The sequence below is a fragment of the Paenibacillus aurantiacus genome (genome assembly GCF_042431225.1).
GTDB classification, from domain to species: Bacteria; Bacillota; Bacilli; order Paenibacillales; family Paenibacillaceae; genus Paenibacillus_Z; species Paenibacillus_Z aurantiacus.
In genome coordinates this window covers 57672-173014 of sequence record NZ_JBHMDO010000008.1, presented here as the reverse complement: position 1 = coordinate 173014, position 115343 = coordinate 57672, and the positions used below count along the sequence as shown (strand labels likewise).

The window sequence follows — 115343 nt, the reverse complement described above, 5'->3', positions numbered from 1 at the left end:
AGCTGCGCCGCCGTCCACGTCCGCTTCCACTTGACCGGCCCGAGCCGGAACGTGACGAGCTTCGCTTCGTCGTCCAGGACGGCGAACCGGTAGCCCTTCTCCTTATAATAGGCGATAATGGCCGGCAGCGCCTTCACGCTCTCGCCGTGGCCCGCGCCGTCATGCAGCAGCACCGTGACTGCGCGCCCAAGCTTGGAGCCCTTGACCGTCTTGACGATCTCGGCCGCGGGCACGTTCTTGCGCCGCGAATCGCCCGAGTCGACGTTCCAATCGGCAATCCGGTAGCCCGCTCGCTCCAGCAGCTCGAAATAATGCGCGTCGAAATTGCCGTATGTCCCGCCAGGCGCCCGCAGGAGCGATACCCGTTCCCCTGTGATCCGCTCCAGAATGGCATCCGTCTTCCGAACTTGGCTCCAGAATCCGTCGAAATCGCGATACAACTCTTCATATTGGTGGTCATACGTGTGGTTGCCCAGGGCATGCCCCTCCCGAATAATCCGCTTCACGACCGGCTCCCGGCGCTCCGCCTCATTGCCCAGGACGAAGAATGTGGCGTGCACCCGCGCCTTGGACAGAATATCCAGCACCTGCGGCGTCCACTTGCTGGGACCATCGTCGAAAGTCAAATAGACGACCGGACGAGAGACATCCGTCTTGCCGGCAGTAAGCGCGGATGCGGTCGCGGATGCGGATCCCGAAGGCTTCATTGCCTCCTGCCGCGGTTCGACTGCCGCCCGCGCGATCGTCGCGTTGGCCGGCGTACGGAAGGTGCCGAGGGCGCCCTGCTCGCTCCCCCTCCCTCCGCTCCCCCACACGGTCCTGCCATTATAGATAACCGGAAGCAGCGCGCTCATGATAACGAACAGCGCCACCGCCGCGACCAAACGTTTCCGTCCCCGTACCTTCATCGTCTATCATCCTCTCGAATCTAGCTTATTTTCGCTCGATAGAGTATATGGCAGACGATGGCAAAGTAGGACTGGAACCGCCACTTCTTCGGTGCTTCCGCAAACGACTTTACATCAATATCCGCTTCGGATATAATGTAATTACGTAATTACGTTAATTCATAATTAATTAACAACCAATTCGTGGCAAAGGGGTAGTGACGATGAACGGGACACGCGACTATGGAGCGGAATTGGATTGGCTTCATCGACAAGTAGCCGAGCTGCGGGAAGCCATGCAGCGGATGGCTCCGCGCATTGCGGAGGAAGAACTCGGCCAGCGTACCGCCGGTGAGACAGACGGCATGGAGGCGGCGGCTCACGGCGCAGGCGCGCTGACGCTAGCAGAAGGCGCGGGAGGCATCTCCTATGCCGGCCGTTACGGGGCGCTGCAGCCGCCGTTGTACTGGGAGACGCAGGAGCGGCGCGCCGAGCAGTTGCTCGGCATCGATAGCGAGAAGGCCGCTAAGGTGCTTGGGGCGATCGGGCATAAGCAGCGGCTCGATATTCTATTGGCGGCGCTTCAAGGCCCCATCACGGGAGGCGAGCTGCTTGAGAGGCTCGGCATGGGGACGACGGGTCAGCTCTATCACCATATCAAGCCGCTCGTCGGCGCCAATCTGCTCCAGCAGGAAGAGCGCGGAGGCCGCTATTCGCTGCCTGCCAATCGCGTCCTTCCTCTCCTTCTTCTGCTAGCCGCGGCCGGCGAACTGCTGGACTCCAGCGATTATTTGACCGTATTCGAGACTCGAAACAGCATCGGCGATTATCTAGGCAGCGCGGACGACAAATATGATCCGCACCATCTGCTTCGCGCCGTCGCGGACAACGCTATTCTGGAGCATCAAGCGGGCTACTGCACGCGGATCGGCATCTTCGTGCAGAAGGACGGCAGCTTCACCGTCACGGACGACGGGCGCGGCATCCCGGTGCGGCCGCTGCCAGATACGGATCGCGCCGCCGTCCAGGCGGTGCTCACTGACATCGGGCACGCGGACGGCGCCACGGCCTATGCGCCAGGCGGAGGCAAAGGCATCAATATCGCCGTCGTCAACGCCCTCTCCCGCAGCCTCTCGGTCGAGATCCGGCGCGAAGGCAAGATATTCCGCCAAGATTACCGCCAAGGGATTCCGCAGACCGGCGTGCGGACCGTGGGAGTCACGCAAGAGACCGGCACGAGCGTCACGTTCCAGCCCGATCCGGATCTATTCCGATCTGGCGTAGATGCAGGGGTCCTTCATGCCTATGCGGATGCGGCTACCGCCCTATATCCGGGACTTTCGGTTACGGTGGATATCGTGTAAATCTGTGCGCCTGTGGATAGATAAAGTTGTGGATATGTTAGTAGGCAATAGCGCGAGTTGCGCAGGGACGGGCAATTCCTCCTGTGGAGAATGTGTATAACTCTGTGGATAACTGTGGATAAGCAGGGGATATCCTTTATGGCGGTGCCGCCCGCGTTCAGGATTTGGTCGAAGCGGGCGGTAGTTTGGGCTCGAAATTCATGCAGGCTTTGCCCGAGGAGGACAGCACGGTCTGGCTCGGCAGCGCGCGCGTCTTGAATCCGAAGGCGCGGCAGCCCCGGGGAAAGGACGGGTCCCAGGTGACGTAATAGTGGCGGCACTTCATGCAGTCGATTCTTGGCGTCGTAGCGGTCATCATCATTCCCTCTTCGTTTAGGATCGTCTTATTGTATATCGGCGCCGATTCCGCTGCCAAACAGACTCTTTCAGCAAAAAAAATCGCGCGACGTGTCACAAACGCGGCTTCCTCATCCGTCTTGTGGTTAGAGCCGCAGCCATGCGGACTGCCAAGATGAATCACAAGGAGGAATTACGATGACGACAAGACATGCGCTCCACCCGGCCAGCTACGGCCTCATGAGGAACTTCCACGACCGGATCGAGGCCACGTCCAGCCTGGACAAAACGCTAATCGAGCTGATCAAAACACGCGCTTCCCAGATTAACGGCTGCGCCTTCTGCCTAGATATGCATACCAAAGATGCGCGCGCGCACGGCGAGACCGAGCAGCGGCTGTACACCCTGTCCGCCTGGCGCGAGACGCCATTCTTCACGCCCCGCGAACAAGCGGCGCTCGCATTGACGGAAGCGGTGACCCGCATCGCCGATCACCACGTGCCAGAAGACGTGTACGCGGAGGCCGCGCGCCACTTCGAGCCGGAGCAGCTTAGCGAAGTCATCATGGCGATCATTGCAATCAATGCCTGGAACCGGATCGCGATCACGACGGGCATGACGCCTAGCTAAGTTCGCTAAGTCGGGCGAGCGGTTGGCGAACTTAGCTTCCGATCGTTATGAACATGTGGATAACCGTTTCAGACCCGCTTATCCTCAAGCGGCCCAAGACTCCGTCTTCGCCCTATGGCGAGAACGGAGTCTTCTTTGTATTCGCACGCAATCGCGTCGGCTTAGGTGAGATGAGCCGACTTTGCCCCCGCTGCAATCCGCCTCCGCCCTTTCGCCATACCTGCCATAATCCAAGCGCAGTGCACGGCGAGAATCGCCAGCACGAGGCTATCGAGCACGACGAATTCCCCTTCCTTGCCAAGGAACTGAACCAGGTTGTGAACAAAATGGAACAGGATCAGCGGCCAAATGAGACGATCCTTCACCATCAGCAGCGCCAGCGCCAGACCGACGAGCAGCGAGTAGGCCAGCTGAAGAATGGTTTGCCCGAGGCTTTGGCCGGAGAGCATATTCAACATATGGGTAACCGAGAACAATACGCTAGAGACGACGACTGCGGTCATCGCACCCTTAGGCAAGAGAATATTCAGAATGAGTCCCCGGTAGATCGTCTCCTCGACGAAAGCGACAAGCAGCGTGAAGAACAGGAAGAACGCAACCTTCGTTACGGTCAGCGCCTCGAAGCCCTTGAAGCAGAGCACGGCGCATACGAGCGCAAGCGGCGCATAGTATCGCCATCCGCCCGAGGCCAAACCGCGAAGAGAGCGGAATCCGTACTGCCCCCATTTGCGACGCAAGCTCATATATATGATAAGCGCAAGCGCGATCGGGATAAATGCGATCAGCACCGGCGATGTGTACGAGAGCTCCTTGATCGTGGCATATGCGCCGGCAGCGGTCATCGCGATCAGAAGCAGCAATTCGATGATGATGACCGATAAAACGGGACGCGAGGCAGATAACGAACGTTTAGCCGTTGGTTGGGTTGTCATGACGATTCATCCTCTCTTTAATAGAACGGATCCATTGTTGTTCCATCTCGAAATAATCGACTCCGTACGAAAGCACGGATACCCGGTAATAGTAGTCTCCCGGATTCGGAAGCGCCGCGAGTTCCTTGGAAATGATGCCTTCCACGGCGGCAAGGCGCCCACGCTCCTGCTCCAGCTTCTGCTCATATTCCGCGAGCCGCGCCAGGCGAGTCTCCTCGTTCAGATAGTCGTAGAAAAAAATCTTGATCAGCAATTCGCTGCGGGACAGCTGAAGCGGCTTGGCAAGCCATGCTATAAAGGCCGCCTTCCCTTCCGGCAGCAGGGAATACAACTTCTTGTTCTTGCTGTCTGCCAACTCCTCGACCGCTAGCAGCTCCCGTTCCGTCAAGCGCTTGAGCGCCGGATAAAGACTGCCATAGCTGGCGCGGTAAAAAAGTCCGATCGAGCTGTCCATCGTCTTCTTGATGTCGTAGCCGCTCATGTTTCCTTCCATTAGAAGTCCGAGAATCGCGTATTCCAGCAAACCGAGCCCCCCTCAACATATATCTATTCGATATATCTGTTCGATATATATAATATCAATCATATCCCATCTTTTGTCAACCCATATTTTGCAACCTTGTACCAACAAAAAAAACAGGCAGCGGTTTATCGGACCGCTGCCTGTTGGCATGCTTGTATTCCTTCGCTAGACTTCTTGCCATCCTTGGTCATTCGATACGGTCCGGGATGATGGGCAAGTAGACCTCGACCACCGTGCCTTCGCCAACTTGACTTCGAATGTCCAGCCGCCCTTCATGGGTGGCGATGATCTTGCGCACAATCATGAGCCCAAGCCCGTTGCCTTCGGGCTTCGTCGTATGAAACGGTTGGCCGAGGTCGCGCAGCACGTCCTCGCTCATCCCGTGACCGTTATCCGCGAAGCGGACGCGCTGGTATCCTTCCGCCACGTCCAGTCCGATCGAGATCCGCCCGCCGAACGGCAGCGCCTCCATCGCGTTGCGAAGGATGTTCAAGAACACCTGCTTGATCTGATTGCGGTCGCACATCAGCGAAGCGGATCGTACCGCTTCCAACTCGACGGCGATGCCGTTCATGCTGGCCTGAATCTCAAAAATACGCAAAATCTCGTTGAGGATGACAAAACACTCTTCCTCCTTGAACTTGACCGCCTGCGGCTTGCCGAGGATCATGAATTCGCTGACGATCAAGTTCATCCGCTCGAGCTCCGACATGATGAGGTCGTAATGCGGCTGTTTCGCGTCCCGGTTCGTGTACTGCAGAATCCCCTTCACCGTTGTGAGCGGATTACGAACCTCGTGGGCGATGCCGACGGCCAGCTGACCCGCGAACACGAGCTTCTCCGTATTGCGCAGCAGCTCCTCCGTCTTCTTCAGCTCGGTAATATCCCGCAAGCTGCCCACGACCCGGTCGAGACGGCTGCCGCCCTCGTAGATCGGCACGACATCGAGCATGTACGCACGCGTCTCCTTCGGCGTCTGCAGCGCCGTCTCTTTGCCGATACACGCCTCACCGGTACGGATGACGTCCGTGAAATAGCCGCCCAGCTCCGGCACCTCGAGCACGCTCTCGCCCATCGGCGCCTGCACGCCTGCCTCATCGAGCAATGCCGTCATATGTATGTTACGGTCGACGATCCGCCCTTCCGGATCCGTAATCAGCAAGCCGTAATACTTCGTATCGAGCAGCACCTGGTTCAAAATCCGCAGCTGCGTGTTCTGCCGCCGCAGCCGAAGCTCCCGCTCGATGGAATCCGCGACCGTGCAGAGCATAGCCAGCATGTGCCGGTGCGCCTCCTCCAAGCTGGTCATGACCGTCAACACCGCCAGCAGTCGCCCGCCTTCTTCCTCGAACACGGGCACGGAGTAGCAGGCCATCGCATGCAGCACCTCATGAAAATGCTCCTTGCCCTTCATCTCCACGGGCCGCCGGGTCTCGGCGCATACGAGCACCGTGCTCGGTCCGTTATCTTCCGTGAAGCGCATCCCTTCTTCGATGCCAAGCGTGCGCAGCATGCTCAAGATCGTCGGATCGCCCATGATGCAAAGCGTATAACCGTCCTCGTCCTGCATGGCAACCATCATCTGGTGACCCGCGACGGAGGCCAGAAATTTATGAATGAATTCGGTGACCACGTCGATCACCTCTTGATGCTCCGCGATCTTCGCCGTCAATTCTTCCCCTTGCAGGCGTTCCTTGAATTCCGGCACCCGGCTCGGGTCGCGGCCGTGCTGCCGCTGCCAATTAAACATGCGTTGAATGACGATCTCAGGCGTCATGGCGAATCGTAAACCTCCAATCGGTCGGGAAGCCTGCGCCTCCCTACCTAAGTGAAGTTCGCCCCCAGTGCCTGAATCTCCTGCCTTCCTAATAAACGCAATCCATTCCAAAAATAAACAGGCCCGGACTCAAGGCCCAAGCCTGCTGCCAAAGACGAGCCGCCAGGCACGTCTTCCTTACCAGCCGAAATCGAGCGTTTCGCCCGTCTCGGCCCATGTTTTCAGATTGCTCAGGATCATCCACCAGTGCGATTGCGCGTTGGCAAGCGAGGGATGTTCCTGTGGCGACCATTGATCGTTGACAAGCGTCAGCTTCGTACAGCTGCCCACCGTCTCCAGCGCGAACGTCACGCGGGACTGCAGCTCCTCGTGGTTCGGGTAGTAGGATGGGCCGGGGTGCTCGAGGTAGCTCAATTCCTCGTTCGGCCGGAACGCGAGCAGCTTACCATACACATGAACCGTCCGATCTCCGTCGTTGCCGGGTCCGACATAGGCGAAAGAAGCGCCTTCCTCGAACGCCGACTCCAGCACGCAGCCGAAGAAGATACTCTTCGTGCCCTCGGGCGAGACGAGCGCCTCCCATACCTTCTCCTTCGGCGCGCCAATATAGAACTCATATTTTAATACGGTCATCTTTGCATCCTCCCGATCTTCGCGAAATAGGGCTTGCCCCGCCCATGCGGTCTTGCTACGATGAGCATAACTTCATGCGGATGACAAGTATTGTAAAAACGCGACACGAAGGAGGCCCCTGCATGTCACAGGCTTGGCCCGAACGCCCGACGCTAGGCGTCGTTCACCACAAGCGAAGCCAGCAGAAATTCTCGCTGACCCGCCATGCGCCCGCAGAGGATATCGGCTTCTTCGTGAAGCATTACTGGATTATCCGCTGGAATCTCGGGGATTCGCCGCCCCATGAGCAGGGCGTCATCCCGAACCCGTGCGTGAACTTGGCGATCGAGCGCGGCCAATCCGGCATATTCGCGCCATCCACCGCCAAGTCCTCGCATCTCATTCAGGGTCAGGGCTGCGTATTCGGCATCAAATTCAAGCCCGGCGGATTCTATCCATTCCACCAGTTGCCCATCTCTCGGATGCGCGAGCATCCGCTGGACGTCCGGACGCTGCTCGGCCTGGAAGCGGAGCGGCTCGAAGCCGATATCCTCCCGCTGGCGGACGATGCGGAGATGGTGGGCCGCATCGAGCGGCTGCTTCGTCCCGGACTGCCTGCGCGCGACGAGACGGTGATATTCATCAATCGAATCATCGACGGCATCGCGGCCGACCGCGAGCTGACGCGCGTGGAGCAGGTGTGCGAGCGGGCGGGCGTGAACGTCCGCAAATTGCAGCGGCTGTTCGACCAGTACGTCGGCGTCGGGCCAAAGTGGGTGATCCAGCTGCACAGGCTGCAGAACGCGGCCGAGATTTTGGATCACGAGCCCCGGCAAGATTGGGCGCATCTGGCGCTTGCGCTCGGCTATTACGATCAATCGCATTTCATCCGCGATTTCAAATCCATTCTCGGCGTGACGCCGGAGGAGTATGCAAGAGGGGAGGGCTAGCGCCTTCCTTTTTCAGGTTGTAAATTACTCAAATTTGAGTATACTTGTAAAGGATTCAAATTTGAGTAGTTCTACTCCGACCAGAAAGGTTGCTGCTTCTTGACCACGACCCAAAAGCAAGGCACGAGACTCGCCGTCGCCGGCTTGATGCTCGGCCTTTTCATGGCCGCCCTCGATCAGACGATTATTTCGACGGCCATGACCCAAATTATTTCCAAACTCGGCGGATTCGATAAATTCGTCTGGGTGTACTCCGCCTACATGATCGCGATGGTCGTCTGTTCGCCTATCTTAGGCAAGCTCTCGGACATGTACGGCCGCAAGCGGTTCTTCCTCGGCGGCCTGATCGTCTTCACGCTCGGCTCCATCCTGTGCGGAACGGCGCAGAACATGGAGCAGCTGATCATCTATCGCGGCATTCAAGGCATCGGCGGCGGCGCCGTGACTCCGATCGTCTTCGCGATTATCTTCGATATGTTCCCGCCGGAGCGGCGCGGCAAAATGATGGGTCTGTTTGGCGCCGTATTCGGCATCTCGAACGTATTCGGCCCGATCATGGGCGGCGCGATCACCGACCAATTCAGCTGGCGCTGGGTATTCTACATCAACGTGCCGATCGCGCTGCTCTCGTTCATCTTCATCCTTCGCGCATACCATGAGTCCGGCAACCACCGGAAGCAGATCATCGACTGGACCGGCGCGATCGTCTTGGCCGCCGCCGTGCTCTGCCTCATGTTCGGTCTGGAGCTTGGCGGCAGCGAAGGCTGGGCGTGGAGCTCATGGAACACGGTCGGCCTGTTCGTCGCTTCGATCGTCCTGACGGCGCTGTTCCTCCGCGTCGAGCAGACGGCCAAAGATCCGATCATCGCCTTCAAGCTGTTCAAGGACCGCGTCTTCACGAGCAGCATGATCATCTCGCTCGCGTACGGCGCCGCCATGATTTGCGTCGCCACGTACATCCCGGTATTCATCCAGGGCGTCTTCCACAAGTCCGCCACCGAGACGAGCACCGTGCTGACTCCAATGCTGCTCGGCGTCGTGCTCAGCAGCCAGGTCGGCGGCCGCATCGCCGGCAAGTTCCGCTACCGCTCGATCATGCTCATCTCGGCGGCCGTGCTGTTCACGGGCCTTGTGCTGCTCGGTTACGTCATGGATACGCAGACGAGCCGCGGACTGATTACGCTGTATATGATCGTTGTCGGTCTGGGCATCGGCGTCTCGTTCTCGCTGCTGTCGATCTCCACGATCAGCTCCGTGCCGCCGCAATACAAGGGCTCCGCTTCCTCGCTCATCACGTTCTTCCGGACGATCGGCTCGGCGCTTGGCGTCACCGTTTTCGGCGCGATGCAGAAGCACGTCTTCCAGGGCGGCCTCGCCGAGATCGGCGGCCTTGATCCGCAGGCAGCCGAAGGCATCAAGGGCGGGCAGGCGCTGCTCGATCCGGCGATGCAGGCGCGCATCGGTCTGTCCGGCGACGTCGTGGAGACGCTGCTCGGCAAGCTGGCGGACTCGATTCTGTATTTATTCCAATGGTCGATTCTGCTGCCGCTGGTCGCCGTCATCTTCGCCGTCCTCATGGGACGCGCGGGTCTTGAAGCCGCGAAGCAGAAGCGCGCCGACGGACGCACGGATGCGACGCCCGCGGGCGAAGGACGTTAGACGAGATGTCCATGAAGCTGCTTATCCTCGGCTTGCTGATGGAGGGGGACCTGCATCCGTACGAGATCCGCAAAATCATCAAGTCCCGCAGCTGGGACGAACACTTCAAGCTGCGGGACGGCTCGCTGTATTACGCCGTTGACGCCCTGCGCGGCGGCGGCTTGATCGAACCGGCCGAGATCGTTCCCGCTCCGGGCGAGGGACGGCCGGACAAGATTATCTACCGCATCACGGAGAGCGGCCAAGACGCCTTCTTCGAGCTGCTCTACGCGCAGTTCGAGCAGGAATCCGGCGTGCCGCACCCGTTCTTCTTCGCGCTGCCGTTCGTCCGTTATGCCGATCCGATCCGGGTCGAAGCATTGATACACAAGCAAGTGGATGCCAGCTCGCGGCGCATCGATCGCCTCAGGTCTGTCCTTGAATTGAAAGAACCGTACTTGCCTGGCGGCCCCGCGCTCATGATCCGGGGCATGGTCCAATTCATCGAAGCGGAGCAGCGCTGGCTGGCCGATCTGCTGGACGCCGCGCGCTCCGGCGAGCTGTTCACTGGGCCAAAATGGACGCACGAGGAGATTGAGGCCTATCTGAGCCGCCGCGCGACCGACCAATGAAGCTCGCGCGCCGTCAATCCTTTGGCAACACCGCAATCCAGAAGAAACGCGCCTCCATGCCGCATGTTACGATAACGTCAGAGTTAAGCAAACACGCGAGAGGATGATTGGCAATGGCAAAACTGACACCGTATATTTTCTCCGAGGACGCGCGGGCGCAGGCTGGCTTCTACACCGAGGCATTGGGCGGCGAGATTCTCTCCCTGATGACGTTCGCGCAGCTGCCGGACGCGGACGAGGCGACGAAGGACAAGGTGCTGCACATGGCGTTCGTCGCTGGAGGCGTCACGTTCTTCATGTCCGATTCCCCCTTCAAATCGCTGTCGCGCGGCGACGGCATGCATCTGAGCCTGGAGTTCGCAAGCGATGCCGAAGCGCACGACGCCTTCGACAAGCTGTCCGCCGGCGGCCGCGTCGTCGACCCGCTGAAGCAGCAGTTCTGGGGCTCACTGTTCGGCGTGCTGGAGGACAAATTCGGCGTGCTATGGCAGGTGACGACCGAGACGCCGCAAGGCTAACGACCGGTCAGAGCATGAGGTTTGGCCGCCGACGGGCGACCGAGCACCGCGTGCCGCGATGGCGCCATGCGTCGGAAGGCGCGTGCAGTGCGGATCGGCGTACGGACGCCAAAGACCAGCCCCGTTCCGCTCCATTTTGGACGGTACGGTCACCCCGAGCGGGCGACGCCTGACGACGCTCCCAGGCGGACTAGGGGCCGGACATACGCAAAGAAGACGATCCCGCGCGGATCGTCTTCTTTGCGCATGCTTCATAATTAGCGTCGCGCGATCACCTGCGGACCGTCACGAGAACCGCACGATCCGGTTCTTGCCCGTACGCTTGGCCTCGTAGAGCGCGCGGTCGCCGCCCTCGAACAGCCGGTGCTTGTTCCAGCCGGGGACATACGCTTGCACGCCGATGCTCACCGTCACCTGCAGCCCGTCAGCTTCGGCGATCGTCAGCTTCTCCACCGCCTGCCGGACCGATTCAATGAATGCCGCGTCCGTCTCCGGCGTCGGCCGTTCGTACAGCAGCGTGAATTCCTCCCCGCCATAACGGAACGCCATATCTCCCGGTTCCTGCAGCCCGCGCAGCGTATCAGCCACCGCTTTGATGACGATGTCGCCGACTTTATGCCCGAACCGGTCGTTAATGCTTTTGAAATTATCGATGTCGAGCACAGCCAGCTGGAACTCGCCGCGTAGGCCCCGGGCGGTCTCCAGCCGCTTCTCCGCCTCCTCGTAGAAGGAGCGGTGATTGAGCAAGCCGCTCAGCCCATCCACGCGAAGCAGGTGCTCGATCTGCTGCTTCTCCTGCGCGAGCGTCTTGTTCAGCGTCGATGCGGATTGCCACTGCCGGGCGAGCTCCGCACCCCGGTTCAGTAGGCCAGCGAGAATCGCAGTACCAGCTCCGTAGATGAAGAGCAGCGCGATCACCTCGGCGGGCGACTGCTCGGCAAGCAGCGGCGGGTAAGCGGCCAGCAGCGCCACGTACACCAGCACGCCGGTTGCAGAAGCCGTTAGCAGCACCTTTTGCCGCAGGAAAAAGACCGATACCAGCAGCGGCAGCAAGAGCACCGACACAATCAACTCCACCTCGTAGTTGGCGACGATCATAATGCCGGCCAACCCGTTGGCGGCGCCGATCAGGGTATACGATATCCACTCCCGCTTGTACCGGCACAGCAGCTCCGTGGCCGTCACGATCAACAGGAGCCCCCCAAGCGGCACCACGATAATATGAAGGAGAAAGTCAGTCTTGTCCTCGCTGGTGAAGAGGAGCGCCAAGCTCGAAGCCGCCGCATAGAACACCGCGCAGAGCCGGAAGGAATATAAGATGATCCGGACCCACTTGTCCGGGAGCTCGACTGGATCGTACCGCAACGCTGCACCTCCTAGGTGTTGGGCATGTCGTCCTATTATTATAGCACTTGAGCACTATGTTTTTCGCTGTTAATAACACCCACGCACGCTTCAAAGGGATAACGCGATCACATGTAGCGCAACATGGACGGGCCGGTGAAATGCCGCGCCCTTCCAGTCGCAGCACGAAGAGCCCTTAGCATCGCTGGAATGGCGAGACTTAGGGCTCTTCGTGCTTCTCTCGAATCGAATGACTGCAGCGAGCATCATACGCGGGCGGCTGCCCGGAAGAGGCCGACGCGTCGGTTTATACCGGTGAGCGCCGCTCCATGGCCGCGTTATGACCTCGTGGCGCCCACGCTGTCCGTGCTGTACGGATCGGCGTAGTCCGCCGCGTTTTTGTTATCCCAGACGTCGGCGTAAGTTTCATCTTGTTTGAACTGTTCCAACACGTACGAGCAGGAGGGGATGATCCTTCTGCCCCGCTCCCGCGCTTCATCCACGACCAGGTCGAGCAGCTGCTTCGCGAGCCCTTGTCCGCGATATTCCGCCTGCACGTACGTGCGATCGATGACCCATGTGTCCACGTCGATCATCCGAAAATGAATTTCGCCGATCGTCCCGCCTACGCCGGTCAAGATGTAGCTGTTGCCCTGCTTCTCGGCGATTACCTCCTCTTGCGGCTTGTCCGATCTCCCGTCAATCTCCCGCATGACCATGCACCTCCGTGAAGAGCGTATTCGTCACTTGAACGTACTCTTCATTACCCTATGGGCGGGGAATTAATCGGGAAAGGGCCTCCGCCGAGGGGGCTCCAAGGGCTCCTCCCTCTGGATACCCGTTTTCGTGCATGTACGATAGTTGGGTAATTGGCGTTTGCTTTCGTTCGGGGCACGCTCTTGTCCTTGCGGACAAAGCTAACGTTTGACTTGTTCCCCAGGGGCCTTGAACTGCTATAATAGAACCAGTGTTCGTAATTTCGCCATTCTAAAACAGGAGATTCCCTTAATTATGAATCCGACTTATACGATAGACGATGCGCAATGGCAGGCGCTGATCCGGCAGGTGGCCGATCATTTCGACGACCTGACGATCAAGCGCGGGTTTCAGGATTATAAACAAGAGCGCGTTCGGGAGCTGACGCTGCCGCGCGCTGGCCAGGTAGAAGCGCTCGTGGAGGGCAACGAGCTTACGCGGTGTCGCGTGCGCGTCAAGCTGGACGCCGTCACGGAGAGCGAGTGCGCTTGTCCGGCCGGCGGCGGCTGCAAGCACGTCGTGGCCGTGCTGCTCGCGTACGCCAATATGCAGGGCCGGCTCGTCCATCAGCTGGTGAACGCCAAGTCTGCTGCCGCGATGGAGGCTGCCCGGGTGAAGGCCGAAGCGGCAGCAGCGGGCAAAGCTTCCCGCGCTTCGCAGCTTCGCGGGCGCGCGGCCGGCTTGGCGGAACAGCCGATCGCGAATTGGCGCGAGCTGTTCGCCGCCTGCATCGCCCCGCTCGCAGAGCAGGTACGCAATGCGCAGTACGCGAGCGGCGCGCTGGCCGCGATCTACGAGACGCTGCCGCCGCTCTCGCCCGTCATGGAGCAGCTGGCCGGTCTCCATGCGGAGCTATTCGTGCTGGAGCAAGTCACGAAGCCTGCCCAGCCGACCGGCGGCACATGGTCCGGCGGCGGGCTGTTCCTCGGCTTCCATACGCACGCCGCGGCGGCCGAGCTGCAAGAAGCCGCGCTGAAGCGGCTCGCTGAAGGCATCCCCTCGCCTTCCGCCTCCGAACGGGACTATCTGCGGAACTCGCTTGTTTATTTGCGTGATGGCATGTTGACCGAGCCGCATGCCTATCCGTATATTACCGAGCTGTATATGGCTTATTGGCGGTACTGGATGCTGCCGCATATCGCCGATCCGGATGCGCTCACGGATGAGCTGACCGCACTGGACACCGCCGAGGAACGGCTCGGCTCCGCCGTCACCCGTATCCACGGCTTGCTGGCACGCGGCCGGATGCGCTTCTGGCTGGGCGACGATGCCGGAGCAATCGATCTGCTGCGGATGGCCGCTGCCAAGACGCGGGTGAAGCCGGACAGCCTGTTCGCCTTCTTGGACGAGCTGAGCGCGCAGGGCCAGCCGGAGCGCCGGTTGGACTGGCTGTGCGCCACCGGCCCGCTGCTCATCGGCAACCGCCAGGATAGCCTCGAACAGTACAGCCGTTATTGGGACGACATGCTGCAGCTCGCGCCGGAGGCTGAATTCCGCATGTGGGAGACGTTCGAAGAGATGCTGCCGTTCGCCAGCTCCCTATACGAGAACAAGCTGATGGAACGCGGCCGCTATCGGCAATGGATGGACACGCAGCTGAGCGCGGGCGTGGAGCCGCTCGATCTGCGGGTCAGCGAGCTGGCCCCGATCGAGAAGCACGAGCCGCAGCTGCTGCTGCCCTTCTATCATCAGGCGGTCGAACGTCACGTGCTGGCGAAGAACCGGCACGGCTACAAGGCGGCGGTGAAGCTGCTAAAGCGGCTCGCCAAGTTATACAAGAAGCTCAAGCAGGACGAGCGGTGGGAAGGGTACATCGAAGCGTTCGCCGAGCGCAACGGCCGCCTGCGCGCGCTGCAAGAAGAACTGCGGAAAGGAAAGCTGATCCCATGAGTCGACATAAGGATAGCGTTACGGTGAACGCCAGCCTCACCGCTTACGGCGACGCGCTGCTGTACGGCACATTGTCCAGCTACAGCGCGGCGCCGGGCTTGCTGCTGAAGCACCGCCTGTTCGCCTGGCACGAACCTTCCTTCTACGGAACGGAGCTGGAAGTCCGGCAGGCGCAGGGCGTCGAGCTGGTCGTGCTGCCTGCCGAGGAGGTCATTCCGTATTTCGCCGCAGGGTCGCTGCTCGCGCACGTCGACTGGACGTGGGAGGCCGAGGCCGATCGGCTGATGAAGCTTGCTCCCGCGCTCGGCCGCATCATGGAGGAACGCACCTACGTGCCCGATTTGGGCGTCTTCCGGACAGGCAAGCTGCAGTGGACGTGGGAGGATGCTGCGCTAGATGAAGAAGCAGCGCGTCTGCTGGCGGAGGGCGATGACCCGTCATGGACGAAGGCGCTGCAATCCGCCTTCTCCGCCGCCGTCTTCAGCCGTTACTACAGCACCGAGGAAGCGGCAGCCGACCTAAGGCGCGAATACCCGCTGCTCTTCACGGGCGATCGCGGTTCGCTTGCCGGCCTCGAGGCGGAGGATTGGCTCGTCGCCATCGGCTGGAAGGCCGATAACGCGCCGTTCCGGCCGCTGCTGCAGCTGCTGGAGCCAGACGAAGAAGAGATGAATTGGCGACTTAGGCTGATTGTCCAAGATAAGCAGGACCCGGCGGCGATCTACCCGGTCCGCCTTAGCCAGCGCGGTCACGCGGCCGGCGATTGGCCTGCGGATTGGGACGCGCGCGTGCAGGAGCGTGCCGAAGGCTGGCTGTCGCACCTGCTCGCCGCCCTCTCGCCCCAGCTGCTGGCGGGCGGTCCGTCGGATGTCCTCGGGCAGCCGTTGACGGACCAATCGGCATGGCGATTCCTGACCGAGGACAGCCGCCGCCTGCTCGAGGCCGGCTGGCAGGTGCTCCTGCCGGCCTGGTGGGAAGCCGCCCGCAAGCGCAAGCCGAAGCTGCGCGCCAAGGTGACCGAGGAAGCCGGCGCCGGAGGCGCGGGCGGCAAGAGCGGTTCGCTGTTCGGCTTAAACTCGCTCGTCGACTTCAACTGGCGGATCGCGATCGGCGACACCGACTTGTCCGAGGCCGAGTTCCACGAGCTGGTCGCCCGTGGCGAGCGCATCGTAAAGTTCCGCGGCCAGTGGATCACGCTCGATCCGCAGCTGCTTGAACATATCCGCAGCGCGATGGCGCGGGTGAACCGCTCCAAGGGGCTCACCTTCCAAGAGGTGCTGCAGATGCAGCTGACCGGCGGCTGGCGCCGGGCCGCCAAAGGCGCGGAGGGCGAAGAGACGGACGACGCGGAGGACAAACTGCAGCTGGAGGTCGAGCTCAACAGCCATCTCACTCGGCTCATGACCCAGCTTACGAGCCAGTCCGACTGGCCGCCGCTGCCGATTCCGTCCGGCTTGCAGGCGAACCTGCGCTCCTACCAGCAAGAAGGTTTCGCGTGGCTCGCGTTCCTGCGCGGCTTCGGGCTCGGCGCTTGTCTCGCCGACGATATGGGTCTGGGCAAGACCGTGCAGCTAATCACCTATCTGCTGCACATCAAGGAGAGCGCCGGGCCGGACGAGGCGCACCACATGCCTTCGCTCGTCATCTGCCCGACATCCGTTCTCGGCAACTGGCAGAAGGAGATCAGCCGCTTCGCCCCCTCGCTGCGCGCCAAGCTGCATTACGGCAGCAAGCGTTCGAGCGGCAAAGCGTTCGAGGCGAGCCTGCAGGACACGGACGTGCTGCTGACTTCCTTCGCGACGGCCGCGCTCGACCAGGAGCTGCTCCAGTCGTACACGTGGACGACGATCGTGCTCGACGAAGCGCAGAACATCAAGAACGCCGGCACCCGCCAATCGGCGGCTGTCCGCAGCTTCCGCGCCAAGCACCGCGTCGCGATGACCGGCACGCCGATCGAGAACCGGCTGTCCGAGCTGTGGTCGATCTATGACTTCATGAACCCTGGCTTCCTCGGCAGCCCGAAGGCGTTCCAGGAGCAGTACGCGCAGGCGATCGAGAAGGATCGCGACGAGCAGCGTACGGCCGATCTGCAGAAGCTGGTCAAGCCGTTCATGCTGCGGCGCAAGAAGAAGGACCCGAATATTATGCTCGATCTGCCGGACAAGAACGAGATGAAGACGTATATCAATCTTACACCCGAGCAGAGCGCGCTCTACGACCAAGCCGTCACCGATCTGCTCGAGCGCGTGCGCCAGCTCGAGGGCATGGAGCGTAAAGGCGCGATTCTCGCGGCGCTTACCCAGCTCAAGCAGCTGTGCGACCACCCGGTCCTGATGACGAAGGAAGAGCTGCCGGAGCAGCTTGGCGGCGCCGACTCGGAAGCCCGCGAGACACTGATCGGCCGCTCCTCCAAGCTCGAGCGGCTGATCGCGATGGTTAAGGAGCTGCGGGCCGAGGGCGAGCGATGCCTGATTTTCACCCAATATATCGGCATGGGCAACATGCTCCAGCGCGTGCTGCACGAAGAGCTGGGCGAACCGATTCTCTATCTCCACGGCGGCACTTCGAAAGCAGCGCGCGACAGCATGGTCGAGCAATTTCAATCTCGCACGCTGCCAGCGGACGAGCAGCCGAACGTCTTCATTCTGTCGATCAAGGCAGGCGGCGTCGGGCTCAATCTGACGGCGGCGAACCACGTGTTTCATTTCGACCGGTGGTGGAATCCGGCCGTCGAGAACCAAGCGACCGACCGCGCCTACCGGATGGGGCAGACGAAGGACGTGCAGGTGCACAAGTTCATTGCGCTCGGCACGCTGGAGGAGCGGATCGACGAGATGATCGAGAGCAAGCAGCAGCTGAGCGACAACGTCATCACGAGCTCCGAGGGCTGGATTACGGAGCTGTCGACGGACGCGCTGAAGGATCTGTTCACGCTGCGGCGGTATTGGGGCGGCTAAGCGAGACCTCGCCGCGGCAAACAGCAAGACCGGACGCGCCGCTTTTACAATATCCCAACAAAAGGTATTGTCAAACCCGGTTTTTTCCTGTACCTTATGGAGGAATGAATCGCATACACGGGTGCTCGATGAAGTCGGGCTGAGATAGCGGCCGCATGCCGCTGACCGTCAATCTGATCTGGGTAATGCCAGCGTAGAGAACCGATGCGCAATGTTAGCTTTGTGCATATGACGGCCTGCCTGTACCTTGGCGGGCCTTTTTTTACGTCGCATTAGCCCCCGTTATGGGTTCACACCATATTTGTCTCGAGGGGAAGAGAGAACATGTCGGCGAGTCCAACAAAGAGCAAAGGGTTAACGCTGACCGATATCCTGGTGACGATCGTCATCGCCGCGGTATTCGGGGTCATCTACAAAATATGGGGGCCGGTGTACGACGCCGTGAAGCCGCTTGGCACGAACGCCGAGCAGCTGGCCTACGGCATGTGGTTCATCGCCGGAACGTTGGCGTTCTTGATCATCCGCAAGCCGGGCGTCGCCATTCTGGCGGAGGTCGCCGCTGCGACCGTATCCGCGCTGCTCGGCGCCGAATGGGGCGTCGCCACGCTCGTGTACGGCTTGGCGCAGGGCGCGGGCGCGGAACTGTTCTTCGCGCTGAACCGCTATCGCAGCGGGGGCGCTTGGGTTGCTTCGCTGGCCGGCTTCGGCGCGGCTGCCGGATCGCTGCTCATCGATTACCGTTACGGCTACATTGAATATTTATCCGCCTGGAACCTGACGACGTTCCTCGTGCTTCGTCTGCTCGGCAGCGTCGTCATCGCGGGCCTGTTCGCCTATGCGCTGGCTCGGGCGGTGGAACGCACGGGCGTGACGCACCTGCTTCGTCCGGCCTCCAAGCAAGACTACGATGCATTGGGGTAGAACATCATGAACGACGGCGCCGCGCGCGTACAGATCGACAATTTGCGTTTGAAATACCCGGGAGAAGACGGCCTGCTTTTTAAGGGGCTGTCTCTTTCTATTTCGCCCGGCGAACGGGTGCTGCTGCTCGGGCCGAGCGGCTGCGGCAAGTCCACCCTGCTGCAGGTGTTGAGCGGTATCGTCCCCCACTCCATCGGGCTGCCGATGAAGCACGACAGTGCGAGGCTGCCGGAGCGGGCAGGCTACGTATTCCAGGATCCGGACGCGCAGTTCTGCATGCCTTACGTCGACGAAGAATTGGCGTTCGTCATGGAGAATCTGCGCGTGCCGCCGGCGGAGATGCCTGCGCGCATGACCGCCCTGCTGGAAGCCGTCGGCCTTCACCTCCAGGATCCGCACACGCTGATCCAAAGCCTCTCGCAAGGGATGAAGCAGCGTCTGGCCATCGCATCCGCCCTCGCCCTCAGTCCCGATGTCTGGCTGCTCGACGAGCCGACGGCGCTGCTTGACCCGGCTGGCACCAAGCAGGTGTGGGAAGCGCTGAAGACGAATACCACCGGCCGCACCGTCGTCATCGTCGAGCACAAAATCGCGGAAATCGTCGGCTGGATCGACCGCGTCGTCATTCTGTCGGCCGACGCCGCGATCGTGGCCGACGGGAAGCCTGCGGACGTGTTCGAGCGGCATAAGGACCGGCTGATCGCGGACGGCATTTGGTATCCGGGCGTGTGGGAGGATTACCTCGAAGGCATGAAGGCATCTGCTCCCGAGGAGCATGCTGCTGATGCCGATGGGTTAATTTCGCGAAAGGTCGGCACCCCCTTGCTTCAGCTGGATGGTCTGCGCGGCTATCGGGGAGGAGCGGTCGCTATCGAGGCGGAACGGGCGCAGGTGCATGCAGGCGACTGGGTATGCGTGGTCGGCGAGAACGGCGCTGGCAAAAGCTCGCTGCTGTTATCCATCATGAAGCTGATCCGCACGGAGGGCGCCGCGCTCGTGAACGGGCGTAACCGCAAGTCGACGAAGCAGCTGGCCGACGAGGTCGCCTTCGTTTTTCAAAATCCCGAGTTCCAGTTCATTGCGGGCAGCGTGGAGGAGGAGGTCGGCTACTCCATACCGGGGGCCAAATTGTCCCGCGAAGCCCGATTGGCGCACATCGGCGACGTGCTGGACCGGTTCCAGCTGCTGCCATACCGCCATCGCCATCCGTATCAGCTCTCGATGGGGCAGAAGCGCCGGCTGAGCGTCGCCGTCTCGATCGAACGGGGGCAAAAGCTGCTGCTGCTCGACGAGCCGACCTTCGGCTTGGACGCACGCAACACGTTCGCCATGCTGGAGCGCCTGACGCAGCTTCGCAGGGAAGGGTACGCCATCATTATGATTACCCATGACGAGGAGATCGTCCGGCATTATGCTTCGCAAATCTGGCAGGTCGCATCCGGGCAGCTTGCGCAAATCATGGACAAGGCGGTGACGCGGCCATGAACCTGACCTTTCCCTTCCGGGAGACGTGGCTGCACCGCGTCAATCCCGGCGTCAAGCTGGCGGCGTTCCTCGCCTTGTTCGTCGTCGTCATGCTCGTGCATAATTTGAACTCGCTCATGAACATGACTTTCGGCTTGCTCCTGCTCATCGCGGTCTGTTCCGGACATCCTTGGCGGCGTCTGCTGCTCTATGCCTCGCCGTTCCTGCTCGTCTTCGTCTCGAGCTCGGCCGGCATGGCCATGTTCGGCACCGGCGAGACGACGTGGTTCCGCTATGGCCTTATTCATGTGACCGAGGAAAGCTTTTACCGCGGGCTTCATCTGGGCTTCCGCGCGCTCAACATGGCGGGGGCCGGACTATTGTTCGGGCTGACGACGCGGCCGGTCTACTTGTTCTACTCGCTTATGCAGCAGTACCGGCTGCCGCCCAAGTATGCCTACAGCTTCCTGGCCGCCATGCGGATGCTCCCGCTCATGGCCGAGGAGCTGCAGACGCTGCGTCATGCCCTGCTCGTACGCGGCGTCCGCGCTGGCTGGACGCCACGCGGGCTGTATCTCACGATTCAGCGTTATGCCATCCCGCTGCTGGCGCAAAGCATCCGGCGGGCGCAGCGCGTCGCCGTCGCGATGGAGTCGAAGCGCTTCGTGAGCGAAGCGGAGCGCACGTATTATTATCGCGTCGGATTCTCCGCATGGGACATCGTCTTCGTACTCGCGTTAACGGCCATCGTGCTGCTCGCCTTCTGGATCGGCGGCCATTGGCCGTATGTCGCCAGTACGGATGTGCGGGGGTAAGCGGGCTGCAAGCAAAGGCCGTCCTTGCATCATGGCGCAGGGACGGCCTTTTGTATTGCAGCGTGGCCACGTGGCGTGTGGATTGACGGCGTGGTGCGCGCGTGTGGCGGTGTGAGGCTTGACGGCGTGACGGCATGGAGGTGCGGTGGCGCGCGGTTTGGCGGTGCGGCGGTTTGGCGGTTTGGCGGTTTGGCGGTGCGGTGGTCTGGCGGTGCGGCGGCGTGGCGGTGTGACGGCGTGGCGGTTAGAAAGTGTGGCAGTTGATGATGAGCGCAACAGCTACGGTCAGATTTTCCGGGTCGCTACCACTCCGCGAACAGCCACGCTTCCAGCCAATAGCGACACACATGTCGCTATCGCTCCACCAACAGCCACGCTTCCTGCCAATAGCGACGCCCATGTCGCTATCGCTCCACCAACAGCCTCGCTTCCTGCCAATAGCGACGCTCACGTCGCTATCGCTCCGCGAACAGCCACGCTTCCTGCCAATAGCGACGCCCATGTCGCTATCGCTCCACCAACAGCCACGCTTCCTGCCAATAGCGACGCTCACGTTGCTATCGCTCCGCCGCCTCCATTTGCGACTCGCACGCCGCTACAAAAATACGCTCGCGCTACCTTGTCCCTCGTTGGACAAGACGAGCGCGAGCGCTTTCGGCGCTTGCGTGACCTTCTTCCTTCCGCCATCTACCTGCGCTATCTTCGCTGCTTTTCCTCAACCATCGCCAGCGGCCCCTTACCCTTTCACCGAGCCCGCCACCATGCCCTTCATAATCTGCTCCTGCATGAGCAGATAGATGACGATGGTCGGGATGACGGCAATCGCCATCGCGCCCATGGTCAGAGCGTAATCCGTGCCGAAGCCGTCGGAGAACAGCGAGAGACTAAGCGGCAGCGTCTTGAGCGACTGGGTGTTGATGAAGACGAGCGCGAACGAGAAGTCATTCCAGAACCGCAGGAACGCGAGAATAGCAATCGTCGCGACGATCGGCATGCACAGCGGCAGAATAAGGCTGCCGAAGATGCGCCACCAGCCGCTGCCGTCGATCATCGCCGCTTCTTCGATCTCCCGCGGAATCGAGGCCATGTACGCCATCGCCAGGAAAATCGCGATTGGCAGCTCGAATGCCGTATAGGGTAGAATGAGCGCCCCGTACGTATCGAGCAAATGCAGCTTCTTCATCATGATGAACAGCGGCACGAGCGTGCTGTGGATCGGGATGAGCAGGCCGGCCAGGAACAAGGCGACGATCGCCTTTTTGAAGCGAAAATCGAACCGCGAGAGCGCATAAGCCGCCAGCACGCCCAGCACGATCGTCAGCAGCACGGCCGTGACGGTGACGAAAGCCGAGTTGAACATCGCTCTCCCCATATTGCCTAGCTCCCACGCGCGGACGATGTTCTCTTTCATCCACGTATGCGGCAGCCCGTATGGCCGGTTGAAGAAATCTTGATTCGTCTTGAACGCGCTGATGAACAGCCAGTACAGCGGATACAACGTTAGCAAAGCGTACACGGTCAGCAGCACCTTGACCAAACCGCCGCCGGCCCGCAGCGCCAGCTTGACGCCCGCAAGCTTCGCCGGCCCCGTCGTCGCATTCGTCTCCACGCCTACCCCTCCTTCTTCCGGCCGGTCAGCGCGTACTGGAGCCCGATGAGCAGGGCGCTGATGACGATGATCATGGTCGATACCGCCGAACCGTAGCCGTAGCGGTATACGTCGAACGTGTTGTTGTACATATAAGTGGCGAGCAGCTCCGTCGATTGCGCCGGTCCGCCGCCGGTCATGACGATGACGTGGTCGAACGCCTTAAGGCTGCCCGAGATGCACAGCACGAGCGAGACGACGACCGTTCCCCAGATCATCGGCAGCGTGACCGAGACCAGCTTCCGCCAGCCGACGGCGCCGTCGATCTTGGCGGCATCGTCGATTTCGGACGAAATATTTTGCAAAGCGGCGATGAAAATGATCAGGTACGGGCCAACGTTGCTCCAGTTGATCGGAATCGACACCGCGAGCATGTTCACCTTCGGATCGGACAGCCACGCTCGCGTCCACGACTCGAGCCCAAGCCATTCCAACACGGTGTTCGCCAAGCCGAACTGCGGATGGTAGATATACCCCCAGATGAGACCGACGACGACGGTGGAGAGCACCATCGGCATGAACACCGCCGAGCGGATGAACCGCGAGAACAGCGTGTTCCGCATGAGCAGCAGCGCAAGCAGCAGCGCGATCGGGATCTGGCCGACGATGGAGGACGCCACGAGAATCAGATTGTTCTTGAGCGCCCGCCAAAAAATGTTATCCTGCAAAATCTCCTCATAGTTGCCGAGTCCGATGAATTTGGCGCTGCCCAGGCCTTTCCAGTCGAACAGCCCGTAGTACGCCGACCAGAAGATCGGGACGATGACGAACACCAGGAAGAGGAGCAGCGCCGGGAGCAGCGCGAGCGCGATGAACCCCCGGCTTCGTACTGCGGGTGCCATACCCATGCTACCGCCTCCTTACGGGGTGACCGCTCGGGCCTGCGCGTCCTGTACCTTCTGCGCGACGTCCTCCGGCTTGCCGCCCATCATCAGCTCCTGCAGACCATTGTTGAGCGCTTCTGCACTCTCAGCGGAGAGGATGGCGTCGTACACCGGCGTGATGCCCGTCTTCTTCACGAGGTTGAATGCTTTGTAGTACAGCGACGTGACCTTCGATTGGTCGATCTCGGTGTCGTACATGACCATGGAATTGCTCTCGGCGATCGCCTTCTGCGCCTCCGGTCCGCTCAGCGCGTAGATCAGCTTGAGCGCCGCTTCCTTCGCCGCGCCCGTCGTCCGGCTGCTCAGCGCAAGACCGCCGCCCGCGCCGCCGGTAATCGTATTCGCGTCGCCTTTGCCGCCCGGGATCGCCGGCAGCACCGTGACGTCGATCGGCTTCATCTGCTCTTCGCTCGCCGCGGCCGCCAGATTCGTCAGCGTCCACGCGCCGCTCACCATCATCGCCGCGTTGCCCTGGATGAAATATTGTTCCGCCTGCGTGTTGTCGATGCTGTTGGCGCCCTCTTGGAACGCCTTGTTATCGACGAGCTGCTTGAAGTAGCCAAGCGCCTCGACGAACTGCGGATCGGTGAACTTGGCGTCCTTCTGCACGGCGGCATTCTTGAACCACTCCGTGCCGGTCACCCGGTCGGCCAGCGAGCCGATAATCGTCGACTGCGCCACCCACGGCGCTTTATTGCCAAGCGCGATCGGCGTCACGCCATTATCGTTGAACGTCTTGATCGCGGCGAGCATCTCGTCCCACGTCGTCGGCACCTTCACGCTATATTTCTCGAACAAGGAGGTATTGTAATATAGGATCGACGTCGCGGACATGCCGAGCGGTGCGGTGTAGATCTGGTTCGGCTCGAACGTGTACGGGTCGAACGCGCCCGACAGGAACTTGCCCTTCCACTCCGGATTGGCGTCGATCAGCCCGGTTATGGGCTGCAGCAGGCCCGCTTTGTACAGCTCGGCCGAGTGGCTGCCCGCGTAGACGAAGGAGAGATCCGGCATTTCGTTCGCCGCGGCGACTGTCGCAAGGCGCTGGCGGTAGCCGTCCGGCGGGATCGCCTGCGCGTCCAGCTCGACGTCCGGGTTATCCTGCTTGAACTGGTCAATGAAGCTGCGGACCGTCTTGGCGCGAAGGTCGTCTCCGGCAAAATTGTGCCAAAGCGTCAGCTTGACCTTCTCCTGCTTGCCGCCGTTCCCGGACGCATCCGACGTTGGCGCGCTGCCGTTGGCACCGCCACCTTCGTTATTGCCGCTGCAGGCGGCCAGCATCATCGATGCGAGCGCGAGCGCAAGACCCGCGCGGCTTGCTTGCGATATCTTCATCGTCAATCCCCCTTGTGTCTTTGGATGCTTTCAGTATAGGAGAGGATGGCCGCGGCCAGTAGGGGATAGAATTCAGATGATAGAGGGACGATTTTCAGCAGTTGCTCCGGTATTCGGAAGGCGTCTGCCCCGTGAATTTCTTGAACAGCCGGTTAAAATATTTGGTGTCCTCGTAGCCGATCCGGCTCGCGACCTCGCTCACCTTGGCCGGCGTCTCGGCCAGCAAAATCATCGCGCGGCGCAGCTTCGCCTGCGTGACGAATTCGAGATAGTTCTGCCCGGTCTCGCGCTTGAACATCTCGCTGAAATAATTCGGATTCATATGCACGTGCTTGGCGACCTGATGGAGCGAGAGGCTCTGGTCGAGGTGATCGTGAATGTAGGCGATCGCTTGGCGCACCGGGTTCGTCCCCGCGACCATATCGCGATACTGCGCCATGACGCGCTCCAGCTGCGCAAGCAGCGTCGATTCGGGTCGGGCTTCCAGCTCGCCCGGGTCTACGGCCGCGCCGGCCGGCAGCGGACGTTCTTGCCCGATAGAGGCCGCCGCCCGCTCCAGCCAGCGGCTGGCCGTCACGAGCAGCGAATGCAGGTAGGCTAGAGCGGTGGCGGGCGTCGCCTGCGGGTCCTGCCGGATCGCATGCAGCCGCTCCGCGGCATAGGCCCGCAGCGCATCGCCATCTCCGGCGCGTAACACCGCCGAGAGCGCGGCTTCCTCCTCGTCCTTGCAGACGCCGCGCATGCCGGCGCGCCCCGCGACGTCGCCGTAACGCACGATCGCCGCATTTGGCATCAGCCACCGGTAACGCGACGCTGCCGCGGCGGTGTCCAGCGCCTCCTTCAGCGCAGCCGGCTGGGCGACGGGTAGCCCGCATGCGGCGAAGACGGGCGCGTCGGTACGATCGCAGACACGGACGATTACAGCCTCGGCCCGATTCGGGGCATCCTTGCGCGGCGCAAGCCGGACCAGCAGCAGCAAGCCCGCTTCCCACGGTATCCAGGCACAGGGGAGCTCGCGTTCGAATTGCTCGCCCAACCGCTCGATCGCGAAATCCGCTTCCGCGCCGCCAATCACCTGAAGCAGCCAGACCTGCAGCCGCTGATCCGCCGCTTCAGGCCGCAGCTGCGGATAATGCCGCCATAGCTCGCTCGAAGCCTCGCCAGCCCCCATCTGCACGCCGCCCGTCAGCAGCTTGGCCAGCCAGCCGCGGCGGATAGCCTGCTCCTGCTCGCGGCTAGTACGCTCGGCATCCCGCCGCTTGGCGAGACGCTCCGCCGCCTTGCGCGCAGCGGCCAGGATCTCGTCCGGCCGGCTCGTCTTCAGCAAATAATCGCTGACGCCTTCCCGCAGCGCCTGCTGGGCGTACGCGAATTCGTCGAAGCCCGAGATGACGATAATCTCCGTCTCGGGATAGTCGGCTTTCACTTCGCGCGCCATCTCGATGCCGCTCTTGCCGGTCATCCGGATGTCGGTCAGAATAATGTCCGGCCGTTCCACCGGGATGCGCAGCAGCGCCTCCTCCGCGGAGGCGGCCGGCGCCAGCGGCGCGAAGCCGTTCTCCTCCCAGCGAATGACCGTGCTCAGCCCGCTGCGGATAATCACCTCGTCATCGACGATTAGTACTTTCACGCGGATCCCCCCTTTGCAAAAATCGAATTCGTGCATGAATGGATGTCTACCAACCGAAACGAGTCAATGTGCCAGGTTGAGCGAGCGGACTCCAGTTCACTTCATGATCATCCGCGATCCCCCTGCTCCTACCCTGGCGCCTCGGGTCCCCCCGCTGCGAGTTCCGCAGCTTGACCGGGCAGACGCGGAATCGTGAATTGCACCCTCGTCCCGCCCCCTTTGCGACTAGCGATGGACAGCCCCGCTTCCTTGCCATAGTGAAGCAGCAGCCGATTGTGCACGTTGCGCAGGCCGTAGCTCCCTTGCGGGGAACGCTCCTGCGCCTCCAGCGGAATGCCGGCGAGCTGGGCGCGCAGCTCGTTCATGCGCTCCTCGTCCATGCCGGCGCCGTCGTCCTCCACCCGGAAGCGGAGCGCCTGCGCTTCTTCGGCAACCGTGATTCGAATAAGACCCGGCCCCTCCTTGGGCAGCAGCCCGTGCAGCATCGCGTTCTCGACCAGCGGCTGCAGCAGCAGCTTCAGCATCGTCTGCTCGCCAATCCCTTCGGCAAGCCGCAGCTGAAAGTCGAATTTATCCGGGTAACGAATGGATTGGATGCGCACGTAATTCTGCACGTGCATCAGCTCCTGCTGGACGGAGCAGTACTCCTGGCCTTTGTTGAGGCTGAACCGCAGGAAATCGCTGAGCGACCCGACCATGTCGGCGATCTTGGCATCCTGGTTCATGAGCGCCAGCCAGTGAATCGACGATAGCGTGTTATACAGAAAATGCGGATTGATCTGCACCTGCAGCGCGTGCATGTCCGCCTCTTTCTTGAGCGATTCGTTGCGCTTCACCTCTTCGGTCAGCTTGATGATGCGCGAGCTCAGCTTGTTATAGCTGACGACGAGCTGACCAACCTCGTCGATCGTCGTGACCGGGAGCACGGGCAGCGGCTCGTCGGGACTTGCGCTTTTCAGAAAACGGGTCAGCACCGACAGCGGCTTCGTAATCCGCTGGATGAGGAACACGACGAAGACAATGACGAACATCATGGCGATCATGACCGCCACCGCCGTCAGCGTCAGGAAATATTCATTCTGCTTGCGGTACTCCCTCGCCGGAATGATGCCGACCAGCTTCCAGTTGACGCCGGCAAGCTTCTTGTACAAGACGGTCTTCTTCTCGGCGCCTCGGCCATAGTCGAGGGTACCGCTGCCCCCGTCCAGTGCGGGAAGGCCGGGATAATACTCGGTGATCGGGACGCTCGTCTCCCACTCGTCCGGCCCCGCGATCAGCCGGTTCTGCTCGTCGAGCAGCAGCACGAAGCCGCTGTTCTCCATGAGCGCGGAACGAACCTGCTTCGCGATGACCGTCTGGTCGAGATTAATCTGCTGCTTGCCGATCGGCTTATATTTGTCGGTGCTGCGGATCGGCCGGGCGAGCGTAATGACCTTGCGAACGCCGTCGGTCGTCCACTGACGGTGAACGTTGGACCACCATTTGGGATGCTGCTTGTAATAGTCGGGTATAATCGTCGTGATGTCGGTGAACTCGGAGCGCACGACCGGCCGCTGGGAGATCGGACGCTTGGCGTCGAGCGGTTCGATGATGATGTTGGCGACGTACGGCTTCGAGAACGCAAGGTTCGTGAGGAAGTTGATAATTGAGGTCTGCAGCACGTAGTTGCCATCCGGCGATTTTAAGTATTGCTGGACCCCGCTATGCCCGATCAGGAAGAGCGACATGTTCTCCGCATCCTTGACCATCGTGTCCAAATAGGCCTCCAACTGACGGAGCGTATTCATGCCGGCGCTCTTCGCCTTCTCCTCGGTCAGCCCTTCCGCGATCTTGTACGAGAACCAGCCCAGCGACAGCAGCGGCACGAGCGTGGCCATTATGATAAGGAGCGACAGCTTATGTTTGAGCGAGCGGCCGAGCCAATTTTCCATGGTTTCACCCCGGTCTGCGGCATTAGTGTTATGAGAGTGTTATATATTTCGTGATTATTCTTTATTTATGTTACTTTACTTAACATAACATAGGAAGAGGAAGGGGATAAACGATTTTATTAGGAAGCGCTTTCAAAAATTCAACGTCCATCTTACCATACTTCGTCCGGGGTGCCTACTTGAAAAGTAGGACGCCTGCGGGATGGAAAGAGAATTCGGCCGGCACGAACTCGTACCGTGCGCCGCATACGGAGGTATGTATGTCCCCACCCTTTGCAAGCCCCTCCATCACGCGCTTCCGCGATTGACATGTCCGTACTATAACGGGCGAAACGGTAGCTGCCCAACTCACCCCCGGCGCTTGACTGGCCGCTTCTCTCAACCTCTCCCCGCGATTGCCCAGGGGATGACCCGCGACTACCATTTGATCGATTTCACCAGCGCTGTGAGCCGTGCCGCCTCCTCCGCATCCGCCCCGCCCGCCAATTCAGCAACAATGCGTTCCCGGTTCGTGTACCCTTTGGCCAGCCCGTTCAATCGGGCCGCCAGTGTGCTGCCGGTGAGCGCCTCGTCTGGGAACGCCGCGGACAGCTTGGCCAGCGCGTCCGGGTGCCGTTTCAGGTAATATTTCTGATGCTTCTCTTCTGCCAGGTGGAAGCCGCCATACGGGATGATCTCGGTCGCCGGCTCCGGCAGCCCTCTGGCGCGCCGCCCGGCTAGGACGGATTCGATCGCGGCTTGCTGCTCCGCGTTCCGGTAGAATAGCAGCGATTGATACTGCCGCCCCTTGTAGCCGTTGATGTTCGAAGGATTGTGGCTGTCCCAGAACAGCTCCGCCAGCTCAGTGAACGACACGATGCGAGGATCGAACTCAACCTCCACCGTCTCCGTATGATCGCCCATCTGGCGATAGGTCGGCTCCTCCGCCGTGCCCCCCGCGTAACCGACACGGGTGCGCACGACGCCTGGCCGCGAACCATACAGCGCATCCGGCGACCAGAAGCAGCCCATGCCAAAGGTAACGTGCTCGCCCTGCCCGCCGTAGTTGGAGACTTCCCGTTCCCTCGTCATCCTTAATCCCTCCTCCTCTTGTCTTTCGCCAGCTCCCGGCTACCTAAGGCAGCTCCCGCAGCATCCGGTGCAAATAATCGACCGAACGCATCGCGTATTCCTTTCGCATTAGCTTACCCTGATGCACGAGCGCCAAGCAGGGCACGCTCTCGATCTGCCACCGCTCCCGCAGCACGGGCGCGAAATTCAGATTGATCCGGTACAGCGTGGCCGATTCGCCCGCCGCATCGGCGACCTCGAGCATCCGCTCCGCTACTTTGCACGTTCCGCACAGAGGCGTCGTGAACAGCACCGCGTCCCAGCCCGGGCCGATGCGCGAGAGCCGCAGCCATTCTTCTTCTTCGATTGCTTGTATCGCCACTTGCCTCCACCTTCCATGAATGCCTTCTTCTCTAGACAACGATCGCGTTTCTATGAAATGGGCTCCCCTCGAATCTATGATCCCGCAACAATATGAAGTCCTGTTAATAGAATAGCGTAATGAGCGGCCGAAGACGACCCTGCTTCACGCTTCGCGTCATTCGCTTCCGCCGCTCGACATATAAATAAGGCGGTGTTGGTTTGGATGGGATTACCACTGGATGAGAATGCTTATATGCAAGGCCTGTACGTATTAAAGCATGTTTCCCGTGCGAACGGCGAGGAGCCGGATCCGCCGCAGACGGCCGCTTTGGCGCAAGCGCTTGTGGCGCCGCTGCTCGATCAGCTTTTCGCCGGAGATCATTGGGCTCGCGTGACTCACGAGAGCAGGATCAGCCGGGTTACGATTATGAAGCATGGCTATCGGCTCGCCTTTACCTCCGAGCGGCCAAGCTCCGTCACGATTACCGGTCTGCGCCTGAACGGATGGCGGCGCGGCTGGCCGGTCACCGTGTATTCCGGTCCCTTCTATGAAGATGACGTGCGCAATGCGGTGAGCCGCGCGCTTGTGGATTGGTACCGGCGAGTCGGTGGCGCTGATCTGTGACCTGCTTGTCCGGCCGACGCACGGCTTTCGCCTTTACAAAAAGATGCCAGCCTCCCCTTTCGCTCCCCGCAGATGAAAAAATAAACGCACTATGCTACAATACTGGAATTGCATCCGCAATCCACGTAGGGAGGATTATTGAATCGCCATGCTTATCATTGGTATCGCAGGCGGGACCGGCTCCGGCAAAACAACGGTCGCCCGCTCCGTCATCGACCGTCTGGGGTCGGACAAAGTGACGTTTATTTCCCAGGACAACTACTATAAAGACCACCCGCATCTCACGTTTGCCGAACGCGAGGCGCTTAATTACGATCATCCGCTCGTCTTCGATAACGAGCTTCTTATCGCCCATCTCGCTCAGCTGAGAGAGGGACAAGCGGCTCAAGCTCCGATCTACGACTTCTCCGCCCACGCCCGCTTCCAGGACCGCACGGTCGAGCTGAACCCGAATCCGATCGTCATCCTCGAAGGCCTTCACGTCCTCTCCGATGAGAATTTGCGGGCGATGCTCGATATTAAAGTATTCGTCGATACCGATCCGGACGTGCGGATCCTGCGCCGGGTGCTCCGGGATATCGAGGAGCGCGGCAGAACGATTCAATCGATCCACGACCAGTACTTGAAGACGGTCAAGCCTATGCACGAAGCGTTCATTGAACCGTCGAAGAAATATGCCGACCTGATTATTCCCGAAGGCGGACATAACGAAGTCGGCATTCAGCTCCTGTCGATCCTGACGGAGCGGTATTTGACCGGCGAGCAGTAGAGACCCTTCAAGAAGTTGACGGACCGCGGGCGCTCGTGCTGCCGCCGCGTGTTATTCGTCCTGCCGTTCAGGCCGCTTTCGTTCTCTTGGGAGGACGAAGGCGGCTTTTTTTTGCGAAGCAAACGGATTCGGAATTAGAGGCGGGGCTGAAAGCGCGCGACCCCGCGGCGCTCGAGGCGCTCATGGACATGTACGGTCCCGGCCTGTACCGGCTGGTCGGCCGAATATTAGGCGGGCTGGCTCCGAAAGAAGATGTGGAGGAATGCGTCAGCGACACGTTCGTGGCGGCTTGGCACAGGATCGGGGACTATGACCGCGCGCGGCTCGTTGGTGAAAAAGGTTTCGCCGGGCATAGGCTGACCGTGCCAGCATTTCGGATCAAGCAGGAGATCAAAGAGACCCCGGTGAGAGGTCGTTGCTCATTAAGGGCCCTTGGGAATTCGCGCTGCATTAGCGCCCGGCGACCATCAGTTCACGAAGACAAGCACAAAAAAAGCCGGGAACCGTACGTCAACGTACAGTTCCCGGCTTCTCGCATGTTCGCGTCTGCCCCGGCGTAAGCTTGTGCCAAAGCGGCTTGCAACTTGCCTGCTCCGCTACACCGTCTGCGCGGCGCGCGCGAATACCGCGCGGATGACGGCTGCCACCCGCTCCTGCTCCGTCTCGGACATCGCCGAGCCGGACGGCAGGCACAGCCCGTCCGCGAACAGTTCCTCGCAGAAGCTGCGGCCGGCTGCGTGCGGATAATACGCCGTCCCCGCGAACACCGGCTGCAGATGGAGCGGCTTCCACACTGGACGAGCTTCGATGTTGGCGTCCGAGAGCGCGCTCAGCACGTCGGCCGCCGTAACGCCCCCCGACTCGGCTGGATTGAGCCGGATCACCGTCAGCCAGCGATTCGAACGCGAATCCGGCAGCTCCGGCATGAACGAGATGCCCGGCAGACCCGCCAGCAGCCGGACATACCGTTCGAATACGGCGCGCCGCGCGGCCACGCGCTCATCCAGCACGGCAAGCTGCGCCCGGCCGACGCCGGCCAGCAGATTGCTCATCCGATAGTTGTAGCCAACCTGGCTATGCTGATAGTGAGGCGCGGCATCGCGCGCCTGCGTCGCCAGGAAGCGCGCCTGCTCGAGCGCTTGCTCGTCCTGTCCGACCAGCATGCCGCCGCCGGAGGTCGTAATAATCTTGTTGCCGTTGAACGAGTAGATGCCGAACGTGCCGAACGTGCCGCTCGCTTGTCCTTGATACGTCGATCCGAGCGACTCGGCCGCATCCTCGATGACCGGTACGCCGTACCGCTCGCACAACGGAATAATACGGTCCATCCGGGCGCTCTGCCCGTACAGATTCACGACGATCACGGCCTTCGGCAGCCGCCCCTCCCGCTCCGCGTCGGACAGCGCCCGCTCAAGCGCATCCGGGCACATATTCCACGACTGCGGCTCGGAATCAATGAATACCGGCTCCGCTCCTTCGTAAACAATCGGATTGGCGCTGGCGATGAAGGTGAAGCTCGAGCAAAGCACGGTATCGCCTCGCGTCGTTCCCAGCAGGCGCAGCGCGAGATGGATCGCGGCCGTGCCGGACGAGACCGCCGCGGCCCCGCCGATGCCGACATAGCCGGCCAGCTCCCGCTCGAAGCGGTCGACGTGCGGACCGAGCGGCGCAATCCAGTTCGTGGCGAATGCTTCTTGCAGATAGTCCTGCTCCCGGCCGCTCATATGCGGCGGCGAGAGGTAGAGCCTCGAAGGCGTCGTTTCGTTCATGGGCTTGTACCGCGTCCTTTCCTCTACGCCATCGCCATAAGATGGCTATACTAGTCCTTCGCGAGCGCCCCGCCCGCTAGGATGCCGCCGTCGTCTTCCGCATCGTCTCCACCCGGGTATCCTTCCGGATTGCCCTCCTGCCAGCGCCAAGCGTCCGCGCACATCGCGTCGATGCCAAGCTCAGCCTCCCAGCCGAGCACGGCCTTCGCCTTGGCAGGATCGGCGTAACACGCCGCGATATCGCCCGGACGGCGGGCGACGATCTCGTACGGCACGCTCTGTCCCGTCACCCGCTCGAACGCGAGCACGAGTTCGAGCACGCTGTAGCCTTGGCCCGTGCCGAGGTTGAACGCATCGATGCCCGGCTCCTCGAGCGCTTTCTCCAGCGCCTTCAAATGGCCTTTCGCCAGATCGACGACGTGAATATAATCGCGCACGCCGGTTCCGTCGACGGTCGGATAATCGTCGCCGAATACCTGCAGCCGCTCTCGCTTCCCGACCGCGACCTGCGTTATATAAGGCATCAGATTGTTCGGAATACCGGACGGATGCTCGCCGATCATGCCGCTGGCATGCGCGCCGATCGGATTAAAGTAGCGTAAAATCGAGATCGCCCAGCGCGGGTCGGATACGTGCAAATCCCGCAGCACCTGCTCGATCATGAGCTTCGTCTGCCCGTAAGGGTTCGTGGCCGAAAGACGGTGGCTCTCCGGGATCGGGACGGTCTCCGGCAAGCCGTAGACGGTCGCCGACGAGCTGAAGACGAGGCGGCGCACTCCGTGGCGATTCATCACCTCGCACAGATTGAACGTGGCCGTCATGTTGGTATGGTAGTAATGCAGCGGCTGTTGTACGGACTCGCCGACGGCTTTCAAGCCGGCGAAGTGAATGACCGCTTCGATGTTATGAATCGTGAATACATGGTCGAGCGCCTCGCTGTCGAGCAGATCGATCCGATAGAACGGGAAGCGCTTGCCCGTAATCTCGGATACCCGGCTCAGCGCCTCTCGGGTACTATTCGCAAAATTGTCGACGACGACGATATCGTAGCCTGCCTGCAGCAGCTCCACGCAGGTATGGCTGCCGATATATCCGGCGCCTCCGGTAACGAGAATGGTCATGATTTAATCTCCCCCCAAGTTTTCGCGGATTTGGCCCTGAACGGAAGTCGGGCGGCCAATCCGCCGATCAAGCTGCGAATATAACGGAATTCGGCCGTGCGGAAGAATACCGCCAAGTAGACGGCGTTAACGGTCGCCACGACGAGGATCGCCTGAAGCGCGACCGCGAGCATCCCTTCCCCGCCGATCCAGCCGATGACGTACCGGGCGGCGCCATAAGCTGCCGCTCCGACCGCCATGTAACCGGCGTAGCGGACAAAGTAGTCACGCGCGGGCCGTTGGAAGACGTGCCGGTACACGAGCGCCGGCGTGAGCCAGAACGGCACGGCCACCGCGCCGATCAGCGAGCCGAGGAATACGCCCGCGATGCCAAGAATCTTCACGAGCGCGAGCGACGCCGCCAGGCTGATCCCGCCTTGGATGATCGGCGCGAACCGGTCCTGGTGGAAGATGCCGGCCGTCGTCTTCACGGTCGCGATGGAATTGCGCATGCCCCGCTCCATGAACAGCAGCATGAGCACCGGCAGCACGCCCGCCTCCAGCAGGAACCCTTGTCCCAGCCATGCGTTCAGGAACGGCTCGATGAGCAGGAGCATCGCGATCGCCAGCAGCGAGTAGAGCCAGAAGCCCATCAGCATCGTCACCTTATAGATCCGGTACACCTTCTCCCCGTTTGCTTCCGCCACCAGGTTGCCGATGCTATGGTACAAATTGTTGAAGATTTGATTCAGGAACGTGCGGCTGATCTCGATCAGCATTTTATAATTCGCGTACAGACCGACGGCGGTCAAACTGACGAACGCGGAGATGATGATGCTGTCGGAGCTGAGCACGATGTACATGCCGATATTTTGCAGCACGATCGCTTTTACATTTTTAATGATACCTGCCTTGGTCTCGGCGTCAAGAGCGCCTTGCGGCCCTTTCTTCAGAAAAGGATATTGCCGTTCGACAAGAATCGCCAGCAGGACCGAGGTCAAGAGCGTAATGACGCAGTCGGCTACCAGAAACAGGATGTAATTGCCCGTATACGTCAGAATTGCGATCTTCAAAGCCGTGGAGACGATCTGCGACACCGAGTATACGCCGGTAACGATGTACCCTTTCTGAGAGACGTTCAGGAAGGACTGTTTGTATTGAAAGAAATAAGGCAGCACCGTATTCATCAGAAACACGCCGTAGATGACGTACAGATGCTCGACATCCGTCTTGCCGACCACCAAATGCAGGAACGGTATTAACGCAAGCCCAAGACCGAGTACGACGAACGCGATGGCCCGGTAAGCGGTGCGATACAAGCGCATCAGCCGAAGAATCCGCTCCTCGTCGCGATCGGCGACCGGCTTGTACAAGCTGTAGATGATGCTCGAGCCGATGCCTGCCTCCGCCAGCGACAGCATGGCCAGCATGCTCGTAAACAGCCCGTTCACGCCCAAATATTCGATGCCGAGCGTGCCGATGAAGACGCTGCGCGACAGGAAGCTGAGCGCCGTGATGATCAACTGGTTCCCAAGACCTGCCGAGATGTTCAGCAGCGACGATTTAACCCGCATGCGGAACCTCGCGCCGGCTGACCTCTTCCGTCTTCCGCCCCGTGCCAGACCGGATTGCCTCGTACCGGTGCGCGCACCGGACGGCGAACCCTTGCGCGAATGGCAAAATGCCGAACCGCGACGAATAGACGCCGATATCCTTCGTATCGCCTTGCGCGTAGTCGACGGATCCGTCGCGTCGCGTCGCCTTCATGAGATAGCGAAGACCCGCTTCCGCGCTCTCCAGCGCAGCCTCCGCCAACTCGGGGATATCCGATGCTTGCAGCATGAACCAGCTAAGCGTCGCGGTCGCGGACGAGTCGGGAATCGCCTCCGGGCGGGTGACCGTCCAATTCCAGCGGCCGTCCGGCCGTTGGAAGGAAGACGCCGCCTTGGCGAAGCGAACGACCGACGCTGTTAGCGCGGGCTTCGCCGGGTGCGCCTGAGACAGCTCCCGCCAGGCGTCCGCCAGCCCGATCGCATACCAGCCCAAGCCCCGGCCCCAGCCGTACAAGCCGAGCGGCGCCTTCGTATCCACCCGGTATGCATGGCAGGGGATGCCAAGCTGCGTGGACAGGCCATACCGTTCGTATTCCGTCAGCTGCGTCAGCGCGAGATTGACGCTTGCCGCATGCCCGTAACGGATGCCATACGCCACTAGGAAAGGACAGATGAACCCGACCGTGTCGACATAGCGGTAGGCGGTCATTCCTTTGCGGTACGTAGCGGTGCCGTCCTCGCCGACATGCTCCTCGATCATCGTTCGAACGTCGTCCAGCGCTCCCTTATATCGATCCAAGTCGATGCCAGGCAGCTTCATGACCGCGTACGCGAGAATCGCGGCATCGACATGCCGCGGCGCCTGCCGCCACCCGCCGTCCGCGTCGAACGTACGCGCCAAATACCGCGAAACCGCGGCACGGACGTCCGCGTCATCGCGGCGGGACAGGTATTCCGCGGCGCCAAGCAGCAGCGCGGCTTCCTGCCAGTGTTGAATGGAGGCTCGCCGATAGTTGCCCCGCAGCATGTCGATCACGATCAACCGGTTGTTGTCGGTCAGCGGGATCGTCGGCGTGCGGCGAAGCCAACTAGCCGCGGTCTTGGTAACCGCCTCCGTCCACGGCTCCCGCGGCATACGCCCGATGTGGATGCGGCCGAACCAATCCTTCCACATCGGAATCAGGTCGAACGCGGCCGCAATAGCGACCGCGAGCAGCAGCAGGGCGAGAATGACGATGAGTGTAAACATGATTAGTCACGTCCTTCTGATTCGGGCTCATGCGCGAGGGCGGCGCGCCCTTGCGTCCTGCCCTAACTAATGAACCGGTATAAGGTTTCGATCTCCTGCTCTGTGCCGAGCTCCTCCTCCGCCAGACGGCGCGCGAACGATTCGCGAAGCGCCGGCTCCTCGGCGAGACGCCGGATCGCCTCCGTCACGGAGCGCGCGTCCATCGCGGCGATCAATCCGTTGACGCCATCTTCGATCTGGTCCTTCGCCGTCGGGAAATCGGTGACGACGATCGGCTTGCCGAGGATCTTCGCCTCGTCGATCGCGACCGACTTGCCTTCGAAGCGCGACGTCTGGACGAAAATATCGCTTTGTCGCATATAGGCGTATGGATTCTCCCTCAAGCCGGCCAAGAGGAAGCGCTCCGTAAGTCCGCGCGCCCGAATGAGCGCGGACAGCCGCTCCCGCTCCTCGCCTTCGCCGATGACGGTCCACTTCACGTCATAGCCGGCGGCCACGAGCAGCGCGCACGCTTCGATGGCCAGCTCATAGCCCTTCTGCGCGCTCAGCCTGCCGACGGAGACGAGCGTCAAGGCGCCGCGCGCCAAGTCCGGCGCCTGCTCCTGCGCAAGCTCGCGGATCAGGGCCGGGGAGACGATGTTCGGCATGAGCGCGATGCGGTCCTCCAGCATGGGGAAGCGCTTCTTGAGCACCTCCACGCAGCCCTCGGATACGGTCACGATATCGTCGAGCTGCTCAAAATACGCATAATCGAGCCCGGGATCCATCCCGAGTCGGTCGTAGTCGTTATGTATGAAACCGATTTTTCGCACGGCGTTCACTTTCTCCACGCCGTAATAAATCGGATTTTTTTCCAAGTAACCGATGACCGCGTCGTACGACTGGGCAAGCGGCGGCAGCGACTGGGCGACATACTTCCATACCCGCTGCTCGCAGCGGACCCGGTTCGGCTCGCCGCGGAAGATGAAGCCGGCGCGGACGCGCGCGACCGCCAGACCAAGGCGGCCCCTCCGGAGGCAATCTGCGACCGCCGTCTTGACCGGCATGTCGAAATACCGGTAATCCCGGGGCTCGGCGAGCAGCCGCACCTGCTGCGGGATTTGCTTCATGAAGAGGCCTTCGTGCTTGAACAACAACAGATCCACGTCGAATCGGCTATAATCGATCGTGCCTAGCAAGGAGACGAGCGCCTTCTCGGCGCCGCCGCACGTTAAATTGTTCATGACGAACAAGAGCTTCTTTTTCATCCCATGATTCCACCTAAGCGAGTAGTCGGTTCAATTTGGCGATCTCTTCTTCCGTGCCAAGCTCGGCCTGGCCCAGATGCTCGGTCAGCCGCGCCCGCAGCCTCGGCTCCTGCAGCAGACGGCGGATGCCGTCCGCGACGGCACGGGCGTCCATGCCCACGATGAGGCCGCTGCGATCATGCTCGATCTGGTCCTTCGCCGTGCTGAAGTCGGTCACCACGATCGGCTTGGCCAGAATTTTCGCCTCGTCGATGGCGATGGACTTGCCTTCGAACTTGGACGGCTGCACGTATAGATCCGCCTGCTGGATATACGGGTACGGATTCGGACGCAGACCGAGCAGTTCGAAGCGTCCCTCCAGATTGGCGGCGCGGATCTGCTCGGTCAGCGCCTGGCGCTCTTCGCCTTCGCCGATGACGCACCAGCGCAAGTTATAGCCTTCGCTGACGAGCAAGCGGCAAGCCTCTACGGCCGTCTCGAATCCCTTCTGATAGTGAAGCCGGCCGACGGAGAGAATGATGGTCTCCCCTTGCGCTCGCCCATACACGTCCGCTTCCCCCATCGCAGCCATCTTGCGGATGATCGAAGGCGAGACGATGTTGTACATGACCTTCACTTTCTCCCGTTCGCTCGGGAAGCGCGCCCGCAGGACGCTCGCGCATTCCTCCGAGACCGTGACCAAGTAATCGAGCCGCTTGAAATACGGCAGGTCGAACGCCGGGTCCATGCCCAGTTGATCGTAATCGATATGCATCCAACCGATTTTGCGGACCGCCTCGACTTTATCGACGCAGAAGTAGGTCGCCGTGTTCTCGAGGAACCCGATCGCCGCATCGTATCGGGCGGTTAGCGGCGGCAGCGCGCGGGCCGTATACTTCCACCCCTGCTGCTCATTCTCCGGGATGCTCCGCTTCTTGCGGGCGTTAGCCGCGAACCGCAGCCGGCTCCACGCCAAGCCCGGCTTGCCCCGCCGCAGCAGTCCCAGCAAAGACGCCGCCAGCGGCTTGGCGAACTCCCGATAATCCGCAGGGAGCGGCAGCAGCCGCACTTCCTTCGGGATGTACGCCATGAAGAGGCCGTCCTGATGAAGCAGGAACAAATCAACCTCGTATTGGTCATAGTCCAGCTGGGACAGCAGGTTAATGAGACTCTTCTCCCCGCCGCCCGCCGACAGGCTCGGCATAACGAACAACAGCTTCTTCTTCATCGCTACCCCGCCTTATCGGACAAGCTCTCTCAAGTAATCCACCGCCCGGTAAGACATGCTCTTAATGCCCGGGACGGACCGTCGCATCGTACGGATGAGCGCCTGTTCCTCGCGGACCATCTCGTCGAACTTGGCTTTCAGCTTCGCCGCATCGGAGATGTCGCTCAAATTCAGCACCAGCTTCTCCTCGCCGAAAATGTCTTTGGCGATGCCTTTCGATTTGACGCTGTAGCCGAGCACCATCGTCGGCACGAAGTTCGAGTAGGCGGCGATCGTCGCATGCGTGCGCGCGCCGATGAAGAACCGCATCCGCGCGATGTACCCTTTATATTGAATCGCATTCAGATCGCCCGGCAGCAGCAGCACGCGCCCCGTCGCCTTGAACTCCTCGTAAAATTCCCGCAGCACCTCGTAATCGTTGTTCCCGTCGGCGATGACGTGCGGCGTCAGCGCCACCGTTGCATCCGTCGTCTCCAGGATGTGGCGCAGCAAGGCGCGGGCAGCATCCCGCGAGCGCTCATTCTTCTTCCAGACGAGCGGGCTGTAGTTGAAGCCGATCGTGTTGCCTTCTTGCCAGCCGGCCGGCAGCGGGAGCTCCTCCTTCTCCATCGTGAACGCCGCGTCCGCGCACAGCTTCACGTTTGTCAGCCCCTTGCTCAGCAGCATCGTGTACGTCAGCGTCTCGCGGGTGAGGATGAGGTCGAATTGACGCAGGTCGGCCAGCTTGCGCTCGGACATGTCCTCCTCGCCGATCGAGCAGCCCCACAGCACGAGCTTCTTGCCCTGCGCCTTCACGCGGCGGTTGACCTCGTACCAGCCGGGCTGTTCGCCGTAACAGTAGTTGTCGCCGCCAATAGAGAGGCACACGTCGACGTCTTTGATCCGGCGAATGATCTTGTCTTCGATCTTGCCCAGCGCATACGTGTCTTTCTTGAACACCTTGTATTGAAAGGACGCGATCAACCAATCGAGGGAATACGGCGCGATCTCGCTGCGGGACGCATCGAAGATGCCGTCGACCCGGGTCAGGAGACGGTCGGTCTCCGGCTGCTCGGAGGCCAGAAACACCTTGGCGTCCTTCACTTTCTCTTTAATGATGTCCGTCGAGGAACGGACGATCGCCTCGCAGCCCCGGTTCAAGCTTCCGGTATGCGCGAACATCAATATTTTCATCGTAACCTGGTCCTCCCGTTATCTGCTTTTGACGACTGTATTGGCGTCGGTTAGCGGTTTCTTATGCGGCTATACGTCACGGCGGCGTAGACCGCCGGCGTGAATCTTCTGCGCATCATGTCCAGCACGAACCGCTGATAGCGGCCCAGCTTGCGATACGCCTCGTCGTCGTAGGCCGACAGCGCCCCGCGAAGCTCCGTGTTCCGGACGATCCGCCGGATCAACCGGTAGCGCCGGTAGAAGCCGGCCCCGGACGCGGGCGTCGCGGCATACTGGTAGGCGAGCGAGAGCGCGCTGTTGACCAGCTTGATCGCGCGAAGGGTGCGCATCCGCCCCGGATCGACGACGCCTGCCGCGCCATCCGGCCACTCGCTCGTGTACGCCGAGACCGCTTGCGCGAAATAATCGTGCTTCGTCATGTCGCGCGTCGCGCTTCCCGCCGCCTCGAGGTAATGGTAGCCGGCATAGTCGATATACCGCATCCGCTGCGCGCGGGCGAAGAACCGCAGGTTGAACAAGCCGTCTTCCCCGAGCGCCACCCGCTTCGGGAAGCGGACGCCGTACGCGCGGACCGCTTCGGCGCGGTACAGCTTGTTCCACACCGCGTTCATATTGTCATGCTCCATGAAATAAGGCAGGACCCATCGTTCGATGACGTTCCTGCCTTGGGGAGCCCCTTGCGGGAACGGGTAGGTTGTGACGACCCGCCGCCCCTCCATCTCGGTCTCGTAGTTGGAGATGACGACATCGCATCCGCTCTCCGCGGCGGCTTCATATAGCCGCTCGAACATGTCGGGCTCCACCACGTCGTCGGCGTCCATGAAGCCGATATATTCGCCGCACGCCGCCTCCAGCCCCGCGTTGCGAGCCATGCTGACACCCTGGTTGGCCTGGCTGATCAGCCGGACCCGCGCATCCCGCCGCATGTAGTCGGCGATGACCGCGGCGCTGCCATCTTCCGACCCGTCGTTCACGAACAGAAATTCGCACGCCGCAAGCGTCTGGGCGAGCAGCGATTCGATGCAGCGCCGGAGATAACGCTCCGCGTTGTACACCGGAATAATGACGCTAACTTTCATACGTGAACCCCTCTCATGCCGGATACTCCTGACGCCTTGCCTTCCTCCATATCCACAGCAGCGGCCGAAGCGGGAAATAAAGCACGTGCAGCGACCTAGGCAAGGGAAGCGTCTGGGTATCTTGCGGATACGGGAATAGGAAGCTGAGCAGGAAAAGCATTTTGTGATACGCCGACATCGCTTCGAACAAATGCCGTTTGTGATACCGGTCGACGTCCGGCGGCAGCGGCTTGTTGTGCAAATTGACCATCCGCCCGATATAGAACATCGCTCCCCTGGCCAGCTTGGCCGCCTTGGGACGCTCGGCAAGCGGCGCAAGCGCCGGCGGAATCGCCGTTCCGAGCAATCCCTTCGCCAGCGCAAGCGCCTGGCCGCCGACATCGCGCAGATGGTTCCGCTTCAGCAGCGGCACCAGCGTATCGGCGGCCAGCTCTCCGCGAGCCATCCGGTCGATATCCAGCAGCCAGCGCAGCCGGGACCAGCCGTGTCGCGCGCCGTGGCTCGCCAGGAAGAGGAAGAGATCCTCGGCCCCCAGCATGCGCACCGGATAACTCGTCCAGGTCCGCAGTCGGCTGCGCGCCCAGAGTTCGTCGAATGCGGGTTCCTTGGACGGGCCGGGGTTCAGCCGCCAATGGATCTCCAGCTTGACGCGCTTGAGCGGGTGAATGAAGGTTATATGATGATGGCGCCACTTCCAGTCGTTCAACACGGACAAGATGTAGTCGTCTTTGATATAACCCATCCGCTGCAGCAGCCGCTGCACAGCGTCCAGCTCCCCGATCGGCACGATCGCGTCCAAGTCGTTCGAGGTCCGCAGCGCGATGTCGCCGTACAATTCATGCGCGACGACCGGTCCCTTCAGGAAGATGCAGCGAATGCCCGCCTCTTCGAGCGCGCGTCCGACCAGCGCCATCTCGCCGCTTAGATGAAGCATCTGAATGACGTTCTGCCGGTAATCCAGCCGCAGCTCCCGAAGCACGTCCTCCGGAATGCCGGACGCCGATCCATTCTTGATTCGGTGCTGCAAATAAGGGAACAGGCGGTGATGGCGCACGAGCCGCCCGAACAACTGCCAATCGATCTGGCCTTCAAGGCCGGAAGCATCCGCCGCCTGCGCCTTCGGCGATTCCGGACGAACGAGCGCGAGCAGCAGCCTAAGCTCCGCTGAGAATACTCCATCGTCCACCAGAGACGTATGCATCCGTATCGACCTCTTTGCTTCTATATTGTCAAGCTTATCCATGTTAAAATCAGGGCACCTATCCCTAACGAACAAGGAGGCGCTCCATGAACAAAATCGTCCTTCTCGGCTCGGGCGGCCACGCCAAGGTCGTCATCGACATCGTCGAGCTCGCCGGCGAATACGAGGTACTCGGCCTGCTCGACGACCACAGGCCGGCCGGAACCGTCGTGTGCGGTTACGAAGTGCTCGGCCCGCTGGAGCTGCTGGGCAGCGTCCAGGCCGACGGCTGCATCGCCGCGGTTGGCGACAACGCGACCCGCGAGCGGATCGTCCGACGCGCCGAGGCGCTTGCCCCGGGGCTGCCGTTCGTCGCGGCCGTTCACCCGAAGGCCGTCATCGCCCGAAGCGCCTCGCTCGGCGAAGGGACGGTCGTCATGGCCGGCGCGGTCGTGAACGGCGATACGTCCGTCGGCAAGCACGCCATCATCAACACGAACGCATCCATCGATCACGACAGCGTTCTCGGCGATTACGTGTCGGTCGCCCCGCGCGCGGCGACCGGGGGCGGCGTGCGCATCGGCAGCCATGCCGCCATCTCCATCGGCGCGACGATCATCCACGGCATCGCGATCGGCGAGCATGCCGTTATCGGCGCCGGGGCTACGGTCGTCAGCCCGATCGAGAGCTTTGCAGTCGCGTACGGTACGCCTGCGCGCGTCGTCCGGCGGCGTGAAGCTGGCGAGCGTTACCTCTAGGTTATGAAGGGGCTCCGCCCCTTGGACCCCACGTAACCTCTAGCTTATAAAGGGGCTCCGCCCCTTTGACCCCTCTTTTGTTGCTCCCTCCCCCTTGTTGCTCCCTCCCCCTTCCCCCTCCGCCGAGGGGAACCATAGGACTTCGCCCTCTGGACTCCCCATTTCGTGCTGGCTTGTTTGTTCGCGGTCGGCGGGTTGCTTCGAGCTGGCACGCTTTTGTCCTCGCGGACAAAGCTTCAGTATGGCTCCCTCCCCCTTCCCCCTCCGCCGAGGGGAACCAAAGGGCTTCACCCTCTGGACACCCCTCTTCGTGCAGCCACAATTATTCGCGGTCGACGGGTTGACTTGAGTGGTGCACGCTTTTGTCCTTTCGGACAAAGCTTCAGTATGCTCCCTCCCCCTTCCCCCTCCGCCGAGGGGAACCATAGGACTTCGCCCTCTGTACTCCCTCTTCGTGCAGCCACCATTGTTCGCGGTCGGCGGGTTGAGTTGAGCAGGGCACGCTTTTGTCCTGTCGGACAAAGCTTCAGTATGCTCCCTCCCCCTTCCCCCTCCGCTGAGTGGAACCATAGGACTTCGCCCTCTGGACTCCCTTCTTCATGCTGGCACGTTTGTTCGCGGTCGGCGGGTCGGCTTGAGCGGGGCACGCTTTTGTCCTTTCGGACAAAGCTTGAATATACTCCCTCCCCCTTCCCCCTCCGCTGAGGGGAACCATAGGACTAAGCGTATGCTTCCGAAGCAGTTTTCCTCCGGAAAACTTTTACCTCTGGACTCCCTTCTTCGTGCAGCCACCATTGTTCGCGGTCGGCGGGTTGCTTTCGAGCTGGCACGCTTTTGTCCTTGCGGACAAAGATTCAGGGGGTTTTGAGTCTAGCCGCCGCTCGCTTCGCTCGTTCGCTCCTCGCGCGGGGCCTCACCTTGGAAGAGCGGCATCGTCGCGTGGTCGGCACTGTTGATGCCGTCCGTTCGCATGACCTTCTTCACCGTGAGCAGCAGTATTTTCAGATCCAGCGCGAAGCTGCGGTTGTCGACGTACCACACGTCAAGCCGCAGCTTCTCCTCCCACGAGATCGCGTTGCGCCCGTTCACCTGCGCCCAGCCCGTGATGCCGGGTCTCACCTCGTGCCTTCTCGCCTGCTCCGGCGAATAGAGCGCCAAGTACTGCATGAGCAGCGGCCGGGGCCCAACTAGGCTTAATTCCCCTTTCACCACATTGACCAGCTGCGGCAGCTCGTCCAGACTGAACTTGCGCAAGGCGCGCCCGAATGCCGTCAGTCTCACCTCGTCCGGCAGCAGCGCGCCGGTCGCGTCCCGCTTGTCGGTCATCGAGCGGAACTTGTAGACGTGGAACGGGCGCCCCCGCAGTCCGGGACGCTGCTGCCGGAACAGCACGGGCGAGCCCAGCCTCAGCCGCACGAGCAGCGCGACCGCGGCAATGGCAGGCCAGAGCAGCAGCAGCAGCGCCAAGGCGACGGTCAGATCAAGTAACCTTTTCATAGTCGCCCCCTTCGATCAGCGAATAGAATCGCTTCAGCTCGTCCGGGTGGCGCCCCCCGGCCTGCCGGAGTTGCCGCTGCAGACTCTCGCGCCGCGCCCGATCAGCCGCCAGCCGCCCGATCGCATCCGCAAGCCCTTCCGCGCTCGCCGGCGCGATGACGCCGCTGACCCCATTCTCGATCTGATTCCGGAAGGACGGAATGTCGGTGACGACGACCGGCTTCGCCAGCGCCAACGCCTCCTCGACCGCAATGCAGTGGGCTTCGGTGAGCGAGGGCTGGACATAGATATCGCAGCCGTCCATCACGGGGTAGGGATTCGCCAGCTCGCCGAGCAGGATGAAGCGCTCCGTAAGCCCCAGCTCCCGTGCGTGGGCTTCAAGCTCGCCGCGCAGCAGACCGTCGCCGACCAAGTACCAGCGAACGTCCGCGCCCGCGCGGACAAGCAGCGCGCACGCCTCGAGCGCCAGCCGCACGCCCTTCTCCTCGCCCAGACGCGCAACGGTCGCCACCGTTATGCCGCTCTTCCTCTCCGGCTTCTGGAATGCCGCGAGCACCTCGCCCGCCATCGCCCGCACCGTCTCCGCCGACACCCGGTTATGGATGACCCGCATCTTCGGCGCGTAATCGGGGAAATACCGGGCGAGCGATGCCTTGGCCGAATCGGCGACGGTCACGATATAATCGCACGCCGCGAAGCTGGCGCGCTCAAGCGGCGGGCAGGGCCAGCCCTGCTGCTCGCTGTAGCCGTAATCCATATGGTTATACAAGATCTTCGTCCGCGCGCGCACCTTCTCCGCCACATAGTAATTGCAGTGGAAGTCCAGGTAGCTGATCGCGGCATCGTACGCCTCTCGCCGGGCCGGCAGCGCATGCCGGTAGATGGACCACCGGACGCCGACGCCCTTGCCCTTGGCGAATTTGGCCGCCGCCGACGCAAGCGCCCTCCCCGCGAGCAGCCGGTACCGTCCGCGCTTCAGCAGCTTCGGCACCGCCGAAGACAGCGGGTCGGTGAACGTCTCGAAGAGCGGCGGCAGCACGTTCACCTGCTTCGGCACGAGCGGGAACAACGCCCCGCTGTGGTCGAACAGCAGCAGATCGACGTCGTACCGGCCGTAGTCGAGCTCGCCGAGCAGCGTGAGCAGGCTTTTCTCCGCGCCCCCGGTATGCAAATATTGCGTCACGAACAACAGCCGCTTTTTCACCGCATGCTCCCCTTCTTCCGGCCGCCCGCCAGCTCGCGCAGCTTCGCGACGAATGCCGGGCCTGCCACCTTGCTGACCATCCGTTTGAGCTCGCTCCGGTAGCGGACGCGCGCCGGCAGCCACGATTTGGCGAAGTGATGAATCGCATAGCTATCGTCGGTTATATAATTAGCGCCGTTGATGTAGTCGTACGGGCAGAAGTACGTGCGCGGATACATGACGACGCCGTTGCGCAAGACTTGGTACTGACCGTTCGGCACCAGCCCGTATTGCTCGCAATTCGCCGTGATCGTATGCGTGTTGGTCGTCAAATCCGGCGTCCCGTCGGCCCGCGTGAAATCCCGGTCCTCGTAATCATCGAGCAGCTCCTTGATCCACGCGTGCCCCTTCTCCGCGGCCATCAGCCCCGTCGGAACGTGACGCTCGTCCTCAAAGCCGGAGAACGCTTCGTGTGTCAGGAACCGGTCGAGCGGCTTCAATACCTCGACGTCGGTGTCCATGTAGACGCCCCCGTGATGGTACAAAGCGTACAGCCGTACGTAATCGCTGACGAACGCGTACTTGCGCGCTTCGTACGCCTGCTTCACGTAGCGGTTCGAGTCCAAGTCGAAGTTATCCTCGTTCCATTCCACGAACTCGTAATCGCCCAGATGCTTCTTCCAGCTCTTCATGCAGGCGACGATCTTGGCCGATTTCTCCCCGCGTCCGAACCAGACGTAGTGGACGGTCTTCGGAATCCGTCGTTCTTCCATCATGCGTGCCTCCCGTGCGCAGCAACCGGCCATTCTTGCTTACCAGTTGATATAGTTGCTCTTATAATCCAGCTGGAGCGCGACAACCTGCTCGTAGTAGAAATAGGCGGCGTAGCAGAGCAGCAGCCCGCAGTAGACCAGCTTGCGGTCCCGCTCGGCGAACAGCTTCACCAGCCACGAGATGAGAATCAGGTTGTACAGCCCGAAGTAAATATTGAATCTGGCGAAAATCCAATTCTGGGTCGAGATGATCATAAAGACCGCGCCGAGCATCGCCAGATTCACGATGTAATCGCTCTTGGGCCACAGCTCGCGCATCCGCTCCCGCCCCAAGTAGACGAGCGCCAGCGGGACGCAGTTGACGATGACGCGGAAGATGCTGGCCCCGCCCTCGGCGAAATCTTTATAAGCCCCGTAATGCGTGTCCTCGATTGCCGAGAACAAAAAGCCGGATACAGTTTGAAAACCGAATGCGAGCACCACGCCCATCGCCAGCAATGCGAACGTCATCCGCGTCCACGCTTCCCGGCGGACGATGAAATAGATCGGGATGAGAATCAGCGCCGTGTTGTGCATCGTCGCCGCCAGCAGCACGACCAGCATGTATTTCTTCCAATCGCCCGCAAGCAAATACTTGGTCGCCAGGAATACGATCGAAGCGGCCAGGAACTGGCGGATCCCGTTCATCGACACGGTGTACATGCCGGTGGCGAGATAGCAGAAGACGCTCAGCTCGAACTGGCGCGAGTAGGTGTACAACACCCGCACGACCAGCGCGTTGGTGATCACCGCCGTCGTGAAGACGAGAAGCTGCGGATCGGGCGAGATCGTTTTGAGCAACGCCTGCAGGTAATTGAAGCCAAAGTCGCCTTCGAAGCCGATGCTCGCGAAGCGATGATCGCCCGTGGCATAGCTGTGCATGTAGTAGACCGTGTCGCCAATGTTGCTGCGCAGCCCGGACACCAGCGCGAGCGCGAGCATCGCCAGCACCGCCAAGCCGTGGCTCGGCCGGATCGCGATCGGGCTTGCGGCCGCGGGCACCGCATAGTATCTGGCAAGCAGAGCCAACATAAATACGAGCGCCAGCGTATACCAGAGGATTGTCATCGCCTATCACCTTCGTTTCGCTAATTCGTCTTAAGCGTCGTCGCCCGCTTCGTGCGCCGGATGTAGAGGTAGAGCAGCGCGCCCGCCGGCGTGGCGAGCAGCGTCGTCAGCTTGCGCGGCGACTCCAGCAGGAATCGGCCGTCGCGGATCATGAGGCTGCTGGCGACGTAGTGGACCGCCTCGCGCAGCCGGTTGCGGAACGTGCGCGAATGCGTCATCGCGACCTTGCGGAAGAAGATGAAGCCGCGCGGATTGCGCTTGTACTGCGTGATGATGTTCATGCTGGAGCCGTCCGGCAGATATTCCACGATGCAGAGCGGCTCATTCAGGACGAGCAGCGGCGCCTGCTGGTCGATCAGGATGTATTTGTACGACAGCGGGCAATACTTCTCCCCGGGGAACACCGGATACGGCGGGCAGGCGCGCGTCAGCTCCGACCGGTAGACGAGCTTCTTGTCGCCCTTGACCTTGTGCAGCTCGTACAAGCCCGAGAGCGTCGAAGCCGTCAGCCCATCGGGCATCCGCGTGCCGATCACCGCGCCGTCTGGCGCGGCGTCCAAGCCGACGATGCCGGCGTACTGACTGCTCCCGTACCGCCGCCAGAACGAGACGATCTTCTCCACGGCGTCGTCCGGCATGTAATCATCCGAATCGATGCAGACGTTGAGCTCGGTGTCGATCAGCGCGTAAGCGGCGTTGTGGGCGCCGTGCATCCCCTGGTTATCCTGAACGTGATAACGGATCGGCAGCCGACCTTCTGCGATCCAACGCCCGACAAGCTCCCGCGTGTCGTCGGTCGAACCATCGTCGATAATGAGCCAGACGAAGTCCCGGCTCGTCTGGCGAAGCAAGCTCTCGTAGCATTGATGGAGAATGTAGGCCCGGTTATACGTTGGCGTGAACACCGTCAGGAGCGGCGCGCTTCCCGTCTCCGAATACGCCTGCGTGCCCTGCGTTGTGCCTCCGGGCGTCTGCCCTGTCATTGACGGAGATGATCCCTTCATGCCCGGCGTCCTCCTGCATCAGACTCCTGCGCCGCCATGGCCTGGCCCGTGTAGAAATCCGCCAGCCATGCCGCCATCCGGCCCGCGTCGTAGCCTCTTGCGGCCAGCTGCGCGGACGCATCCTGGCGGGTCAGCGCCGCCGAGAGAATCCGGGATGCCCAAGCGGCCGGGCTCGTCTTCAGCCCTATGAAGGTTACCCGCCCGGTCGCATCCGCCTCCCGCGTAATCGTGTCGGAGACGAAACACGGCAGCCCCGCCGCCTGCGCCTCGACCAGCACCACCGGCAGCCCCTCGAAGAGGGAGGGGAACAAGAACAGGTCGAACGCCTGAAGCAGCCGGGGTATATCGCTGCGCACCCCGAGGAAACGCACATGTCCGGCCAGGCCCAGCCGCTCGGCTTTGCGCTCCATGGCCGGCCGCAGCGGGCCGTCGCCGGCCATGACGAGCAAGGCGTCCGGACGCCGCTCGCGCAGCGCCGCGAAGATATCCAGCAGCCCCTCGTGATTCTTCTGTTTGTTGAAGCGCCCGATATGGCCGACGACGAGCCGTCCATCCCCCTCGAGCTCGGCGCGTACAGTACCCCGCGCATCCGGGTCGAACCGGAACTCCTCGACATTGACCGCGTTATTCATGACATGCACCGGCTTGCCGCGGCCGAACAACCAGCGCCCGGCGTTCTCCGAGCACGCGAAATAATAATTCGGCTGCCCCTTGAGCGCCTGGCGGGCGTATAAGCGGAACGGCAGCTTGAAATCCAGCCCCAAGTCGCTCAAGTGGCTGTGCGCGATCCGGCACGGCACGCCGGCGAGCTTGGCGGCGCGAAGCACGAAGCCGCTATTCTCGTTGATGTGCGCATGCACGACCCGATATTCCGGATGTTCCCGGAAGAAGGATTCCAGCTTGCGAAAGTAGGCCCCGTAATGACCGGGCTGAATTGCCGGCATCCGAAAGATGCGGCCGCCGAGCGATTCGATCTCGTCGTCGTAATGACCGCGCTCTTCGCGGTGGACCAGAAAGTCGAATTGGACGCGCTCGCGGTCGATTCGGCGCATATAATTGATCAGCATCGTCTCCAGCCCGCCCCGGTTCATGATGGTGGCGACCTGCAGCACGCGTTGTGGTTTCACGTGTCGCGCAACTCCTATCTCTTGGTCTTCCTCAAATATTCCGCCGCCTCCAGCAGCACGTAGAGCACGGGCGACATCCGGTATTTCGCGCAAATGAAAAAAGCCCGCCACGGAAGCGGACAGCGAGCGAGCTCGAAGCGGTCGAACGCGCGGCGAATCCGCGCCTGGCTAAGCATGCCGTGAATCGCCCGCACTTTGCTGATCGCGGCAGCGCCCGGCCGCCCGCCGGCGACGATGTTCAGACCAAGTCCGAGCGTGCTAAGCGCAATCCGGTTGGCAAGCGCCTCCTCGAATTCCGCGCCCAGCCGCTTCTCCTGGATGAAAGCCTCGATCAGCCCGAACAACGTCTGGAACTGCTCCGCGAGCTTCGGGTTGCGCCTCGACGTGGCCGACGCTTCGTTCGCCCGCCAGTAATGGTAGAACGGCCGGTTCAGGAAGACGAACGACCGCGCCTCATAGCTCGCGTACATATTGAACAGCGAATCTTCGTTGCTTCCGATCCGCTGCAGATCGACGAACCGGACGGCGGCACTCCGCAGCATGTCGGCACGGTAGATCTTCGACCACACCGTCCCCCAGGCATCCAGCAGCTCAGGCTGGCCGACTTCATCGCCTAGCGGTCCGACCAGACGGCGCACCATCTTCCGTCTCACTTCCTCGGCGCTGTAATGGAGCGTATCCGGCGCGTCGAACACCTTCTCCTTCGCATGCGTGCCGAACTCCCGGACATAGCCGCACATGACGATATCCGCCCCTTCGGCGTTAGCCGCGGCGTACATGGCCTCGTACATATCCGGATCGACCCAGTCGTCCGGGTCGACGAAGCCGATATAGTCCCCTTCCGCCGCCGCCATTCCCGCATTGCGCGCGTCGGACACGCCGCCGTTGCGCTTGTCGAGGACGATAATCCGCTTGTCGGCCGCGGCGTAGCGCCTGGCGATATCCAGGCTTCGGTCGGTCGAGCCGTCATTCACGGCCACGATCTGCACGTCCGCCAATCGCTGGTTCGTCAGGCTGTCCATGCAGCGCTCCAAATACCGCTCCATATTATAAATAGGCACGATGATGCTGATCTTCGGCTTCATTCCGATCCTCCGCCATATAACGTGAATAAATGTCCGCCAGCTGCGCCCGTACTTCCGGCAGCGCATAGCGCTTCGCACGCTGGGCGCTCGCTTGCCCCATCCGTCGCCGCAGCGACCTGGACCGGCATAGCTCCTCCAGCCGGCGCGCGAACCCTTGCTCATCGCCTGCCGTCACCAGATAGCCGTTAACGGCGTCTTCCACCAATTCGTTGTGACCCCGATTGCGCGTAGCGACGACCGGCAGACCGCACGCCATCGCTTCCATGATATTAACCGGCAGCCCTTCCCGCAGACTGGAGGCGACCGCCAGATCGCACAGCGGCAGCAGCCGGTCGATATCGTGGCGGTAACCGAGGAAGAGGACGCGGTCCGCCACGCCCAGCCGCTCGGCGAGTTCCCGGCAGACCGCTTGCCGCCCGCCATCGCCCGCCAGCAGCAGCTTGGCGCCCGGATAGCCGCGCATGCCGGCGAGCGCATGGATCAGCAGCTGTTGATTCTTGTTGGCATTGAATTCAGCCGCGAAGAACATCGCCATATCGTCCGCCGCAAGGCCCAGCTCCCTGCGCCGCAGATGCCGTTCGGCTTCCGGCAGCGGATGATAGCGCTCCAGATTAACCCCGACGCCGCTTACCCGCTCGATACGTCCGGCCGGGAACCGCCGCCGGCGCGCCAGTTCGTAATCTTCCTCGTTAATTGTGATCAAGCAGTCGGTTGCCGCCGCCATCGTCCGTTCAATCGGGTAATATAGCAGCCAATTGAGCAGCGGGGCACCCTTGCAGAAGTGGAAGCCATGGGCCGTATAGAGGATCTTAGCCCCCCGCTTGCGCAGCCGGCGTCCGGCCAGCCGGGCGAGCATGCCGCCTACCGGCGTATGGCAATGAATCAGATCGTAATCTTGCTCTTCCATAATGGCGGCAAGCCGGCGATAGGCCGACCAGTTGCGCGCAAGCTTCAGCGGGGAGCGGGCGATCGGCAGGTCGAACTTGCGATCCGTGTAGGGCAGCGCAAGCTTCCCCGATGCCGCCACATGGACTTCCCACCCTTGCTCCCGGAACCACTGCATATAAGGCAAGTGGAATTTCTCGAAGTGGTAATCGACCGTGGCGCAAAACAATACTTTCGGCATATCCATCCTCCTTCGCGCGAGCCCAGCCGGCTTGCGGGCCTCAGCTGGAAAGCATGATCAGCTGGCGCTCCGTCGCCGTAAGCCGGTTGTTCGCCAGATCGAGCAGCCATTCGCGCAGCATGGCCTTGTCCAAACTTTCGAATTCGCGCAGCAGCTCGTGGATTTGCTCGATCCGCAGCTCGGCCTTCTTGCCGATGTAGATTTTCGGATAAACCTTCTGTTCATGCACTTCGTTCTCGTTCAGCAGCTCCTCGAACAGCTTCTCCCCCGGCCGGATGCCCGTGAATTCAATGCCGATGTCTTCCACCGTATTGCCCGAGAGCAGAATAAGGTTGCGCGCCAGATCGACGATCTTGACGGGCTCGCCCATGTCAAGGACGAACACCTCGCCTCCTTGCGCCATCGCGCCCGCCTGCAGGACCAAACGGGAAGCCTCGGGGATGGTCATGAAGTAGCGAATCATGTCCGGATGCGTCACCTTGACGGGGCCGCCCTTCTCGATCTGCTTCTTGAACAGCGGAATGACGCTGCCCCGGCTGCCGAGCACGTTGCCGAAGCGGACCGCGACGAAGCGCGTAAGACTCGATTGGTCCAAATCTTGAATGATCATCTCGGCCAACCGCTTCGTCGCGCCCATCACGCTCGTCGGGTTGACTGCTTTATCCGTGGAAATCATGACGAAGGTCGACACGCCGTGTTTGCTGGCTGCCTTCGCGGCGTTCATCGTACCGATGACGTTATTCTTGACCGCCTCTTCCGGATTGCGCTCCATGAGCGGTACATGCTTGTGCGCCGCCGCATGGTAGACGACGTCCGGACGGTGAGCGCTCATAATGCTCATCATCTTGTCCGCGTCCTGCAATTCCCCGATCTCCGTCACGATCTGGATCTCCTGGTCGCCATACAGATCGAGCAGCTCCATCTCGATGGCATAAATACTGTTCTCCCCATGTCCGAGCAGCACGAGCGTGCGCGGCTTGAAGGCCGCGACCTGGCGGCAAATCTCCGAGCCGATCGAACCGCCCGCCCCGGTCACGAGCACGACCTTGCCCGTGACGCATTCGGAGATGCCCGCGATATCCAGCTCGACCGGCTCGCGGCCGAGCAAATCTTCCACCTGCACATCCCGGACTTGGCTTACCGATACTTTGCCGGAGACGATATCCTCGATCATTGGCAAAATCTGCGTCTTCGCATCCGTCTTCGCGCATTCCTGATAGATGGCATGCAGCGATTTGCGGCTGAGCGAAGGGATCGCGATGATAATATTGCTGATGTCCAGCTCGCGAATGACATGGCCAAGAGACGGAATGCCGCCCACGACGGGAATGCCCATAATGTGCAGATCGCGCATCTTGACGTTGTCATCGATAAAGGCGACCGGCTGCAGCTCGGCTTCGGCGCTGTGCAGCAGCTGCCTGGCGATCATCGTCCCTGCCGAACCGGCGCCGATGATGAGCGTCCGTTTCTTCGGGGCGGCGGACCGATTCGCATCCGGCGCGAACATATCCTTGAAGATGCGCAGCGCAAACCGCGAGCCGCCGATCATCGTCATATGAAGCAGCCACGTAATGGTCAGCAGCCGGATGTGGATATCGCCGGATACCGCAAGCTGCATGGCCGCGGCAGCCGCGATCGAGTAGGTCACGCATTTGAGCACGATGATTAACTCGCCGGTGCTGGCATACGCCCACGCCTTCTGATACAGCCGGAAGACGACCGAGAATACATGGTGGCTCAGCAGCAGCGTAAGCGCGCTGATCGCCAAGGACGTATCCGGCATGTCCAGGCTGACGCCAAGCAAGAATCGGCTGAAGAAAATCGCGCTGATGACGATGAGCGAATCGCTGACCATCGAAATCGATACCCGTTTGAAATAAGTCACGTCGTACCAATCCCCCGTTTTCTTTGTTTTTGTTCGCGTCGCTTGTTAACGGCACGATGGCTGTTCTTCGTGCAGATCATGCAGATAAGAAGCGAAACAACCAAAAGTAAAAATAGAGGGCATCTAACCCCGCCTCACATCACACCTCCGACGACTGGCGTCTAAGGCTCCTTCGAGCCCACGGCATGACCGAGTGCCTCCATCGATAACGGTCAGGAGACATCGCCGAACGGGCGAACCCGCTGTTCTTTATAACGAATTTTTCATCAAAAAAAATTTAGCGCTTATTCACAATAACGCCGAGCACCTGTGCACCGGCATATTCCAGCGTCGCCTTGGCATCGCCGAGCGCCTTGGCGTTCGTTCTTCCTTCGCGGACGACCAGCACCGCGCTTTCGCAGAAGTGGGCGAGCGTCTTCGCTTCCGACGCCTCCAGCACGGCGCCTGCGTCGATGAGGACAAGATCGTAGTTCCGCCTCCCCGCTTCGATCACAGCCCGCATCCGTTCGGAATCCAGCAGATCGAGCGCCATATCCCGGCTTCGCCCGCCTGCCAGCACGTCGAGCCTGCCCATCTCGGTACGCCTTGCGGCATCGCCGAGCTCCACCGAGGCGAGCAGCACGTCCGATAAGCCGGGATAATCGAGAAGCTGGAAGGCGCCGCTTGCGTCAGGGCGGCGAAGGTTGGCGTCCACGAGCAGAACCCGGCTCCCCTTCATCGCCAGCGATACCGCCAGATTCATCGCCACCGTCGTCTTGCCCTCCCCCCGTCCGGGCGAGGTGACGACGAGCGATCTCGCGCCGCCTCCGTCCTGCCGCAGCAGGATGCTCGCCCGAATGCCGCGGAATTGCTCCGCCGTGGCCGATTCGGGATGAAGATAACTCGTTAGCCCTTTGCTGAGAAACTCCAGCTCTTTCTTCTGCCGGTTAGGAGCCAACGCTCTCACCTCCCGAAGTGATGGCGGCGGTCAGCTGCTTGGTCCGCTTGGAGGATGGCTTCCGCTTGATGCGGGAGACCGCGCCGAGCACCGGCAATCCAAGCAGCTCTTGATCATGCTTGTCCGCCCGGATCGAATCGTCCAGCGAATCCCGGAAGAATGCAGCTCCCAAGCCCAGGATAAGACCGGCCATGACCGCCAGGATGATATTGCGCGTTGTCTTCGGCGGGTTGATTGGCGCATACGGCAGCGTTCCGTCGGCCTCCGATAACAAGGTCATGCCGCTAAAACCCAGCTTCTCCCGCGCGACCTCGCGGAAGACGTTCACCGTCGCGTTCGCGATGCCGGCCGCAATCTTCGGATCGGCGTCGACGACCGTCACGAGCACGACCTGCGTCTCGTTCACGTTGACGATGCCGGTCTGGGCGGCCAGCGCGCCGGGCGAGCGCCGCAGATTCAGCTCGTCCGCCACCTTCTCCATGACGATCGGCTCGCGCATGAGCACCTTTAGCGTATTGAACAAACCTACCTCGGCGTTCAGGACGACGCGGGCCGCGACCTGATACTGCGGCGTTCGCGGCAGCGAATTATAGAAGACGCCAAGCGATGTGCATACAATCGCGCAAGCGAGCACGATCGCCCATCTGCGCTGTACAACTTGAAGCCACTCCCGCACTTGTATCTCTCGGGCCTTCCCTGCGTGATGGGTCATAGTCGAACTCTCCTGTTTTTTATAACGAACATAGACAAAGTATAGTTCATTATAACGAACGTGTCAACGCACTTCGTTCCCTTTACAGCCCCTACATATTCCCGTTGCCGTTCCTTGCGAGTTCGCTACTTGGCGGCATTGTCCAACGAGTCGAGGGGCTTGGCTCCCCGTCTGGTTTGCGCCTGGATTCGTTCGCTGATCCGAACGACTTCGCTCTGGTCGGCCTCTCCCGCGATGACCTGGCGGAGCAGGTCCATCCACTCTTGCGCGAACCGTCCGTCGCCGGCTTGCTGATGCCCCTCGTCTCTCTCGCCCAGCAGGACTTGCACTTTGGTATCGAGCGGCACGGCAATTTTGGAGAGGACCTGCAGCGAAGGGTTATTCTGCAGCTTGCGTTCAATGTGGCTCAGATACGATTTCGATACGCCCGCCTGCACGGCCAATTCCGTAATCGTCAATCCCTTTCGTTCCCGCAATTGCTTAATTCGGTCCCCAATCATAGCGCTCTCCTCCACTGAAATCACCCCCTTGCTCCCGGCTTGCGCCCAATAGCTGCCGGAAGACGCCTCCGCGCTCCCCGGCTAGCCGGCCATATTCGCCTTGCTGCACGATTTGCCCCCGTTCCAGCACAACCACTTGATCGGCATTGCGAATAGTGGACAGGCGGTGCGCGATGACTAGAATGGTCGTTCGTCCGCGCAATTGCTCAAGCGCCTGCTGAATGTTCGTCTCGTTCTCCCGGTCCAGCGCGCTCGTCGCTTCGTCCAGCACCAGAATGGATGGCTTGCGCAGCAGCGCGCGGCCGAGCACCAGGCGCTGCCTTTCGCCTCCCGACAGCTTCACGCCGCGATCGCCGATCAGCGTGTCCAGCCCGGCGGGCAGCCTCCGCACGAATTCTGCGGCGGACGATGCCTCCAGCGCCTCCCACAGCTGCGCCTCGGTGGCCTTCGGTTCCACAAGCAGGAGATTCTCGCGGATCGTCGCATGGAACAGGAACGGATCCTGCGGCACGTAACTGAGCGATTGCCGCAGCGACTCGAGCAGCGCCCCCGTGACCGGGCTCCCGTCGACGAGCACCTGACCCCGTTGCGGCTTCACGAGCCCCATGACAAGGTCGACGAGCGTGCTTTTGCCCGCGCCCGAACGCCCGACGATGGCGGTCATTCGGCCCGCCGGAATGGTCAGGTTCACGTTCCGCAGCGCATAAGCGCTCTCCTCGCCCCCATACCGGTAATCGAGATCCCGGCAAACGATGCCCCTCTCCATGCGGAGCCGTTCGGTGACATCCTCCTCTTCCCGCAGATTGTTCCCCTGCTCGGCCGCCGCCGCGCTCTCCTGCTCCAGCGCCCGCAAATTGCGAAAGGCCGGAATAAAGGAGGCCACCTGCTCCATATTCGCTTGGCCGCTAATAAACCGCGGCCACAGGCGCGAAAAGATGACGATAATGACGACCATCTGCCCCGGCTGCGTCCGGAAAAGGACGACGGATAGGTACAAGAAAGCCGCGATCAGCACCGACGACGCGATCTTGTAGAGCAGCTGGGAGGCGGTCCGAATGCGGGTGAACTCCTCCTGCTCGTAACGCAGTCTCGCGGACAGCTGCTGCACCCACGCCAGACGCGAGCGCTCAAGCCGGTTGCTCTTCACCTCTTTGATCCCGCCGAACAGATCGGTAATGCCCGCCAAATGACGCTGACTCGTCTCGACCGTATGGTTGCCCAGGACGGTCGCCTTGCGCGAGAACCTCCGGGCGAACAGCCCGAGCGCGAGTCCGCTCCCGACGACGTATGCCGTAATGACCGGCGAGAGCCATACGGCCAGGCCGATCTGAATGACGGTGAAGATCCCGGAAGTCAGCGCCGACATGAACAGATGCACGCCGCTGTTTACACGCCCCATCTCGGTCGTGAGCGAGCTGATGATGTCGGATTTGCGCCGGTTCAAGTAAAATTCCCATCCCGCCGCCAGCAAGCCCCGATACAGCGTCATGCGCAGGTCGTGGACGAAGTTCTGGTGCATATTGATATTTTGCACGGTCAGCGCACGCTGCATGACGAACTGCGCGATGGAGACGGTCAAATAGATCGCCAGCACGATCAGCAGCCCTTCGGCGGCCGGATAGTCGCGCACGAACGATAGCGCTTTCGTAACGGGATGCATGGTGCCTGCTTCCGCCGCGATGCCGCTCATATTCAGCATCGGAATCAGCAGCAGCATGCCGAGTCCGTCCAGCAGGCCAATCAGCGCCATGCCGATCAAATTGAGGTACAGCTTGAAGCCCGAGTAATCGGCCAGCCGCTTTACGTAGTGCAGCACGTCCTTCATCGTTTGGTCACGAGACCCTCGGCCAGCAGCTTCTCCAGGTAGGCCACGACTTCAAGGCGGCACTCTTGCTCGTCCACCTCGTATTCGGCCATAATCGCCGCCACCACCTCGCGTACCGTGGACGGCTGCCGCACCGCCTGCCAGATCGATCCGCCTACTTCGCTGAAATTATAATACTTGCCCCGTTCAATGCTCAGCATGACCGTCTCGCCGTCCATATCGCTGACGATATTGCCCGGCTCCTGAACGATCCGATCATCCAGCTCAACCTTGTACGTTTGTCCCATAACGATCATCCTCTCCGATTTCGGTTAGCAGCATCTCGACAAGCGTCGGCGCTGTAAACGACGTCTCCGGCCGCTGCATCTGATAGAACGCCAGCTTGTTCGACAAGCCGGCCGTCAGCTTGAAATGCCATTCCGTCAGCCCGCTCCCATGGATCAGGAAATTCCGGTACGTATGGCGGTACAGCAGCTGCACGCGGGATAAACCGTGAACGCGCCTAAGCTGCGGCTGCTCGCCGCCCTTCGATAGTTCGATTACGCCCCCAAGCGGGAGAGGCTTGTTCAGGAACCGCTCCTGCACCGGAATGGCGAACTTCGTCTCGCGCTCATGCAACGGCCGGTAGCCCGCAGCGTTCATGCCGAAGGCGTCCAAGCTTTGCTGCCACAGCTTCTGCTGTGGGTAAGCGGGCGCGACCATGGGAATTCCGTTCGTACCGGCGGAGACGGCGATCACATCGTCGCTCAACAGCCGGCAGCCGCGCGCGAGGAATGCGGCGGCGAGCGTTGATTTGCCGCTCCCCGACTCGCCCACGACCGCGTAAGCGCGTCCGCCGATCGCGATCGCGCTGCCATGCAGCGGCAGCACGCGGCGCTGCATTAATGCCGCCCCCATACAGGTGCCCAGTATATACAGACGGAGCCGATCCTCGTCCGCGCCGCGCAGCGAGCGCACCTCGACGTCGCGGCCTTCCCGGATGATGAATACGGCCAGTTCCTCGATTCGGAATGCGATGCGGTCCGTCTCCACCTCCAGCTTGCCGCACGCTTCGGCGAGCTCGGGCCAGCTCGCGCATTCGGCCGTGACACGGATCGTGATGTCCGGCTCCGAGGCCTCGCCGCGCGCGGCGCTAAGTTCCGGCAGCGCGATCTCGCTGCGGATTCGGCAGCCGAACGCTTCATAGTGCCGCGTGAACGGCATTTCCTCCAGTCGCTGCACATTATTCAACTCCATCTTGATTCGTCTTTAATAAGGAAGAGCTCTCATACCGTTCAAGGTACGAGAGCTCCGCCGCATGCATGTAAGTTTAAGACCGCAGCCTAGCTCTCGAAGTGAATGATTTCCGTCGGGTCCGGCTGAACGGCGTCCGGAATGACTTCGCCAGGGCCAGCCATCGTCATTTGCACGGACAGCGCTTCCATTGTTGGTTTGTTCCATTGTTTCTTCATAGATTCACCTCCTCTCGCTGCATCTTAGAACGCTTTCTTCAAGAAACGATACACGATCAGGCTGCGCATCATGAGCTTCATCTGCGGATGGAAGGCGTGCTCCGGCTTCGGCCCCTGCTCCATAACGGCGATGCCATCTTGAATGACCGCAGCGTTCAGCATGCCGCGCATCCGCGCGTCCTCGCTCATCTGTCTTAGCTCGGAGACGAACATGTCCCACTGAGGGGCCATCCGGTAGACCAAGTCCGCTGCCTGAATGCCCCGCACCCGCTGGTTCAGCCGAACGCCGTCGGGCAGCAGCCCTTTCGTCGAGCGGCGGATCAGCGCCCGGTCCAGGCCCTCCTGCACGAACTGTTCGAGCGGCAGCGACAGGCAGTAGCGGATGACGCGCAGATCGTTGGTCGGGTCGTGCCCCCTCACCCCGTAGCGCATGCTCAGCTTGGCCCCGCTTGTCCCGGTAATGTTCCACATGTTGACGCGGCTAAAGTGCTGCTTGCGCGCTTCGATCGGATCGGCGGGCAAATCCGCGGTCGATCCGATGCCTGTGAAGGCGCGGTCCTGCAGCTTCTCATACACGCCATATTGGCGGGCATAATCGTCGGCCAGCAGCTGCGGGAATTCGTAAGGCGCCGTCAGCGGATAGCGGCGTTCGAGCGCGGGGATGGCCTTGCGCCCGAGCACGGAGTAGACGCGAGATGGTCTGACGCCCACATTGCCGCAATACTGCCGCACTTCGCGCGCCAGCTTGAACCACTTGAGGCGCTTAAGCAGCTGTGCGTAATAATCGACGGCCGGCCCCCAGGATATGCTGTAGTTGCCCCGTTGTCCGTTCAGCAGCAAGCCAATGCCCTGGCGCGATGCCAGCTCGTAGACGCCTTTCAGCCAGAACGAGTTCTCGAAGAACTTATAGGGCGACTCCATGATCGTAAGCCAATCGTCGAGCTCGGTTAACGGGCTTTGGCCTTTGAAATCCAGATAACGATCCTGTATATTACCGACATGCCGTACGGTCGTCTGAATCATGGGACGCTCGTCGGCCATCTTGTATTTGGGCGTCCAATCCACGAACCCGTCCTCCGGGATGTAGCTGAACGTATGCAGCGGCCGGTTGTCCTCGCGCAGCGCTTGGGCCGCGAAGCTCGCGACCGAGCCGGAGTCCAGTCCGCCGCTTAAGAATGCGCCGACCTGGCTGGAGAGACCGAGCCGGGAACGGACTGCTAGGCCGAATACGTCACGGAACGCTTCCTCGTAGTCGGCGTTGGATTTCAGCTTGAGCGGCGCGATGTCGTCCAGCGCCGTATACTTCGCGAGCCGAAGACCGCGTTCGGTCACCGTAATCGTATGCGACGGCGGCAGCTGCCCGATATCGCGGTAGACCGTCACGCTGCAGTCCGGCGGCTCGAACATGCCCGTGATCGCCAGATATTCCGCCAGCCAAGGCTCGTTCAGCCGCTTCTCCACGCCCGGCAGGGCGAAGAGCGGCGCGATGATGCTGGCGAACGCGAAGCGGCCGCCGTCCCGGTAGAAATACAGCGTGCGGGCGCCGGAGAAGTCCCGGGCGCCGAACAGCCGGCCTTCCCGCGCGTCCCAGATGACGAACGCAAACTCGCCGACGAGATGCTTGGCCATCTCCTGCCCCCAGACCTCATAAGCGCGCAGCAGAATCTCGCCGTCAGGCATGTCCGCCCGCAGCGCGCGGGGCACATCCAGCCGTTCCATCAGCTCGTCCCGGTTATCGAGCAGCACGTCGGCCGTAACCGCCAACCCGCGAGCCGGATCGTGCCGGAGGAGCGCCTCCGGCGTAGACGCCGGCGATTCCCGCTGGTCGCGGCAGCCGAAATATAGCAAGTCGGTGTGCCAGGAAGAGACCCTGGCGGCTGGAAGCTGCTCCATGGCTTCCATCATTCGGCTCCCATCCAGGGCAGCAGCCGGTTCTCCATTATAGTAGTACACGCCGGCGATTGCGCTCATGCCGTATCCTCCGTAAAGTTGCAGGTAGTGGATTGCATCTATTCGTTCTCTCCATGGTTCTTTATTTCGATACCGTTCTTCAACTCGTTCTTAATAACGAACACAACCCAAGCGTATCACCGTTATAATTCGTTGTCAACGAATAAATTCATCCTCCATAACGAACAAGAAGACGCCGACTTCCGCCAGCGCCTTCCCGCGATTATTGCAGCACATTGCCTCCCGCGACATCGTTGTTCTTCAGCTGCAGCTTGGCGTTCGTCAGCAGGTTGCCATTCACTGTATATGCCGGCGCATTCAGCCCCGCATACAGCGTGGAGATGCCGATTGTCGCCGTATTGGCCGTAATTCGATTCGCCTTGATCGTCGCCGCGAGCACGTCTGCCTGCTCCGTGCGTTTCCAGTAATCGTTGATTTTCACGAGCGCGACATCCGTTCTCGTCAAGTTAGACGCTTGGATGATATTGTTCTGCAGATCGACCTTCTTGGCTGCTTGCACAGAGATCGCGCTGCCGTTGCCGCCCATCTCGAACGTCGAGCCGGTAATGGCATAGGTCGTCGCTTTATTCTCCAGCAGCAGTCCGGTCCCGGATGACTGGATCTTGCAGCCGCTGAACGCGTAAGTTCCGCTCTGGGTCGCGATCAGATCACGAGTATTCCCGGGCGCGGATACGAATTCGCAATTCGCGTACGTCCCTCTCGGAAGCGATGCGCCGCTATGATTCAGCAGCCTTAGATTGGTGAACACGCTGCCGTCCTCGACTCCGCCGACGACGGTATTCAGCAGCGTCTCGCCTTCGATCGTCACGTTCGTCATCTTGATCGGCTTGTTCCAGATGGACAGCGCGTTCTGCTGCTTCTTGTTATTGATCATCCGGATATTCGATGCGGTCACGCCATAAGCCGTCTTGCTTGTAATGCTGAGGATGGAGTCCGTGAACACCATGCCGTCGATCGTAATATTCGGTCCTTCGAAATACGTGTAGGAGTCGTTCATCCGGTTGCCTGTGAAGGTCGCGTCATGATAGGCGAGAATCCGAGACCCGTCGAAATGGTTATCGCGCACGATCGCGCCCGTGAACGGCGGCGATATCGCCAAGCCGATGACGCCCTTGGAACCGAACCGGTTGCCTTCCACGACCGCATTCCAGCCGTCGTAGAGAATCAGATCGTAAGAGGTATTATTATAAAAATCATTGTTCGCGATCTTGATGTTCGTATTCCGGTGGCCATTCTCGCCGAATCCGCCCTCGAGGTCGATACCCGATTGCGGCGCGACCCCTTTCATATCGTGCAGCACGTTGTCATGGATCAGCACCTGGTCCGCGCCCCCGACCGTTATGCCTTGACGGCGGTTGAACGCGAATTCGGAGTAGCGTACGGTGATGTTTTTGCTCACGATTTTTTTCCAGGCTTCCACGTAATAATCCTTTGCGGCCGGTTTTGCATATACAATATGAGCGAAGCTTGCACCGGACGGAATTTGCAGAATGTTGCGCGCCTTCGCCCCTTTCAGACTGCTCAGGAACGTGTTGTCGCTCTTGTAATAATAGACGTCGAATGTCAGCGCAAGCCCCTGGCTGTTGGACAGCTCGAATTCCCGCTCGCCCGGGAACTTGGCGTCCAGCGCGATTGGCGTCTTGGTCCGGATCTTCGCGCTATCGGCGATTGGCTTCCCCGCCGCGTCGAAGGCGCCGGAGACGAAGCTCGCCGTATAGTAATCCTTGAGCAGTCCGCCGCTCCCTCCGATCGCCAGGCCGTCCCCGGTGTAGTTCTCGGCTCGGACGCCGTCTATTACCGTGCCCTTGGCGCCTTCCACCAGAATGCCGAACCCGCTCTCGTGCGTGCCTGCCGTGTAGGGCGTATCCTTCTTGCTGTAATCGTGCGTATCCTTGTCTCCCCGGTAGATGCCGCCTTTGAGCTTCGCGTTATTGATGCCATATCCGATATAGATGGTGATGTACCGCTCCTTGCCGTTCGTCTCCTTCTGAAGAACCGTTTGGTTATCGAGCTCGAACGTCATATCGCCGACCATGTTAATATGGCTATCCTTGTCGATCAAATAAGTTCCTGTCGGCAGCAATAGCTTCGTATAGCCTTGGGTCTTCGCCCACAGAAGCGCTTGATTAATGCCCTGTGTCGTCTCCACGGGATGCGTACCGTCATTATGAATGCCGAATTGCTGCAGATTGGCGGTGTAGGCCGCTGTGTCTGCGCTCTGAACCGCGCTGGGCTCGGCGGCGCTTGAAACGCTTACAGTCCCCGATACCGCGAGCGTGGCTGCCAGTAATGCGATGCTCCATCGCTTCATTGTGCTCCCTCCTTTGAATCTTCTATTTTTGTTACTATTACCACAATACGCACGCTAGCTGGGGTTGGAGCATGGATGACCGACCATTTTTTGGGGGAAATAACGCAAAAAAATAGTCCATGCCCGATTGTGGCCCGCACATTAGACAGGCCCCTCTGCATGGACTTTTAACGTCAACCGAATCTCTAAATCTAATGCCGGTACGCCCCTGTACCCCATATCCGCTTCGTTACCGCCTGCGGCCGCTAAGAGATTGCTTAAGAGATGGATAGTTTCTCCGCTTCGTACATCAGCACCTTGCCGAACAGCGTCCGCTGCAGCATAACGGCTGTTGCCGAGGCAGGAGATTGCATCGATTGAGATTGCCGTAGGAAAGACCTAACTTCCAATGCCGAAAGTCCCAGCTTGCGAGCTTCTAGTATCAACGATGTCCACTCTGCTTCCCGTTCGCGCTGTACAAGTTCTGCCTGTTCCATCTCCATCCATGCCTCCAATTGTATTGGGGTGGGTGCACCACTCACTCCGTATGTCCCAGGTGCCCAAATGTAGGACATATTTCACAGTTCCCGTTTCATTTCTGCCAACCTGTCCCAATTATACAATTTGTATCAAGGAGAAACATGTCACATTGTCGCCTTGTTCGTAAATATTTTTCGACACTACTGGAATAAAATAAAAAACGCCCTAATTGAGGGCGTTTTCACGGATTGAAACTTATGAATCCTGCTCTTTCTTCCAGCGTTGAAACTCAAGGAATTCCTTGAATTGACGTTTGCTGACACCAGACGACATCGCCTCGTGCACAAGCTCCGCCCATTCAGGGTCAAGCTCCTGCTCTTCCGACTCGTCGAACAGCAGCGCATTCTTCGTGACATCGAGCGTCGATGCGATTTTCTCTACGAACTGTATCGAAGGGTTATTCTGTATGCCCCGTTCCACATTGCTTAAGTACGATTTTGCGACTTCGGCGCTCTCCGCAAGCTCGGTTAGCGAAAGTCCCTTACGCAGGCGAATCTTCTTGATGCGTGCTCCGATCGTTTCCGTCATCTCGAATCGTCCTTCACTGTGCAATCTTGTTCCCTTCATTATAACAAAGATTATTGTAAGGGACAAAACAGATTTTACCCTTTCTTTAATTTCTTACACAATGTCTTGGCGCAGGGTCTACAGTCTGCGCGCGTATTGACTCAATCTATCCGACATGGCGCCGATATCTGCGATGAAGGCTTCGATCTGATCAGACGAGACCGACTGGCGCTCCGCGAGGGCGGCCATGCGTTCGATCGATCCGTTCATCTCGGCCATCGCCTGTCGGAAGGCTTGCAGCGTCCCCCGAATCGTATTGGCGGAGGCCACCGTTTCGCTCGATAGCTTCCGGATCTCGCCTGCCACAATACCGAAACCTCTTCCTTTCTCTCCGGCATGCGCCGCTTCGATCGAAGCGTTGATGCCGAGCATATTCGTCTGATCGGCAACGGCCTTTACGATCGATACGACCTCTTCCGTCTGCCCTACGTGCCCAGCTGTCTGCCTGGCTAGATTCAACAGCTGTCCGCTGAAGTGCCGCAGCTCTTTCGAGGCTGACGTTATGCTCTCCAGCTGCGACTGGGCTTGACTCAGCGAGTCTGCGATGTGCTCGGCAATTCCGCGCAGCTCTGCTTGTGTCCGGACCTGGACGGCCAGTCCGCCCATGATTTCCCGTTCTTCCCCGTATAGCGGAATGGCCGTTCCGACGAACTCGTAGCCATAAAAGCTAGCGGGTACGACGTCTTTGAGAGAGAGGCCGTTGCGAACGGTCCGCGCCAGGGGCTCATCCGGGTTCAGTCGCTGGCCGGAACGAATACCCAAATCGATGCGTTCGCCGGGCCAATAGCCAATGAACTTCTCCCTGTCGCATATCGCGAACGAAACATCGATTGGCAGCGCTTCTTTTAGCAGCGGAATAAGGGCGGTTATCTCGTGAAGCGATCGAATGACGTGCATCGTAGAACTCCCATCTGTTCTAACTTACGGCTATAATCCTGCCATAAATAGTTCCATCTCAGGATACCCCGACTAGCACATTGGCATCCGTCGATTGCCCCGATCAATTCGCCGACGCTTCTCGCCCGCTGTTCTCACCCTTCAAAGTCCAGGTTTGCCGGCTCGGCCGGCATGCCCTCCTCCGTGTTCTCGCCGGTCGTCGGCGTCCGCTCGTCGACCTCCTCGATCCGGAAATTGTCGACCCACAGCTTCCCTTCTCCGCATAGGAGCGCCCCGAACGCGATCGCATGACTCGATTCCGAGACGTCCAGCACGACGGCATACTGATTCCAGCCGCATGTGCCGTGGATCGGACGATTCTGCATATTATCGAACTGCAGCATGTCGCCGTTCTTCCGGTCGATCCGCATCCAGAGGCCTGCCCAGCCCCGAATGTCCTCCGCCTTGGCGAATGCGGTCAACCGTACCCGCTTGCCCGCATAGCGCTCCGAGCTGAACATCTGCATAAGCGTGGCGAACCCTTCCGCTCCCCGCTTCACCGACTGGATGCGCGCCGCGGCGCTCCCCAGATGCGCTTCCCGTTTGTCCAATGCGACCTCGTAATCCTCCACGCGATTGCCCGTTACCGTCCAGCCTTGCGGCACTTCCTTCCGGTTCATCCCCATCGTCCCCTTCGTCACGAGTGATTGCGCGTATGCGCGATACCGCCCCGGCGTCAGGCCGTGCGCCTTCTTGAACGCCCGCGTGAACGCCTCCTGCGATTGAAAATGATAATCCAGCGCGATAGCCAAAATACCCTTTCGCGTATGGGCCAATTCCGCCGCCGCCCGCGCAAGCCGCCGGTCGCGGATGTAATTCGCGGCCGTTCGTCCGACCGCGGCGAGGAACAAGCGGTCGAAATGGCGTTTGGAGAACAGGCCTCCCCGCGCCAAATCATCCGGTCGCAGCAGCTGCGTCAGATGCTGCTCGATATAGCCGAGCGTTTGATTCATCGTGCTCCGGTGCGTCTCCTCGTTCGCCACTGCCATCCCTCCTTGCCTCTAACTTACCATGCAGCGCGCAGGGCGTTTTGATCGTTTTGGCCATGTTTACCGTCCACGCGCCATCGTCTGGCGAAAATAAAAAAGAGCACCCTTCCTAGGTGCTCTTCGCGATTGCGAGGCTTATCGTGTTCGCCCGTCCGAGCGACCGCCCTACCGGTCCCGGCTAATCATATACGCCAGCACCTGCTTCAAGAAACCGGCCGGGCGCTCCCGCTTGCGCAGCGCCTCCAGCGCAAGGCAGTAGTGGTCCCACATCGCTTTCTTTGCGCCTTCCCGGCCAAGAATGCTCGCGAACGTCGCCGTGTTGTTCTCCGCATCCTGGCCGACCGGCTTGCCGAGCAAGCCCGCGTCGCCGTCGACGTCGAGCAGATCATCCTTGATCTGGAACGCGATGCCGGCATGGTAGGCGAACGTCTTCAACAGCTCGATCTCGCGCTCGCCGGCTTGGGCGAGAATGGCGGGCATCACCAGCGCCGCTTCGAACGCCAGACCGGTCTTATAGAAACACTGCGTATTGAGCTGCTCCAGCGTGAGCGCCTCGCCCTTCGTCCGCAGGTCCATCGCCTGCCCCATGCAGAGCTCTTCCGCCTTCTGCGCGGAATAACGGATCATGGCCAGCACGCTCTTCGGGTCAAAGCCCGCAAGCGAGGCTTGCTCCTGCGTCGCCCGCTGGATCAGCATAAGCCCCGTCAGCTCCGCCGTAGCGCTGTCATGCACCTGATGCAGCGTGGAACGTCCTCTGCGCGTAGACGCATTATCTTGAGACGGGAGATCGTCGAAAATAAGCGACGCCGTATGCATGTACTCGAGCGAGCGCAGCAGCGGCACCAGCGCGTCCGCGGACAATCCGTATTCCTGCACGCCCATCACCCAGGTCAGGATCGGGCGAAGACGCTTGCCCGAGCCGTCCAAACTATAATTCGCCGCCTCGATCAGCGTCTCGCCCGAGGGCGGCATACCGTCCCGGCTCGCCAGACGCAGGCTGGCGTTAATCTGCCCGCGCGCCGTCCGCACCGTCTCCGCGAACTGCTCCTCCGTGTCGCGCTCGTTCTTCAAGTTCGCGACGACCTGATCCCGCAGCAGTTTATCGAAAAAGTCGACGTCGTCCGCTCGGTCGACCATCCGCTGCACGAGCCGGTTGAACGCGGGATGACCGGAGGCGAAGATCGTCATAATCTCGTTATATTGGGTGCCCCCGACCCGCGCCTTGCACCGCTTCAGGCCATTGATGGCCCGGTTCAGAATCACCTCGCGCGCTTGGGCGTCCGAGCGGTACACATCATGAATGAGATGCGCGATGACCGTCCAGTACAGCTCGAACGGATTGACCAGATCGGCTCGCCGCTCGCGATGCGTCAAGTAATACGTATACGGCGTGACCGCCCCGTCCTTCAGATCGTCGAACATATCCGCGAAGTCGTCCGCAAGCTGATTGTAAATGCCGTAGAAGAAAATGCGGCTCTCGAAGCCTTCGTCCGCCGGCGCGCCCAGAACCGAACGGGCCACCAGCCGGGAAGAAGCGGACTTCAAGATGACCGGCACGTACAGCTCTTCGTTCGTATAGCCGTCATGAGCCAGATTCTTGGCCCGGTCGACCTCTTGTGAATGGAAGAAGACATAAGCCTGCTCGAGAAAATGTCCGTGCACGGCCGGCTGCTGATGCTCCTTCATGCATTCGAACGCTTCGCGCAGCTCCCCGTGCACGTAGCGCACCATCGCCTCGTTATTCCCTTCCCATCGCCCAAGCTCCGGCACCGATCCGGTGACGAGCGCGGACGTAATCATGCGGGAGAACGTCTGCTTCTCCTGCGCGCTCAGCACGTTCGCATCGAGCAGGTCGTCGATGAACGGGTACGTCAGCCCGTAGGAATACCCAAGACGGATCGCTGCATCCAGTCTGACCGCGCGATCCGCCGGTGGGCAATCTTCTGGCATCTCTTCCAGCGCATGCAGCACGACCCCCAAGATAATCTTCATTAGCTTACGCTGCGCATGCTCGGCATTCAAGCCCTCCGGCAGGTTATGCGATACGCCCCCCAGCTTCTCGAACATCCAGATGACGGCCGTCTCCACGCCTTCCTTCTGTCCCCAGCGGTAAATCTCTTCGGTGCTGAACAGTTCCGACTGCTCGCCTTGGCCGGCTGTCCCCCCGGGGAACAACCGCTCCCGCATCTTCGCCGCCAGCTTCGCGATGCGGGCTTTCGTTCCTGGCAGGTCGATGGCCTTCCCCAAATCCCGCATGTAGATATACGTGATGCTTCGGTTCAAATAGTCGTCCAGCTTGCCGGTTTGCCTCAGCCACTGCAAATGGCGGTGATAGCCGCCGGCGCCGGCAGCCGCTTTGCCTCCGGCGAGCGTCGACAACCAGGAGCGGCGAATATGATTCTTCTTCCACAGCTGGATGTCTTCCGTCAAGACCGTCCCGTATGTCTTGTCTCTGGCCTGCTGCTCTAGCACGGCAAAATAACGGGCGGCTTGCTGCTCGGCTTGCCGGTAGCAGCCGTCGGCATCCACGATGTATTCCTCGGTTATCGCATTCATGACATATTCCCTCAGCTTCTTTTGATGTTTTCGCGACATGTGTCTTACGGAGAATGAGGTTGCGCTTATCGGATCCGATTGATAGTTATAGATACGGGGGATTAATTTTCCGGTTACGATTTTATCGGCATGACGGCAGCGCGGCAACGCTCCTAGAAGGAGCGCAGGAATGAACCATACGTAAGCCATGCGAGGGAAACGAAACGAGGGCGCTTGGCCTCCCTGTCCTATCATCCTATTCACATCCGTGGCGCGGTAGACGCTCCTTGTCCCATTAAAGCGAGCTTCGCTCATGAGCTCACAGGCGGCGTGCTACAATCGGCCCAATTGCCAAGCATGCCATATTCGACATGATGCGACTATATTCCTGCCCCCGCGAGGGAAGAAATCCAATTTATTTACATCTCGTACATTTCTTTAAAAATATCGCAAGCCTTCCCGCTGAAAACAACAAAAACCGTTCCCCGCAAGATGACTTAAGCATCTTGGGGAACGGTTCGTCGCATGCGAAGCTGCTCGTCTATAAGGTATGGATAAACGTCTCGATTTTGTCCATCGCGACCTTCAAATTGTCCATCGTCGTCGAATAGGAAATCCGAATATACCCTTCCCCGTAAGTGGAGAAGGCCGATCCGGGCACGGCGGCTACCTGCTGCTGCTCGAGCAGCTTCGCGCAGAAGTCCATCGCATTGTCCGAATAACCGCCGATGTAAGGGAAGATGTAGAACGCTCCGCCAGGCAGCTTCGCGGCGAGTCCCATCTCGTTCAGGCGCTGATGGACGAAATTTCGCCGGACCTGGTACTCTTCGCGCATATAACGCGCGTCGTCCTTGCCCGTGGTGAGGGCGGACAACGCGGCGTATTGGCTGATCGAGCTCGCGCAGCTCACGTTATATTGGTGCACTTTGAGCATCTCGCGCGCGAGCGCCCGGTCGCCGAAAATAAATCCGATCCGGTAGCCGGTCATCGAGTGGGATTTGGACAAGCCGTTAATAACGATCGTCTTCTCCCGCATGCCCGGCCGGCTGGCGATCGACTCGTGGCGAATGCCGTCGTAGATCAACTCGCTGTAGATCTCATCGGAGATGACGTACAGCTCCTGGTCCTTCAGTACGTCCGCCAGCGCGTCCACCTCGTCCTTCGAGAGAACCGTGCCCGTCGGATTCGACGGATAGGAGAGGATGAAGCACTTCGTCTTCGGCGTGATATGACCGCGAAGCTGTTCGGGCGTCACCTTGAAATCCGTGGCGGTCGTATCGACGAGAACCGGCACGGCGCCGCATAACCGGATGATCTCCAGATAAGCCGGATAGGTCGGCGATGGCAGGATAACCTCGTCCCCCGCCTCCAGCAGCGTCGTCAGCGCGACGAACAGCGCTTGGCTCGCGCCAGCGGTGACGATCACCTCGTCCTGCGGGCTGTATGTCAGGTCGTATTTGTCCGCGACGAACGCGCTCGCCGCTTGGCGCAGCGCCAAAATGCCTTGATTCTCCGTATATGACGTCCGGTTGTTCGCCACGGCCTCCGCCACCGCTTCGCCGATATGCTTGGCCGGCGGAATATCAGGCTGTCCCAAGGTCAGCGAGATGACGTTGCTGTATTGGGAAGCCATGTTGGCGAGCTTCCGAATGCCGGACATTTCGATGCGCGTCACGCGCTCATTAATGTGAAGTGCCATCCCAGAATCATCCCTTTGTCGCTTGCTATGCTATGTGAACGATTGTGCTTATATTCAACGTTATGCCCCGAAGGGTTATCGCCCCAACCAGCTCAAGTACTGAACCAGCGTGTCGATGGCGACCGGAATCGCCCGCTCGTCCGGATTCAGCTTCGCATGGTGCAGGCCGTGCTCCGAATCGACGCCGAGCCAGAACATGAAGCCCGGGATCCGCTGGAGCAAATAGCCGAAGTCTTCGCCGGTCATGGACGCCTCGCATTCGATCAGCCGAATGTCTGGCAGCTCCTTCGCCCAGTCCATGAAAGCTCTTGTTACTTCGGGATGATTGTATACTTGCATGTAGTTCGCGCCGTAATCGATCGCGCTCGCACAGTTGAAGCTCACTTCAAGTCCTTGAAGCAGCGCCTCGATGCGCCCCTTGATGAGGGTCATCGTATCGGCGTCGAGCGTGCGGATCGTGCCTTCCAGGCGCACGCGGTCCGCGATGACGTTCTGTTTGAAGCCGCCGTCGATTTTGCCGATCGTCAGTACGGCTGGCTTGATCGGATTGACGTTGCGGGAAATAATCGACTGCAGCTGCAGCATGAAGTGGCTCATGGCTACCAAGGTATCGTGCGATAAGTGCGGGAATGCGGCATGGCCGCTCTTGCCCATGATGTCGATGAACAGCTCGCTCGTATTGGCGAACAGCGTGCCTTCTTTGATCGCAATCTCGCCGACCTTATATTCAGGGGCGATATGTAAAGCGAAGATATAGTCGAGCTTGTACTCATCCAACTCGCCGCTCTCCAGGAGCGGAAGCGCCCCGCCGGGACCTTCCTCTGCCGGTTGGAAAATGAAGACGAGGTTGTCGTTCATCCGGTTCTGCACGAAATGCGTCAACACGCCAAGGCCGATCGCCATATGGAAATCATGGCCGCACGCATGCATCATGCCTTCATGCGTCGACTTGAACGCAAGCCCCGTCTCCTCCGGGATTGGCAAACCATCGATATCCGCGCGATACCCGATCGTTTTGCCCGGATCAAGACCCGGAATGCGTACGATAATGCCGGTCCTCCACAGCTTGACCGACACGTCCGCAGCGCCAAGCGACCGGATATAGTCGAGCAGGTAAGCCTGCGTCTTGAACTCCTGATACCCCGCTTCCGGAATGAGATGCAGGTCTCGGCGAATATCGATGAATGTTTGATGGTTAGCCAACCGCGGTTCCCCCTAGCGCTTACAGATTGCGGAGATCTTTGACGATTTCCGTTTTGCTCTTCGTTTTCTCTTCGACTTCCTTGATGATGCGCGCCGGCATGCCGCCAACGACGACGCCCGGAGGTACGTCTTCCGTAACAACCGCGCCTGCCGCAACGACGGAGCCTTTACCTACACGGATGCCTTCGAGGATAACCGCGTTCGCGCCCACGAGGACGTTATCTTCGATAATAACCGGCGTTGCCGAAGGCGGCTCGATAACGCCCGCGACGACTGCGCCTGCGCCGATGTGGCACTGCTTGCCGATTTGCGCGCGTCCGCCGACGACCGCGTTCATATCGATCATCGTGCCTTCGCCGATGTGCGCGCCGATGTTGATCGTAGCGCCCATCATGATAATCGCGTTGTCTTCGAGCGTGACGCGGTCGCGGATGACGGAGCCCGGCTCAATGCGAACCTTCTGGCCGAGGAAGTTCAAGAGCGGTACCGTCGAGTTCGTTCTGTCGTACTCGAGCTCGTAGTATTCGACCGTGCTTTGGTTCACGATCTCTTGCACCGCGCTCCATTGGCCGATGACGATCGCGTTCTCTTCGAACTTGAATACTTTCACGTCCGGATCGTTAACGGTTACCGCGCCTTTAATGTAGGCTTTAACCGTTGTTTTCTTCGGGCTATTCTTGATGATATCGATTAGATCTTGGCTCATCGTTCATACTCCTTCGCATAAGGGAATTCTCTGTCATTCTACCAATCCCGAAAATCCGAATGCCATTCATTTTCTCGATAATTGTTTGCACATATCGCCTACGGCAGTCGGCGAATGTGTCGACCTGCCGCGTCATTTTGGCTGAATTGACGGATTTTGGGCCCAGAAGGCGCTTATAGTTTTCCCCGGCTTCGCAAGGAGTATGACATGGATTCATCTCTTGGCATGATGGAAGGTTAGCGTCGCAGGCTGGGCAAACGAAAACCCGACCTCGCGCGGTCGGGTCTAAGCTCACGGAGAGGAGACCATGCCGATCCTCTCCCGCAAGCGCTAGGCCAGGAGGACTCCATTCTCGAAGGTGTCCATTACCGCACCGGCAGCACCGCTGCATAATCAAAGGAAAAGCCTACGTTATTGGATGCGATCAAACTAGAATAGGGTGCGCCCATATGCCGTTGATAACGCACACCCCCGACCTTAGACATTACATAAATCCTCCTTTGACAAGGAGCTGTTCGATCTCCGGCTTCGCCAATAGGGTGTCGCACGAACTATACAGCCGTTTCGTTACGGCTGGAAGATGGTACGCGCCTTCCAGTTCGGGAATGGCAATTTGCGGCAGCATGATATAATATTGATTGTTATATTCGTATGTGGTTTGGCTTTCGAATTCGGAGTACAGCAGTTCATGAATCTTCTCGCCCGGACGAATGCCGATGTTCGTCACCGCGACATCACGGTGTCCGAACGCATCGATGAGCACCTCGGCCAGATCCATAATGCGGAAGCTTGGCATCTTCATGATGAAGGTCTCGCCGCCTTTGCCTTTCCCCGCGGCCCAAATCAGCAGCTCGATCGCTTCTTCCTTGGTCATGAAAAATCGCGTCATCGCCTGGTCGGTAATCTCCACCTTGGATTTTCGCCGGATTTGATCTTTGAACAGATCGACGACGCTACCGCTTGTACCCAGCACATTACCGCCGCGGACGTTAATGAATCGTGTTTCTTTGCTCATCAGATTCGCCGATACGATCAGCTTCTCGGCCATCGCCTTCGTTAAACCATAGAAATTGGAAGGGTCCGCGGCTTTGTCCGTCGAGACGTTGATGACGCGCTTCACCCCGGCATCGAGCGCCGCTTTGATGACGTTCTGCGTGCCAATCACATTGATTTTGAGCGCCTCATAAGGCTGGATTTCACATACGGGCACATGCTTTAACGCCGCCAAATGGAAGACGTAGTCGACGCCGGCACATACCTCCTGCAGCCGTTCCGCATCCATCACGTCTCCAAGTTGAAACTTGATGACGCTGGAATCCAATTTGCTCTTCATACTAAATTGTTTATGTTCATTCCTAGAATAGACAATGATTTCGTGCGGGCTGCGGTGGAGAAGCTGCTGAACCAACTCCTCTCCCCATGAGCCGGTGCCGCCGGTCACGAGTATTCGTTTGCCTTCGTACATTAAGTTTCACCTCCGTGAAGTTTCATGTCATACTATGTGCGCAGTGACACTTTGTACACGTACACTTCCCCTTAATGAATACGCACATATTGGGAGACTCTGCAAGAAAAATGCCGCCCTCGCGGACATTCATCTCCCCATGATGACCGCTCTTTCTTCTCGTCTACCACTACACAGCCCCGAAGAGAGTGGATGGGCGCCTCTTGCAGCCCTCGCCGAAGACGACAAAAAGACCCGGCCTCTTCCGATGACCGGGTCTTCCCGCATGATCCATTTCTTCAACGTTCCGCTCACATGAACTCGCTCGACGAGATCAACCCGAGTCGCTTGGCCTCCACGATCGCCTCCGACCGGGAACGCACGCCCAGCTTCTCGAAGATTCGCGTCAGGTTGTACTCGACCGTTCGCTGGCTCATCAGCAGCTTGCTTGCGATATCCTTATTGCTGCTGCCGCTGGCTACTTCTTGCAGAATTTCCTGCTCGCGTTCGTTGATCGATACTTCCTCCAGCGCCTTCTCTTCCCGATCCTGCGGAAGCCGGATATCCCGGCGCCGAAGCTGCCGGAGCAGCTGCACGGGGATGACCGCCTCATCCCGAAGCGCGCAGCGAATCGCGTTGTGCAGCTGCTCGCGGGAGACCGTCTTGCTGATGAAGCCGCAGACGCCCGACTCGATCAACAGATTAAAGTTCGGGCTGATCTCATAACCCGTATAGATGAGAATCCGGTGATCCGGATTGATGCTGATCATGCGCTTGGTCAGCTCCAGGCCGCTGATGACCGGCATGTTCAAGTCGAACAGCATGACATCGAAGCTCTCCGTCTTCACCAGCTCCAGCGCATCCATCGCCGAAGGGAGGACGGTGACGCGCATGTCCGGATCTTGTTCAATCATATTCTTGGTGCCTTCCCCGACGGAAGGGTGATCGTCAACCAGCAAGATTCGAATCATCTAACATCCCACTTTCTATATCCATGTTGGCCGATTCCATCGGCAGCGTGATCATCACTTCCAGTCCGCTGCCCACCTCGGAGCGGAACGTAATCGTCCCCGCCAAGCTGCGGACCCTCTCTTTGATCCCGGACAGCCCCATGTGCTGGTAGGAATCGTTCAGCTTCTCCACGTCCAAGCCGACGCCATCGTCCGTGTAACGCAGATGCAGATCGCCCCGCTGCTCCAGCTCGATCCGGATGCGGGAGGCGTTGGCATGCTTGCCGGCATTGCCGAGCAGCTCCTGCACGATGCGGAAAATCGTCAGCGTCTGTTCGTCGGTCAGCTCCGCCGTCAGCGGCTTCTCCTCGAAATCGATCGCGTAGTTATTGCGGATTTGCGCCTGCTCGAACAGGCTGCGAAGCGCCTCGGTAATGCCCATTTCCTTCAGCAGCGGCGGACGCAGCTCGTTGCACGTCTCCCTGATCTGGTGGATGACATCAAGCAGACCTTCGCGAATCTCGGCCAGATCCCGCCCCAGATCGGCGGACATGTCGTGATCGAGCATGACGGCTTCGAGCTTGCGGTACCAGATCAACTGGTCCTGCAGGGCGGAGTCGTGCAGATCCGATGCCAGCTTGCGCCGCTCGTTCTCGGAAAGCCGGAAGATCAGGCGCAGCACCCAGGTCGGCGTCCCCTGCTGCTTGCGGATTTCCGATTCCAGGTCTCCGATCAGATTCTCGATCAGGTACAAATTCTCGTAGACGATAGCGCTGTAGTTGGCCAGCGTCTTCAGCCACCCCAGTTCATCCGGGTTATATTGCGTCCGGTTGTACTTCTCCCCGATCCACAGCACCTGATAGGTCGACCGCCGGTGTCCGATGATGACGCACAAGCCGCGGGTCACCTCAATGGCCGTCCCGACGGCCAGCCGGCGGGGAGAGGCCAGCAGCTCCAAAGCCAGGGACGCCGCGAAGTCGTCCTTGCGGGAATTAGCTTGAGCCGAAGCCGCCGCATCGTCTTGGTCCGCCTGCACTTCGAGAAACGCCAGCTCCTGCACCGGCAGGATGGAGCGAACCTCCTGCTCCAGCACCCGCTCCAGATCGGCCCGCTTCATGACGCGCGATATGCGCGAAGAGAAACGGTCCAGACTTCCCTGGAAATTATACAAATCTTTATTGAATTTCGGACGAAGGCGCTGATCCATATACTCCTTGCCGAACAGGAAGATCGTAATCAGGAGGTACACGACCAGAAACATCTGCACCCATTTCACCCACGAGTAGTTGTGCTGATTCATGATCAGGACGGCAAGGCCGGTAATCAGCAGCGTCGGGAAGAAGGCAATAATGGTATAGTACAGCATGCGGCTGAGCAGGAAATCGATGTCGAAGAGCCGCTTGGTCGTGAACATATATAAGTAGACGGCCGGAAGCCCGATCAGACAGACGGCTGCCACATCGGCCGGAACAACGACTAGACCGAACAAGCTCGGAATGCCGAACAGCAGCAGAAACGGCAAGAAACCGACCACATGGCCGATCAGCGTAAATTTGAACAACGACTTCAAATGGTCATGCCGGTGACGGATAAACTTCTCAATCAGTTTGTAGAAAATATAGGCAATGCCCAGCACGAAGGTGAGCATCAAAATCAAGGATGCCACAGATTGCAAGCGTGGGTGCAAATGGCCAGATAGCTCAAGTAGCCTTATGGCTCCGTTCACGACAATCAGCCCAAGCCCAATCCAGACTACTCGATCCGGCATCAAACGCTTCTGGATCTGCTGCTTCAGATACGTATTGAGGAATAACAAAAACGAAAGCGGCACGATCGGGAATGTAAAGGTAATCACCAGCCGGCCGACCGGGTCCAACCTCGTAGAAGAAAACGCGCTGAAATACGCAAGACCGATCGACAGGAAGAAAAGAATCAAGTACCCGGCGGCCCGGTCCTGTCCTTTACGGACGTAGACGAACACCGAGAACGCCACGAACAGCAGCATGGTGCCGAGCGGGATGATCAGATGCAGCACCAGCTCGCGCGTCGGTAGCCCCTTCTCCACAGACAGCGTAATCGCGTCGCTTCCGCCGTCAGGCAGAGGGCGAATCACGCTAACTTCATCGGCCTGCTCGATCCGGTCATATTGACGCACGAAGAACGAACGACCGGGCGACTCACCGTTCACCGAAACGACCCTATCCCCAACCTGTAGACGCCCCTCCCCCCAAAAGCCTTTTTCCACTTTCGCCACGCTGTATTGCCCATCCGTCCCCTGCTGAAGGTCCACGCCAATTACCCGGTTATGATAAATATTCAGGGCGAGGTAGACCGTCAGCAGCAGAATAGCCAGTGTATACAAAGGTGCCTTAACCTTGCTTATCAAATGATTCGCTCCTTCATAATTGTCGTCCCGCTTAATCCCACATAGCCAAGCGGGCAAGCCCTTCCTTCCCGTCCCCCTTCAACACGTCGACGAGCGCCCGATGTTCGGTATCGCTAAGTCCTGCCAACTGCAGCTGTCCTGACTGAATACGCAGCAACGATCCTGGATCTTGCACCAAAGCTTGAATCATTTCCTTCAACATGATTGCGTCCCCCCGATTCGTGTTTAAGAGGCGTTCCTCTTAATTCCACTATAGCAAGACACCTAATTTCTGGAAACGAAAACCAATCTCGTATTTCCCGCAAACGTGATTGCGGGGCGTTGCGTGGTTTGCGGTAGGCTGCAGCAGATGCGGCAGACTGCTCATCCGATGCCCCTGGCGTGCCCTGTCCGGGATGCACGGCTCGACGCATTTGGCCTCATTCGGCATGGCTGAAGACAAGGATAGCAGACGCGGGGGCGTTCAGGTCAGCATGGCTGGCGCCATGCGTCCGCCCCATGCCTACTCGGCAAAGGCTAGCATCTGGTCCTTCCATCGGGACTCCAGGTTCATCTTGCCGACAAGCTCCAAGTACCGGTAATAATGCGTCCGCATGCGTACGGAGGTGTACAGCAGCGTCCCCGTCTTCTCCAGCACCCGCTCCCACTCGTCGCGTCGGTGAAGCACCTCTTCGACGGGCAGCCGGCCCTCGAAATAGTGCGCGACCCACTGATCCTCCTCGGCTAGCGATTGCAGCAAATACAGCGTGGGCAGCGTCCGCTTGCGGTTCAGAAAATCGTTCTTGCGATCCCAGCTCAGCAGGTCGCGAATGTCGTTCTTGATTTGCGCCGCGATGCCGAGCTCCTCGGCGTAGCTCCGCACCTGATCCACCCATTCGCCGGTGGCGAGCAGCGTGCCGATCATGCAGGCCGACACGAGCAGCGCGGCCGACTTCTGGGTAATCATCGCGATGTATTCCTCTTCGGTCGCCACCGCGTTCAGCAGGTCGGTCGTTTGGCCGTGGATGGCGGTCAGCACCTGCCGGTTCAACACCTGTACAGCCTGCTGGATGCGCTCCGGCGGGAAGCCGCTCGTCAGCAGCAGCTTCTGGGACACGGTCAAGAAGCCCAGCGCGATATTAAGCGCGATCTCGGGGGCGAATCGGCTCCAGGGCACGCTGTGGTTATCCCGGTCCTGCAGGTCGTCGATCATATCCAAGCTCAGAATCATCAGCTCCACGGCCGCAGCCGCGCGGTAAATCCGGTCGTCCCCGCCCGCGAACATCCGATAGTGGAGCACCGTCATTTTGCCGAACAGCAGCGATTCCCCCAGCTTCTCCTCGACGCAAGCGTACGCATGGTCATACAATTGCGGCATGACAAAATACTGCTTCAGGCAGCTTCTAAGTTCGCTCTCTATATGCTGCGCCAGACTTTCCATCCGTTAACCTCCCATTGGCATGATACGCGTCATGGATGTAGGCGAATGCCGGTCTGCGTATATATTCTCTCATGTAAACTTATTCCATGGCGGCACCCTTTTTCCTCCCAAAACTGGCAGGAGCGCGCAAGAAAAAAGCCCCTCCCGTATTCGATCATGGGAAGGACTTTCACTTACGCGCCGCACTCCGACGCGAGCAGATCGCGCAGCATGCCGCTCATCTCTTCAGTTGTTAATTGGTAACGCATTCCCTCGCGCACCGCCTCGCGGAAAGCGCGCCGCACCTTCGAGCTCGCCCACTCCCGCGCTCTTGCCTCCTGGACGCTGCCGACGAAGGTGCCCAGACCTGCGCGAATCGTCAGCAAGCCTTCCCGCTCCAGATCGAGATACACCCGTCGCACCGTAATCAGGCTGCATGCCAGCTGAGCCGTCAGCTCCCGCAAGGAAGGCAGCGGCGTGCCTGGCGCCAGCTGGCCGCTCAGAATGAGACCGCGCAGCTGATCGCGAATCTGGGCGTATAACGGCTGCTCCGCCGCCTTCGACACCGCAATGGGGAAGGGCGGAGCCGTGATGCCCGCCACGCGCTCCTCGCCGCCTCGCATCCGATTAGACGGCACGCTCGAAGATCAGCTCGAAGTAGGTGACGGTGCCGAAGCCGTGCGTGCCTGGCGCGAAAATTTGAAACAGCTTCCAACCCTCGCGAGCATGCGCGTGCACGATGTCGTGATAATTCTCCTCCGGCTTGCTTTGCAATATCCCCTTCAGTTCAACTTTGACGAATTTATATTCGAACATCGCTATTCCTCCTCATGAATAATTAGACAAGACAATACGACATCATAGAAGCCATCCAGGCCAAGCAGCTCGTTGGCCCGCTCGTCGTAGAACGCAAGCGTCGGCGCAAGCGCGATCCCGGTGCCGGCCATTCCGGCGGCAAGCCGTTCTGTCAGCCGTCCGCCCTCCAGCAGACTCAGGCGATAGCCGCGTTCGCCGAACAGCTTGAGCGAGCGGTTGATGTTGGCCGTCACGAAGACCGCTCCCCGCGCCGGCTGTGAGACATAGGCCGGGTCGAACAAGGCCGAGACTCGATCGCTCTCCACCGTCTTGACCCGCTCGAGGAGCGACTCGAACGGATTGCAGTAGAACAACTCGAATCCGCCCGTGTCGCGGCTGCGGGAGACGACGTATACTTCAGGCGAATCCAGCTTCGCGCCTCCCGCCTCCCGGAATAATTCGAAATCCAGGAAGGGCACCGCCTCCCGCTGCAAGCACGCCAGCCGCTCCAGGATCGCGGCGGCCAGCGGATGATCCCGCAGCGTGTCCGATGACGGATGCCTGGCGGCCGCGAAGTATCGCTTGGCCGACGTCGTCTCTATGTTCATCTGCGTGAACAGCCGTTTGAGCATCTTCATCCGCGTGCGGGTCAGCACGTCCAGCTGCGGATAATGATTGGAGTTGGCGTGATACGTTAGTGCCAGACGGTCCTCTTCGACCTCATGGTCGGAACGCCAATCGATGAATTTCATTTGCATGCACGTCACATCCTCGTAAGTAGTGGACAGCCGCGGATCAAGGGAACGGATGCGGGCTGATGTTCAGCTCTTGCGGCTCGATCGGACGGCTGCGCAGACCGAGCTCGACCGGCGTATCGTAAATCCGTCTGCTCGTTACCAGCCGCTCGCCTTCGCTGCGGGGCAGCTGAATCGTGCCGGGCACGATCATTTTGACGACATGCAGGCCAAGCTCCCGCGCGTCGTCTGTCGTCAGATCCACGCACAGCGCCTCCAGACCTCGGCTCTCCAGCCGCTCGACCAGGCGGGCGAGCCGCCGGGATTCGGTGTCCGGCACAGGGGCGGCCTCGCGTCCAAGCGGACGAATCTGATTGGAGGCGACCGTGAATGCCAGCTCTTCGCTGGCGAACGGCTGCTCGTAGTAAGGGAGCCTTAGCCCGTAGTCCGTGACTTGGTGGGGCAGCAGCGACGGAATGGTCCTCGCATAAATTTGACTTTTGTTGCCGATGAACAGCTGGGATACCTCCATCAGCGTCTTGCGCACCGCATCCTCAAGCGTCAGGCGGGCAGAGCCGCCAACGGACACCTTGCCGTCGCTCGTTCGCAGCAGGCCGAAGGCGGACGGAATACCGGTATCGCCAGTGGTGTCGACGATATCGAGCGTGAAGCGCGATTCGTCCAGCAGCTCGCGGAACGGCTCCGCGACAGGATGATCGCGAATATCGATCCGAGGCAGCGACAGCGAGTTGTACCACATCATCATGAACGCGTCGCGTTCGATGATCTCCAGCAGCCCGCCGATCATCGCCTGCTCGGGCGTCGAGCCTGCCGCCGAGCCGGTCATCAGCCCGAAGCAGATCGCCTCTTCATCCGCCGACAAGGGCTGATAGGAATCCCAGGCGATCGCGGCCGGCACCCATTTGCGAAGACCGGTGGTCAAGCTCTGGCTGGACACCCACCGGATCCGGGAGCGCTCGGTGAACGGCTGGTAAGGGAACTGCCACCGGCTATGCTGCTCGGACGTGAAGAGCGGCAAGTCGTCCGGATGCAGCGCCTCCTCGCGCAGTTCCTCCCAGGACGCGAGCAGCGTCCGCTCCGGCACGACGTAGGCCGCGCAGTAACGCTCCACCGCTTCGGCGACCGCCGAAATATTCGCTTCCGCAAGCGTGGTGCCCATGCCGCTGGCGAAGAAATCGATGAGCCCGTGCCGTCCGCCGCCGAAGCTCTTCGGATTGGCCGGCGCCGCAAGGCTCAAGAACAGTCTCGGATCGCCCGGCTCCGGGCTGATGTTCATCAGGCCGCGCACGATCCCCCCGTGCGGGCTGATCGCCTTCGCCAAGGAATCCGGCAGCTCGGCGGCAAGCCCCCGGCGGCTCGCCCCGCCGGCAGCTCCGCGCAGGCCGCGTACCATGACGCGGCTCATAGGCTGTGCACCAGCTCGGCCTCGCGCCACGGCTGCGCCGCCAGATGAGCCTGGTGACGGACGCCGCAGGATGGGCAGGTCGGCAGCTTGTAGACCGGGTTGACGTCGCCTTGCAGATGGAACGCGTCGAATTCGATGACGTGGCCGAGCGATAGCGGCGAGAAATTATTCGTGTGTCGGGATACCCACTTGATCGTCTCCATCGCCGCGATGGCGCCGATGAGCGACCAGGATACCGCGAAGCGGTTCTCCTTATGCATGAGCGGCGGCACCCCGTTGGAGGCGCATCGCAGCTCCAGGCAGGCGAAGCAAGCCGTCACCTTCGGAATGATCAGCGGACCGATGCGCCCGATCGTATGGGAGAACTGCACCGGCAGCCAGGTTATTCCTTGCTTCAGCGCGTAGGCATTAAAGGCGCTTCCGTGCTTCTCCGCTTGGAGGACGAGCACAAGGTCCGACCGCGCATCGATCTCCTCGGGCTTGGCGGCGAGCTTCACCTCGATGTCCAGCCCGCGCAGCGCTTCCTCGATCGCCTCGGAGCCGCCGCCGGATGCGGCATCGTTCAAGATCGTGACGAACGCGCTCATGCCACCCCGCCTTTCTCCAGAATGAGGCAGCGCACGTTGCCCTCGCCCTCCAGGTTGTAGTTGTGCGTCTCGACGACGCGCAGCGGAGAAGCTTCGATTGCGGCCAGAATGTCCGCTTCCGGGAAGAACTTCTTAAAGGTCGAGCCGAAGTACCGCTTCGTCTCGCCTTGCTGGATCACTTCCGCGTAGAAATTCATGACCGCGCTCTGCGACTCCAGGTTCTCCTCCTCGCCCATCAGGACGAACTGCTTGTGCTCCGGCCCTAGGTTGAGCGTAATGCCGTTGACGCGCCCGCCGCGCACCGCCTCGTTGTGCCGCTCGTTCGAGAGGACGTAGTCGAACACGAACCTGCCTCCCTCTTCGAGATGCTCATGCACGGTCCGCAGCATCCGCTCCACGTCCGCGCGTTCGCGCAGCAGACTGATGCTCGTCGCCGACAGAAGGATGAGCGGGAATTTCTCCCCGAGCTCGAATTGCGTCATATCCCCCTGCGTCACGTCGATCCGGCTGCGCAAGCGCGGCGGGAGCTGCTCCTGCTTCCTGCGGCACAGCTTCAGCATATCCGCCGACAAGTCCAGCCCGACCGCTTGGAAGCCGCGATTGGCCAGATGCATCAGTATCCGGCCCGATCCGCACGCCAGCTCCAGCACCTTCCCGCCTTCGGCCTTGAGCTTCGCCTGCTCCAGGAGGAGCGGAATATCGTAATCGGTGCGGCCGGCCACCGCTTCATAGAATTCGGAATAATACCCTTCGTACAAATCAAAATCGTGGCTGTTCGGCATATTCAAATCGCGCAAATCCTTGAACATTCCAAAATACATCCTCTTCATCCTCCTTTGGCGGGCATGGCCCGGGATCGGTATCGCGGTATGGGAGCCAGACGCAGACCTGCGTCCGGCATGAATGACTTATTCGCCGCCTCGGATTGGCCGAAGCGCTTCGTCTGCCGGCAGACAGCACTTGCAAGATCGTAATGATGATAGATGTAGTCCGGTATGAGGAAAAAGCTTGCGTTTGCTGCTGCTAGATGACCGTCCAGCCGCCGTCCACCACCAGATTGTGTCCGGTGATCATGCCTGCCGAATCGGTCGCCAGGAAGAGCACCGACTTGGCGATATCCTCCGGCACCGCGAATTTGCGCAGCGGGATCCGCGGCAGATTGGCGCGCTGGAACTGATGGTCGTTAATGTATTGTTCGTTCGCATCGGTAATGACGAACGTCGGCGAGATGGCGTTCACCCGGATGCCGTACTTCGCCCACTCGATCGCCAGCGCCCGGCTCAGATGGATGAGGCCCGCCTTGCTGGCGCAATATGGCGCCCGGTTCTCGTTGCCGACGACCCCGTGCTGGGAGGCGATCATGATGATCGATCCCCGCTTCTTGCGCACCATCGTCTTGGCGACCTCGCGCGTCAGGAAGAAGGTGCCCTTGAGATTGATATCGACGACGAAATCCCAATCCTCTTGCGTCAGATTGAGCGCCGGCGACAGCAGATTCACGCCCGCGTTATTGATGAGATAATCCATGCTCGCATGCGCCTCGATCGACCGGACGCATTGCTCGATCTGCTCGAGATCGCGCAGGTCGAGCGGCACGCATAGCACCTCGATGCCGTGCTCTTTCTTCAGCCGCCCGGCTACGCCCTCGACCAGTTCCATCTGCGCCGGGAGCTCGGTCAGCACGAGCGACGCCCCCGCTCTGGCGAAGTGACTGGCAATCTCCGCGCCAATGCCGCGGCCCGCGCCGGTGACCATGGCCCACTGTCCGAGCAGCTTGCCGGCTTCCTCCGCGCTTGCCCCTCTAGAAGCGGGGCCGGCATAGCTGCCGGCCTCCTGTTCTCTCCGAATATCGATGGCCATTGACTTCTCTCCCCTTATAACGATCTCATCGCTTTGTACACCAGTTTCGGGCTAGGCTTCTGTCCGTACAGCAGCACGCCGACTTGATAGATTTTGGCCGACAGCAGGCAGGCGCCGATCGTGGAGATGAACAGGATGCCCGTCGGAACCAGAATCTCCAGCCAAGTCGGATCGGACATGCCAATCCGGGCGAACATGACGAACGGCGTCACGAACGGGATGTAGGAGCCGACGACCGCAAGCGTCCCGTCCGGATTCATCATCGTCATGATGGCGACCATGAGGCCGGCCATCATCAGCAGGGACACCGGCAGCGTCACCTGGTTGATCTCCTCGCTGCGGCTGACGAGCGAGCCTGCCGCCGCGAACAGCGCCGCGTAGAAGAAGTAGCCGAGGATGAAGAACAGCACGAGCAGGGCGACCGTCTTGCCGTCCAGGATGGAGAAGTCCACCTGCATGCCGAAGAATTCCAGCGTCGCGCCCGACCCGGTCGCCGTCAGCAGCAGATACCCGGCGCCGATAATGATGACGAACTGCAGCAGGCCGGCGAGTCCGACGCCGAACACTTTGCCGAAGAGCAGCTGCTCCGGCTTCACCTTCGTGATGAGGATTTCTTTGACGCGGGAACCCTTCTCGACCGATACCGACACCGCCACGTTGCCGCCGAAGAAGTAGATCAGCAGGTAGAGCATGAACGTGATCAGGTAGATCGGCACGTACGTCGTCGCGATGGATTTGCTGCCGGCCTGAAGCTCGCTTACTTCCAGCTGGACGGCCGCCGTTAGACGGTCCTTCTGCTCTGGCTTGAGCGTCAGCTTGCTCATCTCGGACATCGTGTATTGGTTCTGCACGTAGTTGTTCAGCTCCACCGCGTACGGCGCGTCGTCCGCTTTGTTGACGATCAGCGTGACGACCGGCTTGCCGGCCGGCTCATCGATCCGCACGATGCCGAGCAGCTCCTCTTCCGCTGCCAGGCGCTTCCGTTCCGCGTCCAGATCCGCTTCGCCGATCAGCTTCCAATCGTAGGACGAGGAGACGAGCGTCTTGAAGCCTTCCGCGTTCACGTCGATCTTCGTCGTGTTAAGCACCGCGATTTCGCCGTCGATGGATTCGCCGCCGTCGCTCAAGTACTTCGGCAGCACGATGAGCAGCGCCAGTATCAGCACCATAATGACCGTCGTATTCTTGAACGCCTTGGAACGGAGACGCTCCATGAAGGAATAAGCGAATACTAAACCGAGCTGTTTCATGATACTTCCCCTACCTTTTCGATGAAGATTTCGTGGAGCGACGGTTCCTTAATCTCGTACTTCAGCAGCCGGACGCCTTGGCCCGTCATCCGCAGCAGCAGCTCGTTGGCCTCGTCTTCGCCGCGCACCTTGATCTGCCACTCGTGGGCGCTTGCTTCCACGCCGTGCATGCCGGCCGCCGCCAGATAGGGATTCAAGTCCTGCTCGCTGCGCAGCACCAGGTTGCATCGTCCATAGGAACGCTTAATATCGAGCAGACTGCCGGATACCATCATGCGCCCGCGCTTCAGGATGCAGATCTGCTCGCAGAACTGCTCGACCTGGCCCATCTGGTGGCTGGAGAAAATCATCGTCTTGCCTCTGGTTAGCTGCTCCTTCACGACGGAGGCCAGCATATCGGCATTGACCGGGTCCAGTCCGCTGAACGGCTCATCGAGAATGACGAGCTCCGGATCGTGGATCAGCGCCGAAATAATTTGCACCTTCTGCTGGTTGCCCTTGGACAGCTGTTCGACCCGCTTCTGCTCGTGCTCGGCAATGCCGAGGCGATCCAGCCAACCTTTCATCGACTTGATAGCCGCTTGACGGCTCATTCCTTCCAGCCGGGCGAAGTAAACCAGCTGCTCGCTTACCTTCTCCTTCGGATACAGTCCGCGCTCCTCCGGCAGGTAGCCGATCGTCGGGCGGTTCGTCCCGATCGGCTTGCCGTTCCAATGAATGTCCCCGGCATCATAGTCGATCAAGCCGAGTATCGAGCGAATCGTCGTCGTCTTGCCGGCGCCGTTGCCGCCGAGCAGGCCGAATGCCTTGCCCGTCGCCGCCGCCAGCGATATGCCGTGCAGCACGCGGGTCTCCCCGTACTGCTTCACCAATTGTTTAACTTCCAATCCCATCGTAAGTCCCCACCTATCCGTCAATGTGCTTGATCGCTCAAGCCGGTTTTCTCATCGTGGTCACGAATTTCGCCAAATGATACAAGAGCATGCCCGCGATGCAGGCTGTAATCAGCAAGCTCGCCATCCCCATCCAGTCGTATAGCCGCTGCTGGACGTTGTACAGTCCCCAAATCCAGAAGCAGGGCGTAAAGAGCGCCGCCGCGAAGCCGTACGCGACCAGAATGCTTCTCTCTCGCGCCGTTGTCGGTGCCACCGTCTGCGCTTCGTTCGCCCCATTCCTCCGCCAGAAGAGCAGCATCCGGAAGAACGCGCGGAACGCTTTGGTCCGCAGATTGGCGATGCCCAGGCCATGACTCAACATCCAGTACCCGTCGAGCTTGACGAGCGGGAGCATGTTAATGAAACTTAAGCCCAGATTGGCAATGCCGTAGTAGAGCAGCAGCGGCGCGTCTACGCCGAAGCCTTGCAGTCCGTAATAGGTCAGAATGCCGAGCGACGACATGACCCACTGGCTGAAGATGCCCGCGAACAGCACCGCCAGTTTATGCCGTCTGCGCTTGAATACGTACGTATCGCTCACGTCGCAGAACATCGCCAGGTTGAAGTAGAAGAGCATGGCTCCCATTTGCTTCACGCGGCCGCCGTAATATTTGCAGACCATGCCGTGCGCTACTTCGTGGATGGCTGTCGTTAGGAGCAGCATCCCGTAAATCGCGGCATAGCTCCACATGCCCAGGCCGGCCGTCTGAATCGCCGACTGAAGATGAACGTCGCGGATCAGCAGCCCCCCGGCCGCCGCGATCAGCAGGACGTAGCAGGCGATCGCCGCCGGATGGAGCAGCAGGCGAAAGAGCGGAAGCATCCGGTTCAGCCACTGGTCGGGATTCACCGTAAGGAATTTGATCGTGGTGATATCGCTGCTCCGCCAGTTGAATTGCCACTTGCCGGGTCTGGCCGCTTCTTGGGCGTCGGCCTCGGCGCCGCTGTCCAGGAAGCCCCACTCCTTGAACTTATCCATCAGATAGACCCGCTCCGGCTCGGTCAATTCCCCGTCGTAGTCCCGATCGCGTTCCTCCGCGGCCTCCTCCGTCGTAAGGAACTGGAGGAACTCCGCTTCCCGGCGGCCCATTTTCACATACTTGTTGTTGAATTTATGTTGAACTAAGAAACAGTTATTTTCGATCTCATGAATTTCAATGTGACTGGTCAGCTCCATCGCTTCCCCACCTCAACACGTTCGAATTTGAAATATGCGGAGTTATCCTCCCCCGCTTGCGGCCAAGCGCCGCAGGCAGGGGGAGAGTGCTCCAAAACCTTTCGGGTCATCATGTGAATGCGATAATTGCGGTAGCGGCTGCTACGGCGCCCAGGCCGACGGCTACGCCGGATACGAAGTCCTTGGCATCGCCAGGTGCGGTGACTTGCTCCAAAAGTTCCATTTGCACGTGCATTGGTTTGTTCATGGTTCGTTCCTCCTGACGCAAAGTGGGATCTTACGTGAATGCGATGATCGCGGTAGCAGCTGCCACGGCGCCCAGGCCGACGGCTACGCCCTCTACGAAATCCTTCGCGTTGCCAGGTGCCGCTACGTCCTCCAGCAGTTCCATGTGCAGGTTCAGTTGGTTGTTCATGGGTTCGTCCTCCTTGAATTTGGGTTGTGGTGCCCGGATATAAGCCGGGTCGGGTCATACGGATGCGCCGAGATTAGCGCTAAGTATGCGTACTGCCGTTCCCTAGGTCAGCGCGACGATGATGCCCACGCCGATGCCTACGCCTACCGCTACGCCCGCTACATAAGCCGCGTCGCCTGGTGCCGTGATCGTTTCCATTTCCTCCAATTGCAGTGCCAAACGTTGATTCATCGCGATCGTCTCCTTTGATTTGAAATTGGGATGGATGAAGATAATTGCGGTTGTCTTGCCGGTATTAAGTGAATGCGATGATCGCGGTAGCAGCTGCCACGGCGCCCAGGCCGACGGCTACGCCCTCTACGAAATCCTTCGCGTTGCCAGGTGCCGCTACGTCCTCCAGCAGTTCCATGTGCAGGTTCAGTTGGTTGTTCATGTGTTCGTCCTCCTCGAATTTGGTTGTTCTGCCCGGGTGCAGCCGGGTCAGTTAATGCGGATGCGCTGTGGTTAGCGCGTTAAGTATGTGCTGCCAGTTCCTAGGTCAGCGCGACGATGATGCCCACGCCGATGCCTACGCCTACCGCTACGCCTGCTACATACGCGCCGTCGCCTGGTGCCGTGATCGTTTCCATTTCCTCCAATTGCAGTGCCAAACGTTGATTCATCGCGGTCGTCTCCTTTGATTTGGAATTGGGATGGATAAAGATAATTGCGGTGTTCTTGCCGGTATTAAGTGAAAGCGATGATCGCGGTAGCAGCTGCCACGGCACCCAGACCGACGGCTACGCCTTCTACGAAATCCTTCGCGTTACCAGGTGCCGCTACGTCCTCCAGCAGTTCCATGTGCAGGTTCAGTTGGTTGTTCATGTGTTCGTCCTCCTTGAATTTGGGTTGTGGTGTCCGGATATAAGCCGGGTCGGGTCATACGGATGCGCTGCGATTAGCGCGTTAAGTATGCGTGCTGCCGTTCCCTATGTCAGCGCGACGATGATGCCCACGCCGATGCCTACGCCCACCGCTACGCCTGCTACATACGCGCCGTCGCCCGGTGCCGTGATCGTTTCCATTTCCTCCAATTGCAGTGCCAAACGTTGATTCATCGCGATCGTCTCCTTCGAATATGGATTGAGGTGTGTATTGATGTGCCGGCGGCGAACTACGTCAGGGCTACGCCGATACCGATGCCGACGGCCACGCCGATCGCGACATCCTGCCAGCCTGGCGCCGTGACGGCTTCCATTTCCTCGAGCTGCAAGGACAGGTTCTTGTTCATTTGTGTCACCTCCTTCACGGGTTGTTAGGCACGTGCCGCAGCCGGATTAGAATGGCAGTACGATTGGCGTAATGACCGGCGGGAGGAGCGGAATGATCGGAAGAATCGGAATGATTGGCCACAGTTTCATGGAATTCACCTCCTTATCGTGCGAGATCGAATCGTCTTGCGTGAACCGCTTGCCGGTATCCGCTAGCAGCGGTACTCGACTACGTCAGGGCTACGCCGATGCCGATGCCGACGGCTACGCCGATTGCGACATCCTGCCAGCCTGGCGCCGTGACGGCTTCCATTTCCTCGAGCTGCAAGGACAGGTTCTTGCTCATCTGTGTCACCTCCTTGAAGAGAAATTGTCGTTCCTGGCGCTGTCTCAACCTTAGATGACAGGCGGGATAATGATCGGGCAAACCACGATCGGGATGATCGGTCCAATGACATGCATCCACATCGCTATCACCTTCCTTTCCGGGGATATGGTTTATTGGTTTCTGAGCCGGGGTCGCCTTCGGGCTTCCATCCCCTCTACGTCAGGGCTACGCCGATGCCGATGCCGACGGCCACGCCGATCGCGACATCCTGCCAGCCTGGCGCCGTGACGGCTTCCATTTCCTCGAGCTGCAAGGACAGGTTCTTGTTCATTTGTGTCACCTCCTTGAAGAGAAGTCGGATTGGTTGGCACAATGCCAGCGCTTTGTCTCCATTAGCCACCGATAATAATCGGCACTACGATCGGGACGATTGGTCCAATAGCCCACCACCAGTTCATTGCTTTCACCACCTTCTATCGGAGCGTGATATACGCTCATGCTTTCGGATGCTGTGATCGCCTTCGCCCAAGCAGCGTCCTCGGGCTGTGCCGGGCTGCCTTCGGGCTTCAATCCCATCCGCTCTACGTCAGCGCTACGCCGATACCGACGCCAACGGCTACGCCGATCGCAATATCCGTCCAGCCTGGGGCCGCGACGGCTTCCATTTCTTCGAGCTGCAGAGAAAGGTTCTGTTGCATCTGTGTCACCTCCTTATAGAGAAATCGGTGCGAGTTCCGCTGTTCGCCGCCATGATCGCCCACAACTCGCGGACGGTAGTTACTTCCGTACAATCGGCGCTACGGTCTCTCCCCACCCTGCGGGCGGGCTTGCCGGAATTTCCTCCACCTTGCCGGAGAGGTCATGCTTCACTTTCATCACCACCCGTCCAAGCGGATTGACGAACGTGTATAGTTAACGGGATGATCCAAGATGTCTGCTGCACGAAGCTTCGCGTCTATGCCGGACAGGAGCTTGCTTGCCACTCCGATGCCCGCGCTATCACCTCCCTTCAAGTACTTTCGCTATAATCTGAACCATCTTCGCCATCTCCGCTTCATTGATAATGAAGGGCGGGAAGAGGTGGAAGCCCGTGGTCAGCTCCGGCGTATGGAACGGGTAGACCAGCAGTCCGCGCTGCTTCAGCTTCGCCACGATGGCCGAGAGCCGCTCCGCGGACAGCAGTGCCCCGGTTGCCTTGTTCGACGTCAGCGCGACGCCGAGCATAAGTCCCTTGCCGCGCACTTCGAGCAGCAGCGGGCTATTCGCGAGCGCCGACTCCAACGATTGCCGCAGCAGCGCGCCTTTGCGCTCAATGGATTCGAGCATGCCCGGTGCTTGAACCGCATCCAGCGTGGCGATGCCGGCGGCGCATGCGACCGGATTGCCATTCTGGGTAGACAGATGCTCGATATGCGAACCTGCTCTGGCGAACGCCTGGTAAATCTCTTCGCTGAATAACGTCGCGCCAAGTGGGAGGTACCCGCTGTTAATCCCTTTGGACAGGCACAGAATATCCGGTACGACGCCGCTGTGCTCGAAGGCGAACATGCGGCCCGTGCGCCCTACGCCGGTAGCGACTTCATCGAAGGCGAGCAGCACGTCATGCTTGACGCACAGCGCCTTCACCTTGCGGAGGTAGTCGTCCGGCAGCGGAATGATGCCGCCCGAGCCGATAATCGGCTCCAGGATGATGCCCGCCAGCGTCCCGCTCTCCTGCTCGAACAGCTGCTCCAGCTCCCGCATCCGATGCGCCAGGCCTTCAGGCGAAATCTGTCCCGGCGTACTATCGCCGTACACCGGCAACGGATGGAAGACGAAGCCCGGTACTTTGGGGCCATAGCTCTCAGAGATTTCGCGGTCGATCCCGCTTGCGCTCATCGAGCCGTAGTAGGTGCCATGATACGATTTGTCCAGGACGACGATCCGGTTCTTGTCCGGCTGATGGCGGAGGTTGAAATATTTGCGCATCAGCTTGATCGCCAGCTCCACCGACTCCGAGCCCGTGCAGGTATACGCGACCTTGGTCAGCGAGTCGGGCGTCGCTTGCAGCAGCCGCTCGGCAAATGCCAGCGTGGTCGGGTTCGCCCCATCCACCGGATTGACGTAAGGAACGCGGTCGAGCTGTTCTATAACCGCCTGCCGGATGCCGGGATGCCGGTAACCGAGCGAGACGTTCCATAGCCCGCTAATGCCGTCAATGTACGTTCTGCCGTTTGTATCCTGCACGTAGATGCCTTCTCCGGCTGCGATGGCCGTAAATTCTTCGCCCAATCGCACGTCCTTCAGCGGATGCACGATCGGATAGCTTGCCGTTTGCGTTAACATAGGGCGATCCCTCCCTTTCACGAGGCCCGTGCGGGCAATTGCAGACAACCTTCCCTTGCGAACAGCTCCATCGCTTGCGATACGGTAGCGGCGGCTTGGTCGGCATCGGCCTGGTAGCGATCCATCAGCACCCGGCGAAGTTCCGTCTCGTCCGCCCCCACGATCAGGCCTTCGAGGAGGAGCGCCAGCGGCTCGTTGAGCTTTAATATTTTTTGCGTGGCGGCATGGAAGACGATCGGCGACTCCTTGTGGAAGAACAGGAAGACCGTCTCGGCTACCGCCGATCTCGTGCCCGCATCCATTGGCGCCGAACGCGGATACAGGTGCGTGCAGGTCGGCAGAGAGATGCGCACATCCTTCACTTCCATTCCATTCAGCGCCTGGGCATACTTGCGCAGGCCTTTGAAGAGCTGCACCATCTGCATGTACCGGTGCAGCATCGCGTGCTTCCGGCGGATATCGCAATACTGCTGGCGGTTCATATAATCCGGCAGGAAGGTGCATTTGGAGCACGTATCCTTGATCGGGCATGTTCCGCATCCCCGCAGCAGCTGCTCTTGATCCGACATGACCGCCGCCTGCGTCAGCAAGCTGTCGAGCGAGTCGTGCATATCGCCGATCGCCGCGCAGCCGCGGCAGCTCGATAGCTGCCCCCCGCCGTCCACGAACAAGCGCGGCAGCTGCTTGGCTCTGCATTGATGGGCGCCGGACCAGCGGCAGCTGTCGACCAGATAAGACTGGACCTCGTAGCCGTGCCGGAAGATCCCCTCGCGGCTGAAGGTATCGACATCCTGGAGGAAGGCATCCAGATCACCCTCCGAGTTGATGTCGAGCACCTGGAACTGCACCTCGTCGGCATTCGGCCGAAGCTCCGCCGCTTGCCGGTAGCTCATCTGCCGGATATCGATCGGCTCCATGTGGAGAAAATCGTTCATCTGCAGCTGCGAGCGATGCTCGCCGATCTGCACAATCTGGTGCGCGTTGGAGAGGTAGTAGTCCGAGCGGTCAGCCGCATTCGCCAGCCGGTTGAACACTGGATTAGCCTGCTTCCAGACGCCATCTTGGTCGTAGTAGATCGAATCTGGTCGGGATTCGGCTGCAGAAGTGCCCTTAATATATTCTGAGTTTAATTCCCTATTTACTTGGATATTGTCGAATAGAATGGCGCTGTTGACGCCTGTGTAGTCGCCCAGACGATGAATATCTCGTTCATTCCACTCGCCGTCCGTATATCCGATATGTTTGACCCCGCCGCCTATGACCTGGTGGGGATAGTTGCCCGTCATGTAAGCCAGGTAGCCGTTGATGAGCGCGGCTTCCGGCGCTTTGCGGTAATGATCGCGTATTACGTCGCGAATGGCTTCCGGCAGGTTGATCCGAATCGGCAGTTCGCCTGGGTCAAGACCGGAAGCATCTCGACTGCGTGCGTCAGGTCCGGTTACATTCGGCGTGTATGCATCCGGGCCGGATTCGTCAGGGCCGCTTACGCTTGAGCCAAGAAGCTGCGCTTCTTCCTTCGGCTCCGCGTAGAGCTCTGTCCGGATAGCCGCGGCTTCAATAAGCCCTTCCCCGATCCATGTGCGCAGCAGGCCTGCCGTCTGTTCGGCTCCCGCCGCGGTCTGCGTCGTCCCGGAGATGAGCGTCACGCAGTACGTCATTCGCTCGTTGGCCGCTTTCAGCCGCTTCATCGCCTCCGTGACCGACGTCAGCCGCCGCGCATCGAGCTCGCCCGCCATCGGAACCAGAAGCTCGAAGGCGCTGACGCCCGCTTCGGCCAGCCGCTGCGCGAAGTCCGGCTCCCACTGCCGGAGCGGCACCGCGGCCCGGTAAGCCGCCCGATGCTTCCCTTCTTGCATCGCATCCACCGCCGCTTCGAGCTGCGCTGTATTGGTCAGGAGCTCGAAGCCTTCAAGCGTCAGCAGCGGATGCACCTGCTTCGACGCGTGCGCCGCCAGCTCGATATCCCGCTTCAGCCGTTCCGCCGAATGCGTTCGAATGCTGCCTGCCGCATGCCGGGGATTCCCCTGCTGGTCGGCGCATCTCACCGTCAGCACGGGCAGCTGTCTGCCGGAGGCAGCTTCCTCCCACGCGCTTGGCATGTCGTCCAGCGTGGCGGCGTATGCCGCAGCTTCATCGGCTTCGCTGGCTCCCGGAGTCTCGCCGGACTCGCGGACCTCCTCGCTTGTGTCGCCGTTCCCGAAGCTCTCCCGGCAAGCGATGCCTTGCACATCCGGCCACTGCTCGAAGTCCGTGTTCAGCAGCGTATGGAGCGTCGCTTCCGGCTCCCATTTGACGCAGCCGTCCGCTTCCGTGATCCGCAGCACCGCCTCGCTCAGCTTGGCGGCAACCCCGCCGAACCAGACGATTCGGGTCCGGTCGTCCAGCTGCTTGAGAATCGCCGTCAGCCGTTTGCACAGCCGGTAGCTGGCCGGCGTGACGTAGAAGGCGATCAGCTCGTTGCCAAGCGCGATCAAGTCCTCCGCCGTATCGTAGATGCTCGACAAGTTCGCTTCGATATATTGCGTGACCGGCGTCCCGTGTTTCTTGAACAGCGCCCGGACATACCGGCAATCCAGATTGTCGCTGGCCGCGAACAACCGCGCCGCCTGCTGCTCGAAGTGCACGAGCGTCACTCCGTTTCCAAATGATAATCCGAACATCTTCGCTCTCCCCTTCCCCGTGGTTCGATTGTGGCCCTTATGTATGAAGCGGCCGCCCGCGCTACTCATCTGCTCATTGAGCGTTCGCCCTTCGCGGTGCCGTTCGCTTTCCCTTGTTCGCTCGGTTGCTTCTCGTTTGCTTCTCGTTTGCTTCTCGTTTGTTTCTCGTCTGCTCTCGTTCCGTTCTCGTTGCCGTGTTCCTCTTGAATTCATAATAAGCGATAATTTCCAATTTTACACCGAAAACGACCCTGCGCTTTCCCACAAACGAATTGCGGCCCACCGCCACGAAAACACCGCGACCATGCGGTTTTCCGGGATTTCTCCGATGTTGCGGGGACCGCAATCGGACCGCATGGGCAGCAGTTGCGGGGTGCGGAGTGTTTCCAGCTGGAGATGCGGGATGGTTTGTTGTCGCGAAGGGCTAGGCGCACCAGGCGCAAACGACAAAAAAGCCACAACCTTAAGGCTGTGGCCAATGCGCGGAAGCCGCGCTTCATGCTCGTTCGCAGCTGGACGTTACTTGCCGCGAGCTTTGATCATATACGTGCCCACGTTCCCGTTCGAAAATACGGCCACGCCTTCCGGGCTCACATACAGGGGCGAATACGCTCCGGGGTCGGCTCAGCTAAGCACGATGAAACGCTCGTTACCGTTCGGGTCAACGGAGTATAGGCGCCCACCGTTATCGAGGAAATAGGCATTCCCTTGCGCATCGCTCATTATAGAATCAGGGGCAATGGAAGCATATCCGTTCCGTTTGGTTCGAATCATTTTGTCCCCCCTCGTCTTCTTCGATATGGGAACTAATACGTGAGCAAACTAAAATCCACAACCTCACCCGGTTGTGGATTTTCCATGCTGGCGACGTTACTCCGCCGCTTTTGCTTTTTGCTGATTCCGTCTAAATTGTTTCACTTGCGTATCCGACGACATCAAAATAGGCAGGTTTCGCTCGCTGCTCACCATCGGCGATTTACATTGCGAGCATACGGGAACTTCTTTAAAGGAGAAATTGTCTCTCATCCAGCCCTTGCAGCCTGTATTCGTACAGGACCAGATCATTGTCAGTTCTTCCGGCAAATTTTCCAGCGGTTTATTCCAAGCACTCATGGGACCATCCCCCTCAAATTAATCTGGCTGACCTGCCTGCCTCGTCGCTTGTAAAATAAAATCCCCAAACAATAGGTTCGGGGATTCGAAAAAAGCATTTACAGTTTTACGACGTTCTCCGCTTGCTGTCCACGGTTACCCTGAACAACGTTAAACTCTACACGCTGGCCTTCATCTAACGATTTGAAGCCGTCGCCGACGATCGCGCTGAAATGCACGAATACGTCTCCGCCGCCTTCTACCTCGATGAAACCAAAGCCTTTTTCTGCGTTAAACCATTTCACGGTTCCTGTTTGCATAGAAACACCTCCATAATTTACATGACCTTCTTATTCAGCTACAAATAAAAAATTCACATATTGCACAAGGTTAAAAGACGCAATCAAAACATTAACCCTCTGCGATATGTGAATTCAGGTCAAAATTCCAATAACCTAATCTTATCACGTTTTCCCCTCAATAGCAATTATTACAGAGCTAGTATGGCCTGGTTATTGCTTCCTCAAGAATAAACCCCCACTTCGTAGAAGCTCCCACCCCGCATTGGCTGCTACCCATATACGGAGGGCGCGTCTTATCTAAGAGACCCCATTCTTTACGATGTCGTCGATTTCATGCTTTAGCAGTAGGTATCTATGGACGCTTCTCATGATCGGGACTTTCGTTAGTTTATTTTTATCCACGAATACTTTCATTTGGTCTTTGGAAAGACCAAGAAGGGCCCCCGCCTCGGTAACCGTTAATACTTCTTCGATGCTCGTTGCATTAAACGTCCTTTTTACTTTCAGATTCCAGTCTTCAAAAGAGTTCATAGCTGGTTTCCTCTCCTTTCCTAATCGAACGGAACACCCATTATAACATAGCTTTAGGCAAAAACATGTTATTGCATTTCCCCGGATAGATAAATCTTATTCCGTGGGGGAAATACCGGTTAAATAACCATAATCGTGTAGGCCCACGCCCTCCGGATCGGTCTGCAGTAACCCCGACATGTGACGAGCTTGCCCTACATGACGTCATCTCCTCTTGCGCTTGTCCATTCCGTATCTCAAAATAATGGATCCGCTTGGTTGGCACGCATAACAAAAGAGTCCCTCTCCAACCGTCTAGTCGGAGAGGGACTCATGGCGAACATTAGACAATCATTAGTCGGTCAGCTTGGCTTGCTTAAGCAGCTTATACAGGGCAACCGTCGCCATATCGCGCGTCACCGCTGCGTCAGCATGGAAGTAGGTGACGCCGTTAATGCTTTCGCCTTGCATAATGCCTGCTGCCGTTACGGCCTCGATGCTATTTCTCGCATAGCTGGAGAAACCGGAAACATCTTGGTAAGTCGTATGGGACGGCTGGCTCATAGACGGCTGCACGCCCAAGAGCGTCATGGCGCGTGCCAGCATCGTGCTCATCTGCTCGCGCGTAATAATGCCATTCGGATTAAAGTGTCCGGCACCATCGCCAGTCACAATACCCGCAGCATAAGCCGCCGTAACCTCATTCGCATACCAGTCGGACGTTCGTACATCCGAGAGCGTCACGTCGGCCGACGGATTAAGGCCAAGTGCACGGGAGATCATCGCTGCATATTCAGCGCGCGTCACGTTCTTCTTCGGAGAGAAGAGCGTCTCGCTCGTGCCGTTGACGATCAGCTTGCGAGCCATGGCCTCAATCTGCGATTTGGCCCAGCTGCGATCGATATCCGTAAAGCTGACGTCACGGCTGACCAGCGTATACGTCGAGAAGCCAGGACGCGACACCGTTACGATCGTAGTCCCGTTACTCTGTGGAGTCAACACCGAAGCAACCGGCGATACTCGACCATCCTCTTCATACAGAACGCCGGCCGTATTCGCCGATATCGTTCCCGGAACGGTAAAGGAACGCACAACCCGCTGGCTGCCAGGCAGCGTTAGCGGCGTCGTTGAAGAGCCATTTAGAACGTATAGTTCAAACGCGATTGGATCGCCCACGACCTTGTCGTTCGCGCCGATGGCGAAGATCGAGGACTTCTCTTTCTCCGGCTTAACCGATACCTGTACGCCCGCACCGGCAGGCACATGGCTCATCACCGAAGATGGAATGGCAACCGAGGAATCTCCATTATTGACGATAAGCGAGCTTCCGGTCGGCGCCTTGGCGAGCTGCTGAGTCTGAGAAGCGCTCAGGGTAAAGTTCGCCTCCAGGTTCTCCTTGTTCTCCACGGCCATCACGAACGCCGTCGGCGATTTGCCTGCCTTCTCCAGCGCCGTCTTCAGATTGTCATCGCTGACGGTTACGTTGATCGCAGACGATTTGGGCTCCGTCGCGACCGTCACGTTCGATTGCTGCTGCCCTTGCGCGACAACGGCCGGTACCGATGGGTTCAGCTTGCTTCCCGTTGATTCAGGTGATGGTGATGGTGATGGTGTTGGTGATGGTGGTGATGGTGTACCGACAAACCCGCCACCGGAGTTCTCCGTCACCGTATTCTTCGGCACCGTGACCGGTACATCAACCTGAAGGTAGTTTTTCGTATCGGCCGTTAGCGCTACACGCGCGGTAAGCGTAACCGGCAGGTCCGATTCGCTGGAAGCAGGGCGCTTCAGCAGCACGTTATCCTTAATATAGTCCGGTCGACTGCTTGCCGTGACCGAATACGTCAGTCCCGTAGTCGCCGGGAACGTCAAGACTTTGTTGTTAATCTGGGTCACATTGACGGCAGCGGAAGTCACCAGGTTCTTCGCCGCGAGCGCCAGCGCCGCTTCGCCTTCCGACTCGACCTTATAGAGCCCGTAAGCATAGTAGATATTGCTGTACGATCCTATTACCGGATTATAATTTGCCACTGCCAGCACTTCTAGTTTATATTGGCCCGGCTTCAAATGCTTCACGATCAAGTTATCGTCGGCATCGGTCTCACCGTCGATATATTCATTCGTAATGGGGAAGGCATACGCCTTCGGCTCCAAAACCTTAAGGTTCCCATTATCATCGAACTGCTGCTCCGCATATAGCGTGCCGATGAGCTTATCGTCCAGGCCATACGCATTCATCTCGATGTAGTTGATATTGCTGGCCGTCAATTTGAAGGATACATCGGTCGCGTCTTGATAGCCGTCATCATTCGGCGAGATGGCAATCGGCGAAGCCGAGACATCCTGTACACCGAAGCCATTGCTGGCCCGCTCGTCTCCGACATGGACGACGAACGGCAGATGAAGCGCCGGATCGTCCGAATTGCTTGTCAGCACGATTTCGCCTTCGTACATGCCGGGTTGTGCAGTCAGGGTCGGCTGAACCTTGAGCGCCAACGCTTTATTTTGCTGCGCCTCTGCCGTAATCGTGTCATCTTCATTCAATCCTTCTACTTGGACAACAAGACCGCCAGCGTCTGCCTCTATAAATGGCGAGAGCGCATCCGACAGATTGCTATGCATCTTGATGGACGCGGTGTAAGTGACGGCGTCATCGGAGAAGTTCTTCAGCACCAGCTGTTCGGTCTTCACGTCGCTGCCTGGGGCCATCATGCCGAAGCTGGCGGAAGAGCCGTTGTTCACGACCGTCTTCTCATGCAAGTTGGGATCCAGAATCGTGATCTCGTCTACCGTCTCGAGCAAGGCTGGCGTGTCGATCGCGCGGGATACGTCGACGCGGCCCGCGCCCTGCGAGTAGACATCGTATGGTTTGCCATCGCCGTCCGTCATGGTCGTTGCGGTATTGGCAAGCGCCGCGCGGATATCGAACGGCGTCCATTCCGGATGCAGCTGCTTCAGCAGCAGGGCCAGCCCCGTCACGTGCGGAGTTGCCATACTGGTACCGCTCAAGCGGGCATAGGCCTCGTCATAGTTGCCGCCGTAGGCGGGATACGTAGAAAAAATCGAATTCCCCGGTGCTACGATATCCGGTTTAATGCTGTAATTCGCATCGGAGTCCGGGCCGCGGGAACTAAAGCTGGCCATCTGGTCTCCCTTCAAGGCTTCGTACGGGATGAAGGTGCCGAACGCGAACTGAAGCGGCGTACCCGGATCGTTCAGGACGGCCCTGGCCAATGCACGCCCCTGTGTTCCGGACATATCGAACATCGGAATATAAGAGAGATCGTCGGCAAGCACGTTACTCATGTAGCCGTCCCGGCCGCTGATGCTTTCGCTCAGATTCACGCTTCCGTTAGCGCTATTGATGCCGTTGAACAGAATAACCGCCTTGGCGCCATGCGCCTTGGCTTTGGCGATTTTCTCTACGAACGAGAGATTCCCCCGGGAGACCAACGCGACTTTACCGGTGATGTCGATCCCCTGATAATCAGCATCGTCACCGATGCCCACGTACACCCCGTCGATCGGGTCGCTACCCAAGTACTCGGCAACGTCCTCTCCCGTCTTCCACGCCATCAGCTTCAGCGTAAACGGATCTGCCGCAAGCGTCGCGGTCGTTTCGACCGAGGAGGACTGGATGGCCGTTGTTGCCGCACCTACGGAAATCGCGAGCTGCGAGGAGGCAGGCGAACCCATTGTATAGTAGTAAGGTGCGCTATCGCCTGCATTGCCATTTGCGACAACAGCGACAACACCCGCTAACACCGCGTTATTAATGGCGATGGCATCCGGCGTGTTCACGTCTTTCTCCGCATCGGATCCCAGCGACAGATTGATGACGTCCATTCCGTCTTCAACGGCATGCTCAATGCCGGCGATGACCTGAGCGGAAGATCCGGACGATTTTTTCGTGACGGCATCAAAGCCGAGTACTTTATAGACGTATAAGTCCGCGCCGGGCGCTATACCACGCTGTGCAAACTCCGCATTGACATTGTTCGCTTGACCGACGATCGTGCCTGAAACATGTGTGCCGTGGGAGGTACCCGCGTTTTGGGCAGCTGGGTCCGGAATCTCTTCATAGGGATCTTCATCTTGGAAAAATGCGTCGTATCCCCCAGCATACGCGCCCTGCAGGTCCGGATGGTCATAGTCGACGCCAGTATCGATGACGCCTACCTTTAATCCGGCGCCGGTCAACCCGGCGGCCCATGCCTTGTCAACGCCGATCTGCTCGAGCGGCAGATTGTCGTAATACAGCGGGAGATCGCCGCCCCCGTCCGCCGTCACATTCGGGATGCTGTAATAGGTCAGATTCTCATACACGGAGGCAACGCCCGGCAGTGCGGCCAGAGCCGGGATTTGATCGGCCGGAATAGTGACCTCCATTCCGTTAAGGACGGTATTGAACTGCTCATTCACCGTCATATCTAGGCCATTGTCTTCCGCCGTTCCAATGAACGAATCCTGCTGACTGTCCGCAGCCGCTTCAGCAGACTGCTCCGACATCGTCGTAATGCCCATCGAACGCCCATACAGACCAACCGCGCCGGGCTCGGCGGTTAGCGTGACGATCACGCGGACCGGCTCCGATGTAGATGTATCGATCCCCTTGGAGATAAACCCTGTCTTTTTGATCGGCGAGAACGATACCGTCGTCCCGCTGGCAGCGATTTCACTCGGCGATGCTGCCATGGCGTTATACGGAATCGCTACCCCGCTCGCAAGCAACGTCGCTAAGGAAGCTGAGATGATTTGATGACTGATCTTCCGACTACCCACTTGTGCCAACTCCCTCTCTGACCATCTCGGTTGAATGAGATAACTTCATTTGCAATACTTTAGAAGGAAATGAGTTTCTCTACTAGTTCTTTCGGTAGGGTCTGACAAGAAATTAATAGAAACTAAAAATACTTTGCGCGCGGTTGACGCAGAAGAGGCCGTGGAAGTATAGATGGGTAAAGGAACGGAGAGTAGGTTGCGGCTGTGATTGAGACGTTTTTGTAATTATCCTAAGGGGCCAATCGACCTAGAACAAACATAAAACCCAGTCCTCATTCGGACTGGATTTTATGGCGGAGGCGAACCGTGGGAATGATGCAAATCTACAATTGCCGCCGCGTGTTATTGAGACTGCTATTGATTTTACACTTTAAACTTCATTACGAGGGCTTCCAAGCTTTGAGAATCTTTGCTAAGCAAGTCCGTAAGCGAAGCGACTTCCTGAACTAAAGAGCTTTGCTTTGCCGTCATATCGTTCACGGCTTTAAAAGCGATTCTTCGGCGATCGTGGCCATTTCGGAGACGGATACCGCAATGTCTTCAGAGCCTGCCGCCATTTGTTCGCTAACCGCCGACAAACTTGCCAGGCCACTTTCTCTGTTGAAGGCTATAGACACTAATTCCGGCCAGGGCAGCACGATAAATACGCCGCTCATCCCTTTAAGCCAGGTAGCAATCTTCATTATTAGCCCACTCCAATGTTATGAAAAAGTCCTTATGAAATTTTATCGGTCGACACAAGCGTTACAGTTCACTATTAGCTTCAGGGAAAAAAAGTAGCTGTCACAGAAGTGAGGCAGAAAACTGCATGGGCCGGAAAAGCAAAAATCCACTACCTCATGCGGTAGCGGATTACATGGTGGAGACGAGCAGTCTCACCGACATACATGTATAGAATTTCGTCTTGGGCAAGAAATCGTTCTCCACAAACTCAATGATATTCTCATACCAAGGGAGACGGACATTTAGAAGAAACGGCCAAAGTTTGCAGGCTTTTAAAACGCCCCATAAAGCGAGAGCGACGCTCCCGGGGAGTCTCCTGCAATTCATGTTCTCGCTGTATAGCGGATGATTATTTCCTCGACAATTCCCTTCGTACTCTTAATAAGCTCGAAATACTATGTATTAATTGTTCAATCACTTGGAGATTCCGATTATAATACTGATCTACTGCGATGCCTTTTATGCACGCAAGTAGTGATTGCAGCTTTTCTGTGATCTCGTTCTCACACTCTGTCACTTGACTGTCACCACAGCCAAAATCAGTTTCAATCTTCAGTTGCTCCTCAATCCGCTTCAGTTTTTGCTTGATGGCCACAATATCATTTGCCTCAATACGTACAGCGGCCTCATCTAAGAAGATACCCACTTCGACAATTTTGATGTAGGCCTGTCTTCCCCGCAACACAGCCCCCTCGGAATCGGGTTCCCTCTTCTTCTGCAGCTGCTTACCTGCCATGAACAGCGTTACAATAAAGCTAATAAAAAGCAGATAGAAGGTGATCCGAATCAGCATCATTTTTAGACTGAAGAATTTGACTGCGATCTCTACTCCGGGAATCTCCCTGATATCGCCGGTCATTAATGTAAGGATTGAAACAACGTCCCCCGCAATGCCTGGCACAACGGCATAAAAAAGTATAGCCGCGAGCAGGATCACGACAAGCGGAGCGCTATAAATCATCCAGATGAAGTCCCTCTTGGACACCGGAGTAATAACCTGGCGAGTACTCTGGCCCGCCGTTTGTAATGCATTAAGCCTTGCAGCAGGGTCGATTTGAAGCCGCATTTCGTCGTTCAGAACGGGCTTCGGAGAACGCGGTGCTGGCCTGACACCTTCGGTGGCAAACAAATTCCGGTAATCCTCTTGCTTCTCTTGCTTCTCTTGCCCGCCGCCCATCAATACCGGTTCCGCTTCAGAATTCCTCGCACCTGCGCCCACGGTTGCTTCATAGTCACGCATATTCGGCGTCATTGAAGGCTTCCCTTCCGAGCCTCTTGAATCGGCGGAACCGGCGGGTGCCTGAAGAATATGCTGATTAATGACCCTTTTAAGCTCATTGGCAGAAAGCCTATGCCGAACGTTCAACAATGCCTCCTTGAAGGAGCGGGCATCTTGGAAACGCTCTAGCGGCGAAGAGATCGCTTTTACGAGAACATGGCCCAGTTCTTGAGGAGCGTTGACCGGCAATTCCGGAATCTCGCCTGCCAGCCTTTTGCCGATCGCGATGTCGACGTCTTCCATCTCATAATGATCCGGAAAGTCCGGCAAAAAAGGGATGCGCGAAAAATTAAGCATCTTGTAAAGGACGATGCCGAGCGAATACAAGTCTACCGCGTTGTTGTATTTCTCTTTGCCGAGATAAACTTCCGGGGCAATATAGGCCGGCGTCCCCTTTACGGATGCAGCTCTTGACGAATCCTTGAGCAGCTTGGCTACGCCGAAGTCGCCAAGCTTGTACTTCCCATCCCGGTTAACAAAAATATTATCATCCTTAATATCCCGATGGATAATTTGATTGGAATGGCATACTTCCAAGGCCGAGAGAATGTTCAGCCCAAGCTCGATGACATCCGACACCCTCATCTCACGCGTCCTGATATGCGAGGTAAGTGGCGTCATATACTCCATACGAATGTAGATATCGTATCTTAACGGATTCTCTTGTTTCTCGATTTCGTTGTCGTAATAAATGACAATGTGGCTGCTGTCCTTCTCCGTAAGGGAACTCAATATGTTGATCTCGTGCATAATATCGGAGAGAACAGACTGAAAATAGTTGTCGGCCTTCGTATAGTCCCCGCCCATTGAGCTAAGCACGTCGTGATATTGGCTTTCGCTAGGAAGCGTAATATGCTTCAACGCATATACATACTCGCCGCTTTGATTTCGCTTGGATACGCGATAAACTGTGCCGAAACCGCCTTCGCCTATCTTGTCGCCGACTTGGTAGCCCAATAACGTTTGTCCTGATAGTTGTCCTGTATTGGCCATCGTCATTCTCCTTGCTTAAGTAAATCCAGGAGTGACTTCAACAATCATCGCCGTGACGTTGTCGAACCCTCCCGTTTCTCCATTAATGCCTGTTACCGCCGCCTTTACCAATGATTTCACAGCCTCCTGCAGCCGGCCGTTATCATAGTTGCGCCGAAGCAGCAGCTCGATCACGTAATCCGGAACCATATCGGTCAACCCGTCACTGCAGAGCAGAAACCACGACCTGCGGGTACCCACAGGCAGCAAACTGGGCTCTCCTTTAAACGTCAAGGATGACGCATCCATGCCCAAGTACCGATTCAGCACTTTCCGGGACTTAAACCCGCTTAATTCGGCAGCCGTCAGCAGCTTGAGATCGAGCAGCCTCTGACCCTCGGTATGATCCCGCGTAACCAGCCTCAATGCCTGACCATCAAAATGGTAGATTCGGCTATCCCCAAGATTGACGGCGGCTATGCCATCCTCTGCTACAATCAGTGTCGTCAAGGTGGCCCCCATATCCTGCATGGCAGGGGTATGCCGTGCCTGGGCACAGATATCCTGATTGATTTGGCTAAGCAGGTTCTGATAGCAATTGACGGCCTTCTGCAGTCCACCCGCTTCCAGAATTCGATGTAACCCTCGACGTAAACCCGTAATCGCCATTCGGCTCGCCGCTTCGCCAGACTGATGGCCGCCCATTCCGTCACTTACGGCAAACAAGGCCTTATTCCCGGAGAAGTCGCACCGCTCCTGCACGTAGGTAACCGCGTCGAAGGGGTCTTTGGACGGCTTGATTCGCTGCTGCATTCCTTCATCAATCATGCGCTCATGACCAAACAAATAATTGTCTTCATGATTCGAACGGACAGTCCCTATATGAGAAAGGACAGCTGCCTTGAACCGGTAGCGATTGCTCATTTGTCGAACTTTGAGCATGCGACGGCCCCCTACAGCCGTTCACTCATCTTCTGCTTCAAAAATTCACGAAACGCAAGTTCCTCTTCATCCTGAAAGCCAATGAAATATACTCTTTCAATTTGTTCATGCTGGAACAGGAACGATTGGTCGGGATTAAGAATGCCCTCTGGATACAAGCAAGCACAGTAATCCCAAATCTGGTCCTCTACACCCGTTTCTCGTTGTAACCGGCCCGTAATCATGATTTTCTTGGTGCTGTTCTTCAACAGTACCACCGACCCGTTAGGCAGCAATTCTTTCATAAGTGAACCTCCAGTTAGATCTGGTGCATACATCGGCTAGCGAGTTAAATCCTGAATCGGAAATACCGTTCCGCAGCCTGCACACGTGTATAGCACCGTAATTTCATTGATGTTGACATCCTCGCTACGCGTATCCAAAAAGGTACTGAATCCTTTTCTACCTGTATCGATGAACTCCTGTGTGGTGGTTCTTTTCAATTTCATGCCGCAGTGCGGACATTTTTTGCGGGCAAAAAGAACGTATATGATTTCGCGAAAACTTAGACTAACCTGATAATAGTTGCGGTTATTTTTTCCCAATCGACACCTCGAAGCCCAAGCCCAAAAATGCGGATGCCTTGGCCCCTATTTTGAATTTGCCGTTATCGCGGCCTATCTCGGCTTGTGCACCAACACCGACCGCATGGCCTGAGCCAGTAAGCTCAATCTCATAACCAAGCACCTGAAATCCGGTGCTAAGTTCACCGGATACTACCGAGGCATGCGCACCGGCATGCGCATTTACTTCGCCTTTCGCGATGTTGAACTCTACCCCAGCATCCGCTTCAGCAGACAATACGTTCGCCTTTGCTCCCCCGGTAACTGCTACCTTGTCATTGCCGATCGAGCCGGATGCCTCCGCTTCTCCGGCACTTACACGTGCGCCGGCGCCTACACTGATAGCCGGGTTAAATTTGTTCTCGTCCGTCCACAGGGAAGTCTCATATTCATATTCGGCCGCAGCTCTGCCGGCATGCGCGCTCGCTTCTCCCTGGGCGATTCCTTCTTCATCGCTTGCCACCGCTTTTGCAAGGTAAGCATCCACGCCAGTATCGCTCAGCTCATAACCAGGTTGAGCTGTCGCTGAGCTGCTTTTGCCCCCTGACTCGGCCTGACCCGCCGAAGCCCCAGCATCGCTTCGAGCGTTCAACAGATTGCTTTGGGTCACTTGTTGACTTAACAAAGCCGCCCTCAGCTGAGGATTAGAGATAAGGATCGGCAGGAAAGGGCTCCCTGCAAACCATTTAAAAATATCACTCAAGTCATTGCGGTTGCCCGGCGTAATGGTCGTCCCCGTCAGAATGCCATCAAGCTTCTGCATTTGACCCTCATCCAGCTTATCGTAGGCTTGAATGGCTTCAGCCAGAAAGCTCTCCATCCGCTGTAAAATGCCCGTCTGTTCTTCAAGGTCTGCTGTAACGGTCTTGATGATTCGGTCAATTTGTTCTTTCGAGCGAATATCCCAGTCGAGGTTTCTTCCGATTTCGGCCAAATCCGAGCCGATCGTTTTCACCTTGCCCCCGATCTTCTTGACCGTATCCGCATTTCCCCGCAGCTTCCCGCGATCCACATATAGTAACGTCAAACAATCACCTCAAAGTTATGCCGTGAAGGTTCCGTAAAGAAAGAAAATTGCATCATTCCTGAAAGAAGGGAAGATGCAATTTTCAAAAGTAACCCTATTAAGCGTCGCTGCGCTGGCTTTCAGCGGACTGCAAATTTTCCTGATTGACCCGATCCCATTCGTCAGCCGCGCTCTTCAGAAATTCCGCGTACTGGTTAATGGTATCGAAGCGGCTTTGGAAATCATCCTTCAGTTCGTTGAACTTTTTAACCGTCGTCTCCGCCACTTCACCTTCCCAGGTTGAACGCAGCCGGTTAATCTCGTTTGTCATTTCAGACGTAAACCCTTGAATGGATTTCGCAATGCCCTTAAGACTTTCGGACTTGTCCCGCATAACGGTCGAATTCACTTTAATAGATGCCATCGTTGTTCAGCTCTCCTTTTTCGTTTGTTTAACGGCCTGCGTTTAATTTGCTAGCGGCGTTTTTCAGCGACTCTTCTGTCTTCTCAATTTTCTCGGCCGTCGTTTTGAGGTGTTTGGCATACTCCTTCAACACCTTTGCAAGCTCTTGAAAATCGTTCTTGTACCCTGCCAGCTGCTTATTCAGTGCGTCGCTCGATTGGCCTGACCAGGATACCCGCAGATTTTCGATCTCCGTGTATATTTTGTTGTATTCCGCCTCATATTTAGCTGTTTTGTCTTCAATGAACTCAGCCGATTTCTTGAGCGTTGTTGTCTCCACGCGCATTGCCTTGTTTGCCATTTCTATTTCCCCTTCCCAGTCCAATAAATGATTTATAGGAATTGACAGTCGCTTATTTACCCTGAGACAGCCTTTGGGCACGTTCGGCGGCAGCTTCATCTTCACGTTTTATCCGGTCTGCGACATCCCTGATTGTGCCGGATACATGCTCCACTTTTTTGCTAGAGGCCGTTAATTGCTCCTTCAACAGCTCACATTGCTTCAAATACGCTTCGGCGGCTTGGCCTTGCCAGTTGAGTTTGATCTGCCCCATGAAGTTATCCAGCGCCGTAATTTCTTTCCTTAACTGATTAGCCAGCTCACGGCATTCATTCGACTGGCGGATCACCTGAGCGTAATTAATGCGAAGTTCCATGCATTGCCTCACCTCCTATGCCAGCATCAATTTGCTTCCATTCCTGACCCCCAGCTGTCTAAAGGTCAGACTGGGGTCCAGCACGTCGAGGGTGCTGCGATCGTACAGCCAAAGTTGGGATGGGTTGCTCGATATCCCTTGATACTCTTCGGCTAGCAGATTGGCAATTAGCGATAGAACTTTATCTGTCGTCATTTCGCCGGGTACGATAAATTCGTGATTCTGTCCTACGGAAGGAACAAAGACCGAAATATTTATTTTGGAAGACATGCCTTCTCTCCCTTCATCCGCCTTATTCGCCTTACTCCGCCATCGGGGTCTCCCCGAAGATATGATTGCAAGCCTGCTTGATGGCTGCAAAGGACTGCCGGGTAAGCCGGATTACGCAATCGGCTTGATCAGGCATCTCGATGACCCAGCAGCCGGCCTCCGCGATATAACACATGGACAGCTCAACGGCTGTGTCTCCTTCCGGCAGCCACTGGCTTAGCGAGATAAACCGTTCCCTGCCGACAAAACCCTGCGCGGCATCAAGCGCGAAGCTCTCCTCCAGTCCGGCTCCATGAAGCACCCGGGCTGCTTTCCCCGCATTCCTCATATAGACAGGCGACAGAAAGTCGTAGTATTGCGTACGATCCAGCGAAACGGACACCGGATGAGTGGACGCCTCCTCCTCAAGCGGAGCCGAGATTCCCTCAAGTTGACCTTGGAGAATCTGCAAGGCTTCCTCAATATCATCTAGATACCTAACAGTCAGCTGCCCCTCTGCCTGCGCGTTCTGCGTGATTACGACAATTCCCGCTTCATGGAAATAATAGTTGGTCTGGATCAGGCCTGCACTCCCGCTATTCGTTATCTGCGTACGAAGCACACGCTTCGGCCAGGCACACGCCGAGATTAACGTGTGGATTCCCGCATCGATCTCCACAGCACCTTCGGCAACACTGCCTATAAATCTTTTCTCCTGCAAAGATGATGCAACCCGCAACCAGATTTCTCTCAGCTCGTCGGGCGAGGATTGCAGCAGATTGGCATTATCCTCCAAGCCGACGATCGTGTCCGCTCCAAGTACGAAGCAGAGTATAATGAATTCTTCGAGCGAAAAATTCACTTCCAAAGGTCCCCTCTTACTCACGCATGGCTTCCCCTTTCTCCCAAACTAGCGCGGCATTTAATTTCATCATACTGGTCCCCGTCCACCAAGTAGCCATAGCCTGCAGGAAGGAGCTTGGTACGCTCGTGATGAGTCATGTTCGGGAAGTCAAAAATATGCTGCGAGTGGACTGGTATCTCTATCAAAATCCCCTTGTTGGCACGTACTAGATACATATACAATTCGGTAGCATTGTAAGGCGCCAGTTTGTCGAGCTGTCCTGAAGTCACGATATAAATATTGAGTCCTCGGGCCGCCGGTATCAGCTGCGCCCACTTCTCCGCAGCTTCATCCGAAATCATGTCGTAGAAATCATTAAAACCGTTGATGAATATAAACAACGCCTCATGCTTTTGCATCCAGCCGTATACCGTTTCCTCCGATACGGCATTCTCTCGGATATGCCGATAGTCGGCCAGCCGCACATCCATGAGGGACTCAAGTTCGTCGGTAAAGGCATCGACATCTGCGGCGGTGGTCAGATACCTCCCCCTCCTCACGGCCTCGCTATAGCTCTCAGCCAGTTCCCGGCTTGATCGATCAATCAGCACCAGCTGCCTGTTCGGCTGCTCTGCCGCATCTCTTATCATCTGCATGAGATGTGCAGGATGAGAATTCTCCTCGTGGCTGGCAATGAAGAACGTATGCAGATTCTGAAGCTCCAGTCCATGCGGTCTGCCGCTGCTTGCTTGAACCCCCGCCATCAGCATATGTTCGTTTATCTCCAATAACGGCAATCCTGCCTTTCTTGGTAACCGGGGCATGCGTGCAGGCAACGTAGTTGTCTCAGCGGCTCGTTCGGAAGCGGCCGCAGCCACTTGTTCGATGAGCATGGCTTGCGCCAATCCTGCCCGCGGACCCTCCCAGGCCTCATTGTAAGCTGCGATTCGATCCCGAATGTACGAAATCCGCTCCATTTCGTTCTCGGCCTTGACGACGAGCGCCGTCTGAAATTCGACAACGTCCCCGGCAATTGCCAAGCCTCTTCCCCTTACGTTATCAGGCTCGATCGGTATTGATGATGTATTCAGAATCTCTCGGTAATGGAAACTATCGTTCATCCGCAACGTCAGGAAGTTGGAGACATGCTCGGTAATTCTGTAGTAGATCGCGCCCTTGCTGTTACCCGTTATGATCAAATAAATTCCGTACGTTTTCCCGTTGCTCGCAATTTTGACCAGCTGATCCTCCAAGTCATGATACCGCTCCTTGAAGCCGCTATAGTTATCCAGTACGAGCACGATAGCCGGCAGCTTGTTCTTCGTCCCTCTGCAATACCCCTCATAGGAACCTGTACCGTGTTCGGCGAACAACCGCTTTCTTTGCTCCATCGCCTTGATTAGCCCCTCAATTGCTGCCTCTACTTGCACCTCATCGTCCGCATAGGCGACGCCCAAACAATGAGGCAGCTCAGCGAAATACCCAAGCGTTCTTCCGCCAAAATCGAGAATGTGGACATGAATATTCTCGGGACTGCACGATTCGGCCAGACTGTAGATCAGCGTTTGCAGGAAGGTCGTCTTGCCCGTTCCGGACGCCCCGTACAGAACAACATGACCGTCCTTCAGCAAATTGATGCTGAGGGGAAGCTGCTGCTGACTCTTCGGGAAATCGGCCATGCCGACAGTGGCCTCAAGCCGCAGCTCCCTATCTGGCCAACCTACTCCGTCGAATCCCGGCTGCCGCTCCAGCTCGTCAAGCGCCAACTCCTCCTTAAGCGGCTCCAGCCACAACGGAAGCGATGGAATACTGTTTCGCTCCGCAATCGAGATGATTTCATGAATTAGAGCCTCAAGTTGGGACTGTCCGCTGGCCGTTCCGCTTGTATCGGTTTTAGCGCTTCTCATTAATGCAGCCGTACTGTCAATCATGCTGACCGTAAGCTCATCTTCGTCGATATAGCCTGGCAGCGGAGCATAATCCAGACCGCTGTATCCGGATTGAATATATTCGTAAACCTCATCGTAGCCAACCTGAACGTAACACCGGCCAGGCAGCTTGATCATTGCGGCATCAGGCTTTTTGATCATTTCGTTGCTGTCGTATTTATCCAACACTTTCAAGCAGATTCTAAATTTCGAGTTGCTCCAAATTTGATCATCTACAACGCCTGATGGCTTTTGCGTGGCAAGAATAAGATGAATGCCAAGGCTTCGACCAATCTGCGCAACATCGATCAGTTCCTTCATGAATTCGGGCTGCTGCGTTTTCAGCTGCGCGAATTCATCGGATATAAGGACAAGATGCGGAAGAGGCGTTGCAGCTCTGCCTTCCTTGTACATCTTCTGGTACTTATCGATATGGTTGACGTTGTACTCATTGAACAACAGCTGTCGACGGTTCAACTCGGCCTTAATCGATATAAGCGACCGATTCAGCTGACTGCCGGACAAGTTGGTAATTTTGCCAGCGATATGCGGCATGCCGTCAAAAATGTTGGCCATGCCTCCGCCCTTATAATCAATGAGCACAAAGGATAGATCGTGAGGGTGATAATTAATAGCTGCCGAGATGATATAAGCTTGCAAAAATTCACTTTTGCCCGATCCGGTCATTCCGGCGACGAGTCCATGCGATCCATGATAGTTTTCATGAATATCCAGGTTAAACACTTCTCCGCCAGCCTTTATGCCAATTGGCGCCGCAAGTGATTTATACGAGAGGTTCTCTTCCCACAGCCCTTCGATATTCAATTCCTCAATGTTGCCAGCCCTGTACATGCCCAAGAACGATACACGCTCCGGCACGCTTAACTGAGCATACTCCGTCTTGATGGAAAGGCGGGACAAGCCCCGTGAAAAATCGAGCAGTAAATCGTCCGATACTTCATCCGGCGTGAAAGGAAGAAAACGATTGTTGAATTTATTTTTGTAATAGATGCCGCAGTCGGTCTCATTTTGAATAATGGCTTCACACTCTTTGGGCAGCCTGGAGATGGCGCCATAGACAAATACGCCCGTTACACCTACTTGATTTCGAGGATTTCCGATATACCGCATCAAAGGCTCACCCTCGACAAGTTTCTCATCAGCAATGATAAATACATAGTGCGGAAGCGAGCCCCGGGCTTTCCGATTCTCCTCCGCTTCTCGTTCCTTAAGCGTTTCATCCAGCGTATGGAAGAGTTGGTGTACCTCATGGCGATTTGTTGCGATATGCCGAAGGGAGCGGTCGGTGCTCCAGACATGCGGAAGCTCTCTCGCCCATTCGAAATGTTGGCTTGTCTTCTCATTGTAAATCAGAACAAGCTTCACTTCGTCGGGGGCGTGAAGACCAGCCAAGTGCAGCGCCATCGCCTTCGTATTGTTCAGGATGCGATCCCATTCACCAATAAGCCCGATCGTCCGGTTCTCCTTCAGTGATATGGCGATCGGCACCTCCTGCAACTTGGCGAATTGCGATGCGATTTTCATCGGCTCTTCGGCCAGCGGATCCTCATCAAGCACGAATCCCTGCTTGGGAACCGAGACGACGACTTGAAAGTCGTCTTCGCCTATTCCTAACCGAACGGCCAGAAAATCTCCATCCTCCGGCGTGCGCTCCCATAATCGTCGCTGACTGCCCTGTTTCCGCAGGAAGCCTGCGACCGTGTCCGGGCCCGGGAACAACGTTTCATTTAAAATCCGCCGGTTGCGCTGATATTTCTCCTCCAAAGCCTTCTTTTGTTTCCCCAGATATTCGAGATAGCGCTGCTCACGGTACTGCAACTCTGCTTTCTCCACACGCAGTTGGTAACGATTGATCAGGATCGGCCATAGTATAGCACCCGTAAGCATGCTGACCGTCATGGCTGCGCTGGCAACCACGGACGATCCGGATGAAGCATTGGAAATGGTGACGCTGAGACTTACCAGCATGGCCACCATCATCGTCATCGAAGGACCTAGCGTGAAAAGAAGCGGCATCTTCCCTGCTTTATTCAACGTTGGCGGCGGATCAATCTCAAACACGCCTGATTCCAACGTCTTCATAATTCTCGGAGACCGGGTAAAGTAGCCCGCCTCAGAACGGGATTCCATATCAAGCCTCTGCCGGTATTCAGGCTTGAGAGGACTTAATGTAGTCCCGGCAATAAGGCTGCTAACCGCGATATAATGATCGAGGTAAATAATTTTCAAACCGACAATATAGATGATGTCACCTGCTGATAGTTTGGAAGAGCTTACCCGCTTACCATTGACATAGATGCCCGTCTTACCGGACAAATCTTCGATGTGCGCTCCGCCCTCAGCGTCCAGCCTAATCGCGGCGTGTTTCCGGGAAACGCTATTGTTCAAATTGAAATAAATATCGCTCTCCGGCAACCGACCAATAAAGACGGGCTTGCTTGGTTCCAGTTTGTATTTATGAAAATGCAATCCGCATCGGCTGACATCGGTAATCAGCATGCTGTATTCGACCTGCGTATCCAGATGCGATACGGTAATGTAATCGCCGTGTGCGATGGTTTTTTCCTTGACTTTTTCACTGTTGACGGAAATCTCAACCTTACGGGCCTCCGGTGTTCGAATCACCCATTCGCTGCCAACCTTATAGAGCGGCAGAATCAATTCGGCTCTGCTTTCCAGAACATCCCTGTCCATAATCGTTCCCGTTGTTCTGCTAAGCAGCGTGCTTAATTTAAATTCCTTGACCGTATCGTCAATGAATAAAGCAATCAGCAAGTCAGACATGTCATCACTCCACTTAAACGAACTAGATTCGGATCAGCCAGCGACCGGGCCACCTTTGGGTTCGACCAGTCAGGTTTAATCGCAGAATGCGGTTAGATCTGGCTGTTACCGGATGATAACTCTTCCTTCTTGCTGCGGATAAGGTTGCGCATGGCCATGACCTGAGTAGCTAAGATGGAGGTTTCGCCATCGGCAACCGCATGTGTCGAGGTTCCTGAAGTTACAATCACCTTGAAGTATTCGAACTTCTTGTTGATGAGCTTTCGTTTGGACAAGATCCGTTCCGTCTTCTCGCCCGTGATGACACAGTCCACATCGCGGTAGAAGTACTCGGCAGTAGATTCCTCGAATATTTCACCGTTGCAAGGATCATAGCAAATTTCGTAGACATAGATTTGTGATTCACTGAATAAGAAGACATGGGCCTGAATCAGGGAATAACGGACCCGGTCATCGCTGCCATATTTAAAAATCAGCTTGGGCTGATGGATAAACAAGCGAATAAAAATGGCTTTGATCCATGAGAATAGGCTACCTGGCTTGGGCTCCTTATAGTCATAGTAGGGCCCCAGTACTTTAATCGGGGTAATAAGACTGATTTGCTCGCTGACCAGACCCAGTTTCGTCAACGCCCGCTCTGAGAAATTGCTAAGATCCGCTTCAATGCAGGCATCTACCGCCTGCTCCTGGCTCCCTTTCACGCCATATTTCTCTACGAGAGACCAAATCACGGCAGCGACAATAACAATGACAACCCCTCGCAGCCCCATACCCATAATAAGCATTAGGATAGACCCGAATATCCCCAGCATCAGTGGCCACTTCGTGCCATAAAAGTATTTCTTGACGACATTACGATCCATTGTCTGTCCGTTCATGCAGATACCCCTCCAAGTCACCAAGCAAAATCATGATGTCAATCAAGTCCTTACCACAGGGCTAAGGAATTTTTCTTCTTGTAACCTGTTCAATCTATTCTCATGTCCGCACGCAACCCACATTCTCAAAACCTCAGAACTAGGATTAGTTTGTATTTTTTCAATAAAATTACATAAAAGGACAGCAAGAAGCGTTCATAGGGGCAACATTGTATCCGTCGCCTACCCAACTGCCGATTATATAG

At 58.6% G+C, this 115343-nt stretch carries 105 protein-coding genes and 1 riboswitch (1 of these 106 only partly in view); of the genes, 14 read left to right on the top strand and 91 right to left on the bottom strand.

The features are described 5' to 3' along the window. Positions 1-908, bottom strand: the 5' portion of a protein-coding gene (locus ACFFSY_RS04030) for a polysaccharide deacetylase family protein (protein ID WP_377490241.1). Its footprint begins 250 nt before the window's first position; the window shows 908 of its 1158 coding nt (coding positions 1-908); the start codon lies at positions 906-908; its stop codon lies off the left edge, out of view. Between the two features lie 203 nt (positions 909-1111). On the opposite strand from ACFFSY_RS04030, the gene ACFFSY_RS04025 reads away from it, so the two are divergent. Continuing rightward, positions 1112-2251: an ATP-binding protein gene (locus ACFFSY_RS04025; RefSeq protein ID WP_377490238.1), complete on the top strand. Its 1140-nt coding sequence runs from the start codon at positions 1112-1114 to the stop codon at positions 2249-2251. A gap of 157 nt (positions 2252-2408) precedes the next feature. Here ACFFSY_RS04025 and ACFFSY_RS04020 read toward each other — a convergent pair whose 3' ends face one another. Beyond that, positions 2409-2606, bottom strand: coding sequence for a uracil-DNA glycosylase (locus tag ACFFSY_RS04020; RefSeq protein WP_377490235.1), 198 nt, complete (start codon positions 2604-2606; stop codon positions 2409-2411). A 179-nt stretch (positions 2607-2785) separates the two neighbouring features. On the opposite strand from ACFFSY_RS04020, the gene ACFFSY_RS04015 reads away from it, so the two are divergent. After that, the gene (locus ACFFSY_RS04015; protein ID WP_377490232.1) at positions 2786-3217 is read left to right on the top strand and encodes a carboxymuconolactone decarboxylase family protein; all 432 of its coding nucleotides are present in this window, start codon (positions 2786-2788) and stop codon (positions 3215-3217) included. A gap of 161 nt (positions 3218-3378) precedes the next feature. Here the strand turns inward: ACFFSY_RS04015 and ACFFSY_RS04010 are convergent, their stop codons facing one another. From ACFFSY_RS04010 to ACFFSY_RS03995, 4 genes are all read right to left on the bottom strand, one after another. Beyond that, positions 3379-4149, bottom strand: coding sequence for a CPBP family glutamic-type intramembrane protease (locus tag ACFFSY_RS04010; protein ID WP_377490229.1), 771 nt, complete (start codon positions 4147-4149; stop codon positions 3379-3381). After that, a complete protein-coding gene (locus tag ACFFSY_RS04005; protein ID WP_377490226.1) occupies positions 4127-4672 on the bottom strand; it encodes a PadR family transcriptional regulator in 546 nt (181 codons plus the stop codon). Before ACFFSY_RS04005 ends, ACFFSY_RS04010 begins: the two co-directional genes overlap by 23 nt. Positions 4673-4859: 187 nt before the next feature. After that, on the bottom strand, positions 4860-6449 hold the full coding sequence (locus tag ACFFSY_RS04000) for an ATP-binding protein (RefSeq protein WP_377490223.1): 1590 nt from the start codon (positions 6447-6449) through the stop codon (positions 4860-4862). A 177-nt stretch (positions 6450-6626) separates the two neighbouring features. Continuing rightward, positions 6627-7082, bottom strand: a complete 456-nt coding sequence (locus tag ACFFSY_RS03995) for an SRPBCC domain-containing protein (protein ID WP_377490220.1) — start codon at positions 7080-7082, stop codon at positions 6627-6629. Between the two features lie 122 nt (positions 7083-7204). On the opposite strand from ACFFSY_RS03995, the gene ACFFSY_RS03990 reads away from it, so the two are divergent. The 4 genes from ACFFSY_RS03990 to ACFFSY_RS03975 all read left to right on the top strand — a co-directional run bounded on the left by ACFFSY_RS03990 (position 7205) and on the right by ACFFSY_RS03975 (position 10799). Beyond that, positions 7205-8011 (top strand): AraC family transcriptional regulator, encoded by an 807-nt coding sequence (locus ACFFSY_RS03990; RefSeq protein WP_377490217.1) that lies wholly within the window; start codon positions 7205-7207, stop codon positions 8009-8011. 99 nt (positions 8012-8110) lie between these two features. Further along, entirely contained in the window at positions 8111-9670 is a 1560-nt protein-coding gene (locus ACFFSY_RS03985) for an MDR family MFS transporter (RefSeq protein WP_377490214.1), read from the top strand. Positions 9671-9675: 5 nt separating this feature from the next. Next, positions 9676-10281: a PadR family transcriptional regulator gene (locus tag ACFFSY_RS03980; RefSeq protein WP_377490211.1), complete on the top strand. Its 606-nt coding sequence runs from the start codon at positions 9676-9678 to the stop codon at positions 10279-10281. 113 nt (positions 10282-10394) lie between these two features. Further along, positions 10395-10799 carry a VOC family protein gene (locus tag ACFFSY_RS03975; RefSeq protein ID WP_377490208.1) on the top strand — a complete coding sequence of 135 codons (405 nt, stop codon included), beginning with the start codon at positions 10395-10397 and terminating at the stop codon, positions 10797-10799. 285 nt (positions 10800-11084) lie between these two features. Here ACFFSY_RS03975 and ACFFSY_RS03970 read toward each other — a convergent pair whose 3' ends face one another. After that, positions 11085-12164 carry a GGDEF domain-containing protein gene (locus ACFFSY_RS03970; protein ID WP_377490205.1) on the bottom strand — a complete coding sequence of 360 codons (1080 nt, stop codon included), beginning with the start codon at positions 12162-12164 and terminating at the stop codon, positions 11085-11087. Positions 12165-12481: 317 nt separating this feature from the next. Continuing rightward, a complete protein-coding gene (locus ACFFSY_RS03965; RefSeq protein WP_377490202.1) occupies positions 12482-12856 on the bottom strand; it encodes a GNAT family N-acetyltransferase in 375 nt (124 codons plus the stop codon). A 298-nt stretch (positions 12857-13154) separates the two neighbouring features. Between ACFFSY_RS03965 and ACFFSY_RS03960 the strand changes: the two genes are divergently transcribed. The 5 genes from ACFFSY_RS03960 to ACFFSY_RS03935 all read left to right on the top strand — a co-directional run bounded on the left by ACFFSY_RS03960 (position 13155) and on the right by ACFFSY_RS03935 (position 20946). After that, complete coding sequence (locus ACFFSY_RS03960; RefSeq protein ID WP_377490199.1) at positions 13155-14789, top strand: SWIM zinc finger family protein; 1635 nt, start codon at positions 13155-13157, stop codon at positions 14787-14789. Next, positions 14786-17746, top strand: coding sequence for a DEAD/DEAH box helicase (locus ACFFSY_RS03955; RefSeq protein ID WP_377490196.1), 2961 nt, complete (start codon positions 14786-14788; stop codon positions 17744-17746). Before ACFFSY_RS03960 ends, ACFFSY_RS03955 begins: the two co-directional genes overlap by 4 nt. A 324-nt stretch (positions 17747-18070) precedes the next feature. Beyond that, positions 18071-18667, top strand: coding sequence for an ECF transporter S component (locus ACFFSY_RS03950; RefSeq protein ID WP_377490194.1), 597 nt, complete (start codon positions 18071-18073; stop codon positions 18665-18667). 6 nt (positions 18668-18673) lie between these two features. Continuing rightward, the gene (locus ACFFSY_RS03940; RefSeq protein WP_446686126.1) at positions 18674-20152 is read left to right on the top strand and encodes an ABC transporter ATP-binding protein; all 1479 of its coding nucleotides are present in this window, start codon (positions 18674-18676) and stop codon (positions 20150-20152) included. Next, entirely contained in the window at positions 20149-20946 is a 798-nt protein-coding gene (locus tag ACFFSY_RS03935; protein ID WP_377490191.1) for an energy-coupling factor transporter transmembrane component T family protein, read from the top strand. Before ACFFSY_RS03940 ends, ACFFSY_RS03935 begins: the two co-directional genes overlap by 4 nt. A 736-nt stretch (positions 20947-21682) precedes the next feature. On the opposite strand, the gene ACFFSY_RS03930 is transcribed toward ACFFSY_RS03935, so the two are convergent. The 7 genes from ACFFSY_RS03930 to ACFFSY_RS03900 form a co-directional block, all read right to left on the bottom strand. After that, positions 21683-22507: a carbohydrate ABC transporter permease gene (locus ACFFSY_RS03930; protein ID WP_377490370.1), complete on the bottom strand. Its 825-nt coding sequence runs from the start codon at positions 22505-22507 to the stop codon at positions 21683-21685. A 50-nt stretch (positions 22508-22557) separates the two neighbouring features. Next, a complete protein-coding gene (locus ACFFSY_RS03925) occupies positions 22558-23436 on the bottom strand; it encodes a carbohydrate ABC transporter permease (protein WP_377490367.1) in 879 nt (292 codons plus the stop codon). Positions 23437-23454: 18 nt separating this feature from the next. Then, positions 23455-24807 (bottom strand): extracellular solute-binding protein, encoded by a 1353-nt coding sequence (locus ACFFSY_RS03920; RefSeq protein ID WP_377490364.1) that lies wholly within the window; start codon positions 24805-24807, stop codon positions 23455-23457. A 100-nt stretch (positions 24808-24907) separates the two neighbouring features. After that, positions 24908-26443: a response regulator gene (locus ACFFSY_RS03915; protein ID WP_377490188.1), complete on the bottom strand. Its 1536-nt coding sequence runs from the start codon at positions 26441-26443 to the stop codon at positions 24908-24910. Between the two features lie 128 nt (positions 26444-26571). Beyond that, positions 26572-28374 (bottom strand): cache domain-containing sensor histidine kinase, encoded by a 1803-nt coding sequence (locus ACFFSY_RS03910; protein WP_377490185.1) that lies wholly within the window; start codon positions 28372-28374, stop codon positions 26572-26574. 417 nt (positions 28375-28791) lie between these two features. After that, complete coding sequence (gene msrA / locus ACFFSY_RS03905; protein ID WP_377490182.1) at positions 28792-29445, bottom strand: peptide-methionine (S)-S-oxide reductase MsrA; 654 nt, start codon at positions 29443-29445, stop codon at positions 28792-28794. A 43-nt stretch (positions 29446-29488) separates the two neighbouring features. Beyond that, entirely contained in the window at positions 29489-29806 is a 318-nt protein-coding gene (locus ACFFSY_RS03900; protein WP_377490179.1) for a thioredoxin family protein, read from the bottom strand. Between the two features lie 204 nt (positions 29807-30010). Here ACFFSY_RS03900 and ACFFSY_RS03895 point away from each other — a divergent pair, with 204 nt between their 5' ends. Both ACFFSY_RS03895 and udk read left to right on the top strand, forming a co-directional pair. Next, entirely contained in the window at positions 30011-30412 is a 402-nt protein-coding gene (locus ACFFSY_RS03895; RefSeq protein WP_377490176.1) for a hypothetical protein, read from the top strand. Between the two features lie 148 nt (positions 30413-30560). Next, positions 30561-31181 (top strand): uridine kinase, encoded by a 621-nt coding sequence (gene udk, locus ACFFSY_RS03890; RefSeq protein WP_377490173.1) that lies wholly within the window; start codon positions 30561-30563, stop codon positions 31179-31181. A 596-nt stretch (positions 31182-31777) separates the two neighbouring features. Here udk and ACFFSY_RS03885 read toward each other — a convergent pair. The 9 genes from ACFFSY_RS03885 to ACFFSY_RS03845 all read right to left on the bottom strand — a co-directional run bounded on the left by ACFFSY_RS03885 (position 31778) and on the right by ACFFSY_RS03845 (position 42759). Next, a complete protein-coding gene (locus ACFFSY_RS03885; RefSeq protein WP_377490171.1) occupies positions 31778-32950 on the bottom strand; it encodes a DegT/DnrJ/EryC1/StrS family aminotransferase in 1173 nt (390 codons plus the stop codon). Between the two features lie 50 nt (positions 32951-33000). Next, a complete protein-coding gene (gene galE, locus ACFFSY_RS03880; protein ID WP_377490168.1) occupies positions 33001-34071 on the bottom strand; it encodes a UDP-glucose 4-epimerase GalE in 1071 nt (356 codons plus the stop codon). Continuing rightward, complete coding sequence (locus ACFFSY_RS03875) at positions 34068-35624, bottom strand: lipopolysaccharide biosynthesis protein (RefSeq protein ID WP_377490165.1); 1557 nt, start codon at positions 35622-35624, stop codon at positions 34068-34070. The genes galE and ACFFSY_RS03875 overlap by 4 nt, the downstream gene beginning before the upstream one ends. Beyond that, a complete protein-coding gene (locus ACFFSY_RS03870; RefSeq protein ID WP_377490162.1) occupies positions 35614-36852 on the bottom strand; it encodes a glycoside hydrolase family 88 protein in 1239 nt (412 codons plus the stop codon). Before ACFFSY_RS03870 ends, ACFFSY_RS03875 begins: the two co-directional genes overlap by 11 nt. Before the next feature lie 62 nt (positions 36853-36914). After that, positions 36915-38099: a glycosyltransferase gene (locus tag ACFFSY_RS03865; RefSeq protein WP_377490159.1), complete on the bottom strand. Its 1185-nt coding sequence runs from the start codon at positions 38097-38099 to the stop codon at positions 36915-36917. Between the two features lie 13 nt (positions 38100-38112). After that, entirely contained in the window at positions 38113-39306 is a 1194-nt protein-coding gene (locus ACFFSY_RS03860) for a glycosyltransferase (protein ID WP_377490156.1), read from the bottom strand. A gap of 12 nt (positions 39307-39318) precedes the next feature. Next, complete coding sequence (locus ACFFSY_RS03855) at positions 39319-40479, bottom strand: polysaccharide pyruvyl transferase family protein (protein ID WP_377490153.1); 1161 nt, start codon at positions 40477-40479, stop codon at positions 39319-39321. 50 nt (positions 40480-40529) lie between these two features. Then, entirely contained in the window at positions 40530-41558 is a 1029-nt protein-coding gene (locus ACFFSY_RS03850) for a glycosyltransferase family 2 protein (RefSeq protein WP_377490150.1), read from the bottom strand. Between the two features lie 13 nt (positions 41559-41571). Then, the gene (locus ACFFSY_RS03845) at positions 41572-42759 is read right to left on the bottom strand and encodes a nucleotidyltransferase domain-containing protein (RefSeq protein ID WP_377490147.1); all 1188 of its coding nucleotides are present in this window, start codon (positions 42757-42759) and stop codon (positions 41572-41574) included. 86 nt (positions 42760-42845) lie between these two features. Here ACFFSY_RS03845 and ACFFSY_RS03840 point away from each other — a divergent pair, with 86 nt between their 5' ends. Further along, positions 42846-43496: an acetyltransferase gene (locus tag ACFFSY_RS03840; RefSeq protein WP_377490144.1), complete on the top strand. Its 651-nt coding sequence runs from the start codon at positions 42846-42848 to the stop codon at positions 43494-43496. An 870-nt stretch (positions 43497-44366) separates the two neighbouring features. Here ACFFSY_RS03840 and ACFFSY_RS03835 read toward each other — a convergent pair. The 67 genes from ACFFSY_RS03835 to ACFFSY_RS03505 all read right to left on the bottom strand — a co-directional run bounded on the left by ACFFSY_RS03835 (position 44367) and on the right by ACFFSY_RS03505 (position 115098). Next, entirely contained in the window at positions 44367-44993 is a 627-nt protein-coding gene (locus ACFFSY_RS03835; RefSeq protein WP_377490141.1) for a sugar transferase, read from the bottom strand. After that, positions 44977-46197, bottom strand: coding sequence for a glycosyltransferase (locus ACFFSY_RS03830; protein WP_377490138.1), 1221 nt, complete (start codon positions 46195-46197; stop codon positions 44977-44979). The genes ACFFSY_RS03835 and ACFFSY_RS03830 overlap by 17 nt, the downstream gene beginning before the upstream one ends. Further along, positions 46194-46952 carry a glycosyltransferase family 32 protein gene (locus tag ACFFSY_RS03825; protein ID WP_377490135.1) on the bottom strand — a complete coding sequence of 253 codons (759 nt, stop codon included), beginning with the start codon at positions 46950-46952 and terminating at the stop codon, positions 46194-46196. The genes ACFFSY_RS03830 and ACFFSY_RS03825 overlap by 4 nt, the downstream gene beginning before the upstream one ends. Positions 46953-46988: 36 nt before the next feature. Next, positions 46989-48056, bottom strand: coding sequence for an EpsG family protein (locus ACFFSY_RS03820; protein ID WP_377490132.1), 1068 nt, complete (start codon positions 48054-48056; stop codon positions 46989-46991). 20 nt (positions 48057-48076) lie between these two features. Continuing rightward, the gene (locus ACFFSY_RS03815) at positions 48077-49060 is read right to left on the bottom strand and encodes a glycosyltransferase family A protein (RefSeq protein WP_377490129.1); all 984 of its coding nucleotides are present in this window, start codon (positions 49058-49060) and stop codon (positions 48077-48079) included. Then, positions 49057-50187, bottom strand: coding sequence for a glycosyltransferase family 1 protein (locus ACFFSY_RS03810; RefSeq protein WP_377490126.1), 1131 nt, complete (start codon positions 50185-50187; stop codon positions 49057-49059). Before ACFFSY_RS03810 ends, ACFFSY_RS03815 begins: the two co-directional genes overlap by 4 nt. Before the next feature lie 14 nt (positions 50188-50201). Continuing rightward, on the bottom strand, positions 50202-51272 hold the full coding sequence (locus ACFFSY_RS03805; RefSeq protein WP_377490123.1) for a glycosyltransferase: 1071 nt from the start codon (positions 51270-51272) through the stop codon (positions 50202-50204). After that, a complete protein-coding gene (locus tag ACFFSY_RS03800) occupies positions 51235-52398 on the bottom strand; it encodes a glycosyltransferase family 4 protein (RefSeq protein ID WP_377490120.1) in 1164 nt (387 codons plus the stop codon). The genes ACFFSY_RS03805 and ACFFSY_RS03800 overlap by 38 nt, the downstream gene beginning before the upstream one ends. Before the next feature lie 40 nt (positions 52399-52438). Further along, positions 52439-54283: a polysaccharide biosynthesis protein gene (locus tag ACFFSY_RS03795; protein WP_377490117.1), complete on the bottom strand. Its 1845-nt coding sequence runs from the start codon at positions 54281-54283 to the stop codon at positions 52439-52441. A 277-nt stretch (positions 54284-54560) separates the two neighbouring features. After that, a complete protein-coding gene (locus ACFFSY_RS03790; protein WP_377490114.1) occupies positions 54561-55220 on the bottom strand; it encodes a CpsD/CapB family tyrosine-protein kinase in 660 nt (219 codons plus the stop codon). After that, positions 55210-55932, bottom strand: a complete 723-nt coding sequence (locus tag ACFFSY_RS03785) for a YveK family protein (RefSeq protein WP_377490111.1) — start codon at positions 55930-55932, stop codon at positions 55210-55212. The genes ACFFSY_RS03790 and ACFFSY_RS03785 overlap by 11 nt, the downstream gene beginning before the upstream one ends. 125 nt (positions 55933-56057) lie before the next feature. Continuing rightward, on the bottom strand, positions 56058-56432 hold the full coding sequence (locus ACFFSY_RS03780; RefSeq protein ID WP_377490108.1) for a helix-turn-helix domain-containing protein: 375 nt from the start codon (positions 56430-56432) through the stop codon (positions 56058-56060). After that, on the bottom strand, positions 56413-58257 hold the full coding sequence (locus ACFFSY_RS03775) for an ABC transporter ATP-binding protein (protein ID WP_377490105.1): 1845 nt from the start codon (positions 58255-58257) through the stop codon (positions 56413-56415). Before ACFFSY_RS03775 ends, ACFFSY_RS03780 begins: the two co-directional genes overlap by 20 nt. Beyond that, positions 58254-58544 (bottom strand): lasso peptide biosynthesis PqqD family chaperone, encoded by a 291-nt coding sequence (locus ACFFSY_RS03770; RefSeq protein WP_377490102.1) that lies wholly within the window; start codon positions 58542-58544, stop codon positions 58254-58256. Before ACFFSY_RS03770 ends, ACFFSY_RS03775 begins: the two co-directional genes overlap by 4 nt. Continuing rightward, entirely contained in the window at positions 58522-59493 is a 972-nt protein-coding gene (locus ACFFSY_RS03765) for an HPr kinase/phosphorylase (protein ID WP_377490099.1), read from the bottom strand. The genes ACFFSY_RS03770 and ACFFSY_RS03765 overlap by 23 nt, the downstream gene beginning before the upstream one ends. An 86-nt stretch (positions 59494-59579) precedes the next feature. Beyond that, entirely contained in the window at positions 59580-59708 is a 129-nt protein-coding gene (locus ACFFSY_RS03760) for a paeninodin family lasso peptide (protein WP_377490096.1), read from the bottom strand. 24 nt (positions 59709-59732) lie between these two features. Next, the gene (locus ACFFSY_RS03755) at positions 59733-61679 is read right to left on the bottom strand and encodes an asparagine synthase-related protein (protein ID WP_377490093.1); all 1947 of its coding nucleotides are present in this window, start codon (positions 61677-61679) and stop codon (positions 59733-59735) included. Between the two features lie 202 nt (positions 61680-61881). Then, a complete protein-coding gene (locus tag ACFFSY_RS03750) occupies positions 61882-63990 on the bottom strand; it encodes a right-handed parallel beta-helix repeat-containing protein (RefSeq protein ID WP_377490090.1) in 2109 nt (702 codons plus the stop codon). A gap of 257 nt (positions 63991-64247) precedes the next feature. Further along, positions 64248-64472 (bottom strand): DNA-binding anti-repressor SinI, encoded by a 225-nt coding sequence (sinI, locus tag ACFFSY_RS03745; protein WP_377490087.1) that lies wholly within the window; start codon positions 64470-64472, stop codon positions 64248-64250. An 11-nt stretch (positions 64473-64483) separates the two neighbouring features. After that, a riboswitch (cyclic di-GMP riboswitch) is annotated at positions 64484-64566 on the bottom strand. A 138-nt stretch (positions 64567-64704) separates the two neighbouring features. Beyond that, entirely contained in the window at positions 64705-65037 is a 333-nt protein-coding gene (locus ACFFSY_RS03740; RefSeq protein WP_377490084.1) for a helix-turn-helix domain-containing protein, read from the bottom strand. A 117-nt stretch (positions 65038-65154) separates the two neighbouring features. Beyond that, on the bottom strand, positions 65155-65973 hold the full coding sequence (locus tag ACFFSY_RS03735; protein WP_377490081.1) for a methyl-accepting chemotaxis protein: 819 nt from the start codon (positions 65971-65973) through the stop codon (positions 65155-65157). Between the two features lie 134 nt (positions 65974-66107). Then, a complete protein-coding gene (locus ACFFSY_RS03730) occupies positions 66108-66995 on the bottom strand; it encodes a helix-turn-helix domain-containing protein (RefSeq protein WP_377490078.1) in 888 nt (295 codons plus the stop codon). A 171-nt stretch (positions 66996-67166) separates the two neighbouring features. Next, complete coding sequence (locus tag ACFFSY_RS03725; RefSeq protein ID WP_377490075.1) at positions 67167-69557, bottom strand: polyprenyl synthetase family protein; 2391 nt, start codon at positions 69555-69557, stop codon at positions 67167-67169. A 520-nt stretch (positions 69558-70077) separates the two neighbouring features. Then, positions 70078-71235 (bottom strand): aminotransferase class I/II-fold pyridoxal phosphate-dependent enzyme, encoded by a 1158-nt coding sequence (locus tag ACFFSY_RS03720; RefSeq protein ID WP_377490072.1) that lies wholly within the window; start codon positions 71233-71235, stop codon positions 70078-70080. A gap of 75 nt (positions 71236-71310) precedes the next feature. Next, on the bottom strand, positions 71311-72438 hold the full coding sequence (locus ACFFSY_RS03715; protein WP_377490069.1) for an N-acetyldiaminopimelate deacetylase: 1128 nt from the start codon (positions 72436-72438) through the stop codon (positions 71311-71313). Positions 72439-72457: 19 nt separating this feature from the next. Then, on the bottom strand, positions 72458-73144 hold the full coding sequence (dapD, locus tag ACFFSY_RS03710; RefSeq protein WP_377490066.1) for a 2,3,4,5-tetrahydropyridine-2,6-dicarboxylate N-acetyltransferase: 687 nt from the start codon (positions 73142-73144) through the stop codon (positions 72458-72460). 484 nt (positions 73145-73628) lie between these two features. Then, positions 73629-74609, bottom strand: a complete 981-nt coding sequence (locus tag ACFFSY_RS03705; RefSeq protein ID WP_377490063.1) for a polysaccharide biosynthesis protein — start codon at positions 74607-74609, stop codon at positions 73629-73631. Positions 74610-74899: 290 nt separating this feature from the next. Continuing rightward, positions 74900-75559, bottom strand: coding sequence for a response regulator (locus ACFFSY_RS03700; RefSeq protein ID WP_377490060.1), 660 nt, complete (start codon positions 75557-75559; stop codon positions 74900-74902). Further along, positions 75537-77924: an ATP-binding protein gene (locus ACFFSY_RS03695; protein WP_377490057.1), complete on the bottom strand. Its 2388-nt coding sequence runs from the start codon at positions 77922-77924 to the stop codon at positions 75537-75539. Before ACFFSY_RS03695 ends, ACFFSY_RS03700 begins: the two co-directional genes overlap by 23 nt. A gap of 31 nt (positions 77925-77955) precedes the next feature. Then, the gene (gene comX, locus ACFFSY_RS03690; RefSeq protein WP_377490054.1) at positions 77956-78126 is read right to left on the bottom strand and encodes a competence pheromone ComX; all 171 of its coding nucleotides are present in this window, start codon (positions 78124-78126) and stop codon (positions 77956-77958) included. Between the two features lie 300 nt (positions 78127-78426). Continuing rightward, positions 78427-79344, bottom strand: a complete 918-nt coding sequence (locus ACFFSY_RS03685) for a polyprenyl synthetase family protein (RefSeq protein ID WP_377490051.1) — start codon at positions 79342-79344, stop codon at positions 78427-78429. Positions 79345-79517: 173 nt separating this feature from the next. Next, on the bottom strand, positions 79518-79925 hold the full coding sequence (locus tag ACFFSY_RS03680; protein WP_377490048.1) for a GntR family transcriptional regulator: 408 nt from the start codon (positions 79923-79925) through the stop codon (positions 79518-79520). 25 nt (positions 79926-79950) lie between these two features. Beyond that, positions 79951-80139: a DUF4177 domain-containing protein gene (locus ACFFSY_RS03675; protein ID WP_377490045.1), complete on the bottom strand. Its 189-nt coding sequence runs from the start codon at positions 80137-80139 to the stop codon at positions 79951-79953. A 2-nt stretch (positions 80140-80141) separates the two neighbouring features. After that, a complete protein-coding gene (locus ACFFSY_RS03670) occupies positions 80142-80876 on the bottom strand; it encodes a nitroreductase family protein (protein WP_377490042.1) in 735 nt (244 codons plus the stop codon). Positions 80877-80913: 37 nt separating this feature from the next. Beyond that, on the bottom strand, positions 80914-82278 hold the full coding sequence (locus tag ACFFSY_RS03665) for a SagD/YcaO family ATP-dependent cyclodehydratase (RefSeq protein WP_377490039.1): 1365 nt from the start codon (positions 82276-82278) through the stop codon (positions 80914-80916). Further along, positions 82275-82865: a TOMM precursor leader peptide-binding protein gene (locus ACFFSY_RS03660; RefSeq protein ID WP_377490036.1), complete on the bottom strand. Its 591-nt coding sequence runs from the start codon at positions 82863-82865 to the stop codon at positions 82275-82277. Before ACFFSY_RS03660 ends, ACFFSY_RS03665 begins: the two co-directional genes overlap by 4 nt. Continuing rightward, positions 82862-83686, bottom strand: a complete 825-nt coding sequence (mpaM, locus tag ACFFSY_RS03655) for a daptide-type RiPP biosynthesis methyltransferase (protein ID WP_377490033.1) — start codon at positions 83684-83686, stop codon at positions 82862-82864. The genes ACFFSY_RS03660 and mpaM overlap by 4 nt, the downstream gene beginning before the upstream one ends. Positions 83687-83888: 202 nt before the next feature. Further along, on the bottom strand, positions 83889-84725 hold the full coding sequence (locus ACFFSY_RS03650) for an SDR family NAD(P)-dependent oxidoreductase (RefSeq protein WP_377490030.1): 837 nt from the start codon (positions 84723-84725) through the stop codon (positions 83889-83891). Between the two features lie 14 nt (positions 84726-84739). Beyond that, the gene (locus tag ACFFSY_RS03645; RefSeq protein ID WP_377490027.1) at positions 84740-85975 is read right to left on the bottom strand and encodes an ABC transporter permease; all 1236 of its coding nucleotides are present in this window, start codon (positions 85973-85975) and stop codon (positions 84740-84742) included. Continuing rightward, positions 85972-86868 (bottom strand): ABC transporter ATP-binding protein, encoded by an 897-nt coding sequence (locus ACFFSY_RS03640; RefSeq protein ID WP_377490024.1) that lies wholly within the window; start codon positions 86866-86868, stop codon positions 85972-85974. The genes ACFFSY_RS03645 and ACFFSY_RS03640 overlap by 4 nt, the downstream gene beginning before the upstream one ends. Positions 86869-86905: 37 nt before the next feature. Further along, the gene (gene mpaP / locus ACFFSY_RS03635) at positions 86906-88087 is read right to left on the bottom strand and encodes a daptide biosynthesis intramembrane metalloprotease (protein WP_377490021.1); all 1182 of its coding nucleotides are present in this window, start codon (positions 88085-88087) and stop codon (positions 86906-86908) included. Between the two features lie 109 nt (positions 88088-88196). Then, positions 88197-88334, bottom strand: coding sequence for a daptide-type RiPP (locus tag ACFFSY_RS03630; protein WP_377490018.1), 138 nt, complete (start codon positions 88332-88334; stop codon positions 88197-88199). A gap of 30 nt (positions 88335-88364) precedes the next feature. Then, entirely contained in the window at positions 88365-88502 is a 138-nt protein-coding gene (locus ACFFSY_RS03625; RefSeq protein WP_377490012.1) for a daptide-type RiPP, read from the bottom strand. Between the two features lie 102 nt (positions 88503-88604). Then, positions 88605-88733: a daptide-type RiPP gene (locus tag ACFFSY_RS03620; RefSeq protein ID WP_377490015.1), complete on the bottom strand. Its 129-nt coding sequence runs from the start codon at positions 88731-88733 to the stop codon at positions 88605-88607. A 64-nt stretch (positions 88734-88797) separates the two neighbouring features. Continuing rightward, the gene (locus tag ACFFSY_RS03615; RefSeq protein WP_377490012.1) at positions 88798-88935 is read right to left on the bottom strand and encodes a daptide-type RiPP; all 138 of its coding nucleotides are present in this window, start codon (positions 88933-88935) and stop codon (positions 88798-88800) included. A gap of 100 nt (positions 88936-89035) precedes the next feature. Next, the gene (locus tag ACFFSY_RS03610) at positions 89036-89164 is read right to left on the bottom strand and encodes a daptide-type RiPP (protein WP_377490010.1); all 129 of its coding nucleotides are present in this window, start codon (positions 89162-89164) and stop codon (positions 89036-89038) included. Between the two features lie 64 nt (positions 89165-89228). Beyond that, entirely contained in the window at positions 89229-89366 is a 138-nt protein-coding gene (locus ACFFSY_RS03605; protein WP_377490012.1) for a daptide-type RiPP, read from the bottom strand. 104 nt (positions 89367-89470) lie between these two features. Continuing rightward, positions 89471-89599: a daptide-type RiPP gene (locus tag ACFFSY_RS03600; RefSeq protein WP_377490010.1), complete on the bottom strand. Its 129-nt coding sequence runs from the start codon at positions 89597-89599 to the stop codon at positions 89471-89473. 1062 nt (positions 89600-90661) lie between these two features. Beyond that, entirely contained in the window at positions 90662-90778 is a 117-nt protein-coding gene (locus ACFFSY_RS03595) for a daptide-type RiPP (RefSeq protein WP_377490007.1), read from the bottom strand. Positions 90779-91079: 301 nt separating this feature from the next. Next, positions 91080-92405: a daptide-type RiPP biosynthesis aminotransferase gene (gene mpaD, locus ACFFSY_RS03590; protein ID WP_377490004.1), complete on the bottom strand. Its 1326-nt coding sequence runs from the start codon at positions 92403-92405 to the stop codon at positions 91080-91082. A 17-nt stretch (positions 92406-92422) separates the two neighbouring features. Beyond that, the gene (locus ACFFSY_RS03585) at positions 92423-95065 is read right to left on the bottom strand and encodes a hypothetical protein (protein ID WP_377490001.1); all 2643 of its coding nucleotides are present in this window, start codon (positions 95063-95065) and stop codon (positions 92423-92425) included. Between the two features lie 870 nt (positions 95066-95935). Next, positions 95936-96178 carry a cold-shock protein gene (locus ACFFSY_RS03580; RefSeq protein WP_377489998.1) on the bottom strand — a complete coding sequence of 81 codons (243 nt, stop codon included), beginning with the start codon at positions 96176-96178 and terminating at the stop codon, positions 95936-95938. A gap of 98 nt (positions 96179-96276) precedes the next feature. Further along, entirely contained in the window at positions 96277-96477 is a 201-nt protein-coding gene (locus ACFFSY_RS03575) for a cold-shock protein (protein ID WP_119597437.1), read from the bottom strand. A gap of 279 nt (positions 96478-96756) precedes the next feature. Then, entirely contained in the window at positions 96757-96990 is a 234-nt protein-coding gene (locus ACFFSY_RS03570; RefSeq protein ID WP_377489995.1) for a DNA-binding protein, read from the bottom strand. Between the two features lie 333 nt (positions 96991-97323). After that, positions 97324-101751: a S8 family serine peptidase gene (locus tag ACFFSY_RS03565; RefSeq protein ID WP_377489992.1), complete on the bottom strand. Its 4428-nt coding sequence runs from the start codon at positions 101749-101751 to the stop codon at positions 97324-97326. Between the two features lie 476 nt (positions 101752-102227). Beyond that, complete coding sequence (locus tag ACFFSY_RS03560; protein ID WP_377489989.1) at positions 102228-102434, bottom strand: hypothetical protein; 207 nt, start codon at positions 102432-102434, stop codon at positions 102228-102230. Positions 102435-102823: 389 nt separating this feature from the next. Beyond that, a complete protein-coding gene (locus tag ACFFSY_RS03555; RefSeq protein WP_377489986.1) occupies positions 102824-104746 on the bottom strand; it encodes a serine/threonine protein kinase in 1923 nt (640 codons plus the stop codon). Between the two features lie 15 nt (positions 104747-104761). Next, a complete protein-coding gene (locus ACFFSY_RS03550; protein ID WP_377489983.1) occupies positions 104762-105667 on the bottom strand; it encodes a PP2C family protein-serine/threonine phosphatase in 906 nt (301 codons plus the stop codon). 11 nt (positions 105668-105678) lie between these two features. Further along, positions 105679-105951, bottom strand: coding sequence for a DUF4176 domain-containing protein (locus tag ACFFSY_RS03545; protein WP_377489980.1), 273 nt, complete (start codon positions 105949-105951; stop codon positions 105679-105681). Positions 105952-106237: 286 nt separating this feature from the next. After that, positions 106238-107296, bottom strand: coding sequence for a hypothetical protein (locus tag ACFFSY_RS03540; protein WP_377489977.1), 1059 nt, complete (start codon positions 107294-107296; stop codon positions 106238-106240). A 97-nt stretch (positions 107297-107393) separates the two neighbouring features. Continuing rightward, positions 107394-107699, bottom strand: a complete 306-nt coding sequence (locus ACFFSY_RS03535) for a WXG100 family type VII secretion target (protein ID WP_377489974.1) — start codon at positions 107697-107699, stop codon at positions 107394-107396. Between the two features lie 28 nt (positions 107700-107727). Beyond that, on the bottom strand, positions 107728-108039 hold the full coding sequence (locus ACFFSY_RS03530) for a WXG100 family type VII secretion target (RefSeq protein WP_377489971.1): 312 nt from the start codon (positions 108037-108039) through the stop codon (positions 107728-107730). 52 nt (positions 108040-108091) lie between these two features. Then, complete coding sequence (locus ACFFSY_RS03525) at positions 108092-108394, bottom strand: WXG100 family type VII secretion target (protein ID WP_377489968.1); 303 nt, start codon at positions 108392-108394, stop codon at positions 108092-108094. Between the two features lie 15 nt (positions 108395-108409). Continuing rightward, the gene (locus ACFFSY_RS03520) at positions 108410-108664 is read right to left on the bottom strand and encodes a ubiquitin family protein (RefSeq protein ID WP_377489965.1); all 255 of its coding nucleotides are present in this window, start codon (positions 108662-108664) and stop codon (positions 108410-108412) included. Positions 108665-108695: 31 nt separating this feature from the next. Further along, positions 108696-109511 carry a hypothetical protein gene (locus ACFFSY_RS03515; RefSeq protein WP_377489962.1) on the bottom strand — a complete coding sequence of 272 codons (816 nt, stop codon included), beginning with the start codon at positions 109509-109511 and terminating at the stop codon, positions 108696-108698. Between the two features lie 14 nt (positions 109512-109525). After that, positions 109526-114220 carry a type VII secretion protein EssC gene (gene essC, locus ACFFSY_RS03510; protein WP_377489959.1) on the bottom strand — a complete coding sequence of 1565 codons (4695 nt, stop codon included), beginning with the start codon at positions 114218-114220 and terminating at the stop codon, positions 109526-109528. Between the two features lie 92 nt (positions 114221-114312). Beyond that, positions 114313-115098 carry a hypothetical protein gene (locus tag ACFFSY_RS03505; RefSeq protein WP_377489956.1) on the bottom strand — a complete coding sequence of 262 codons (786 nt, stop codon included), beginning with the start codon at positions 115096-115098 and terminating at the stop codon, positions 114313-114315. Positions 115099-115343 lie beyond the last annotated feature (245 nt).

Bases quoted from the DNA above. Each gene is read 5' to 3' on its own strand.
- ACFFSY_RS03670 (WP_377490042.1), bottom strand. From the start codon at position 80,876: ATGCAAATGAAATTCATCGATTGGCGTTCCGACCATGAGGTCGAAGAG.
- ACFFSY_RS03535 (WP_377489974.1), bottom strand. From the start codon at position 107,699: ATGGCATCTATTAAAGTGAATTCGACCGTTATGCGGGACAAGTCCGAA.
- ACFFSY_RS03960 (WP_377490199.1), top strand. From the start codon at position 13,155: ATGAATCCGACTTATACGATAGACGATGCGCAATGGCAGGCGCTGATC.
- ACFFSY_RS03755 (WP_377490093.1), bottom strand. From the start codon at position 61,679: ATGAGCGCAATCGCCGGCGTGTACTACTATAATGGAGAACCGGCTGCT.
- mpaP (WP_377490021.1), bottom strand. From the start codon at position 88,087: ATGGAGCTGACCAGTCACATTGAAATTCATGAGATCGAAAATAACTGT.
- ACFFSY_RS03660 (WP_377490036.1), bottom strand. From the start codon at position 82,865: ATGAGCGCGTTCGTCACGATCTTGAACGATGCCGCATCCGGCGGCGGC.
- ACFFSY_RS03975 (WP_377490208.1), top strand. From the start codon at position 10,395: ATGGCAAAACTGACACCGTATATTTTCTCCGAGGACGCGCGGGCGCAG.
- ACFFSY_RS03840 (WP_377490144.1), top strand. From the start codon at position 42,846: ATGAACAAAATCGTCCTTCTCGGCTCGGGCGGCCACGCCAAGGTCGTC.
- ACFFSY_RS03825 (WP_377490135.1), bottom strand. From the start codon at position 46,952: ATGATGGAAGAACGACGGATTCCGAAGACCGTCCACTACGTCTGGTTC.
- ACFFSY_RS03955 (WP_377490196.1), top strand. From the start codon at position 14,786: ATGAGTCGACATAAGGATAGCGTTACGGTGAACGCCAGCCTCACCGCT.
- ACFFSY_RS03760 (WP_377490096.1), bottom strand. From the start codon at position 59,708: ATGAAGAAACAATGGAACAAACCAACAATGGAAGCGCTGTCCGTGCAA.
- mpaD (WP_377490004.1), bottom strand. From the start codon at position 92,405: ATGTTAACGCAAACGGCAAGCTATCCGATCGTGCATCCGCTGAAGGAC.
- ACFFSY_RS03725 (WP_377490075.1), bottom strand. From the start codon at position 69,557: ATGAATGCGATAACCGAGGAATACATCGTGGATGCCGACGGCTGCTAC.
- ACFFSY_RS03850 (WP_377490150.1), bottom strand. From the start codon at position 41,558: ATGAAAGTTAGCGTCATTATTCCGGTGTACAACGCGGAGCGTTATCTC.
- ACFFSY_RS03610 (WP_377490010.1), bottom strand. From the start codon at position 89,164: ATGAATCAACGTTTGGCACTGCAATTGGAGGAAATGGAAACGATCACG.
- comX (WP_377490054.1), bottom strand. From the start codon at position 78,126: ATGTTGAAGGAAATGATTCAAGCTTTGGTGCAAGATCCAGGATCGTTG.
- ACFFSY_RS03925 (WP_377490367.1), bottom strand. From the start codon at position 23,436: ATGGCACCCGCAGTACGAAGCCGGGGGTTCATCGCGCTCGCGCTGCTC.
- msrA (WP_377490182.1), bottom strand. From the start codon at position 29,445: ATGACGAGGGAACGGGAAGTCTCCAACTACGGCGGGCAGGGCGAGCAC.
- ACFFSY_RS03895 (WP_377490176.1), top strand. From the start codon at position 30,011: ATGGGATTACCACTGGATGAGAATGCTTATATGCAAGGCCTGTACGTA.
- ACFFSY_RS04000 (WP_377490223.1), bottom strand. From the start codon at position 6,449: ATGACGCCTGAGATCGTCATTCAACGCATGTTTAATTGGCAGCGGCAG.
- ACFFSY_RS03870 (WP_377490162.1), bottom strand. From the start codon at position 36,852: ATGTTTACACTCATCGTCATTCTCGCCCTGCTGCTGCTCGCGGTCGCT.
- ACFFSY_RS03530 (WP_377489971.1), bottom strand. From the start codon at position 108,039: ATGGCAAACAAGGCAATGCGCGTGGAGACAACAACGCTCAAGAAATCG.
- ACFFSY_RS03855 (WP_377490153.1), bottom strand. From the start codon at position 40,479: ATGAAAATATTGATGTTCGCGCATACCGGAAGCTTGAACCGGGGCTGC.
- ACFFSY_RS03950 (WP_377490194.1), top strand. From the start codon at position 18,071: ATGTCGGCGAGTCCAACAAAGAGCAAAGGGTTAACGCTGACCGATATC.
- ACFFSY_RS03600 (WP_377490010.1), bottom strand. From the start codon at position 89,599: ATGAATCAACGTTTGGCACTGCAATTGGAGGAAATGGAAACGATCACG.
- ACFFSY_RS03990 (WP_377490217.1), top strand. From the start codon at position 7,205: ATGTCACAGGCTTGGCCCGAACGCCCGACGCTAGGCGTCGTTCACCAC.
- ACFFSY_RS03560 (WP_377489989.1), bottom strand. From the start codon at position 102,434: ATGAAGATTGCTACCTGGCTTAAAGGGATGAGCGGCGTATTTATCGTG.
- ACFFSY_RS03875 (WP_377490165.1), bottom strand. From the start codon at position 35,624: ATGCGGGTTAAATCGTCGCTGCTGAACATCTCGGCAGGTCTTGGGAAC.
- ACFFSY_RS03650 (WP_377490030.1), bottom strand. From the start codon at position 84,725: ATGGCCATCGATATTCGGAGAGAACAGGAGGCCGGCAGCTATGCCGGC.
- ACFFSY_RS03910 (WP_377490185.1), bottom strand. From the start codon at position 28,374: ATGGAAAATTGGCTCGGCCGCTCGCTCAAACATAAGCTGTCGCTCCTT.
- ACFFSY_RS04010 (WP_377490229.1), bottom strand. From the start codon at position 4,149: ATGACAACCCAACCAACGGCTAAACGTTCGTTATCTGCCTCGCGTCCC.
- ACFFSY_RS03995 (WP_377490220.1), bottom strand. From the start codon at position 7,082: ATGACCGTATTAAAATATGAGTTCTATATTGGCGCGCCGAAGGAGAAG.
- ACFFSY_RS03585 (WP_377490001.1), bottom strand. From the start codon at position 95,065: ATGTTCGGATTATCATTTGGAAACGGAGTGACGCTCGTGCACTTCGAG.
- ACFFSY_RS03520 (WP_377489965.1), bottom strand. From the start codon at position 108,664: ATGTCTTCCAAAATAAATATTTCGGTCTTTGTTCCTTCCGTAGGACAG.
- ACFFSY_RS03735 (WP_377490081.1), bottom strand. From the start codon at position 65,973: ATGCACGTCATTCGATCGCTTCACGAGATAACCGCCCTTATTCCGCTG.
- ACFFSY_RS03965 (WP_377490202.1), bottom strand. From the start codon at position 12,856: ATGCGGGAGATTGACGGGAGATCGGACAAGCCGCAAGAGGAGGTAATC.
- ACFFSY_RS03555 (WP_377489986.1), bottom strand. From the start codon at position 104,746: ATGGCCAATACAGGACAACTATCAGGACAAACGTTATTGGGCTACCAA.
- ACFFSY_RS03640 (WP_377490024.1), bottom strand. From the start codon at position 86,868: ATGGGATTGGAAGTTAAACAATTGGTGAAGCAGTACGGGGAGACCCGC.
- ACFFSY_RS03505 (WP_377489956.1), bottom strand. From the start codon at position 115,098: ATGAACGGACAGACAATGGATCGTAATGTCGTCAAGAAATACTTTTAT.
- ACFFSY_RS03615 (WP_377490012.1), bottom strand. From the start codon at position 88,935: ATGAACAACCAACTGAACCTGCACATGGAACTGCTGGAGGACGTAGCG.
- ACFFSY_RS03865 (WP_377490159.1), bottom strand. From the start codon at position 38,099: ATGAAAAAGAAGCTCTTGTTCGTCATGAACAATTTAACGTGCGGCGGC.
- ACFFSY_RS03935 (WP_377490191.1), top strand. From the start codon at position 20,149: ATGAACCTGACCTTTCCCTTCCGGGAGACGTGGCTGCACCGCGTCAAT.
- ACFFSY_RS03580 (WP_377489998.1), bottom strand. From the start codon at position 96,178: ATGAGTGCTTGGAATAAACCGCTGGAAAATTTGCCGGAAGAACTGACA.
- ACFFSY_RS03805 (WP_377490123.1), bottom strand. From the start codon at position 51,272: ATGAAGCCGAAGATCAGCATCATCGTGCCTATTTATAATATGGAGCGG.
- ACFFSY_RS03550 (WP_377489983.1), bottom strand. From the start codon at position 105,667: ATGCTCAAAGTTCGACAAATGAGCAATCGCTACCGGTTCAAGGCAGCT.
- ACFFSY_RS03750 (WP_377490090.1), bottom strand. From the start codon at position 63,990: ATGAAGCGATGGAGCATCGCATTACTGGCAGCCACGCTCGCGGTATCG.
- ACFFSY_RS03835 (WP_377490141.1), bottom strand. From the start codon at position 44,993: ATGAAAAGGTTACTTGATCTGACCGTCGCCTTGGCGCTGCTGCTGCTG.
- ACFFSY_RS03940 (WP_446686126.1), top strand. From the start codon at position 18,674: ATGAACGACGGCGCCGCGCGCGTACAGATCGACAATTTGCGTTTGAAA.
- ACFFSY_RS03885 (WP_377490171.1), bottom strand. From the start codon at position 32,950: ATGAACGAAACGACGCCTTCGAGGCTCTACCTCTCGCCGCCGCATATG.
- udk (WP_377490173.1), top strand. From the start codon at position 30,561: ATGCTTATCATTGGTATCGCAGGCGGGACCGGCTCCGGCAAAACAACG.
- ACFFSY_RS03625 (WP_377490012.1), bottom strand. From the start codon at position 88,502: ATGAACAACCAACTGAACCTGCACATGGAACTGCTGGAGGACGTAGCG.
- ACFFSY_RS03700 (WP_377490060.1), bottom strand. From the start codon at position 75,559: ATGATTCGAATCTTGCTGGTTGACGATCACCCTTCCGTCGGGGAAGGC.
- ACFFSY_RS04015 (WP_377490232.1), top strand. From the start codon at position 2,786: ATGACGACAAGACATGCGCTCCACCCGGCCAGCTACGGCCTCATGAGG.
- essC (WP_377489959.1), bottom strand. From the start codon at position 114,220: ATGTCTGACTTGCTGATTGCTTTATTCATTGACGATACGGTCAAGGAA.
- ACFFSY_RS04020 (WP_377490235.1), bottom strand. From the start codon at position 2,606: ATGACCGCTACGACGCCAAGAATCGACTGCATGAAGTGCCGCCACTAT.
- ACFFSY_RS03775 (WP_377490105.1), bottom strand. From the start codon at position 58,257: ATGAAGGACGTGCTGCACTACGTAAAGCGGCTGGCCGATTACTCGGGC.
- ACFFSY_RS03685 (WP_377490051.1), bottom strand. From the start codon at position 79,344: ATGGAAAGTCTGGCGCAGCATATAGAGAGCGAACTTAGAAGCTGCCTG.
- ACFFSY_RS03545 (WP_377489980.1), bottom strand. From the start codon at position 105,951: ATGAAAGAATTGCTGCCTAACGGGTCGGTGGTACTGTTGAAGAACAGC.
- ACFFSY_RS03720 (WP_377490072.1), bottom strand. From the start codon at position 71,235: ATGGCACTTCACATTAATGAGCGCGTGACGCGCATCGAAATGTCCGGC.
- ACFFSY_RS03675 (WP_377490045.1), bottom strand. From the start codon at position 80,139: ATGTTCGAATATAAATTCGTCAAAGTTGAACTGAAGGGGATATTGCAA.
- galE (WP_377490168.1), bottom strand. From the start codon at position 34,071: ATGACCATTCTCGTTACCGGAGGCGCCGGATATATCGGCAGCCATACC.
- ACFFSY_RS03800 (WP_377490120.1), bottom strand. From the start codon at position 52,398: ATGCCGAAAGTATTGTTTTGCGCCACGGTCGATTACCACTTCGAGAAA.
- ACFFSY_RS03645 (WP_377490027.1), bottom strand. From the start codon at position 85,975: ATGAAACAGCTCGGTTTAGTATTCGCTTATTCCTTCATGGAGCGTCTC.
- ACFFSY_RS04025 (WP_377490238.1), top strand. From the start codon at position 1,112: ATGAACGGGACACGCGACTATGGAGCGGAATTGGATTGGCTTCATCGA.
- ACFFSY_RS03525 (WP_377489968.1), bottom strand. From the start codon at position 108,394: ATGGAACTTCGCATTAATTACGCTCAGGTGATCCGCCAGTCGAATGAA.
- ACFFSY_RS03765 (WP_377490099.1), bottom strand. From the start codon at position 59,493: ATGGAGTTGAATAATGTGCAGCGACTGGAGGAAATGCCGTTCACGCGG.
- ACFFSY_RS03620 (WP_377490015.1), bottom strand. From the start codon at position 88,733: ATGAATCAACGTTTGGCACTGCAATTGGAGGAAATGGAAACGATCACG.
- ACFFSY_RS03815 (WP_377490129.1), bottom strand. From the start codon at position 49,060: ATGAAGGGATCATCTCCGTCAATGACAGGGCAGACGCCCGGAGGCACA.
- ACFFSY_RS03860 (WP_377490156.1), bottom strand. From the start codon at position 39,306: ATGAAGAAGAAGCTGTTGTTCGTTATGCCGAGCCTGTCGGCGGGCGGC.
- sinI (WP_377490087.1), bottom strand. From the start codon at position 64,472: ATGGAGATGGAACAGGCAGAACTTGTACAGCGCGAACGGGAAGCAGAG.
- ACFFSY_RS03770 (WP_377490102.1), bottom strand. From the start codon at position 58,544: ATGGGACAAACGTACAAGGTTGAGCTGGATGATCGGATCGTTCAGGAG.
- ACFFSY_RS03595 (WP_377490007.1), bottom strand. From the start codon at position 90,778: ATGCAACAGAACCTTTCTCTGCAGCTCGAAGAAATGGAAGCCGTCGCG.
- ACFFSY_RS03845 (WP_377490147.1), bottom strand. From the start codon at position 42,759: ATGCATACGTCTCTGGTGGACGATGGAGTATTCTCAGCGGAGCTTAGG.
- ACFFSY_RS03605 (WP_377490012.1), bottom strand. From the start codon at position 89,366: ATGAACAACCAACTGAACCTGCACATGGAACTGCTGGAGGACGTAGCG.
- ACFFSY_RS03705 (WP_377490063.1), bottom strand. From the start codon at position 74,609: ATGTACGAAGGCAAACGAATACTCGTGACCGGCGGCACCGGCTCATGG.
- mpaM (WP_377490033.1), bottom strand. From the start codon at position 83,686: ATGTATTTTGGAATGTTCAAGGATTTGCGCGATTTGAATATGCCGAAC.
- ACFFSY_RS03570 (WP_377489995.1), bottom strand. From the start codon at position 96,990: ATGAACTCTTTTGAAGACTGGAATCTGAAAGTAAAAAGGACGTTTAAT.
- ACFFSY_RS03575 (WP_119597437.1), bottom strand. From the start codon at position 96,477: ATGCAAACAGGAACCGTGAAATGGTTTAACGCAGAAAAAGGCTTTGGT.
- ACFFSY_RS03740 (WP_377490084.1), bottom strand. From the start codon at position 65,037: ATGACGGAAACGATCGGAGCACGCATCAAGAAGATTCGCCTGCGTAAG.
- ACFFSY_RS03665 (WP_377490039.1), bottom strand. From the start codon at position 82,278: ATGAGCCGCGTCATGGTACGCGGCCTGCGCGGAGCTGCCGGCGGGGCG.
- ACFFSY_RS03820 (WP_377490132.1), bottom strand. From the start codon at position 48,056: ATGACAATCCTCTGGTATACGCTGGCGCTCGTATTTATGTTGGCTCTG.
- dapD (WP_377490066.1), bottom strand. From the start codon at position 73,144: ATGAGCCAAGATCTAATCGATATCATCAAGAATAGCCCGAAGAAAACA.
- ACFFSY_RS03980 (WP_377490211.1), top strand. From the start codon at position 9,676: ATGTCCATGAAGCTGCTTATCCTCGGCTTGCTGATGGAGGGGGACCTG.
- ACFFSY_RS03785 (WP_377490111.1), bottom strand. From the start codon at position 55,932: ATGACCCATCACGCAGGGAAGGCCCGAGAGATACAAGTGCGGGAGTGG.
- ACFFSY_RS03630 (WP_377490018.1), bottom strand. From the start codon at position 88,334: ATGAACAAACCAATGCACGTGCAAATGGAACTTTTGGAGCAAGTCACC.
- ACFFSY_RS03780 (WP_377490108.1), bottom strand. From the start codon at position 56,432: ATGATTGGGGACCGAATTAAGCAATTGCGGGAACGAAAGGGATTGACG.